Below are 115,343 nucleotides of genomic sequence, written 5' to 3' on the forward strand. Positions count from 1 at the left end.
GGAATAAAGAAAGCGTAGACGATAGCGTGGTTTTTGAACATCTATACGAACTGAGCAACGGGCAAATTGATTTGAGAAAGGCTAACGAAGACCTTACTAATAGTCGTGACCTTATCCGCACGAAGCAAAATCTAACTAAACGCACTCCTCAACCGCAACCTCAGCAAGCTAAAAGAATATTCTCAACTAATAAAAAAAATAACAATGGGCGTTTTTAAAATAGAAGGTGGACATACCCTCAAAGGAACTATCACACCACAAGGAGCTAAAAACGAAGCACTACAAGTACTTTGTGCAGTTTTACTCACCGACCAAAAAGTTACCATTCACAACATTCCCGATATTCAAGATGTGAATAAACTGATTTCTTTGCTCGAGAATTTAGGAGTCAAAATCCAAAAACTCGGGAAAGGTACTTATAGCTTTCAAGCCGACGATATCAATATAGACTATTTAAAGTCTGAGGCTTTTCATAACGAAGGGCAAGCCCTGCGAGGTTCTATTATGATAGTAGGTCCTCTGCTCACGCGTTTTGGAGTGGGCTATATTCCTAAACCGGGAGGTGATAAAATAGGTCGCCGTCGTCTCGACACCCACTTCGATGGGTTTATCAAATTAGGTGCCCATTTCGAATATGATGAGAATAACTTTACTTATAGCGTAGTAGCCGAGAAACTAAAAGGAAGCTATATGCTTTTAGAAGAAGCCTCAGTTACAGGTACTTCCAATATTATTATGGCTGCCGTATTAGCCGAAGGTACTACAACTATTTATAACGCAGCTTGTGAGCCCTATGTACAACAACTCTGCCGTATGCTCAACGCTATGGGAGCTGATATACAAGGTATCGGTTCCAACCTCATTACTATCAACGGGGTAGAACGCTTAGAGGGTTGTACACACACTATCCTCCCCGATATGATTGAAATAGGTAGTTGGATAGGCTTGGCTGCTATGACCCGCAGTGAAATTACCATTAAGAATGTAGGCTGGGAGCATTTGGGTATTATGCCTACTATTTTTCAGAAATTAGGTATTACCTTCGAAAAGAAAAACGACGATATTCATATCCCCGCTCATACTAACGGCTATGAAATCCAAAATTATATCGATGGCTCTATCCTAACCGTAGCCGATGCCCCTTGGCCTGGTTTTACCCCCGACCTACTCAGTATCGTGCTGGTAGTTGCTACCCAAGCACGTGGGGAAGTGCTTATTCACCAAAAGATGTTTGAGAGCAGGCTATTCTTTATCGATAAACTGATAGATATGGGTGCTAAAATTATACTATGCGACCCTCACCGCGCTACCGTTATCGGTAATGATTTCCGTTCTCCTTTGCGCGCAACCCTAATGACCTCACCTGATATTCGTGCCGGTATAGCCTTGCTTATTGCAGCTCTTTCAGCCAAAGGCACCTCTACCATTTACAATATAGAACAAATAGACCGTGGTTACGAAAACATCGACGGACGACTCAAAGCCCTCGGTGCCCAAATAGTAAGAGTTTCCTAATAGATATCCGATAACACGTAACATATTAATCATTAACCATTAAACATTAATCATTAAAAAGTGAATTATAATTTTGACGAAGTAGTTTGCAGAAAACACACCGATGCTCTCAAGTTAGAGGCATTAGCCCCCCGCTGGGGACGCACCGATTTGCTTCCTATGTGGGTAGCCGATATGGATTTTAAAACACCTCCTTTCATAGTGGAAGTGATGAAAAAACGTATGGAATGTGAAGTGTTTGGCTACACAGCGAAACCCGAAAGTTGGTATGAAGCCATTATCAGTTGGCAAAAGCGCCGTCATAAGTGGACGATTACTAAAGAAATGATTTCATTCGTCCCTGGGGTAGTACCAGCTTTGGCAATGGCAGTACAGGCATTTACTCAGCGTGGTGAAAAGGTAATGATTCAGCAACCTGTATATAATCCTTTCGCTCAGGTAATCCGCAATAACCATCGCGAATTAGTAAACTGTCCATTAGAGCTGAAAGATGGGCAATATTATATCAATTTTAAACTCTTTGAAAAAAAGATAAAAGGCTGTAAACTCTTCCTCTTCTGTCACCCTCATAACCCTGGCGGACGTGTATGGACGCGCGAAGAACTCAAAAAAGTAGCAACTATCTGTGCTCAGAACAACGTAATAATAGTAGCTGACGAAATCCACGCCGACCTTACCTTACTTCCCTACGAGCACATTCCGTTTGCCTCAGTAAGCGAAGAAGCTAAACAGAACTCCGTTGTATTTGCATCTCCCAGCAAGGCTTTTAATATGGCAGGCTTAGCTACCTCTTATACGGTAATTGCTAATCCTACCCTGCGTCGTCGCTTCGAAAGCTATGTAGAAGGGAACGAATTGGCTGCGGGCAATGTCTTTGCTTTTAATACCGTTGTAGCAGCCTATAACAAAGGCGAAGAATGGTTACAACAAATGCTCACTTACGTTCAAGGTAATATTGATGAAGTGGTAAGTTATATCAAGGAAAACATACCTCAACTAAAAGTCATCATACCTCAAGCCTCTTATTTAGTGTTTATTGATTTCAGTGCGTTACAACTCAATCAAAAAGATATAGTCGCTCTATGTACCAATAGGGCGCACTTAGCCTTAAATGACGGTAGTATTTATGGTGAAGAAGGCAATGGCTATATGCGCATCAATTTAGCTTGTCCGCGTAGTATGGTAAGGCAAGCCTTAGCTCAACTCAAAGACGCAATAACTTCAATATAAAAGTCAAGCGCCTAAATAATCAGATTATTTAGGCGCTTTTCACATTTCTATTCTCCAATATATCCAAGCTTTTAATTGAGCTCTTATCTCAATTTCAGCGTTACAATGCTAATCACCGCTAAGAAAATCCCTACAATAAGAAAGCGCATCACTATTTTACTCTCGTGATACCCCTTCTTTTGGTAATGGTGGTGTAAAGGCGACATCAAGAAGATACGTCTACCTTCACCATACTTTTTCTTCGTATATTTAAAGTAAAACACTTGCAATATCACCGATAAGTTTTCAATGAGGAAGATACCACAGAGCACAGGCAACAAGAGTTCTTTGCGTACTGCTATGGCTATTACAGCTATAATCCCACCTATGGTCAAACTTCCTGTATCGCCCATAAACACTTGGGCAGGATAGGTATTATACCACAAAAAGCCCACCAAAGCTCCTGCAAAAGCGGCTATGAATACCGTCATCTCCCCTACTCTTGGGATATACATAATGTTTAAGTATTCTGAGAAGATAATGTTACCCGAAATCCACGCAAATAACCCTAATGTTAGGACTATAATAGCCGAGCTTCCCGCTGCCAATCCGTCTATACCATCAGTAAGGTTCGCACCGTTAGAAACCGCTGTAACAATAAGAATCACAATGGGAATAAATACCAGCCACACATAATGATGATAATTATCTCCTGCCCACGCAATGAGGTCAGCATAGTCAAACTCGTTATTCTTCACAAACGGAATAGTAGTTTTCGTCGATTTTACTTCTGGAACAAAATTCTCTGTGGCTGTTTCTGCTACTACTTCAGTACGTGTTCGTCCAATACCTGTTTTCTCACTCTTAATAGTTACATTATCATTGAAATAGAGCGTTGCCCCTACGATAATTCCTAAGCCTATTTGTCCTAATATTTTAAAACGTCCTTTCAGTCCGTCTTTGTTCTTGCGGAAAGTCTTGATATAATCGTCGATAAAGCCAATAGCTCCCATCCACACAGTAGTGATGAGTAGCAATAGGGTATATACGTTATCTAACTTAGCCAACAGCAGTACAGGTATAAGCGTAGCAAGAATAATGATAATCCCCCCATAGTAGGAGTGCCTGCTTTTTCATTCTGCCCCGTAAGCCCTAAGTCTCGCACCGTTTCGCCTATCTGTTTGCGTTGTAGGAGGCGAATAATACGCTTCCCATAGATGGTAGAAATAAGCAAGGAAAGCATTAAAGCTAAACCTGCGCGAAACGATAAGTATTTATAAAGCCCCGACCCTGGAAAGTCGTAATATTTTTCAAGGTTTTCTAATAAATAATATAACATTTTAAGTAATAGTTAAGTGGTAAGAGATAAAACTATTTGATAACGATTACAATCTCTTTATCGCGTCTCTTTTTCTTTTTGCCATCAGTGGCTTTTAAATCAATTTTCACGGTGTGAGCATCTATTTTCTCAATATAAGGGTGTTTGCCTTTTATCTTCTTTATTTTGCCCTCGAATACAAGCGTATTATTGATATCAATATTAAACATCTTCTTCATCTGTGCTACGCGCTCTGCTTGCTCTTCATCATCTGTATTTTGTTCCAAAGCAGCGATATTGATGCGCAACTCCTTGCCGTCCCATTTAAAAGCCGAAATACTCAGAGGGTTGTTATTGCGTGTCCCTCTACCAATAGCGGCGGTGATAGAAGCGTATTCTTCAGGCGCAAAATGGTCGAACCTAACCTGAAAACCTACTTCCTTATTGTCTTTAAAAAGTCCTTTAATAGCTGCGCGTTTCAGCAATTCAGCTTTATCAGCAGGAATGCTATCCTTTTCTACTGTTTTTTGAAAGTCGTAAACCGATTGCCATTCTTTCGGAAATTCGGGCATATTCACGTTTTTCAAACTGTTTTCTCCTTGTTTTGCCTTTGCTTGCATAGCAAGCATTTCACTCATATCCACTGCCATATCCGTAGAAATAGTAGCATCTTTATGAAACGTAAAGGTATTTGTTACACTACAAGATTGCAATGCTAGTAGCGCAAAAGCTAATAAAATCAGTTTTTTCATTAGTTATCAATTACAAATTTTGGTGCAAAGATAATATTTTTTACAATACTTCTATCATTCCTCAAATCAAACGTACCTTTTTTACTTCAAAATATCTTCCTCTATCCTCCTTCTTAGGTTTGTTTTAATTCCGCCTTTTGTTCGTCTTTTGTTCGTCTTTTGTTCGTCTTTACTCTATCTGCCCGTCGTGCTACGACTGCCTGTGCGGCTCGCACCTGCCTGTCGTGCTACGACCTAGCACTGTCATTAATTTGGTATTATTGGCATTTCTGGCATTGTGGTATTACTCCGGTATTATTGGCATTGTGGTTTTCTGAAGAACTTCCTCCACCGTTGTCCTGTAATCAAACCAATGTATAGAACTATCTTTGTGAAACCACGTAAATTGTCGCTTAGCAAATCGACGTGTGTTCTTCTTAATTTCCTCTATGGCAAAACCAAACGAGGTCTTCCCTTCAAAAAAAGCAAATAACTCCTTGTAGCCTACCGTCTGCAAAGCATTGAGTTCCTTGTGCCGAAACATATCTTGTGCTTCTATAAGCAACCCATCTCCAAGCATTTGCTCTACTCGCTCATCAATGCGATTGTAAAGCACCTCTCGTTCTGCCGTAAGTCCTACTTGTATGCTCTCAAAGTCTCTCACCGTTTCTTTTTTGTTTAAAAAAGACGAATAAGGCTTCCCTGCTACCATACACACTTCTAAGGCACGTATCATTCGTTGCGGATTATTTGTATCTATTTTCTCGTATTGCACAGGGTCTAAAGTTTTTAGCTTTTGTTGCAAAAAAACAATGCCTTCTGCTTTATACTGCGCATTCAGCTCTTTTCTTATCTGTTCATCGGTTTCAGGAAAATCATCTAACCCACTGAGCACTGCATTAGCATAAAGCCCACTTCCTCCTACCATTACTACCACATCGTGAGTTCTAAAAAGTGTGTTGAGCAAGCTAATAGCATCGCGCTCAAAATCACCTACCGAATAAGGCTCAAAAATAGATTTATGCTGAATGAAATGGTGCTTTGCCTGAGCTAATTCATAGGGCGAAGGAACAGCTGTGCCTATTGAAAGCTCCTTAAAAAACTGTCGTGAGTCGCAAGAGATGATTTCAGTACCGAAGTGTTGTGCTAAGGCTATAGCCATTCGCGTTTTTCCAATAGCAGTAGGTCCTACCACACTCAAAAGTATTTTTTTATGCTTCATCGTGATTGCTCTTTTGGAGTATTAACTCACTACCACATTGGCTACAATATTTAGCCCCCTGCAAATGTTTGTCAAAAGAACATCGTTTGCAAACCAATTTTCCAGCAACCTCATTCTCTTCGTGTTGCTTTTTGCTCCCCTCAATAGAATGTTTCTTTTTCATATGGGTATATTCAGCAGTAACAATACCCGTAGGTACCGCAATAACGCCATAACCCAATATCATTACAAACGAAGCTATCAGCTGTCCCAATGTAGTTTGCGGAGCTATATCTCCAAAGCCTACGGTAGTCATTGTTACAATACACCAGTAAACACCGCGTGGGATACTGCTAAACCCGTTCTGGTGTCCTTCCACTACATACATTACTGACCCTAAGAGTATACAAATCACCGATATGAAATAAATGAAGATAAGAATTTTGTCTCGGCTAGTGCGCAAAGCCATTTTCAGCTCCTCCCCTTGCTTCATAAAACTGGCTAAATCCAAGATGCGGAAAATACGCAATAAGCGCAAAGCCCTCACTACTGATATTGCCTTTGCACCAGGAGCGAAGAACGATATGTACATCGGCAAAATAGCAATGAGGTCTATAATGCCATACATACTAAAAATATATTTATAAGGCTTTTTATTGGTAATAATACGCAAGATGTATTCAAGTGAGAAGAAAACGGTTATCACCCACTCCATAAACACTAACAAACCGTGCAAATGGTAGTCAACACCCTTTACGGTTTCAAGCATTACCATTATCACACTGATAGTAATGAGCGACAACAGCACAAGGTCAAATAGTTTACCTAAGCGTGTATTTGTCCCATAAATAATAATATAAGCCTTTTGCTTGAATATATTATATTCTGATTTAAGTGTTGCTTTGTCCATAAATCAATATTTACTAAGCCATTCACGGAATGAATAAAAGTTTTGTGGTGATACACCGTGCCCTATCGGAAACTCTTCATAAGTGCATTTAGCCCCTATCGATTTTAAAAACTCAGGGGTTTTCCTGTCCCATTCCACAGGTATTACTTGGTCACTGGTGCCGTGCGATACGTAAAAGTGCGTAGCCGAATGGTTCTCTTTCTTATATCCGTCTTTCAAGATATCCTCATTTAAGTAACCACTCAGTGCTATTACTCTGCGTATTTTCTTAGGATAAGATATCGCAATAGCCATACTCAATATACTCCCCTGACTGAATCCTAAGAGGTTTATATTTCTCGTATCCAAATCATATACCTTACAAGCCTCATCAATACATCTCATTATTAATTCACGCGATTCAATAGCCTGCTCATTATCGCTCCAATAGGCTTGGTCTTCATCAAAGTTAATCATATACCACGCATAACCAAATGAGGTTAAATTATAAGGCGCACGCAATGATATAATCGTGTATTCTTTGGGTAATTCATCGGCAAAGGAGAAAAGGTCTTCCTCATTGCTCCCATAACCGTGCAACATAAATATTACAGGTGAACGTTTAGTCCTTACCTGTGGTTCGCGAATTACGTATTCTAAAGGTAGTTTTTTATGTGTTTCCATTGTTTTTTTCCTTGTTTTAAAGTAACAGTTTGTAAATAATAAAATCAAGCTCCCTATAACAAAGGTAAGACATTTCTTAAACTCCATCGTTCAATATTGCTTGTCTGTGAGCAATAATCCCCAATACTTTTCCTTTCATCGTCGCTCCTATAAAAGCACTATTCTTCGAAGCCGATAATATCATCTCTTTGGTAAAAACAGTCTCTCCTTCGGGAGTAAAGATAGTAACATCAGCTTCTGTATTTTCAGCTATGGGTGCAGTAGGTATCCCGAAACGTTTGCGAGCCGAGGTAAGCAGTGCTACCGCTCTTTCAACAGTTGTATACTGACTCAGCACACCCCACACATTCTCCAGCCCAATAGTTCCAAACGAGGCAAGGTCAAACTCTTTAAATTTGAGTTCTATGTCCAACGGATTATGGTCAGAGGTAACAAAGTCTATCGCTCCTCTTTGTAAGGCATCTCTTAGTTCCTTTACATTTTCAGTATCGCGCAAAGGGGGCAACACCTTGTAATTAGTATCAAACCCTTGTAAAACCTCGTCAGTAAACTGAATATTATGGATAGCTACGCTACAAGTTATGTCCAATCCTTTGTTTTTTGCCTCCTCAATAAGCGCTACCGATTTTGTTGTGGATATAGTAGGAATATGTAACTTCCCCCCTGCGTATTCTAATATAGCCAAATCACGCGCTACACACAGTTCTTCAGCCAAAGCAGGAATGCCTTTTAGTCCTAATCGTGTGCTTTCTATATGCTCATTCACCACACCTTTACCCATAATTTTAGCATCGTTAGGAAAAGAAATAACAATACCACCGAAAGGCTGTGTATATTGCAAAGCTATTTTCAGCAGGTTGCTGTTGTGTATAGGCTTCTTATAATCGCCAAAAGCCACAGCACCTCCATTTTGCATATCGTAAAGCTCGGCAAGAAATTCCCCCTTGCTTTCTACCGTTAGTGCCCCAATAGGGTGAGCGGTAGTAGCAAAATGCTTCGTTTTTTCTTTGATATACATTACAGCTTGCTTGTTGTCGGCTACCGGGTGAGTAAGCGGATTGACGAGCACGTGTGTAAAACCACTTCTCTGTGCCGTAAGCATTCCATTCTCTAAGGTCTCCCGCTCTTCAAAGCCTGGTTCGCCAAAGCAAACACTGCTATCCGTCCAACCCTGTGATATATAAGTGTTTTCTAGCACCTTTTCTACCCCTTCGGCAGCAATATGATTGGATATCTGCTTAATAACCCCATCTGAAATTAAAATATCTTTTACAGCACCGTGATAGGCACTCTCTTCATCAATAATCTTTGCCGACTTGAGTAATATATCCATAGAATTACGCTTTTAATTTCTCTGCAAAGGTACAACTAAAAAAACAATTAAAAACTATTTTTACAAATTATTTTTTTCAGATAACAAAAATTAGTACATTTGTCGCCTAATAAAAAAAGACAACAAGTACAAAAAGTTATTTTTATAAGTGAATCCCTATAAGGTGTAGAAAATTTTTCTACAAAACACCTTTTACACAGTGATACCGCACATATAGCTATCGTCCAAGATTCGTCCAAGATTCGTATAAGGTTTGTCCAAGATAGGTTATCAGAATATTTTTCTAACCTTGAAAATCTGTTATCTCAACATTCACCTAATTTCAGAAAACACCCAAAAACTATGGAAAGCATATTTAAACATTGCCCAAATTGTACTTCTACAAACATCGAATTTCCTAATAACGTGCGCTTTTTGTGCCACGATTGCGGTTTTACCTATTTCCACAATATTGCCGCCGCGGTAGCAGTAGTGTTCAAGCATAAAGATAAAATACTATTTACAGTCCGCAATATGAACCCCGACAAAGGAAAACTCGACCTCCCAGGTGGTTTTATCGACCCCAACGAAACGGCTCAAGAAGCAGCTTGTCGCGAAGTAAAGGAAGAAATGGGACTCATCATCAAACCTGAGCAACTGCGCTTCATCACCACCTACCCCAATAATTATCTGTACAAAAATGTACCCTACCGCACTATGGATATCTTTTTTGAATGCGAGCTCAAAGCCGAAGAGGTACATATTGTAGCCCCCGATGAAATAAAAGAACTCCGGTGGATAGCTCTTAAAGATATTCGAGAAGAAGAAATTGGTTTTATATCAGTGCGTACAGTCATAAAGCAACTTCAAAGCTAATTATTGATATACAGTTTATTAGTTTAGAAAAAAGAGAGATTTCTTAAAAAATAAATTCTTTTTTGCTTGGTATTTTCAAAAAAACGCGTACATTTGCAAAATCTAAAAGAAAGAACATAAAACAATAATTTATGGCAACAATTATCAATTACGCGATTATTATTATCTATTGTACAGCATTAGTAGGCATTTTCTTATATAGCCTTTCAATGCTTAGTTTGCTACTGAACTATCTCAAACATCGCAAACAAAACGACGAGGCTCCTAAGTTTAACTTGCTTGACCCTAAGGAGATTCCGTACGTAACCATCCAGCTACCACTTTACAACGAGAAGTATGTAGTACGTCGTTTGCTCGAAAATATCGCAAAATTGGAGTACCCTCGTACCAAACTCGAAATTCAAGTGCTCGATGACTCTACCGACGAATCAGTAGCTGAAACGGCTGAAATCATTAAAGAACTACAAGCTACAGGCTTGGATATTAAGCACATTCGTCGCACCAATCGCGAAGGCTTTAAGGCAGGTGCTCTTAAAGAAGGGTTAGCTATTGCCAAAGGTGATTTTGTTGCCATCTTCGATGCCGACTTTATGCCTCAACCCGATTGGCTCAAACGTACGGTAGTATACTTCAAAGACCCTGAAATAGGCGTAGTACAAACTCGCTGGGGGCACATCAACCGCAATTATTCTATCCTTACTAAAATACAAGCTCTCGCTTTAGATGTTCACTTTACCCTCGAACAAGTGGGGCGTAATTCTAAAGGATATTTTATCAACTTCAACGGTACAGCAGGTATTTGGCGTAAAGCGTGCATTTACGATGCAGGTAACTGGGAAGGCGACACCCTTACCGAAGACCTCGACCTCAGTTATCGCGCTCAATTAAAGAATTGGAAATTCAAATATTTGGAAGATGTAGAAACTCCTGCCGAGCTTCCTGTAGTTATTTCAGCAGCACGCTCTCAACAGTTCCGTTGGAACAAAGGAGGAGCTGAGAACTTCCGTAAAACAGTAAGCCGTGTATTAGCAGCTAAAAACATAGGTTGGAAAACCAAATTTCACGGGGTAATGCACCTCCTCAATAGCTCTATGTTCTTATGGGTATTTGTGGTATCAGTTCTTAGTATCCCTATGTTGTACATCAAAAACCAATACGGACATTTAGCGTGGATATTCCACATTACTAGTTTCTTTATCATTAGTACTGTCATCTTGTTTATTTGCTATTGGTTTACTTATAAGAACCTGCAAGGAAAGACCTTCGACGACTTTTTAAACTACATCAAACTGTTTGTAACGTTCTTCTCAGTAGCCTTAGGTTTCTCTTTCCATAACACTGTTGCAGTACTCGAAGGACACACAGGTAAACGCAGTGAGTTTGTGCGTACCCCTAAATTCAATATCAATGCACTCTCCGATAGCTGGAAAAACAACAAATACATCAATACCAAACTATCGCCTAATATGATAGTAGAATTCTTACTAATGTTGTATTTCCTCTTTGGATTATACAGTGCCGTTCGTCTTAACGACTTTGGTATGTTCCCATTCCACTGTATGCTTACCCTAGGTTTTGGATTTGTATTCTTCAAATCACTTACCTCAAAAGCTTAATTGATTAGTATATTTGTAAATTAGCAAATGAATGTATAAAATAAAGGGTTGTCTTGAATAATAGGCAACCCTTTTATCTTATCTCCTATCTAAAACAATGAACTTAGAAACTTTCAGAGACTTTTGTTTGTCCTTACCACATACTACTGAAGATATGCCTTTTGGCGAGGACATATTGGCTTTTCGCATTTGTGGAAGGATATTCGTGCTTACGAATTTAGAAAGCGTCCCTTTGAGGGCAAGTCTCAAATGCAACCCTGAGCGTGCTTTGGAGCTTCGTGAGCAATACCCTGAAAAGATTGTAGCAGGCTATCACTTAAACAAAAAACTTTGGAATACAGTTTTGGTAGAGAGCCTCCCTCCCACTCTTATTGAAGAAATGGTACAACATTCTTACGAAGAAGTACTCGCCAAAGTACCTAAAAAAGAAAAAAAACTTATAACAAATCAATAGTATGAGACAAAAATTTACTTTGATTACTTTGGGCGTTCGCGATTTTCAAAAAGCCCTTAGTTTCTACGAAGGCTTAGGTTGGCAAAAATCAGATAAAAGTATGAACGACTATGCTCTTTTTCCTTTGGGAGGCATCGTATTGGGGCTTTACCCCTTAGAAGAACTTTCAGAAGATACTACTTTGCCTTATGAGCCAAGTTCGTTTGCAGGAATGACTATCAGCTACAATGCTACCTCGGAAGCGGAAGTAGACGCTGTATTAGCCAAAGTTAAAGAATTAGGAGCAACTATAATAAAACCTGCTCAAAAAGTATTTTGGGGTGGCTATAGCGGTTACTTTAAAGATTTAGACGGTTATGTGTTTGAAGTCGCTTATAATCCTTTTTGGGAGTTCGATGAGAATAACAATCTTAAATTGTAGACAATGAAAACACGTATTACAGAACTTTTTAATATTCAATATCCTATTATTCAGGGAGGAATGATATGGGCAAGTGGTTGGCGATTGGCTTCAGCTGTGAGCAATGCAGGCGGTTTGGGACTATTGGGCGCAGGCTCTATGCACCCCGAAACCCTTGCAGAACACATACGTAAGTGTAAAGTGGCTACTGATAAACCTTTTGGGGTGAATATTCCTATTATGTACCCCGAAATGGACAAAGCTATTGAAGTGATTTTGCGCGAAGGGGTAAAGATTGTATTTACTTCGGCAGGAAATCCTGCTACCTATACGTCTTTATTGCAAAAAGAAGGCATAAAAGTAGCTCACGTAGTGAGCAGTAGTAAGTTTGCCCTTAAAGCCCAAGTTGCCGGCGTAGATGCTGTGGTAGCTGAGGGCTTTGAAGCGGGCGGTCACAACGGACGTGAAGAAACTAGCACAATGGTGCTCATTCCTGCTGTACGCAAAGTATTAGATATTCCTCTCATTGCTGCAGGGGGAATTGCTACAGGTAGCGGAATGCTTGCTGCTCTTGCCTTAGGAGCCGAAGGGGTACAAATAGGCAGTAGGTTTGTAGCTACTACCGAGGCTTCTGTACACCCTAATTTTAAAGAAAGAATAGTAGCAGCTGGCGAAGGTGATACAGAACTTACGTTAAAGGAATTAGCTCCTGTACGTTTGCTTAAAAACGGCTTCTATAAGGAGGTAAAAGAGCTCTACAACACTCAGCAAGCTACTGTCGAAAACCTTAAAGCCTTAGTAGGTAATCGCCGTACCAAACAAGGAATGTTTGAAGGAGATGTAGAACAGGGCGAGTTAGAAATAGGACAAGTAGCGAGTCTGATTACCCAGGTACAAAGCGTAAAAGAGGTTATTGATGAGATAGTGATGGAATACAGGAGAAGTATTAAGAAATTACCTCATTGATAAAATAGTATTATTAGAATATTTGTCATTATTGTTATTTACCGTACTTTTGCACCCTAAAATTATACAATAAATATATATGAAAGCAGGAATTGTAGGACTGCCCAATGTGGGGAAGTCTACTTTATTTAATTGTTTATCAAATGCTAAAGCACAGAGTGCTAACTTCCCTTTTTGTACTATAGAGCCCAACTTGGGTGTTGTAAACGTACCTGACCCCCGTTTAGAGAAACTCGAAAGCCTTGTAAAACCTGAGCGTGTAATGCCTGCAACGGTAGAGATTGTAGACATAGCTGGACTGGTGAAAGGCGCCAGTAAAGGCGAAGGTTTGGGTAACCAATTTTTGGGAAATATACGTGAGTGTAATGCGATTATCCACGTATTGCGTTGTTTTGAAAATGACAACATCGTACACGTTGATGGAAGTGTAGACCCTATACGCGATAAAGAAACTATTGATATAGAATTGCAGTTAAAAGACCTTGAAACGGTTGAAAAACGCTTGGAGAAAGTAACGCGCGCAGCGAAAGCAGGCGATAAGAAAGCGGCGAAAGAAATGGACTTGCTCAACCGTGTAAAGGAGGCTTTGCTCACGGGTGTTTCGGCTCGTGCCGTGCAAATAAGCGATGAAGAAAAAGAATTGATGGACAGCTTCCAACTGCTCACTACTAAGCCTGTGCTATATGTGTGCAATGTAGATGAAAAATCGGCTAAAAACGGGAACGCTTATGTGGAACAAGTGAAAGATGCCGTAAAAGACGAAGATGCCGAAGTGATTGTATTGGCAGTAGCCACTGAAGCCGACATCACCGAATTGGAAAGTTACGAAGAACGCCAAATGTTCTTGGAGGATATAGGTTTAGAAGAACCAGGAGCCTCTAAACTCATTCGTGCAGCCTATCACCTACTGAACCTACAAACTTATTTCACCGCAGGGGTAAAAGAAGTGCGTGCGTGGACGATTCATCAAGGAGACACTGCCCCTCAAGCCGCAGGGGTAATTCACACCGATTTTGAGAAAGGATTTATTCGTGCTGAGGTAATCGCTTATAATGATTTTATTACTTATGGCAGTGAGGCTAAAGTAAAAGAAGCTGGTAAAATGCGCGTGGAAGGTAAAGAATATATCGTGAAAGACGGCGATATTATGCACTTCCGTTTTAACGTATAAAAAAGCCGGTAAGCAGATTCCCATCGCTTACCGACAAAAATAATTCTAAATTAAATAATCTTTATGGTTCAAACTTTGTGCTTGAAAAGCAATCGCTTTTAAAAGACGAGGCAAAGATATGGCAATATTCTATTAGAAACAATATAAATTAGCCAATTAGGTAATTCGTTAGTAGTGTTCATCAGTAATTTTGCTAATTAGTAAATTATTTATATCTTTGCCGAGAAGTTAGAAAATAAAAAGTTCATTATATGAGAAAAAAAATTGTAGCAGGGAACTGGAAAATGAACAACGACCTTAACAAGTCGTTAGCACTTATTTCCGACCTATTGAAAAAAGTACCTCAAACAAATGCTGAGGTAATGATTGCCCCTACCTTTGTAAACCTTATTCCAGCTGTAGAAGCAGTAAAAGGTAGCCACATCGAAGTAATTGCGCAAAATATGCACTTTGCTGAAAACGGAGCTTACACGGGAGAGATTTCGGCTGAAATGTTAGGCAGTATTGGGGTAAAAACTACTATTTTAGGACACTCTGAGCGCCGTGCTTACTTTAACGAAACTGATGAGAGTTTAGCTAAAAAAGTGAACACAGCCCTTAAACACAATATGCGTGTAGTGTTCTGTATTGGTGAAGAGTTAGCTGACCGCAAAGCTAATAAGCACTTTGATGTGGTAGGTAGCCAAATCAAAAATGGTTTGTTCCACTTGCCTGCTGAGGCTTGGCAACATATTGTATTGGCTTACGAACCTGTATGGGCTATTGGTACAGGCGAAACCGCTACTCCTGACCAAGCACAAGAAATTCACCACTTTATTCGTAAAACTATTGCTGACAAATATGGCAAAGGGGTTGCTGATAAAGTATCTATCTTGTATGGAGGTAGTGTAAAACCGGATAATGCAAAAGAAATCTTTGCAAAAGAAGATGTAGATGGCGGACTCATAGGTGGGGCTGCCCTTAAAGCTGATGATTTTGTTACTATTATCAAAAGCATTTAAAAGTTATTATTCCTTTTATAACGACTGTCTAATGAACTTTGTTCTTGGGCAGTCTTCTTTATGTAAATTAAAATATGATACAAAACGACTTATTCTTGAGAGTACTCAGCGGTGAGGTTACTGAACGACCGCCTGTGTGGATGATGCGTCAAGCAGGACGCTATTTGCCCGAATTTAGAGCTTTACGCGATAAATACGACTTCTTTACGCGCTGTCAGACACCGGAGCTGGCTGCGGAAATCACCGTACAACCGGTAGATATAGTAGGGGTAGATGCTGCGATATTGTTTTCGGACATATTGGTAGTGCCTCAGGCTATGAATATAGAAGTAGAAATGAAAAAAGGCGTGGGACCGTGGTTGCCTAAGCCTATCCGTACAGCTAAAGATGTGGAACAAGTAATTGTGCCTAATATTGAAGAGCATTTGGGCTACGTAATGGAGGCAGTAAAGCTCACTAAGCAAATGCTGAACAATCGTGTGCCCTTAATTGGCTTTGCGGGTTCGCCTTGGACAATTTTCTGTTATGCGGTGGAAGGCTCAGGTTCACGTGATTTTTCGACGGCTAAGGAGCTTTGTTTTACGCAGCCTTCGGTAGCACACAGCTTATTGCAAAAGATTACTGACACAACGATTCTTTACCTAAAAGAAAAAGTAAAAGCAGGGGTAGATGCCGTACAGCTTTTTGATAGCTGGGGAGGAGTGTTAGCTCCTGACGACTATCGCACATTCTCGTGGCAATACCTCAACCAAATAGTAGAAGCTCTTGCTCCTTTTACCAAAGTGATTGTTTTCGCGAAAGGCTGTTGGTATGCTTTACCTGAAATGGCAACTTCTAATGCAGCTGCTTTGGGCGTGGACTGGACGTGCGCCCCTGAGATAGCGCGCGAACTTACAAGAGGTAAAAAAGTATTACAAGGTAACTTCGACCCCTCACGACTCTTAGCACCTCCTGCCGAAATTAAACAGAAGGTGAAAGAGATGATAGATGCTTTTGGAAAAGACCATTATATCGCTAACTTAGGGCACGGTATCTTACCTAATGTACCCGTAGAAAACGCTATTGCTTTTGTAGAGGCAGTAAAATCTTATCGCTTATAAAAAGCTATAGTTTTTTAATAGCGTAAATGAGAGTATCCACATCTTCTGGTTTAGTAGCCCAAGAAGTGATAAGACGTATGGCAGTATGGGTTTCATCGACTTTCTTCCATATATAAAAATCGAATTGCTTTTGTAGAAGAGCTACTTGCCCATTAGTGAGAATAGGGAACACCTGATTAGTAGGAGTATGCGACAAGAAGTGTACTCCTTTTTCTATAAAAGCGTCTTGAATACGTTTAGCTTGAGCATTTGCGTGAAGAGCTAATTCATTAAATAGATTATTTTGGAAAAGCTCCAAGAACTGTATGCCGAGAAACCTTCCTTTGGCAAGTAAAGCCCCTTTTTGTTTGATATGGTACTCAAAGCCCAATTGAAGTTCAGGATTGTTTAAAACAATTGCTTCTCCCATTATTGCCCCATTTTTAGTAGCTCCTATATAGAAAGCATCGGTATAACGAGCTAAATCTTCCCAAGTAATATCATTGCCAGAAGCATTGAGAGCGTGAGCTAAACGCGCTCCATCGATATAGAGTAAAAGGTTCAGTTCTTGACACAGGTGGTACAAATCTTTTAATTCTTGAAGCGTATAGATAGAACCTACTTCGGTAGCATTGGAAATATATACTAATCGGGGCACTACTTGATGAGGAAAATTGGTGTAACAAGTAGCTACTTCACGAATATCATCAAGTTGTATTTTGCCATCTATTGCAGGAGTTATGTGTATTTTATGTCCAGTAGCTTCGATAGCACCCGTTTCGCTATCGCAAATATGAGAGGTTTCGCAAGTAATAACGCTCTCATAAGGACGTAACATTGCTCCTAATGCTAAGAGATTGGCTTGTGTACCTCCGCTTACGAAATATATTTTACTTTGAGGATTATTTAGTTTTTCGGCAATAAGAGCTTTTGCTTTATTAGTATAAGTATCGCAACCATATCCTTGTTGTTGTTCGAGGTTGCTTTCTAACATTCGGTTTAAAATAGAAGGGTGAGCCCCTTCGGAATAGTCGTTTTTAAATGATATTTTCATAGTTTGTTCAAAGGTAATAGATAGCTACTATTACGAATTCAGAATGCAAAAGTAAAACTTTTTTATGTAAGAACGTTGTGAATATGAAAAAATTTATTACTTTTGCGCCCGAATTAATAACGAGGTCGTGAACCTCACTAATTAAATTTTTTATGCCAGTAAAAATTAGATTACAACGTCACGGAAAAAAAGGCAAGCCTTTCTATTGGATTGTAGCTGCTAATTCACGTGCAAAAAGAGATGGTAAATTCCTTGAAAAGTTAGGAACTTACAATCCTGTCAGCAATCCTGCTCAGATTGAAATAGATGTAGATGCAGCTGTAAAATGGTTGAAAAACGGAGCACAACCTAGCGACACAGCACGTCGTATTCTTTCTTACAAAGGGGTATTGCTTAAATACCACTTGCTTGGTGGAGTTGCCAAAGGAGCTTTGACCGAAGAACAAGCAGAGGCTAAGTTCAATGCTTGGGTAGAAGAGAAAGCTAACAAAGTATCTACAAAAGAGCAAAAATTAGCTAAAGAGAAAGCAGAAGCAAAAGCAAAGGCTTTGGACGCTGAAAAAGAAGCTAATGAGAAACGCAAGAACGCCGCTGTAGCCAAAGCTACCGAAGCAACAGTTGAAGCAACTGAAGAGGTTTCAGAAGCTACGGAAGCTCCAGAAGCTGAAGCTCCTGCTGAAGAAAATAACGAAACTGAGGCATAACCCTATGACTTTAAAAGATTGTTTTTATATAGGAACAATTGTGTCGAAGTTTAGTTTTAAGGGCGAGGTGCTAATTAAGTTAGATTCCGACGACCCTGAAATGTATGAAGAAATGGAATCAGTATTTATTGCCTTAGGCAATAATCTGGTTCCTTTTTTTATTGAAAAGAGCACTTTACACAAATCGGATTTATTGCGCGTGAAGTTTGAAGAAATAGAAACTGAGGCTGATGCAGAAGCTCTACTGAGACACAAAGTTTATTTACCTCTTGCGGTATTGCCTAAACTATCAGGGAATAAGTTTTATTACCACGAAGTAATAGGGTTTCAGGTGGAAGATGTGCACTATGGAGTAGTAGGGAAAATAGTTGGAATAAACGACAGTACTTCTCAAGCGTTATTTGAAATTGAGAATGAGAACGGAAATGAGATACTTATTCCTATGGCTGATGAGTTTATTGAGAAGATAGATAGAGCCCACAAGAAAATTATTGTAAAAACCCCAGAAGGGCTTATTGATTTGTATTTAGAAAATTAAGTACAAATATAAAATATAAAACAAGGTTATCAAAATAGCTTTTGATAACCTTGTTTTATTTATCTTAATAAGAAAAATCTACGGATTATGCTTCTTCAACAAGGGAAGAAAGAAAAATGAAAGGCTACCCAATAAAAGCGTCATAGCAAATTGTGACGTCCATACAATCCAACCAAAGGCTGTACCCACAGGAGTAGCTACTCCAAACAAAAATAGTACTTCGGCAATAAAAAAGGGATAAGAACCAAAGCCTGCATTGGTGAAGGTCATTGCAAAACTACCCACCACAAAGGCTGTAAGCACATTGGGCAAACTGATCTGTGCGGTTTCGGGGAGAGCAAAAAACGGAATATAGAACATCAAAAAGTACATTGCCCAAATGAAAAGAGTATGAAAAAGAAATAGTGTTCTATGTTTTATTTTTACGACTGATAGGATTCCTTCCTTTATTCCGTTTAAAAAGACTTTTACCTTGATAAAAAAAGGTTTATCGGAAGTGTAAATGAAATACAAAAAAACTATAAACGAAAAACCTCCTATACCCATCAACCACATTAGTTTTTGAAAAGGGATTTTGGAGAGAAGAAAGTTGCTTATAACCTCGAATTGGAGAATGAAAGCAAGCATAGTGAATAGAAAAAGTAAAAGCAGGTCGATAATTCGTTCGGAGATGATAGTGCCTAATGATTTCTCGAAAGGGACTCCGTCGTAATTGCTTACTACTAAGGCACGAGAGACCTCACCTGAACGCGGTATGGTTACATTCACCAAATAACCAATGAACACAGCCATTGCTCTATGTAAGAAAGCTGTGCGGTAACCCAAAGGTTTTAGCAACAAATGCCAACGTATAGCTCGAGAGAGATCACTTAAAAATCCTAAAAAAACAGCCAAAATGATATAGAAGTAATCGGCGTTTAGAAATGTGTGTTTTATTTGGACAAACTGCTCTTCGTTAAATTGGCGATAAGCATACCAACACAAGAAAACGCCTACAAATATCGGAAGGGCTATCTTTAAGAACTTTTTCATTCGATTAGGTTGGTTGTTTCATCAGGGAAGATAATAGAAGGCTTAAAAGTTTTTGCTTCTTCAAAATCCATTAAAGCGTAGGATATGATGATGATGATATCACCTTTTTGTACTTTACGAGCAGCAGGGCCATTCAGTACAATAGCACCTGATTTTCTTTTTCCTTTAATAATATAAGTTTCGAAGCGTTCGCCATTATTAACATCTACAATCGACACCTTTTCTCCCTCAATCATTTGAGATGCTTCCAACAAATCTTCGTCAATGGTAATGCTTCCGATATAATCTAAATCGGCACCTGTAACCTTAACACGGTGAATTTTAGATTTTAATACTTCTATTTGCATATTTGTATTGTTTGAAAAACGGCGCAAATGTACGTTAAAAAATTGAAACAGTTGTAAGAAAGAAAAAATTTATACTTACCTCTACCCTACCCTTAGCTTATACGAATCTTGGACGATTGTTACACAAAAAGTATATATAAGTTTAATATTCAATATTTTAAAGAATAGTAATTTTATATAAATGAGGTTATCATACTCTTAGTTTTTAGTTAGAAAGATTTATTTTGCATAAATTACAATGGAAAAAAATAAGAAGAAAGTGCTTGTTTACTAAAAAATATTCTTATCTTTGCCACCTAATTATATTTTACAAATGATGATGAAAAAACTATTTATTTTGTCGTTAGCCGCAATAGGCTTTGTAGCTTGTAGTAAACGAGCTGATTATATAGTGCTTTCAGGAAAAGTAGAAGGCACTAACGGGATTCCTTTGGAGCTGAAGATAATAGGTGGTGAAGTAGACCAGCCATTGCATATCAAACCCGATGGTACTTTTCAAGATACGCTTCGCGTACCTTCTAATTACTATACTATTTTCAATCCTCAAGGAATAGAAATTCCGTTGTATTTGGAGCAAGGAGACGAACTTGGGGTTAATATCGACCTCACTAAGATGCCTTTAGAAATAAAGTTCTCGGGCAAAGATACGCTTGCAAATGCTTATTTGCACAAGAAAGCTGACCTTACAATGGAAATTCAGAAAAGTGGTGGTATGCAACAACTCTTAGTTAAAGCACCTGCAGAATTTAAAACAGCCGTAAATGAGTATAGCAAAAAGTATACTGACCTTTTGAAAAACACTAAGAACCTCTCTAAAGACTTCGTTAAAAAAGAGGAAAAGGCTATTAACTACGAAATGCTTTACCTAAAATCTATTTACAAAAATGCGCACCAAAAACTCACTCAAGAAGAGGTAGCACTTCCTAAAGAGTTTGCTGATGAGCTCGCTAAGATAGATTATGATATTGCTGAAGATTTTAATACTTACAGAGCTTACAAAGAATTGGTTACTAATAAACTATTCGATAAGTTTCAAGATAACGAAAACGACGAAAACCCTTGGGGTAAACTCATCGCACACGTAAAAGGTCTGAAATCTAAAAACATTAAAGCAGACCTTACTCGTTATTTTATCAGTGGAGTTTCAGTAGCTAACACTCCTGAAGAAAATGCTGAACTCATCAAAAGTATCAAAGAAAACGTGAAAGACACTGCTGCCTTAAAAGAGTTAGACAGACGTATAGCGGTACTTGAAAGGCTAAAACCTGGCACGGATTTTCCTCCTTTTACAGCTGAAGATTTGAATGGCAAACCAGTATCTTATGAAAGTCTTAAAGACAAATTGCTTTACATCGATGTTTGGGCAACTTGGTGTAAACCTTGTATAAAAGAAATACCAAGTATGAAGGCTTTGCAAGAAGCATACAAAGGCAAACCCGTTACTTTTGTAAGTATTTCAGTAGACCAAGACAAAGAGGCTTGGAAAGCTGCTGTACAACGTGAGAAGCTGAGTGGTATCCAACTATATACTAACCTAAGTATGAACCGCGATTTCATAGATAACTACGACCTAAGCGGTATTCCTCGTTTTATGTTAGTAAAGAATGGTAAAATCATTAGCATTAGTGCACCCAAACCATCAGATGCTAAGGTAAAAGAACTTATCAACGCGAATTTATAACAAATACTTTTTTCATATTGAATAACTTTGCTAAAGCCATACAGACTTTAGCAAAGTTTTTTTGCTAATTATCTCATTGACAAATCAACAAATTAACTGTGGCTCAATCTCTCATTTTTGAAGAATACGACCTCTCTAATGGACTACACGTGATTCTTCACCGAGATAACTCAGCTCCTATTGTTACCATAGGAGTAATGTATCACGTAGGCGCTAAAGACGAAGACCCTACCCGCACTGGCTTTGCCCACTTCTTTGAGCATCTCCTTTTTGAAGGCACTCAGCATATAGCACGTGGCAAATGGTTTGACATTGTATCGGCAAATGGCGGACATAACAATGCTTTCACTACGCAGGATAAAACTTATTATTATGAGGTCTTCCCTTCTAACAATTTGCAATTAGGTTTGTGGATGGAATCCGAACGTATGTTGCACCCTGTTATTAATGAGATTGGAGTAAGGACTCAAAATTCAGTGGTAAAAGAAGAGAAAAACCAACGTATAGATAATACACCTTACGGCAGAATAATGTACCGCTCAGCTATTAATCCGTACCTTTTTAAAAAACACCCTTATTCGGGAACAGTAATTGGAAAAGTGGAACATTTAGACGCTGCGAGCTTAGAAGAGTTTATCGCATTTAAGAAGAAGTTCTACAACCCTAACAATTCTGTACTGGTGGTGGCAGGCGATTTCGATACGGTATCGACCAAAGAATGGATAGAACAATACTTTGCGACCATTCCTAATACAGGTGATGCTATACAACGCAACAAAACAGAAGAAGCTCCTATCACTAAAACTATTGAGGTAACTGAATACGACCCTAATATACAAATCCCACTGAAACTATATGCCTATCGCACTCCTGCAATGACGGACAAAGATTCGTTTACTATCGACTTGCTTTCTAACATTCTCACTGACGGAAAGAGCGCTCGCCTCTACAAAAAGATGATAGACGAGCATCAAACAGCTTTGCAGGTATTGGCTTTTTCAGACGCTCAAGAAGATTATGGCGTTTATATAATGGGAGCTCTCCCTATGGACGGTGTGAGTTTGGAAACTTTGGCACAAGAAATGGACGAAGAAATTACAAGACTACAAACCGAACTCATCAGTGAGCGAGAATATGAAAAGTTACAAAACCAGATAGAGGCTAACTTTGTGGGTCAAAATAGCCATATGGAAGGAATTGCCCTCTCTTTGGCAGACAACTATACTTTCTACAAAGACACTAACCTTATTAACAAGGCTATAGACCACTACCGCACTATTACCCGAGAGGATATCAGAGAGGCTGCACGCAAGTATTTGGACAAAAACCAACGTTTAGACCTCAATTATTTACCTTCAAATCTATAAGTAAACAAAAATGACACATATAGACCGCTCTATACAACCCACCCCAGGAGCTGCTCCTATCATTAATTTAGGGACACCTGTTACTCATACCCTCCCAAACGGACTCACTCTCCTTATTGTGGAGAACCATAAACTTCCTCAAGTGGGAATTCACCTTTCGTTAGACGAATGTCCGGAATTAGAAAAAGAAAAGAAAGGGATTTCTGACCTTATTTCGCTAATGGCGGGCAATGGCTCTACCTCTATCAGTAAAGACGATTTTAATGAGGAAATAGACTATCTCGCAGCGATTCTCTCTATCGCTTCTAATGGCGTTTATGCCCAAGTACTCTCTAAATACTTCCCGCGTGTGTTGGCTCTCATTGCCGATGCTGCCCTGCACCCTAACTTCACCGGAGAGGATATGGAAAAAGAAAAAGCACGCATTATCCAAAGTATTCGTGCCAATGAGAGTAATGCCGAAGTGATTATGAAGCGCGTACAACAAACCTTACGGTACAGTACGGCTCACCCTTACGGCGAATACATTACCGAAGCTCACATCGCTGCTCTCACCTTAGACGATGTAACGAACTATTACCGCAAACGTTTTGTGCCTAACAACGCCTATTTGGTTGTTACAGGTGATGTAAAGCCCGAAGAGGTAATTACTTTGGTAAACGAACATTTCGCTGATTGGCAACCTTTTTCAGAAGAAGCTCCTGCCTTATATATCCCTGAGAATGTAAGTGAAACAGAAATCAACTTTATAGACTTACCCAGTGCGGTACAATCGGAAATAAGGGTTACGAACCTCATCGACCTAAAAATGTCGCACCCTGATTACTTCCCTCTATTGGTAGCCAACAGTATTTTAGGTGGAGATTTTGGCAGTTATATCAATATGAATTTGCGGGAAGAACACGGCTATACTTATGGTGCTTTTTCTACTTTCAAAACGGATAAATGGACAAAAGGCAATTTCAGCATCAAGACCAAAGTAGGGAATGCCGTAACAGCTCCTGCCATTGTTGAGATACTCAAAGAAGTGAAGCGCATACAAACTACCATAGTGAGTGAAGAAAAGTTGGCACAAGCCAAAGCACAGTACTTAGGTCAGTTTGTACTGGCTACCGAGCGTCCGCAGACGATTGCCAATTACGCTATCAATATAAAAGTGCGCAACCTACCCGAAGATTTTTACAAGAACTATATTGCGAACATCAATGCAGTAACCAAAGAAGATGTACAGCGAGTTGCTAATAGCTATTTTCTATTAGAAAACTTCAGAATCATCATTGTAGGCAAAGGCAGTGAGATAGCAAGAGAGCTTGAAAATATTAGCTTTGATGGGAAAAAAATCTCTGTGAAGTATTTTGATAAGTATGGGGAAGCAATTTAGTGAAAAATGAAGAGTTAAAGGTGTGAGTCGCACAGGCAATCCTAGCAGGATAGGCAGATAGTGCAAGCCGCACAGGCAGATAGAGAAAAGACAAAAGTAACCTCCCCCTAACCCCCTCCAAAGGGGGAACTGTAGCGACGCAAAGACGAACAAAAGACGGTGCGAGCCGCACGGGCAGATGAACGAATGACGAACAAAGAACGAACAAAAGACGAACAAAAGACGAACAAAGAACGAACAAAGAACGAACAAAAGACGAACAAAAGACGAACAAAAGACGAACAAAAGACGAACAAAAGACGGTGCGAGCCACACGGGCAGAGGAACGAATGACGAACAATGAACGAAGAAAGGGAACATTTAAACCAAATATAAGTGGAAGATAAGTGGTGAAAAACACGAAGTAATTTTGGTTTTTTGAACTAAAAAATATAAGATTTATTTTGAAGATATATGAGAAAATCGTATCTTTGCCGTCAATTATGACATAATGAGTAATTCTGAAAACTAAAATTAATTATATTAAAGAATGGCACATAACATTAAAAAAGGCGTAATTCTTGGAAAAGAAGTACAAGAAGTATTCAAATACGCTAAAGAAAAAGGCTTTGCTCTTCCTGCAGCCAACGTTATCAGTTCAAACTCTATCAACGCTGCGTTAGAAACTTCAGTAGCTGTAAATGCCCCAATGATTATCCAATTTTCTAACGGTGGTGCTCAGTTTATGGCTGGTAAAGGATTGAATAACGACAACCAACGCGCTTCAGTTCTCGGAGCGGTAGCAGGTGCTAAACACGTTCACCAATTGGCAGAAGCCTACGGAGCATCTATCATTTTGCACACTGACCACTGCGCTAAAAAATTACTTCCTTGGCTTGACGGTATGCTTGAAGCATCAGAAAAACACTTCAAAGAAACAGGTAAACCATTGTTCAGCTCACATATGATTGACCTATCGGAAGAGCCTATTAAAGAAAATATTGAAACTTGCAAACGTTATCTTGAACGTATGAGCAAAATGGATATGACTTTGGAAATAGAACTCGGTATGACCGGTGGTGAAGAAGACGGGGTAGACAACTCACACGTAGATAGTAGCAGGCTCTTCACACAACCAGAAGATGTGGCTTACGCTTACGAAGAACTTTCTAAAATAAGCTCACAATTCACCATTGCGGCTGCTTTTGGTAACGTTCACGGGGTGTACAAACCAGGAAATGTGAAATTGACACCAAAAATATTAAGAAATTCACAAGACTACGTTTCAAAGAAATACAATTTGCCTCACAACGCACTTGACCTCGTATTCCACGGAGGTTCAGGCTCTACTCTCGAAGAAATCCGCGAGGCTATTTCTTATGGTGTAATCAAAATGAATATTGATACCGACTTGCAATACGCTTTCACTGAAGGTGTTCGCGACTATATGAAAGCTAAATCGGCTTACTTGCAAGGACAAATAGGTAACCCAGAAGGTCCCGAAGCACCTAACAAGAAATACTACGACCCACGTGTATGGCTTCGTGAAGGCGAAAAGACATTTGTTGCTCGTTTGAAAAAAGCGTTTGAAGACCTTAACAACGTAAATACTTTATAGTAGTATTTACCCACCTGACAACTTTGCCAAGAAGCTATAGCAACCTCTGCCAATAGACTTTTTGGCAAAGTTTTTGATATATGAACACAAACATTTTTAATTAAACATATGGGATATAATTCAAATTACGACAGCTACAACACTAACTATCAATCACCTCAAATAGTAAGCTACGCTACTAATGAGGCACAAGCTACCTTTTACCGCAAAACTTACTCACACGTAGCAATGGCACTTTTGGCTTTTATAGCTGTAGAAGCTATTTTGCTAAATGTAGTACCAGAAAGCCTTATCATCTCTATGGTAAGTGGCAAATGGGTATGGCTATTGATTTTGGGAGGCTTTTGGTTAGGTTCAATCCTTGCCAGCAAATGGACGCAAGCACAAGATAAGAATACCCAATATATGGGCTTAGGGCTTTATGTGTTACTTGAAGCTGTTATCTTTATGCCAATAATCTTTTTGGCGATGTACTTTACTGATGGTACAGCTATCCTTTCGCAAGCCGGTATTATTACACTTGCTTTGTTTGGCGGGCTTACAGCGGTGGTATTCCTTACCCGTGTAGACTTTTCGTTCTTGCGTAGCATATTGGTAATAGGAGGTTTTGTAGCCTTAGGACTTATTGTAGCAGGAGCTATCTTTGGTTTCGATTTAGGACTTTGGTTCTCAGTAGCAATGGTTGCTTTGGCAGCAGGTGGTATACTATATGAAACTTACAACATCAAAAATGTATACAGCACTGACCAATATGTGGGGGCAGCTTTGCAGTTGTTCTCTTCTATTATGCTACTTTTCTGGTATATATTGAGAATACTTATGTCGAGAAGAGACTAATCTGTTCTCCTAAAATATTAAAATGATAAGTTCCATCATTGAGTACAATGAGATTAGTACTCTTGATGGAACTCTTGTATTATATGAGGTTATATGACGAATTATGTTAGCTTGTCTTCTTATAATTCCAAATAGCCCAACTATTAAGTAGCACAGCGAATCCTACAAGATACAAAAACTCTATGTGTAACTGCTCAAAACTACTGCCTTTGAGCACAATTAAGCGGACAGCATTCACAAAATGGGTTACCGGAATAGCATTACTCACCTGTTGACTCCAAGCGGGCATACTGTCTACACTGGTGAGGAAACCACTCATCAGTAGGAATATCATTATAAAGAAATAGGCGATGAACATAGCCTGCAATTGTGAATCGGCGTAGGTGGAGACGAGCAGTCCGAAGCCGAGAATCGCAATGAGATACATTGTGGCAAAGGCATACAAGGTGAGTAGATTTCCTGCTGGGAAGATGCCATATACTACATACATCACCGTAAGCCCCAAGGTGAAGAGGATTAACCCTACTACCAAAAAGGGAATGAGCTTTCCTAATATAAACTGCCACTTCTTAATAGGCGTTACATTTATCTGCTCGATAGTGCCTATTTCCTTTTCTTTGACTACATTTAAGGCTGAAAGAAAGCCCCCAATAATAGTGAGTAATAAGGCTAAAATACCTGGGACAATATAGCGCGTGTATTGCATATAGGGGTTGTACCAATGGGTACTCGCCACACTGAATTTGGCTATATTGCCTATCCGTTGGGGTGTTTTCACATTTATATCGAGCTGGGTGTTGAAATCGCGTATCACTGAAAGCAAATAGGCTCCCCCTAAGGACGACTTACTTCCGTTGATAGCATCGATAGAGAGACCAAGCGTCTGCTTTCCTTCGCGTACGAGATTGCGCTCAAAACCTTCGGGGACTTCCAAAACTACATCGGCTTTACCGTCTTCTATCAGGGCGATACCTTCCTTATAAGAGAAAGGAGCGTCTACGAGCTTAAAGTACCCTGAGGCAGTAATCTTCTGTATGAGCTCGTGAGAGTACGGACTCTGGTCGTGGTCTATATACACGAGGTTGATATTCTTCACATCAAAATTGGCAACTAAGGGCAATATAATCAGTTGGAAGATAGGTGCCACAAACATCATTGCCAAGATCGTCTTATCTCGGAATATCTGCTTAAATTCTTTTTGGAGTATAAAGCTTAATACTTTCATTTCTTCTTTATTGTAATCTAATCTTAAACTTCTTCATTGCAAGGCTTAAGAAAACTACTGCCATTGCGATGAGAATGAGCGTTTCTTTCCATATATAACTAAAATCCAACCCTTTGAGCATTACTTTCTTCACGATAGCATAGTAGTAACTTGAGGGGAAGACTTTGGATATTCCTTGAAAGATAAGGGGCATATTCTCTATGGGGAACATAAAGCCAGTAAAGAAAGCCGTAGGTAACATCATCCCCATCATAGCGATGAGCATTGCGGTTTGCTGTGAAGCAGTAACGGTGGATATGAGTAGCCCCAACGACAAACAGATGATGATAAACAAGGTGCTCTCGGCGTAAAGCAACAGCAGATTGCCACGTATAGGGACATCAAGCATATAGACCGATAGCAGGAGTATTACGGTGAAGTTGATGAGCGAGAGAATAAGGTAAGGCACGGCTTTGGCAATGAGTATCATTATAGGTTTGAAAGGCGATACCAAAAGGATTTCCATAGTACCCAACTCTTTTTCACGCACCACCGCTACCGAGGTAAGTGCAGTACTCACTATCATAAAGACGAGCGCAATCACCCCAGGAACGAAGTTCATAGAGCCATTTTGCTCCTCGTTGTACAGCATTCGGTTTTCAACGGTTATCTGGTAGGGCATTTGCACAGCAGGATTGAGCTCTTGCTGGTAGCTGGCTACCATAGCCGAGAAGTAGTTTTGTACTGTTTTAGCCGTATTGGGGTCGCTGCCATCGGTGATGAGTTGTAGGGGGGTGCCACTGAATGTGTAGAGGTCTTTTCCGAAATCGGGAGGGAAGATGAGCGCAGCTTTTATAGTGCCACGCTTGAATTGGTCTTCTACTTGGTCGTAACGGAACAGAGGCTCTTTCAGCTTAAAATACGGACTCGCCTGCAATCGGTGTGTGATTTCTTGGCTATAGGTATTGTTTGCCTCATCTAATACAGCGATACCAATGTTCTTGACCTCGCTGCTGAGGGCTTGACCGAAAAGGATAATCTGCGCTATGGGGATACCGAAGAGTATCAGTAGCGTGCGGCGGTCACGGAATACGTGATAGAATTCCTTGCGTATAAAGGCTATTAACTGTTTCATATCTAATGGTGGGCGAATTGCCATTCGCCCCTACGGGGGTTATTCATTACGTTTTGCTTTGCGGGCGAGCTGGTAGAACACCTCGTCCATTGAATGGGTGTTGAACTGTGATTTAAGGTGGGTGGGCGTATCCATTGCTTCCACTTTGCCATCGACCATTATGCTGATGCGGTGGCAATACTCGGCTTCGTCCATATAGTGGGTGGTGACGAATACGGTGATGCCCTGCGCGGAGGCCTGGTATATCATATCCCAGAACTGACGGCGCGTTATCGGGTCTACGCCACCGGTAGGCTCGTCGAGGAAGACAATTTCGGGACGGTGGAAGATAGCCACCGAAAAGGCGAGTTTCTGCTTCCAGCCCAGTGGTAGCGACCCTACGAGTTTGTTGGCTTCAGCCTCCAAGCCGAGCTTGGTGATAAGGTCGGTACTGCGGGTTTTGATTTCCTTGCGACTCAAGCCATAGACACCTCCGTAGAAGGTGATGTTTTCCTGCACGGTGAGGTTGTCATACAACGAAAACTTCTGACTCATATAACCGATGTGCTTTTTAATCTGCTCTTGCTCTCGATAGACATCAAAGCCTGCCACGGTAGCCTCGCCTGAGGTGGGGTAAGAGAGTCCGCAGAAGATGCGTATAGCGGTGGTTTTCCCTGCGCCATTGGCACCGAGGAAGCCGAAGATTTCGCCTTTTTCAACGGTAAGGGAAATGTTGTTCACGGCTTTGAAATCGCCGAATTGCTTTGTTAGGTTATGACAGTGGATTGCGTTCATTTGTTAATTTGCCGATTTGTCAATTTGTTAATGTTGCCCCCGTTCCCCCGAAGGGGGACAAGCCGGAAAGGCGATAAATATTGCTTTAATTTTCTTCCATTAGGCGGATAAAACTGTCCTCGATGGTGGGGGTAATGGCTTTCCATTCGAGGTGGGGGAAGGTAGTTTTCAGCTGTTGCTTGAATATGGGAATGTTGGTGTTTTCCTTGAGAGTAACGTGTAGGTACTCGCCAAAGGGGTAACAGCTATCAATGTTGGGGTGCTCGCGCAGGTGCTGGAGCAGTGCGTATAGGTCGGGAGCCTTGATAGCATAGAGTGCGGTGGGGTACTGAGCGATGATTTGCTCGGGGGTGCTGGTGGAAAGCACCTTGCCTGATTGTATTAAGGCTATGCGGTCGCACAGGCTGGCTTCGTCCATATAAGGGGTGGAAACCAGAATGCTGATGCCTTGCTCCTTTAGTTTTTTCAGCATCTCCCAGAACTCTTTGCGTGAAACCACATCTACCCCCGTGGTGGGCTCGTCTAACAAGAGGACTTTGGGCTTGTGAATGAGAGCGCAACATAGGGCTAACTTCTGCTTCATTCCCCCTGAGAGCTTGCCCGCGCGGCGGTTGCTGAAGGGCTTTATCTGCTCGTAAATGTCCTTAATAAGGTCGTAATTCTCGGCGATAGTCGTACCAAAAACGGTTGCGAAGAAGGTGAGATTCTCCTCGACAGTGAGATCTTGGTAGAGAGAGAAGCGCCCAGGCATATAGCCGACGTGCTTTCGGATTTCCTTATAATCTTTTACAATATCCCAGCCCTCTATGGTAGCCGTGCCCTCATCGGGGAGGAGGAGGGTGGTGAGCATACGGAAGACGGTGGTTTTGCCTGCCCCATCGGGACCGATGAGCCCAAAAAGCTCGCCTTTTTTGACTTCTAAGGAAAGGTGTTGCACGGCGTGGGTATCGCCGTAGGACTTGCTGAGGTTATGGATATTTATGCTTGTCATTTTATTAATTAGGTGTGAGCCACATAGGCTGTTTCTTGTTTTCTATTGTTAAAAAAGGTTGTACTTTTGCCACGAATTTAGATATTATACTTATGCATTACCTATACCTCACTTTAGCGATTGTTTTAGAGGTCTTAGCCACTGCTCTTTTAGGTAAATCGGAAGGGTTTACCAAGTGGTTGTTTGCCGTAGGCTCGCTGTTGTCTTATGGTGTTTGTTTTTATTTTTTATCCTTAGCCCTCAAGAATATTCCGCTGGGGGTAGCCTACGCTATCTGGTCGGGAGTAGGGATTGTATTGACAGCCATTGTAAGTATTCTCGTTTTCAAGAGCAAAATAGATCTCCCTTTTGTATTGGGTTCCCTGCTTATCATTGTTGGGGTGGTTGTGATTAACCTCTTTTCAAAAACAAATGGACACTGATTTTTCCTTATTTTTTATTGTTTCTTCTTGTTATCAAAATAAATACTACGCATATTACCAGTCCTACAAGAGCGGGTTTGGCTACTGACCAACCGCTTGCACCACTGCTCACCACGCTCCATAACAGTTTTAAAAGCGCTGCTAACACTATGGTGTAGAGCAATAAGCGCCATTTTCTCTTCCACGCTGAGACTATCAGCAGATAGAAAAAGAGCGGTATTGTTAGCGAGAAAAGTATCTTTTTTGCGTCCCACGCACCTTTGAGGTAGTCCATTTCGTAGGCTAAGAAGCCGAGCACCTTAGGGTCGGTTTGTTGTGGGATGGAGAACCAAAACATACTAGTAAATAGGCAAAAGATACTCAATGACACTCCTGCATACGATTTCCTCAAAGCAAAATACACCATAGGCACGATAAAGAGTGGACGGACATACCAGCTCAATATATTGTGATGTCGCGCAAAAGTCCACTCAAAAAAGGAGTCATTAGTGAGAAAGACTACTATAAAAACTATGGTAAGCAGGACGAAAACCGTTGCTATTACTTTGTCGTATTTCTTTAACATAGGGTTGTATTTGTTAGTAAGCTACAAAAAATGTGCTAAGAATGTGAGCTACAAGCTCTATTCTTGATAGACACGAGCCATAGGCTCGCGCCAGCGGGGGGGTGTAGAGCGAGGTTATTTGAATAGCACTTCTCCGTACATTCCTATCTTTAAAAAGCCGTCGTTTTTTACTTTGACTTTGATAGCATAGACGAGATTGGCACGTTCGGATTTGGTTTGAATTGTTTTGGGGGTGAACTCGCTCTTTTGGGATATCCAGATTATTTCGCCTTGATAGGTGCGGTATTCGCCTTTTCCGGCATCGGTGCGCACGGTAACTTGCTGTCCTAACTTGATTTGGGATAGTTGGTCACCGGTGATGTAGGCTTTTAGGGTTAGTACGTCGGTATTAGCGATTTTATAGAGAGGTTTTCCAAAGGTCTGCATTTCTCCTTTTAGGGCGTAGTTAGTAAGCACAGTGCCCGCAATGGGGTTGATAATATCACCCTGATTGATTTGTTCTTGAACGGCTTCGGCATTCTTTTGCAAAGGAGCTTCTTGGCTGAGTACGTTGCGGTTCTGGGTGTTGATATTGGTCAGGCTCACTTTGAGTTGGTTTTCGGTTACGGCTATCTGCTTGCGAAGCTGGTCGATGAGGGCGGAGAGGTCGTCCAATTGCTTTTGTGTGGCAGCCCCACCACGTACTAAGTTTTGTGTACGCGTAAGCTCACGTTCCTGTTGGGCGAGTTGTGCGCGCTGTACTTCGAGTTGGCTACGAATGAGCGCCACCTGGTCGGCAGGGTTTAGGGTCTTCTCTTTGAGGGAGGCAATAGTAGCCTCGACCTGCTCTTTTTGGAGCTTGAGGACTTCGACATTTATTTGCCCCACCTTTTGACCTTCGGTAAGAGTTTTGCCTTCTTCTACATCGTAGTCGATGAGTTGCCCTGTTTGCTGGGCAGAAACGATAACTTCGTCGGCTTCGAAGTTACCAGAAGCGTCGAATTTGTTCTTATTATTGCAAGCTATTAAAGCTATCAATGTGGTAATAAGTGCTATCTTTTTCATTTTCCTGTAATTAATTGATGATTCTCTTGAGCTTGTAGGAGTTGTATTTGGTGCAGGATAAGGGTTTGCTGGGCAAGATGCCAAGCATTGACTTTCTGCAAGTATTCGTGAGTGGTGATAACCCCGTTATCCAACTGGACTTCGGCTGCTTTGGCGACGGAATTGCGCAGGGTTACTGATGTTTCGTCTTGTTCTATCAGCTTTTGTAGTTTTTTGAGTTGCTCGGACTGCTGAGTGAGTTCGAGTTTTGTGTTGAGTAAGAAGGCTTGGCGGTCGGCTATGAGGCTTTCGTGGTTGAGGCGTAGGATATGTCTCTTACTTGAAAGGTTGTATAGTGGACTTAGATTCCACTGCAAACGAAGCCCCGTGATGTAGTAGAAATCCGCTTGGTTGCTGAGCATATTGAGTGTGGGACGCCCGTAACCGCCTTGAAAAAAGGCACTGAGCTTGGGTAGGAACTCGGTGTTGAGCTGTTTTTCTTGCGCTTTGAACAATGATTCCTGTAGCTGAAATCCTTTGAGTTCAGGACGAAAAATTTCGGTGGATAGGGTTTGAGACTGGGATTGAGGCGCAGGCTGTGTGAGCTGGGAAGCGTTGGTGAGCTCTTTGCCTATGAAAGTAGACAGCATTTGCAAGTAGGTAGCTTGTGCGGCTTCGTACTCGGTGGTTTGCATTGTCACACGGAGGATTTCGGCTTTCAGCTCGTTGACATTGCTAGGGAGGGTAGTTCCGTTTTTTAGGGCTACTTCTGCTTTGCGGAGTTGTGACTCCAACGTTTCGATATTGAGACGGTTTTGAGAGAGTTGTGCATTGATGAGTAACACCCCAAAATATAGGTTGCTCACGCGTTGTTTTAGGGTGTACAATTGGGTTTCGACTGCTTGCGCTTGGACGGCACTCTGGGCTTTGGCGATAGCCTTCTGACTGTGAATCGCACCACCCCCGTAGAGGAGTTGGCTCACCTCGCCTACTACCTTATATTGCTCTTTGTCGATGGTAGGTAAAGAGACGTTAGGAGGCAGTGGGAGTGCTCCTGCAATGGTTTTAGAGAGGTCGGTTACTTCCGACTGGTAAGTGGCTTGCCCTAAGATAGAAACCTGCGGGAGATAGGCACGGTTTGCATTGGCAAGGGTATAGTCCTCAGTTTTGGCTACCAAATTGAGTTTTTTGACGGTAGGGTAATTCTCACGAGTAAGACGGTAGCAGTCCTCCAAAGAAAGGATAGCCTGCGCTTGCGCAGTGAGAGTGAAGGCTATAGATGCGGTGAGTGTTAAGATAAGGTGTTTCATAATAGCAAGCCATAAAACAGAGTAAAAGACTGATGAATTAAGGCTTTTAGGGGTATTATAGTGTTAATAAATTAGTTTAACCATTTGGTTAGAGTATAGATAAAAAAATGTTATTGCTTATACAGTATACCCTTAATCCATTGGGGGATAAGGGTTTTACGCTGGAGCATTAGGGCTTTGTACTGTTCTTCGGATATGTTGATAATTGAGGTTAGGATAGGTTTTGCAATGAAAGGAAATATTACCAACCCGATGACGTTTAGGATAGCTTGCATTAGGTTAGGCTCTGTGATTTCGCCACGAGCTACGGCTTCGGCGTATTGACGAGTGAGTACAGAGTGAGTAAGTGCCTCTTTAATAGGGTTTTGCTCTACAAATGCTTGCGGGTTAGGACGCACCTCATTGAGTATAAAGGTAGGTAATTCAGGTTCTTTGAGGAGTAAATCGACGTAGTTAGAGACGATGAGGTCTATTTTCTCATCGAGAGAGGTACTTTCGTCGTTCAGCATAAGGTTTACTCCTTTAAAGAATTGCGCCATTGTTTCCATCATTACCATTTCAAAGAGTTTTTCTTTACTACGAAAATAATAGTTGAGCATTGCGTGGTTGATACCCGCTTCTTCGGCAATGTCGCGAGTGCGTGTGCCTGCAAAACCTTTCTGGTGAAAGACTTTGCGGGCAGCAGCTTTGATGCGTTCTTCGGTGCTTATATCTTTTGTCTTCTTCATCGTTACTTCTGATTTTTCGGGGGCAAAGGTACAACAAGTTTTTGAATTAACCAAATGGTTAGAACAAAAATTTAATTTACATAGTACATAGACAGTAGTAACAAACTAAAAGTCATATATTTACATATAAAAATAAAATCTATGAGTAGGTGAAAAATTAGCAAATTAGCAAATTAGGGAATTAGCAAATGGGAAGTGTAGTTAATGATTAATGGTTAATGATTAATGGTTAATGATTAATGATTAATGATTAATGATTAATGGTTAATAGTGAAATTGGGAGAGAATTATAGAAAGCTTATAGGATAATTAAACAATGAGTGGCTTTTCAGTGGCTTTTCAGTGGGTCTACAGTGGGTCTACAGTGGGTCTACAATGGCTCTACAGTGGCTCTACAATGGGTCTACAATGAAGACTGACCAAAGATTAATTGAATACTAACTGAATAGCAATTGAATTTAGAATATTACTAATATCAATCAAGGGTTGAATTAATTGATGTGAGAAGAGTGTAGCTTACGCTACAGAAATCTTACAAATCTTTACAAATAAAACAAATAGTCAGTAAGCTATCTGAAAGTCTCGCAAAGACTTCACGGATTACACAGATTTAGCACAGATAATTCTTTTGTAAAACATCATTATTCTGTGGATTGATCAGTTAAAGCTGAGGGGGAAATTAAGAGTGTAGCTTACGCTACAGAAATCTTACAAATCTTTACAAATCTAACAGATAGTCAGTAAGCTATCTGAAAGTCTTGCAAAGACTTCACAGATTACACAGATTTAGCACAGATAATTCTTTTGTAAAACATCATTGTCCTGTGGATTGCTCAGTTAAAGCTGAGGGGGAAATTAGCAGATTAGCAAATTTGTGAATTTGCTAATTAGTTCGTACCTTTGCGCCCTGAAAATGTTAATTATTAACTGTCAATTGTTAGTTGAAAATATATGACTTCGCAAGAAATAAGAGAACAATTCCTAAAATTCTTTGAAAGCAAAGGGCACACTATTGTCCCCTCGGCTCCTATGGTGGTTAAAAACGACCCTACCCTGATGTTTACCAACGCTGGTATGAACCAATTTAAAGAGTTTTTCCTTGGTAATGCTAAACCTAAATACAAACGCGTAGCCGATACTCAAAAGTGTTTGCGCGTATCGGGTAAGCACAACGATTTGGAAGAGGTAGGTCGGGACACGTATCACCACACGATGTTTGAGATGCTTGGCAACTGGTCGTTTGGTGATTACTTTAAAAAAGAAGCCATTAGCTGGGCGTGGGAATTGCTCACCGAAATATACAAAATTCCCAAAGAAAACCTCTATGTAACTGTTTTTGAAGGCAGTGAAGAAGACGGTGTGCCTTTTGACCAAGAAGCCTATGATATATGGAAAGAACGGATTGCCGAAAACCATATACTTCTCGGAAATAAAAAAGATAACTTTTGGGAAATGGGTGACCAAGGTCCTTGTGGTCCTTGTACCGAAATTCACGTGGATATCCGTTCGGAAGAGGAGAAAGCCAAAGTGCCAGGTCGCGACCTTGTGAATAACGACCACCCTCAGGTAATTGAGATTTGGAACAATGTGTTTATGGAGTTCAACCGTAAAGCCGACGGTAGTCTCGAAAAACTACCTTCTCGCAACGTGGATACAGGTATGGGTTTTGAACGCCTCTGTATGGTTTTGCAGAAGAAACAATCAAATTACGATACCGATGTGTTTACCCCACTCATTCACAAAGTGGAAGAGATTACCCAAAGTAGATATACCTCAGGCGACCGTGTAACTGCTGAACAAGAACAAGTAAACATTGCCATTCGTGTAATTTCCGACCATATTAGGGCTGTGGCTTTTGCTATTACCGACGGTCAGTTGCCCTCTAACAATGGTGCTGGTTATGTGATACGCCGTATTTTGCGCCGTGCTATTCGCTATGGCTTTACTTTCTTAAATCAAAAAGAACCGTTTATCTACAAATTAGTAGAGACACTCTCTAACCAAATGGGAGGTACTTTCCCCGAATTGGAGAAACAACAATTCCTGATTATGAGCGTCATAAAAGAAGAAGAAGCCTCTTTCTTGCGCACGCTTGAACAAGGTTTGCTAATGCTAGATGTGATGATACAAAACAGTCCTGGCAAGCAACTATCGGGCGGTAAAGCCTTTGAATTATACGACACTTATGGCTTCCCCAAAGATTTGACAGCACTCATTCTTTCGGAGAAAGGGCTCACTATGGACGAAGCTAGTTTTGAAGAACAATTACAAAAACAAAAAGAGCGTTCACGTGCAGCAGCTCAAATAAAAGCTGACGACTGGGTGATACTCCGCGACGACGATGAAGAGGAGTTTATAGGTTATGATACCTTAGAGGCTGTGGTGCGATTGGTGAAATACCGCAGAGTGGAAAGTCAGAAAGACGGTACACACTTTCAGTTAGTGTTTAATACTACTCCTTTCTATCCGGAAGGAGGTGGACAAATAGGCGATAAAGGTACACTCCAAAGTGCTAACGGTGAGCTTATCTATATTTTAGATACCAAAAAAGAAAATAACCTTATCATTCACATTTCAGAACACCTGCCTACTAATTTAAACGACCCTTTCAAAGCAGAAGTACATTCAATATCACGTGAAATGGCAGAAGCTAACCACAGTGCTACCCACTTGTTACATCAAGCTCTGCGAGAAGTGTTGGGTACACACGTTGAACAGAAGGGCTCTCGTGTAGCTCCTGAAACTTTGCGCTTCGACTTCTCTCACTTTGCTAAACTTACTGAGGAAGAGCTCAAAAAGGTAGAACAATTAGTAAACAAACGTATTTTTGAGAAAATTCCTTTGCAAGAGCATCGTAATATTCCTATGCAACAAGCAGTGGAATCAGGAGCTATGGCACTCTTTGGTGAAAAGTACGGCGATCGTGTGCGTATGATTCAGTTTGGTGATAGCAAAGAGCTTTGTGGGGGAACTCACGTAAAGAACACAGGCGATATTTGGTATTTCAAAATCATCTCAGAAGGTGCAGTAGCAGCAGGTATTCGCCGTATTGAAGCGATTACCCGTGGAGGAGCTATGAAGTATTTTACAGAACAAGAACAGCTGGTAGAACAAATAAAAGAAACGCTGAAAAACACCCAAGACCCTGTAAAAGCGATTACGCACTTGCAAGAAGAAAATGCAGCTTTACACAAAGAGCTTGAACAGTTGAGAAAAGAGCAAGCTAAGCAACTTAAAACAAATTTAAAAGCTGAATTTACAGAAGTAAATGGTGTTCAGTGTCTCGTAAAACAAGTAGATGCAGAAGTGGCAACTCTCAAAGACCTTGCTTTCGAGTTGGGTAATGAGGTAAAAAATGCTTTTGTATTCTTTGCATCAGCTCACGAAGAAGGCAAAGCACTCTTGTTATGCTATATCAATAAAGAATTGGCACAAGCCAAAGGATTAGATGCTGGTAAGATAGTACGCGAGCTGGGTAAATACATTCACGGAGGAGGTGGCGGACAGCCATTCTTTGCAACCGCAGGAGGTAAAAACCCCAGTGGTATTACCGAAGCACTTTCTAAGGTAAAAGATTATTTATAATGAATTTTTTAGCTCATATCTACCTTTCAGGCGAAGGCGATGAACTGCTTACTATTGGCAACTTTATCGCCGATACCGTACGAGGCAAAGAATACTTACAATACCCCGAAGCAATGCAACGGGGTATTTTATTACATCGCAGAATAGATACTTTCACTGATGCACACGCCATTTTCCGGAAAAGTAAACACCGATTGGTGCCTACTTACAACCATTACGCGGGGGTGTTGGTAGATATTTTTTACGACTATTGTCTTGCTAAACATTGGAAAGAATATTCCGATAAATCCTTAGAACAATATGTTCAACACTTCTACGATGCCTTAGAACGCCATCAGCACTTGCTCAACGATAAAGCTCAAACTTTGAGCAAATACATCATTGCCGAACGTTGGTTAGAAAGCTATCAAACTTTTGAAGGCATCTGCTCCATATTATACCGAATGGATAGGCGTACAGGCTTTGTTTCGAAAATGCAATATGCCATAGAAGATTTAAAAAGAGATGAAAAATTATATGAAAAAGAATTTACTCAGTTCTTTAAAGAAATACAAATGATGTAATTACAAAAACTTTTCAGTAGAATTGATTGTTTCTTAGTAACATTTCTACTTAATACAATATTCATATAATTATCTAATAAACAAATAGATACACATTTACAAATAAAAAAACGTCTTCAAAAATCATAAAATTATTTGGCTAATTCAAAGATTATTTGTAATTTTGCCATAATTTTTTAAGGGCATAGAGTATTAATTTATCATTATTGTTTCATTCTTTCCTATTAGAAATAGCCCTACTAAAATACTCTCGTTCCTAATTAGGAAATACAAATTTTATTATCAGCAAATGGCTGAAAACACTCAAAATCCAGAAGAGTTCTTACAGAACTTTGATTGGGACAAATACCAAGAAGGTATTGACAGCGTACAAGAAGACCAATTGAAAAACTTCGAAGAATTGGTTAAAAACAATTTCGTTGACACTCAAGACAATGAAGTAGTAGAAGGAGTAGTAACTCGTATCACTGACAGAGAAGCAATTATTGACATCAACGCTAAATCAGAAGGCGTTATCTCTCTCAACGAGTTCCGCTACAACCCGAACCTCAAAGTAGGTGACAAAGTAGAAGTGCTTATCGATATCCGTGAGGATAAAAACGGTCAGTTAGTACTTTCACACCGCAAAGCACGTACGCTTAAAGCTTGGGATAGAATTAACTTGGCACACGAAAACGGCGAAATCGTAAACGGTTTTGTAAAAAGCCGTACCAAAGGCGGTATGATAGTAGATGTATTTGGCATCGAAGCATTCTTACCTGGTTCACAAATCGATGTGAAACCTATCCGCGATTACGAACAATTCGTAAACAAAACAATGGAATTCAAGATTGTGAAAGTAAATCACGAGTTCAAAAACGTAGTGGTTTCTCACAAAGCACTCATCGAAGCAGATATCGAAGAACAGAAGAAAGAAATCATCAGTCAGCTCGAAAAAGGACAAGTACTCGAAGGAGTTGTAAAAAATATCACTTCTTACGGTGTATTTGTAGACCTTGGTGGCGTAGACGGATTGATTCACATCACCGACCTTTCTTGGGCTCGTATCAATCACCCAAGCGAAGTGGTATCGGTAGACCAAAAATTGAACGTAGTAATCCTCGATTTCGACGACAACAAATCACGTATTCAATTAGGTTTAAAACAGCTTAGCAAACACCCTTGGGACGCTCTTGCTGATGACCTTAAAGTAGGCGATAAAGTAAAAGGTAAAGTAGTGGTAATTGCCGACTATGGTGCTTTCGTAGAAATCGCTGATGGTGTAGAAGGTCTTATCCACGTTTCTGAAATGTCTTGGAGTACTCACTTACGTTCTGCTCAAGATTTCGTAAAACTCGGCGACGAAGTAGAAGCTGTTATCTTGACTCTCGACCGCAACGAGCGCAAAATGTCTTTGGGTATTAAACAACTTACCCCAGACCCTTGGATTAACATTACTGAGAAATATCCAGTAGGTTCTAAACATACAGGTACTGTTCGCAATTTCACTAATTTCGGTGTATTCGTAGAACTCGAAGAAGGTATTGATGGTCTTATCCACATCACCGACCTTTCTTGGACTAAGAAAATTAAACACCCATCAGAATTTGTAAACTCTGGTGATAAGATTGAAGTAGTAGTGCTTGAATTAGATCCCGAAGGACACAAATTGTCATTAGGACACAAGCAAACCACTCCTAACCCTTGGGACAAATACGAAACTGAATTTGCGGTAGGTACAGTTCACAAAGGTACTATTTCTAAAATGGTAGATAAAGGTGCTACTGTTCCTTTCAACGACGATATCTTAGCGTTTGTTCCTTCACGTCACTTAGAAAAAGAAGACGGAAAGAAATTGGGCAAAGGAGACACTGCTGATTTCAAAGTGATTGAATTTAACAAAGAATTTAAACGTGTAGTAGCTTCTCACACTGCTATCTTCAAAGAAGAAGAAGAGAAAATAGCTAAAGAAGCTGCTGTAAATACCAGCTCATCTACAGTCGAAAAATCAACACTTGGTGATCTTGAAGCATTACAAGAGTTGAAAGACAAGATGGAAAAAGAGAAGTAATTTAGTTTTTTTCATAATTTTTTGTTTTAATGAGGAAAAGTCGTTGCTGGGAAGTGACGACTTTTTTTATTATTTATCATCTATCTATTATTCATAAAAGAAAGCCTCAGTATATAAAAACACTGAGGCTTTCTTTTATTAAATATTGGAGATTACTTAAACTCCTTTTCGTGGCGTTTGCGTTCATTCTCATCTAAGTAGATTTTACGTAAGCGCATATTTTTAGGAGTTACTTCTACATACTCATCTTTTTGGATATATTCCAAGGCTTCTTCTAAAGAAAACTTAATAGGCGGTGCTAATTTTACTTTTTCATCAGAGCCCGCAGCACGTACGTTAGTAAGTTTTTTAGTCTTCGTTACATTTACTACTATATCTCCACTACGAGAGTTTTCACCGATTACTTGTCCTGTATAAATATCTTCACCAGGGAAGATGAAGAATTTGCCTCGGTCTTGCAATTTGTCGAGAGAATAAGGTATAGCAGTACCTTGTTCCATAGAAATAAGCGAACCATTAATACGCCCTGCTATTTCACCTTTGAAAGGTTGGAACTCCAAGAAACGGTGGTGAATAATAGCTTCACCAGCAGTAGCTGTAAGCAATTGGTTACGCAAACCAATGATACCGCGAGAAGGAATGATAAACTTAATAATCATACGTTCACCTTTAGGTTCCATACTTAGCATTTCGCCTTTGCGGAGGGTAACTAAATCGACTGCTTTACCACTTACATTCTCAGGCAAATCAATAGTAAGTTCTTCTATAGGTTCGCATTTCACTCCATCAATCTCTTTGATGATAACTTGTGGCTGACCAATTTGCAATTCATAACCTTCACGACGCATTGTTTCAATGAGTACTGAAAGGTGCAATACCCCACGACCATAAACGATAAACTTATCGGCACTATCAGTAGGTTCTACGCGTAAAGCAAGGTTTTTTTCTAATTCACGCTCTAAACGTTCTTTGATATGGCGAGAGGTTACAAACTTCCCGTCTTTACCAAAGAAAGGAGAATCATTAATAGTAAATAGCATACTCATAGTAGGTTCATCGATAGCGATAGTAGGGAGCGCTTCAGGGTTTTCGTAATCGGCGATAGTATCACCAATTTCAAAGCCTTCTAAGCCTGCAATCGCACAAATGTCGCCTGCTTGTACTTCTTCTACTTTCTTACGACCTAAACCATCAAAAATGTGTAATTCTTTAATTTTAGATTTTATGATAGTTCCATCGCGTTTCATCAGTGAAATATTCATACCCGATTTTAGTGTGCCACGGTGTAAGCGACCAATAGCAATACGTCCTGTAAAGGTAGAATAATCTAATGAAGTGATGAGCATTTGTAAGCTACCCTCTTCAATTTGAGGAGCCGGAATATGCTCTACCACCATATCAAGTAGAGGAGCAATACTATCAGTTTTCTTATGCCAATCTTCTGACATCCAGTTTTGTTTAGCTGAACCATATACGGTAGGAAAATCTAACTGCCAATCTTCAGCACCGAGTTCAAACATCAGATCGAATACAGCTTCGTGTACCTCATCAGGAGTACAGTTTTCTTTATCAACTTTGTTGATTACCACAATGGGTTTCAACTTCATCTCTATAGCCTTTTGGAGTACAAAACGCGTTTGTGGCATAGGACCTTCAAAAGCATCAACAAGCAAGAGCACGCCATCGGCCATATTGAGTACACGTTCCACCTCCCCACCAAAGTCGGCGTGTCCAGGTGTATCGATAATGTTTATTTTGATGTCTTTATAAACTACTGAAACATTTTTAGAGAGGATAGTAATTCCTCGTTCGCGTTCGAGGTCGTTATTATCTAATATCAGTTCGCCTGAATCTTGATTTTCGCGGAAGAGAGCGCAGTGGTGTAAAATCTTGTCTACTAAGGTAGTTTTGCCGTGGTCTACGTGGGCAATAATAGCTATATTTCTAATAGCGGTCATAGATATAATTTGTGTTTTAAAAATTTGAGGGTGCAAAAGTACGAAGTAATTAGCAATTTAGCAAATTCGTAAATTGACAGTTATTGCCTTTTCTGATATTATTAGAATAATTTGGTATTTATTTACTATCTTTGCCCCCTATTCAAACCGTTATGTTTCAATCTATAAAAAAAGAAGCCTTATTGCTACTGCGCGATATGGGGGCACTTATCATTCTCTTCGCGATGCCATTGCTATTGGTAGTAACCATTACGCTTTTGCAGGACGGGGCTTTTAAGAATATCAATGAGCAGAAAACAGCCGTTCTGTTAGTGGATAACGATGGCGGTGAAATTGCCGAAAATATCAGTAAGAGTTTAGAAAGAAGTGCTTTCGAAATGGTGAAAACGCTGGACGGAAAATCTATTGACGAAGCTATGGCGCGTGAACAAGTGCTGAAAGGCAACTACCTACTGGCTATTGTAATTCCCACTGAACTCTCCTCCAGCTTGCAAAATAAAGTGCAACAGAATGTTGAGACGATTATCAGCACTTTTGCAGGCGAGACCGTAACGCCTACTGAAACGGCTTATACTACGAAAGAAATACGCCTTTATTTTGACCCGACTTTACAGACTTCGTTTAAAGAAAGCGTGAAGAGTGGTATTGACAAATTGCTATACCAAATAGAAAATCAATTTATTTATAAAGCCTTTGAGAGTCAGTTAGAGGAAGGAGTAAGTTTACCTAAAACTGAGGCGTTAGTGAGTTTTAGAGAAATCAACCCTAATACGGCTACTGTTGCTATCCCCAACGCCACCCAGCACAACGTACCCGCGTGGGCTCTTTTTGCTATCTTCTTCATTACCATACCGCTATCGGCGAGTATTGTAAAGGAAAAAACACAAGGAACGGGACTCCGACTCTTCACGAGTCCCCTACCCTACTGGGCATTACTCACTGCTAAAATCATTGTTTTCTTGATGATTAGCTTACTACAATTTGCTTTGATGGTAGTAATGGGCGTGTTCGTATTTCCTTACTTAGGCTTACCAATGTTAGAAGTGAGCGGTAAACTCTTACCATTGTTATTAGTCGCGACAGTGTCAGGGCTTTCGGCGATAGGTTTGGGAGTACTCTTAGGTACTTTGACAAAAACACAAGAACAATCAGCGCCTTTGGGAGCTACCCTCACGGTGCTTTTTGCAGCCATTGGGGGCGTGTGGATACCTACCTTTGCAATGCCTCATATTATGCAATTACTTTCTAATATTTCCCCTATGAACTGGGGCTTACAAGCCTTCTACGAGGTATTACTAAGAGGAGGCTCTGCGAGTAGTTTGTTGCCTAAAATAGGCGCTTTACTGCTCTTTTTCATCACTTGTATTCTTATCTCTATTTATTATGACAAAGCCAAAAGAAACGTATAAACCTGCGAATTTATCTGAGAGTCTTATTATTACGGTACGCTTCAGCGAAACCGACCCGCTTGGTATTGTGTGGCACGGCAACTACATCAAATATTTTGAAGATGGACGGGAAGCGTTTGGCAGAAAATACGGTATTTCTTACCTTGATGTAGAGCGCGAAGGCTATGCAACTCCTATTGTAAAAAGCGTATGCGAACACAAGAAAATGGTGCGCTATGGTGAACGTTTGCGCATTGATACTCACTATATCCCTACCAATGTAGCGAAACTCATCTTTCAGTATTTTATCTACAATGAAGCCAATGAGTTGGTTTGCACGGGAGAAACTGTACAGGTATTTACTTCTCTAAAAGATAATAGCTTATCGCTGTATAAACCAGCGTTTTTTGAAGAATGGGAGAAACAAATAACAAGTAACAGGTAACAATACACTTTGTCAAAGTCTTAGAGACTTTGACAAAGTGTATTGAAGTTAAAAGTGTTGTAATTATTATTATTTTTTAAGGCGTTTGATGATGAGCTTTCCAAAAGATTTAGCGGTTTTCTCAAAGCCTTCTCCTATACGCAACTCATTACTGTAATTATGTCCTATTTGGTCGCCTGGGGCTTCGATAGAGCGTATTTGGTATAGTACATTTTCCTTGTTGTTAGTTTCTACAAAACTGAGTACAGTAGTTACTTTGGCTTTTTGTTTCATTACCCAAGCATCCCATCCTGGATATATCCATTGGGCATCTACAATAAGGGTATAGGCTGCTTGAGGAGCATCTTTTTGAAATACAATTCCTTTAGATTCAGTAACTGTACGCCTCATCAAGTCTAAGAACTTAGGCTCCCAAAAGGTTTCTCTCGCTCCTTCCCATTTCTTCAGCCAATTATCTCCCTCACCTTTATTCCTGTTGTTAAGAAATTCGCGACGTTCATCTACGTATTCTTTTTCGGTAACATTGTCTTTCATTAGTCGCAAATTATCGTATTTGAACTCTACATTCACAACTTTTTGATCTTTTAGAAAAGATAAATTACCTCTTTCTTCTTGAAAATCTTGTGCGGTTACAGCTAAAGTAACGCACAAAAATAAGACTGCTAATAATTTTTTTGTCTTCATATATAATTAATTTAACGGTTTGCGTTTATCTACAAATTTCATCGGTTTGCGACTACCCAACGGATAGAGCTGTTGCTCAATCAGGGCGATGTCGCAGAACTCAATCTTAGGTACTACCCTGAGTTTAGCGCGGAAATGATGACTTATTTGCTCGCGAAGGGCTTCGGTAGGGTTTTTTGTCCCTATTTTGATAAGAATTTCATCAGTGAGGATATCATTGGTATTGATTTCTATAATGTAATTCTCTATGGCTTCAAACCCCGTAAGCAAATCCATTAGAGCTGGCGGGTAGAGGGTCGTTCCTTTGTATTTAATCATCTGCTGTTTGCGACCCAGTACAGGACTCACACGTGCCGTATGTCGCCCGCACTTGCAAGGGGTGCTGTGCATCGCTACTATATCGCCTGTGCGAAAACGCAACAATGGCATACCTTCCACTCCCAAAGTAGTGATCGTGAGCTCTCCACTCTCACCATCAGGTACGGGGTGTCCTTCGTCGTCTAATACCTCGGTGATGATGAGCTCAGGGTGGTGATGCCCTCCGTGTTGGTACTCACACTCGGTGAAAGTAGTGCTCATCTCGGTAGAAGCATAAGTGGAGTAAAGTTGCAATCCCTGCCATTTTTCAGTAATCTTTTTTGCTAAGAGTGTAGGGCTAAAATCCTGATTACGCAATGCCTCGCCTATACACACCACTCCTTTTACGGAAGAAGCGCGATAGTCAATACCATTCTTTTCGGCATATTCTATCATTTTCAGCACAAAGGAAGGAACCGCAATAAGGTATTTAGGCTCGTACAATCGAATAGAATCCCATTGCAATTCGGGTATTCCTGCCCCTACCCTAATGATGCTTGCTCCCATTTTGCGTATGCCTAAGAAATAAGCCAAGCCTGCCATAAAACGGCGGTCGATAGTGGTCATCAGTTGGACTACATCGCCTTTTTGAATGCCTGCACAAGCTAATGAGATAGCTTCGTTGTACGCCAAACGGTCTAAATCCCTGTCAGTGAGACCGAAAGTAACAGGCGTTCCCATAGTGCCTGAGGTAGAAGCATAGTCTACAATAGCAGTTTTAGGTACGCAGAGAAAAGCGTCGTTCTCGCGTTGCAAATCATCTTTATGGGTTGTGGGTATTTTTTGTAAATCGGCAAGGGTGCGGATATCCTCTATACGGATATGGTGCTTGCGGAAGAGATTTTGATAAAAAACCGATTTTTCATTGAGATATTGCAATAGCTCTCGCAGTTTTTCTTCTTGAAAAGCGATAATCTCGGCTTCCGATTGGGTTTCTATGGTTGGAATAAGTGCACTCATTATTTTTGTTAATAAAACTTTACCAAAGGTTCTAATGTCCGTGCGACTCACACCTTTGGCAAAGTTGTATGTAAATTTCCTTATTTAAAAAGTCGTTTTAAGGAATTTAAGAATCCTTTTTCTACCACATCGATACCGATACCGAAGTTGCTATCAGCCATAGTGTGATAATCTTCGCGGATAGGTTCCAATTTATCTAATGGCAATTCGATATTCGTGAGCGGATTGTACTCCACAATCACCTTACCAGAGTTTTTAGTAATAAACTTTTGGGTTTTATGAGTAAAATACTCGTTTTCGATATCACACTCTTGTACGGTATATTTTTCCTTAGTATCGATATTTTCATCAGTTTTGAGCTCTATTTCGTAACGCTCGCTATCGAAGTTATGCCAAAAGCTCGCATCACTGTGCTGGTGTTCACGAATGCTGTTTTTCAACACACTACCATCGTAGTACATCAAGAAACGACGACCTTCATTGTCTATAAAATAAGGCTGTTCAATAGTTGCTTCGTACTTCACTACAAATTCATTTTCCACCTTATCGTCCTTCACTATTTGCAAAGTAGCATCTTTGAATATCTCGCGAAAATCTTTGCCTTTACGGTCGTTCACATAGTTGAGCGCATAAAACAAGGAGTTGTTCCAGCTGTCCAAACGTTCATTTTTGTTGCTCGACTTGAAGTAACCACGCATAGAGTTTGCACGATTGTAACGATAAGTAGTAAGCAGTTCTATTTTGCCCGTATTGCCTTTGGCTTCTAAGGTGATGTGCTCATCTATACAAAAATTGTCGAAATAGGTAGGTTTGCGCACTTGTAACTCTTGGTTAGGCAATATCTCCATAAAGTGACAAAAAGAAATCACTGCGCGTTTCTCCAATTTACCAAACTCATTACGAGCAGTTGCATCTACAAAGTATTCTTTACCCTTGTAATTGATTTTCACCACTACGTGATTGAACGAAAGTAACGAAGGGAGATAGAATTGCAAGTAATAATCAGAATTGTAGTTCACCAATATCACTGAAGCCTCTACACCGAGATAGTTGAGGATAGATTTCAACAATACGCATTTCGCTTTACAATCACCTTGCTTATTTTGGTAAGTAAGTGCAGGTGCTTGCGGTTTGTGTCCATTCATCTCATCGGCGTTGTACACGTAGTAGATGTTGTTTTGTACGAACTCTATAGCGTATTGCAATTTCTCGTCGAGGGTAGCCATACCGTTGAGTTTCTCCACCAAATCGGGGGCAAAATCAGCGGGTTGTGCTTTGAACACTTCTTCGTAAAGCGGATAGATATAGTTAGAAAGTTCTTTCCAAGTACTATCAGTAGCGAAGTCTATAAAAGGGAAGATTTCGCGGTTAGGGTCTACTGGGTTGATATAGTTTTCTTGTACTATTTCAAATGCTTCACCTTGTGCTAAGTATTTCACCTGACTTGGGATTACGTTGCCTTGCTCGTCGCGGAAAAACACATCTTTATAAGCCACGCGTTTGTCGCGATTGTTGATGAGCTTGAAGTGGTATTTGCCGTACGCCCAGTAAGTATCAGGGGTTACATATACGTACTTCATAAAGTCCCGACGCAAGAACTCTTTCTCAGTAAATACCTTTTCTTTGGTGTCTTCCAAAATGAGGATATCGTCTAAGTGAAGGTCTTTGATGGAGAAGTTCAGTTTTTTAGAACTGCTGATAATACCACGACCGCTTTGTCCTTCGTTGTCCAATACTTTTATAGTAGTATCAGCTGTTTTGTCAATTAACTGACCGTTGCGATACACACTGATGTGGTGTATACTGAAATACTCATTTTCTTCGAGTATCATATCGTACATTGAAGCGCGTTCCAAGTTTTCGGGTTGGGTAAGGGTATAAGCCATCAACGTATAGTCAGAAGTACTATTATCGTCTATTTTGCTGTATTTATGTAAGAAATAGCAGTAGTCACGCCCCTCGTCGGTTTGTTCACGAGAGAAGTCAGTCTCTACTAAAAGTTTTTCCATTTCACTATCCGAAAGGGAATTTGTCCAATCTTCCGCTTCTACAAAGCGGTACAATTCATTTTCTTCTGTTTGCACTTTTTTAGTTTAGAGTTTAAAATTAAGAGTTATGAGAATATTTAAGTGGGCACAAAGGTACTACTTTTTTACCGTTCAGCCAAAAAAGTTTATGCCTCTTTCATTCCCAAACCGTTATCAATGGCATATGCCATATTTTCAATGATATGCTTGTGTTTGGTTACAAACGGATTAGTAGTATCCCACACGTAACCCGCAAGCACCGAACATATCTTCTTCTTCACCTCTTCATTTCCTGGCTGATGAAAGAAAAGCGTTTGTAAATTGCCGGTATACCATTCTCTTACATAAGAAGTAAACACGTCTATACCACGTTGCATATACTCGGCGTATTCCTTTTGCCAATCTACTTTTTCACCCGCAAGTTCCCGTTTTACCAATTTAGCCGCCAACATCCCCGATTCGGTAGCAAAAGCCACTCCTGAGGAGAACACAGGATCTAAGAACTCGGTACTGTTGCCCGTGAGCACAAACCCTTCGCCAAAGAGTTTTTTCACCGAGCAAGAATAACTTTGTATCTTATTGGGCTTAAACAAAAAATCCGAATGTTCAAAGCGTGGTCGGTAGAAGTCAGAACGTTTGATTGCTTTGCGAAGTGCTTCTTCGGTATCTCCCGAAGCCGACAAAGCGTTGATATAGTGCGTAGGTCCTACAATGCCCACACTGGTATTGCCGTTAGAGAACGGAATTACCCATAGCCATACTTCACGCTCCAATACATCAAATGAAATAAGCGTACCTTCTTCACCTGCAGGACGTACCTTATCCTCTTTGATATGAGTAAAAATAGACGAGTGGTCGTCTAACTTCGAAGGCGAATTAAGGTCTAGCAAGCGAGGCAACACCCTCCCATAACCACTGGCATCAATTACAAATTTAGAAGTAATTTCGCTCTCCTCGCCATTAGCGTCTTTCACCGTAGTAACCTGATGGTCGGGGAAGAATTGCACTTCGGTAACTTCGGTTTCAAAAGTGAGATTTACCCCTTTTCGAATGACCTCTTGTGCCAAAACATTATCGAAATCGGCGCGAGGCACTTGCCACGTCCAATCCCAACCTTTGCCGTATTTTTTACCAAAATCAAACTGACACACTTGTTCGCCACGAATAAAACGGGCACCCCATTTTACTTCGTACTTTTGGGCTTCCAAGGCTGGCATAAAACCCGCTTCCTCAAAATGATCCATCACGCGCGGAATAAGGCTCTCGCCTACTACCAAACGCGGGAATTTAGTTTTCTCTACCACGCGCACCTTCACACCGTTGTTGTGCAAATAGGCTGCTGATACACAACCCGAAGGACCTGCGCCAATTACCAATACATCTGTTACTTCTTTTTTCATAGATACTCTTTTTTAAAAGTATGGGGACAAATATACTACTTTTTTTGTAAAACTACGCTTCTTCGTCGTGAATAAAGCGTTTTTTAGCCAAAAGTTCTTCTTCTGTTTCTTTGTAGGCATCATCGGGCACACAGCAATCCACAGGACATACAGCAGCGCATTGGGGTTCATCGTGAAAACCAATGCATTCAGTACACTTGTCTGCCACGATAAAGTAAATATCATCACTGATAGCTTTCTGGGGCTCGTCCGCGTCTACTTCCAATCCGCTCGGTAATACCACACGTCCCTTTAAGGTCGTACCATCGCTATAACGCCAATCGTCAGCACCTTCATAAATAGCATTGTTAGGACATTCGGGTTCGCAAGCCCCGCAATTGATACAGTCGTCAGTTATTATTATAGCCACTTGAGTTTTATGTTTTTAGTTATGAATTATCAGTTAAAAAGGGTGCAAAGATAATACTTTTATTTCTATTATTCAACAACTACCCATAATCACCTTCTACAAACTCCACTTTTCCTACTATTTTGCAAGTCTTATCCTTCATCATTTCTCCACCTTTCCTTCGTTCATTGTTTGTCTTTTGTTCGTTCTTCCTTCGTCTTTTGTTCGTCTTTTGTTCGTCTTTTGTTCGTCTTTTGTTCGTTCTTTGTTCGTTCTTTGTTCGTTCTTTGTTCGTTCTTTGTTCGTCTTTTGTTCGTCTTTTGTTCGTCTTTTGTTCGTCTTTTGTTCGTCTTTTGTTCGTCTTTTGTTCGTCTTTTGTTCGTCTTTTGTTCGTCTTTTGTTCGTCTTTTGTTCGTCTTTTGTTCGTCTTTTGTTCGTCTTTTGTTCGTCTTTTGTTCGTCTTTTGTTCGTCTTTTGTTCGTCTTTTGTTCGTCTTTTGTTCGTCTTTTGTTCGTCTTTTGTTCGTCTTTTATTCGTTCATTGTTCGTCTTTTGTTCGTCTTTTGTTCGTTCATTGTTCGTTCATTGTTCGTTCATTGTTCGTTCATTGTTCGTTCATTGTTCGTTCTTTGTTCGTTCTTTGTTCGTTCTTTGTTCGTCTTTTGTTCGTTCTTTGTTCGTCTTTTGTTTATCTGCCTGTGCGGCTCGCACCGTCTTTTGTTTATCTGCCTGTGCGGCTCGCACCGTCTTTTGTTTGTCTTTTCTTCATCATTCGTTCATCACTCTTTCATTTTTGTGTCGCTACATTCCCCCTCTTTGAGGAAGCCAGCGAAAGCTGGGTATGTGTAAGGGGGAGGTTTTCTTCGTCTTTTGTTCATCTGCCTGTGCGGCTCGCACCGTCTTTTATTTGGTTACTCTTTGTTTAGTTGCCTATCGTGCTACGACCTCATATCGTCATCGATTTAGTATTATTGGAATTATTGGCATTTTTGGCATTATGGTATTAAAAAAGGCTGCCAGATATTCTCTAACAGTCCTTTTTACCTTTTACCTTTTATCTATTTACCTGAATCCGACCATTCCACCTTCCGCGACACGTACATCACAATAGCCAAAATGGTAAATAAACCTATGCTTCCCACTAATAAAGCATAACTTTCCAGCTGAATAATCACGTAAATAAAACCGTAGAGTGCTGCTAATGAAAGTCCTATAAAAGTAGGAAACTTCTTGTTTTTCAGTATAGAAACCGAATACAAACTGATAAGTCCTACCGTCATTACCGACGATATAAAGTAAGCAAACGAGAAGCTACTGTGTTCTGTAATCGATATAAGCAAAGTATAGAACAACACCAATGCCAAGCCTATCATTGAGTATTGGAAAATGTGAATCTTTATCTTACTAATGCTTTGTATCAAGAAGAATATCAAGAAAGTGAGAAATATCACCAAATAACCGTATTTAGTAGCGCGTTCATTCTGCTGATATTGGTCTACGGGAATGATAAAATCTACATCGTAAGTGTATTGCGAAATGTTCGGCAAACTCCCAAACGATTGTTGTGCAAACGGACGATTGATGTGCAACACCTTCCACGAAGCGTTAAACCCATTGCCGTTTATCTGTTTTTCATAAGGCAAAAAGTTTCCTGTAAAGCTGGGGTTAGCCCAGTTAGAGGTAAGGGTACTCTCGGTAGTCTTCCCTATGGGCACAATGGCTATTTTCTTACTACCGTCGTACTGCACCGTAAAACTAAACGAAGGATTAGCCAAAAACTCCTGATAGTTGATAAAACCTGTTTCAAGCGATGCCACCTCATTAGCCTTACTATCATTTTCATAGTAATAATCCTCGTCGTCTTTTTGCTCATAGATAGGTTCAAAAGCGTAATCCTTGCCACCTAATTGAATGCTTACCCCATTCTTAATACTTGCGAGGTTAGTAGTGCGAATGAGAATCGTAGCCTTATCCCAACTGATATCTTCGTTAGGAATTCCTTTGGCTATAAAATTAGGCGCCACATAACTACCCGTAAAGTCCATAGACGCATTAAACACCACCGATTCGTAGTTGTTGCGCTTCTTCACCTCAGTCTTTACATTCGAAGTATTTTTGAGTTCCTCGGGGAAGAAATAAGCGTACTGTGTCTCAAAAGCGTTTTTGTTCTTGTCGCTGTACACTTTGTAAGGAATTTTGAGGATAGGTCCATAGAAAAAGACCTCGCGCCCCCACTTGCTATCAATTTCATTGATAACCTCCTCCTGACGTTCTTTGCGCTCTCTCACTAAGTTTTGCACTAATAAGAGCGGAATGAGCAATACCAAAGTAAGTGCCCCAATAAGCACCAAACGAAAAGTGTTTGATTGCCATACATTAGATGTTGTTGATGGTTTTTCTGGATACATAATATTTGAATTTACAATTAATAATTCACACTAAAGCACTTTGCGTTTCAAAGTGTATCTATAAAAAAGAAAGGAGTTAATGTTTCTCCTTTACGGATTGTCCCCTTCGGGGGTTCGGGGGCAAATCGACAAATCTGCTAATTTCCTAATTTCCCAATAATCTTCTCGAGTGCATTCAAATGTTCTTGAAAAGCCTCTTTTCCCTTTTCAGTTACCTTATAACTTGTATTCGTCTTCCTTCCCACAAACGATTTTTCAATAGTGATATACTCTTCAGCTTCCAAGGCACGGGTATGGCTTGCCAGATTGCCGTCGGTTACCCCTAAGAGTTCTTTCAGGGTATTAAAGTCGGCACTGTCATTAACCATCAACACCGACATTATGGCTAAGCGAATGCGGTGGTCAAAAGTCTTATTGATATGTGCTAAAAAAGTCTTCAATTCAGATATCAGATATCAAGTGTTAGGGATTAAAACTATTATTTTTTAGGTTTGATATAGAAATTTTTGTCGCTCAAAATATTAGTAATCATATATTTCCCTTTGTTATTTTTCTTCAATTGATAATCTACACAAGTTTTTTTATTTTCCCAATCGGAGAGCAAAAAACATACTCTATATCTATCATTACCTAAAGAGGTAATTTTCAAACTGCGATTAAGAGTTTTTGCTTCATAGTCTTGTGCTTGTATAAAAGGGTCATATCCTGGTGAATCGTCTTCACCTAGTGGAGAGGGAGGAAATACTTTATCGAACAATTCCTTAGATACATATTTTAAAAATTGCTCTTCTTTCCTTCCTAAATTATCATCGTATATTACTTTGTAAAAATCCTTCAAAGTAGCAATAGCCTTTTGTGTATCAGTACTTTCATTTTGGGCTTTTAAAACTGTTACTCCAATAAGGAAAAATAGTGTTGTGATAAAAATTTTTGCTTTCATAATATTTTATTCTATCCGTCCCACCCTATATCAGTGATTTCTTTGTCGTCAAAATCTATTTCTAACGAATGGTCAGGGGTAAAAATATCCCCAGCAGATATATGAGCAGCGACTCCTGTACTCCAAACATTCATACGACTCCTGTACTCCAAACATTCATACGACCTCTATATACCTCTAAAGTATCATACCAATTATCATCAGCTTGAGGTGTATATTCAGTACAATGCTCATTATAATAGCTAAAGAGTGTCTCCTTAGCATCTGAAAGCCACTCTAAGTATTCTTTTATACTATGCAAACAACTTTCTAAAGGAGTATCTTTGTTTACAAAGAATGAAAAATACTCTCCTTCTACCTCTTTGTTAAAAATAACTACTTTTTTCTTTGAGAGTATATACTCGCATTCCGACTTAAAATCTTCTACTTTTTTGAAATCACTAATTTGAAAAGGTTGCTGTTTTTGCTTTGCTCTCAGTTTACGAATATCCTTGATACAAAAAGTGTTGTTATGTGTTTTAGCTTTGTCTGCTAAAACGGAGAACTTGCTTTTCTCCTTATAATTAGTAAGGTCGGCAATACGTGCGAAAGTCTCATAAGCCGAAAGGTGGTATTCTAATAGGGTGTACGTATTAGCGAGGATACGCTCTTCCTCTTTAGTGTGCTGGGTTTTAGCTTGCAAGTCGTACAACAAGTCGTATAATGCGATAGCTCCTTCGTGAGAGCCTCCTGCTTTGCGAAAAGCATTAGAAGCATCTATATAACGTTTTAAGATTTCGGTCATAGTATCATACTCTATTCTACTCCTTTTGTAGATTGTCCTCCTTCGGGGGTTCGGGGGCTCGTTCGTATTTAAAGTGCATAATGCCTCCATAGAGAACGTGGCAGACACCAAAGCCCAATGTCCAGAACAAAAGTCCGTAACCAGGGAAATATACCGCTAACAAGCCTAACACAATCTCAGTAATTCCCAAATAATGTACATCTCCAAAGGTGTATTTACTCACATTCACACACGCCAAACCGTAAAAAATAAGCGTCATTGGCGCAAGCAGTCCGTAGTACCCATTTTTGATGAGCAATACACTGAGTAGCCCACCCGTAAGTAGCGGAATAGCAAAGTTGTAAAGAGCCCTTTTGGCGGTAGCATTCACAAGGCTTTCTCCATTGCGCTTCGCCTTACGTGCCGAAAACAAGTAAGCCGTCAGCAATGAGGCTACAAGCACCGCTAATGCAATTGCCATAATAGCTTTAAAGGTACGACTTTCTATAAGCACATAAGGATAATAGATGTAATGATGTTCCAACAACATATATACCCCTGCCGCACCTATCAGGGCATACACACCTGCCAATACCCCCGAAAGTCCGCTAAGCGAAAGAAAAAGGGTAGACTTACGCATCATCTGGCGTATCTCGTGTAGGTCATTTAAGTATTTGTTCTCTTCCATAATGAAGTACTTTGTGGCGCAAAGTAACGAATAATAATAATAACTACCAAATATTTTTATCACAAATCTTTAAAATATTTTAGATGAGTATTGTAAATGAGTGTATTATATATAAGTAATCAGTGTTAAAGTCGCACAACTTTAACACTGATTATGAGAAATAAAAAATAATTTCTTATTCTAATATCCGAAGAGTTCTTCTAATGAAAGCTTCTTAAAGTCTCCTATTTTTTGGAGGTCATCTTTTGATAGTTTCTTTTCAGAAGCTAAAATTACATAAGTATAAGGTTTTTTAGAAAGGTATTTGTCGTGGAAAGCTTTGATATCTTTCATTGTAATACCATCTACATTTTGATATACTTGCTTGCGTATATCGTCTTTAAGACCCAATTCTTGTGCGGCTAAATAGCTATAAATAATACCGTCTTGTGTAATGCGCTCGGTTTCTATTTCTTGCTTGATTTGTAGTTTAGCTAATTGGAGATTAGCAGGCAATTCAGGCATTGTATTGAGCAGTTCATTCATTGCTTCAACGGCTTCTTTAAACTTATCAGCTTGTGAACCTACATAGGCAAGCATATAGTATTTATCAGCTTTCTTTCTTGGGGAAGCGTAGAAACCATAAGTGCTATATGCCAAAGCTTTACTTTCGCGAATGGTTTGGAATACCAAAGAGCCCATACCCCCACCGAAGTAGTTGTTGAACGCACTAATTACAGTGCTTTCAGCTGGATTGAAAGGAACGGTATTGCGTATCCAACGGGTTTCAGCTTGTACCATTTCATAATCGGCAAAGAGAACTTGGTTCTTAGCTTGCTCTACTTGTTTAAACTCTTTTTTAGGAGCTACCTTGGCAAACTTAGCAGGCACTTTATGCAAAGTTTTTAGTTTATTAGTAAGTTCTGAAAGGGTAACAGGTCCATAATAAATAACTGTTTGCTCTACATTGTTTAGGTTTTTGAGTTTATCTACCAACTCTTTCCCTGTAATAGCCTCAATTTCGGCATCAGAGAAGGTGTAGTTATATTTGTTTTTAGCCCCATACATTGCATAATTTGTTAAAGCTTGCATAATAGCATTTCTATTAGCTTTGGCATCTATACGCGATTTAACTACACGAGCTTTCAAGGCTTTAAGGGCTTCTTCATCTACTTTAATATTGGCAATAAAGTCTTCGTAAAGTTTCACTGCTGCTTCAAAGTTTTCTTGTAAACCTTCTATATTTACAGTAGTATACTCGTCACCGTTTGAAATTCTAAAGCTTGAAGCTATTTTATAGAATTCTTTGGTAAGCTGTTCAGCTGATTTTTTATCAGTACCCAAAAACTGACTATAATTAGCAGCCATTGCTAATTTCAAATCATTAAGAGTACCTACTTTATAACGGAAAGTAAGACGATACAATTCATTGTCTTTGTTTTGCACGTAAAGTATTTCTGCTTTGCCTAATTTTCCTTTTTGTAGGTCTTTATTATAATCTAAGAAAACAGGCTTTACAGGAGTACTTGGCATCTCGTTCACCATTTTCACAAAAGCTGATTGTTTATCGGCATTGGTTTCAACGGGAGTAATAGCCGGTTTTTCAATCTTCTCTACATTAGGGCGAGTTCCTTTCTCTTTATACACAACTACGTAGTTATTACCGAGGTATTTATTGGCAAAAGCTACGATATCAGCTTTGGTGAGTTTAGAAAGGTTGTTCACATACGCTACTTGGTCTTTCCAGTCTAAGTTATCAGTAAAAGCTGACATTAGCATATTAGCGCGGTTGCCATAAGACTCAGTCCCTTGAATGGTTTGCTTTTTCAAGTTGTTGATGATAGAAGGAATAAGGTCATCATCAAAGTTACCTTTTTAAGGTTTTCTATTTCCCCCAACATAAGGTCTTTCACTTGTTCTAACGACTGCCCTTGTAGAGGTTTCCCTGAGAGGTATAGTACACCATAGTCTATAAGTGTATAAGCAAAGGCACTTGCCCCAAGGAGTTTTTGTTTTTTTACAAGGTTCAAGTCAATAAGACCTGCTTTACCATTAGTAAGAATTTCTCCTACTAAATCGGCTAAAAGGGCATCTTTATCTTGGTTACCAGGCAAGCGGAATGCCATCGAAACGCTTTCGGCATCGGGTCCTACTACCTTCTTAATAATAGGTGCTGTAATAGGAGCTTCTTTCTCAAAAGTATATTGAGGCACTGCTTTGGGTTGCATATAGCTAAATGCCTTATCAATTTGAGCGATAACAGTATCAGGGTTGAAATCTCCTGCCAATATTACTGCCATATTGTTGGGCACGTAATAAGTATGGAAGTATTTGCGAATTTCTTTCAGTGAAGGATTTTTTAAATGCTCTACTGTACCGATAGTGGTTTGCAAGCCATAATTGTGCTTTTTGAATAGCTCAGAGAAAAGAGTTTCAAACACCTCGCTATTATCGCTATCCAAAGAGCGGTTTTTCTCTTCGTATACAGCTTCCAATTCAGTATGGAAGATACGCAGTACAGGGTTGCGGAAGCGTTCAGCTTGTACAGTAATGTACTTGTTGATAGCATTAGCAGGCACATCGTCAGTATATACTGTTTTTTCAAATGAAGTAAAAGCATTGGTACCTTGTGCCCCCATAGCAGTCATCATCTTATCGTACTCATTGGCGATAGCATACTTACTGGCTACTCCTGAAACCGAATCTATCAGTTTATAGATAGCTTTCCGTTTAGCAGGGTCTTTGGTGTGATTGTACTCTTCGTAGAGGGCGTCGATTTTGTCGAGTTCTACTTTTTCCTTAGCCCAATCAAGTGAACCGTATTTATCAGTTCCCTTAAAGAGCAAATGCTCTAAATAATGTGCAAGCCCTGTATTAGTAGCAGGGTCGGTTTTACTACCTGCTTTCACAGCTACATAGCACTGAATGCGAGGTTCTTTATTCGTAGGACTCAAAATAACTGTAAGTCCGTTTTTCAAGGTATAAAACCTTGCATTGGTGGGGTCGTGCGTTACATATTTATAAGTGTAACCGCCTCCTTGAGCTTCTTTCCACTCATAGTTTTGAGCGGAAGCACCGAATGTTATAGCTACTGTAAAGAGCCATAAGAATAGATTCCTTTTTAACATATTTGGCGAATTAATATTTAAACAGCGCAAAAGTAGTAATTTAATGCTCAACTACAAAATACTTCTCGATATTTTTTATCTTTCTTATGCAAATGGTGCTAATACCACTTCCAAACCATCTATTTCAGGTGTAATCGGAATTTGGCAACCTAATCTACTATTAGGCTTCACGTAAAAAGCCTCCGAAAGCATCGCTTCTTCTTCTGCTGACATCTCAGGAAGCAACACCTCTTCTGCATTCTGAATATAACACTGGCAAGAGGCGCACATTGCCATACCTCCACAGATGCCTATCTCGCCATCTTGGGCAATTTCATAAGCACGCATTACCTCCATAAGGTTCATATTCATATCAGTAGGGGCTTCTATTTCGTATAGAAGCCCCTCGCGATCGGTTATTTTAAGATGTATCTCGTTCATTTATTTTGCGGGGAAGTACTCTATTCTGCGAACGCGAGCACATATGGGCTTGTCGTTCTCAAACATTATAATCTGTGTCCAGTTACCCATTTTATCAAAAGTGTAACGGTATTTATAATTGAAATCAGGAGTAGTATAAGCAGTAAGCAAGTTGTGCTCATCATACACTTTGGTCGAGGCTACCCCTTTCCGTGTTTTAATAATCTGCGTCTCCCCAAATTTGTTAAACATATAATTCGTCTCTACGTAAAAGTTAGGGTCATCATTAGCCGTACAAATGGTCTGTATGAGTTGCCCTGCTTTGTTGTATTTGTGCTGGCATACGGTCTCTTGTCCTTCTTGGTTAATATACGTCGCTTTGGTTAAATTCTTATCCTTGTCGTATTCGTTCTCTGTTTTTAAAAACACATTCTTGTTGAGCACTTTTTCTTCTGTCTCGCTCACTTTGTTCATATTGTTGTATTTATACGACTTCTCTTTGGTGTACTCCGGACGTATTTTCTGTTCCAATACAAGGTTCTTCTGCTCATATCGTTGAATATCTTTCTCCAATGCCGATACGCTAGCTACCTTATTCTTCTCAATACAGTTACCTAAATCGTCGTATTTATACGTGATAGTGATAAGCCACTCATTGGTCACCCCATCATTCTCATCAATCTTTACCAACTGATTCTTCTCATTGTAAAAATACTGTCGGTTCACCGTCAGTTCTCCGTCTCCCAAGGTAAACACCGACTGACTTTTATTGATTTTTCCCTTCTTGTCATAAAAGAAGCGCATTCCTCCAAAAGGTCGATTTTCGGCATTATAGGTTTTAATTTCAAGATTGCGTCCTCCGTTGTCGAACAGATAAGATATATTCGTTTTAGAATGCTTCTTTTCGTCTTTTTCCACCTTCCATTCTTCGGAATAAGGAAAAACATTATAAGTGTTCCCATCAAAGGTTTTAGTACCTTTCGGACTCGCTTCCAGAAGAAATGAATAATCCTCTACTTTCTTTACTTTCCCTTTCAGTTGTAGGGATTTACTACCCAAAGTATCTATTTGGGCGTGTAGCGAAACACCACCTGCCAATAAGACACTTGCTAATAGTACATTTATACTCTTCATTTTATATTTAGTTATTAGTATTTTAGAAGTAATTATTCCGAATAGTATTCTTGAACGATTTCCTTTACGATATCCATATCCACCGTATCATATTCACTTTTGTCATAAATAACAGCAAAAAGAATATTTCTTGTTTCATCTTCCTCGTTTACATTCACGAGAACTTCGTGGGTGATAACACGCCCTCCTCCTCTTTTCCCCTTATTTTTAGAAGCTATTTCAAGACGTATCTTCTTATATCCTTCTCCTAAATCTGTTCCTAAAAAAGGATTTATCTCTATCTCTGCTTTAAGATTTTCTATATCTTTCTTCAGACTCTTATACTTTTTGCTCAACCTTTTAAGTTCTCTATCAAAAGTAGCAACTGATAAAAATTTACAATTCATTGAGGACTTCATCTAAATCACGCGCTTTCATTTTTCCCTCTCTTACCGCTTTCACTTCTTTTATTCCTTGCAAAAGCATCTTCTTGAATTTTTGTTCTTTAGGTGTGAGCGAACGTTTAGTTTTAGGCAACGCATCATCATCCTTTGTTTCTGTATACTGTACAAAACTAAGTTTTTTAGCATATTCCACAAAAGCCAATGCTGAAGCACTCGTCTCATTAATAGTTAGTGTTATGGGCATATCCTTTTATTTAATCATTAGTTTTTTTATTTCTTTTACCTTTTACCTCTTATCTCTTACCTCACCTAAATCGCTTTCACCACTGCCTTTTCAGCCTCTTTGCGAGACCCATCAAAACCGTCTATACCCACTACCGTAGTGTATTTTAACACGTATTTTTTATTAGGGTAAATGCGGTTGTACACACTTTGGCACATTAAGGTCGCTTCGTGAAAGCCACAAAGTATTAGTTTCAGTTTCCCTGGGTAAGTATTTACGTCGCCTATGGCGTATACTCCCTCTATACAAGTTTGATAGTCTAAGGCATTGTTCACCTTCACAGCATTTCTTTCAATCTCCACGCCCCACGTAGCAATAGGGCCTAATTTAGGAGTAAGTCCAAACAAAGGTATAAAAGCATCAGCTACAAGAGTTTCTCTTTCGCCCCCTTCCTGCTCCAATACTACCGACTCCAAATGCTTTTCTCCACCTAGTCCCACTACCTCATAAGGCGTTTTTAAGTTGATTTTCCCCGCCTCTTTGAGAGCTCTCACTTTTTCAACCGAATCCAATGCTCCGCGAAACTCATTACGTCGGTGTACTAAGGTAACCGAAGCCGTTGCTACTTTCTCGGCTAAGTAAATACTCCAATCGAGTGCTGAGTCGCCTCCTCCGGCTATCACCACGTGTTTGCCTGCGTAACTCTCGGGGTGTTTCACAAAGTAAGCCACTCCTCTATCTTCGTATTGTTCAAGGTTCGGCAGTTCAGGCTTGCGAGGTTCAAAAGTACCTAATCCTCCTGCAATACCTACAGCTTTCCCTTTTATTTGGGTGCCTTTATCAGTAGTAACCACAAAAGTATCATCATCATTTTTAGTAAGAGTCATCGCTGTTTCGCCAAGCGTAAATTCAGGCTGAAACTGCTTGATTTGCTCCATTAAATTATCCACTAATTCCGAAGCCCCTACACTCGGGTATCCTGGTATATCAAAAATAGGCTTCTTGGGGTACAACTCAGTAAGCTGACCGCCCACCTGAGGGAGCGTATCTATCAAATGACATTTTAACCTAAGCAATCCTGCCTCAAACACAGCAAACAATCCCGTAGGTCCCGCCCCTATAATGATGATATCCGTTTCTTTCATTCATTGTTATTTTGGGTGCAAAATTACTAAAAAAAACTGAAAAGCAAAAAGCAAAACAGCAAAATAAGTATATTTCCCGTATTTCTATTCACCAAAATACCTATTGATTACCAGCATCTTCTTAATACACCTTTTGCATACTATCCCATAAGGTTCATCTTTTGTCTCTCTGTTCGTACAGCCCGCACCGTCTTTGCCTCGCTACACTCCCTTTTCACAGTACACACTTTGCCAAAGTTTCAGACTTTGGTAAAGTTGAAAGTCCCCAATAATCTCTTTCTTACCTCCATTATATCCTTAATTTAAATCTGTCATTTGTTCGTTCATTGTTCGTTCATTGTTCGTCTTTTGTTCGTCTTTTGTTCGTCTTTTGTTCGTTGTAGAGCCACTGTAGACCCACTGTAGACCCACTGTAGACCCACTCATCGTTCGTTTATCCTATAAGCTTCTTATAAGCTTTATATAATCCTCTCCCAATTTCTCCATTAACCATTAACCACTAACCACTAACCATTAACCATTAACCACTAACCATTAACTTCGCTTCCAAAGTGAATAACAAAGATTTTTAAACTTCTATCTTTTTGGTCAATGAATATTATTTTATTACTTTTGCACCCGTTAAGTTCAATATTGAAACAGAAACCGTTCTTTATGAAACGTACATTTTTAGATTACTTTTTTATCACCCTCAAAGGGCTCGCTATGGGTGCTGCCGATGTGGTACCAGGAGTCTCAGGGGGAACTATTGCCTTCATTTCGGGTATTTATGAAGAGTTAGTCGATTCTATCAGCAAAGTAAACTTACAAGCCTTCAAACTCCTTTTTACAAAAGGGTTAGTTGCTTTCTGGAAACACATCAATGGGAATTTCTTTGTAGCTCTCTTTGCAGGGATAGGTATCAGTATCCTTTCGCTTGCCAAAGGTATGAAATGGCTGTTAGAAAATCACCCCATAATGGTATGGTCTTTCTTCTTCGGACTAATGATTGCAAGTGTCTTTTTCCTAACAAAAGAAATAAAACGTTGGAATCTCGCTGCTGTCTTAACTATGATAGTTGGAGGGATTGTTGCTTATATTATTACTGTTATTCCTCCTTTGGTAAATGGCAGTAACCAAAGTATTATCTTTATCTTTTTCTGTGGTGCCTTAGCCATTTGCGCTATGATACTCCCAGGTATATCAGGAGCTTTTGTATTGGTGCTTCTGGGGGCTTATCACACTGTTTTAGATGCGCTTAGTTCTTGGAATTTTAAAGTGATTGGCGTTTTTGCTATTGGGGCTATCACAGGTATTCTTAGCTTTTCAAAAGCCTTAAAATGGTTATTTGCTAAATTCCGAAACCTTACCTTTGCAGGACTCACAGGCTTTATTATTGGGTCACTAAACAAAGTATGGCCTTGGAAAGAAACTCTCGAAACAGACCCTACTAATGGCAGTGTGATATGGGAAAAAAGCATATCGCCTTGGGCTTTCAAAACAATCACCAATACCAATCCGCAAATCCTAACCGCTATCTTTTTGGCTATTATAGGTTTCTGTGTGATTTACTCTATTGAAAAGTTAGGCGCAAAACGCACTCAGAATTAATATGAAACCATTAGAACGAGGACATAAAAAACTACTCAATGCGTGGGCTTTTTACGATTGGGCTAACTCTGTCTATTCTCTCACCATTGTCTCTACTATCTTCCCTATTTTCTACGGATTGTTATTTCGCATTGCAAAGCTCACCCATATTGAGCTCTTTGGAATGGTGATTAAAAGCACTTCTGTGATTGCTTTTGTAACCGCTTTAGCTTTTGCAGTAGTGGTAGTTCTCTCCCCTATCCTCAGTGGTATCGCCGATTACTTAGGGAATAAAAAGAGCTTTATGCGCTTTTTCTGCTATTTAGGAGCTATCTCTTGTGTAGGGTTATATTGGTTTTCCTTAGAACATATTTACTTCGGACTCTTGTGTTATTTTTGTGGCGTAGTAGGCTTTTGGGGGAGTATCGTATTCTATAATTCTTATTTACCCGATATTGCTCTCCCTGAACAGTACGACGCCGTAAGTGCCAAAGGCTACAGCTTAGGGTATACAGGTAGTGTATTATTGCTTATTTTTAACCTCATAATGGTAATGAAACCACAATGGGTAGGCTTTGCTACTACTGATGCTGAAACTACTCTCACCACTATGCGCATCTCGTTTATTACAGTAGGAATATGGTGGATAGGCTTTAGTAGTATCCCTTTTTATTATCTTCCTTCTTATAAAAAAGGCAGAGGGGAGTTCAGCAAAAGTATTCTTTTCAACGGTTTTAAAGAACTGCGCAAAGTATGGCAATCTCTCTCAGCTTCTCCTCGTTTGAAGTGGTATCTTATTGCTTTCTTTGTGTACAGTATGGGTGTACAAACCGTTATGCTGATAGCCACTTATTTTGGAGAGCAAGAAATACAATGGGCAAACTCCGAAGAAAGCACTATGGGGCTCATTATAAGTGTACTCATTATTCAATTAGTAGCTATTTTAGGAGCACACCTTACGGTTTTAACAGTGCGCAAATGGGGTAATATTGCAGTGCTCATTGGACTTAATGTTATATGGGTAGGCATCTGTTTGCTTTCATATTGCGTATATAAACCTACTGAGTTTTATGTAATAGCTATTTTAGTAGGGCTTGTAATGGGGGGTATACAAACACTATCACGTTCCACCTATTCTGCTTACTTACCCGAAACTAAAGATACTACTTCCTTTTTCAGTTTTTACGATGTAACTGAGAAATTGGGTATTGTAATAGGAATGGGGGTTTATGGTATGATAGACCAATTTACCAATAATATGCGCAATGCTACTATTTCACTAATAGTTTTCTTTGTTTTAGGAATGTTACTGCTTTTTAAAGTGCGAAAAGTAAGTCGTGTAGCTAATGAATAATTATGAAGATATTTTCTGAATTTAGGTTTTTCCTTGAGAAATACGGCTTTGCAGTATCATCCCGTTTAGCCGAGAAGTTGGGAATGCGTGCCAAAGACGTTCGTATTGTTTTTATTTACGGCACCTTTGCCACCTTAGGAGCTTGGTTTGGTGTATATTTGCTTTTAGCATCACTTTTAAGAATTAAAGATTTGTTCTTTGCTAAACGCACCTCTGTATTTGATTTGTAATTATTTTTTTTTTAAAATTTGCACCTTTCAAAAATACTTTGTATATTTGTGCGTTTATTAGAGTATACTACTAATAACTCTAATCGTAAGTAAAACTAAAATTTATTATATTATGGCAAAAGCAGGAAACATATTATTAGGATTGGCAACAGGTGTTGCTATTGGAGTGGGCTTAGGTATTCTCTTTGCTCCTGATAAGGGTGAAGTCACCCGCGAAAAGATTAAAGATAGCCTGAGTGACAAGGCTGAAAAGCTAAAAGAACAACTTGACCGTTTAACTGAGAATGTAAAAGAAAAATCAGCTGAGCTAAAAGGTTCTTTGGAGGAAAAAGTAGACACTTTACTTTCCAAATCAAGCTATAAAGCCGAAGACGTGATTACTTTCTTAGAAAAGAAATTAGCCGCCTTAAAAGCAGCTAACGCTAAATTGCAGAAATAAGCACATATGTCTATCCACTCTATCAAAGAAACTTTTGAGGAAGTTCCTACAAAAGCAAGTTCTGCTCTCAATTCGCAAATAGCTTACTATAAACTATTCCTTTTTAGGTTTATAGGTAAATCGTCTTACGGACTTATAACCTTTTTTATAGTATCCTTTGCGAGTTTGTTGGTATTGTTCTTTTTGTCTTTCGCCGGAGCGTATGCTATTGGTGAAGCACTTGGTAGCAATGCCTTAGGTTTTGCTATTGTAGGAGCTTTCTATGTGTTGATTGCGGTAATAATATTGGCTTTCCGCAAAAAACTTATTGAAAAGCCTCTATTAGAAAAACTCTCTGAAATCTATTTTAAAGCTGAACCCGATGACGAAGAATAAAATCTATAGCTCTTTTGAAGAAATTGATAACGACCTTAAAATACTGCGCTTAGAAAAGGAAATAGACCGACTATCACTTACCAATCAAGTATCGGCAGTGGCAGAGAGTTTAACTCCTAAAAACTTACTTGCTCATACGTGGCTTTCTTTTTTGTTTAACGAAAGAAGATGGCTAAACTTAGCTATTGAATACGCTATGTTTTTCCTTTTCAGAAGAAAACGCAAATAACCCACTTATAACTTACAATGAGACATAGCCTTGTAAAGAACCTCGATTGGACTTCAGTAATACTATACTTACTATTGGTAATGTGTGGCTGGATAGCTATCTTTTCCACTACTTACAGCGACTTAAACGTTACTTCTATCTTCGACCTCAATCAGTTTTACGGAAAGCAGTTGCTTTTTATTGGGCTTAGTTTCTTGCTTATTATCTTTATCTTAGCCATAGATAGCAGGTTTTATATCAACTTTTCAGTAATATTCTACATCATTTCGATTATACTATTAGCCGGACTGTTTATTTTTGGTAAAGAGACAAATGGAGCTAAAGCTTGGTATGCTTTTGGCTCTGTTACGGTACAACCCAGTGAGTTTGCTAAAGTAGCTACGGCTCTTGCCTTTTCGCGTTATGTGAGCGATATCCACACCGATATTCGCCGTACTCCTGACCTCTTACGGGCTATTGCAATTATTTGTATTCCTGCCATACTCATCTTATTACAACCCGACGTAGGGAGCTTATTGGTGTTCTTTTCATTAGCTTTTGTACTTTTCCGCGAAGGTATGCCCTCTGCCCTACTCTTCTATCTATTTCTTTCAGGAGTAGTATTTGTTTCCTCACTAAAGTTTGGAACGACTTTCACTCTGTTTGCTTGTGCAGCTTGTATTGGATTTTACGGCTTTTGGCATAAGAGAAAAACAAAACGCATTCCGTTTCAAAATATATTTATTCTTTCTTTCTTATGTTTAGTAACTGCTTCAATTACCCACCCAGTATACGATAACGTACTCAAACAACACCACCGCAATCGTTTGAACTTATGGCTACGTCTTGAAACTGACCCTCAGAAGATAGCTGCAATGAAACGCGACTTTGCCTATAATACCAATATGGCTGAATCGGCGATAACCTCAGGGGGTACTTTTGGGAAAGGTTTCTTGGAAGGTACTCGTACCAAAGGTAGCTTTATCCCTGAACAACATACCGACTATATCTTCACAACCGTAGGTGAAGAATGGGGCTTTATGGGTACTGCCTTAGTGGTCATACTCTTCACATTTTTACTATTGCGACTTATAGTACTTGCCGAGCGACAGAAATCTAAGTTTAACAGGGTGTATGGGTATTGTGTGGTATCAATACTGTTTGTGCATTTCTGTATCAATGTGGGTATGGTGATTAGTTTAATTCCTACCATTGGGATTCCGTTGCCTTTCTTCAGCTACGGAGGTTCTGGGCTTTGGGCGTTTACTATTCTGCTCTTTATCTTTTTACGATTAGATGCTAACAGACTGAACGATTGGATTCGATAATAATGACGAATGACAAATTACGAATGACAACAAATTCATATAAAGAAAAACTTTCAGAGGCAACACAGCAATACCTAAAACTTACTAAACAATACAACCAAATTAGCTTCTTCCGATTAGCTGAAATGCTACTTATCATTTGGTCAGTATACAAACTTATAAAAGCTCCATCAGTAGTAATGGGGCTATTTTGTATGCTTACTATTGTGGTTTTTCTTCTTTTGATAGTAAAACACAAGAAAATAAGTGCGTTGCGCAGTATCGCCCAAACTAAAATACGCCTCAATGAGCAAGAAATTGCATTTTTAGAACAACATACTTTCTTCACCGATAACGGCAAAGATTTTCAAGAAGAAAACCACCCTTATGCTTACGATTTGGATATTTTAGGTGAACATTCACTTTATCATTATCTTAACCGTACGCATACTTTCTTAGGCAAAAAACTTTTAGCCAAGCGACTTCTCTCTCCTTCTTCTGAGGACATTATCAACACACAAGAACAGATAAAAGCACTCACTCCCGACCTAAGCTGGCGACAAACCTTTACTGCTTATGCTCAACAAATAGATGACAGCAAAGATTTTTACATTAAACTACGCACTTGGGCAAGCAGTACTGCGAAACTATTGAGCAAAACAATGCAATATACTCTCATTGTTCTACCTATATTCCTCATCATAAGTCTTTTGATAGGATATGGGAACGACAATGAACTACTAAAAAGCGTCGGAAAGCTCTTAATCACTGTAAACTTACTACTGTTTTTCTCTTTTATTGGTAAAATGACGAAAGAAAAACTCGGTTTTGAGCGTACTTATACGATGTTATATGCTTTTAAGGAGTGTATTGCGCAAGTAGAAGCGCGTTTCCCTGAGAAAAACAAACAAGCAAGCGCTAAAATAGCTCAACTTTCCCGATTGTTAGACGATTTGGATAACGTGAGTAATATATTAGTCTCTATACCCCTAAACCTTTTCTCTTTTTATCACGTACATCGTTATCAGCAACTTTTGCAATGGAAGGCGCAATATGCAAGCTGTATTGAAGAATGGTTAGAGTCGGTGGGGGAGACGGAAGTGCTGTGTAGTTTTGCTAATTTTAGTTATAACAACCCTGAATTTGTTTATCCTACCCTCAATAATGATTATGAAATAGCTTTTGAAGCTGTAGGACACCCGCTTATCTCTACTGAACATCGGATTACCAATGATATTACGCTGGGCGAGCACGCTTTTGTATTGCTTACAGGCTCTAATATGTCGGGTAAGAGTACTTTCTTGCGCACTTTGGGAGTTAATATGTTGCTTACCCTTGTTGGGTTACCTGTTTGTGCGCGCAGAGCCAATGTACGCCCTTTGCGTTTGCTCGTCTCTATGCGTCTTGCTGATTCGCTTAACGACGGCAAATCGTATTTCTTTGCTGAAATCAATCGTATACAGCAGATAATGGAGACCTTAGAGGACGAACGTTGCTTTGTACTCTTGGACGAAGTACTACGGGGTACTAATTCAGAAGACAAACAGTACGGCACTATTAAGATTATCGAACGATTGCTTTCCTTACAAGCTTTGGGTGTGCTGGCTACTCACGATATAGAAGTGTGTAAACTTACTGAACAATATCCTCATCAACTTCAAAATAAATGCTTTGAGTCTGACATCACCAATGGAGAACTCACTTTCGACTATAAGTTAAGAGAAGGTGTTTGCCAAAACAAAAATGCTACTTTCTTGATGAAGAAATTGGGAATCATTAGGTAATACCGAATTAATGCCAATAATACCAAAAATGCCAGAATACCAAATAAAGATTAGCAAATTAGCAGATTTGAGAATTAGCAAATAGGAAGTGTTGTTAATGGTGAATGGTGAAATTGGGAGAGGATTATAGGAAGCTTATAGGATAAACGAACAAAGAGTGGGTCTACAGTGGCTCTACAGTGGCTCTACAGTGGGTCTACAACGAACAAAAGACGAACAAAGAACGAACAAAAGACGAAGGAAGAACGAACAAAAGACAAACAATGAACGAAGGAAGAGTGTAGCTAAGTTAGTACTAAGTAGAAGAATACTTGAACGTGTAAGGCAAGTTTCTTCTTTTTTTTATGCCTTTAAACTAACATTTTAGGCTTTAAATATTGTTAGTTGGTAATTATTCACTACCTTTGCACCAAATTAAATAGAAATGGCAAATACCAAATATATATTTGTAACTGGGGGCGTAACTTCTTCTTTGGGGAAGGGCATCATTGCGGCTTCGCTTGCCAAGCTCTTGCAGGCTCGTGGCTATAGGGTGACGATACAAAAATTTGACCCTTACATCAATGTAGACCCTGGTACGCTCAACCCTTATGAACACGGCGAATGTTTCGTGACCGAAGACGGTGCTGAGACTGACCTCGACTTGGGACATTATGAACGTTTCCTAAACGTACACACTTCGCAAGCTAATAATGTAACCACAGGACGCGTTTACCAAAGCGTTATCGAGAAAGAACGCCGTGGTGAGTTCTTGGGCAAAACGGTGCAAGTAATACCACACATCACCAACGAAATTAAGGAACGCATTCAGATACTTGGCAAAACAGGCGAATACGACATTGTGATTACCGAAATAGGTGGTACGGTGGGCGATATTGAGTCGTTGCCTTATATAGAATCAGTAAGACAGCTTTTGTGGGACTTGGGAGAGCACAATGGCATCGTGATACATCTTACCTTAGTACCTTACCTTGCTGCGGCGGGTGAACTGAAAACCAAACCTACGCAACACAGCGTGAAAACCCTGATGGAAAGCGGTATTCAAGCCGATATACTGGTTTGCCGTACCGAACACGAACTTTCGGACGAGCTTCGATACAAGCTGGCGCTTTTCTGCAATGTGAAGCGAGAGGCAGTAATCCAGTCTATTGATGTGCCTACTATTTACGATGTACCCAATATGATGCTTTTAGAAGGGTTGGACAAAGTGACACTCAAGAAGTTGAACCTCCCTTGTAAAAACGAACCCGACCTCACCCAATGGAACACTTTTTTGCAACGCTACAAGAACCCCAAACACCGCATAAAAGTAGGGTTAGTAGGCAAATACGTAGAGTTACAAGATGCGTATAAGTCGATTTTAGAAGCCTTTATACACGCTGGAGCGGCGAACGAAGTGCGCGTGGATGTGGAGAGTATTCACTCAGAACACCTCAATGAAGAAAATATAGAAGCCAAATTAGGTCATCTGGACGCTGTGCTCGTAGCCCCAGGTTTTGGCGGTCGCGGTATTGAAGGCAAGATAAAAGCTATTGAATACGTGCGTGAGCACCGCATTCCGTTTTTGGGAATTTGTCTTGGAATGCAAATGGCAGTCATTGAATTTGCCCGACACATAGCTGGACTTAAAGGGGCTAATTCTACTGAGATGAACGAGCAAACGCCTTATCCGGTAATCAGCTTGATGGAAAGTCAGAAGGAAATTACTCACAAAGGAGGCACTATGCGCCTCGGGGCTTGGGCTTGCGAACTTAGCAAAGGCAGTAAGATATACGAAGCCTATGGCAAAAAAGAGATTTCGGAACGACATCGCCACCGCTATGAGTTTAACAACGACTACAAAGAACAGCTCGAAAAGGCAGGCTTGCAGTGTACCGGTATCAACCCCGATACGGGTTTGGTGGAAGTGATAGAATTGCCCAATCACCCTTGGTTTGTGGGCGTACAGTATCACCCCGAATACAAGAGCACCGTTGCCAATCCGCATCCGCTATTTGTAGCTTTTGTGAGGGCAGCCTTAAACAATAAACTAAAAAAGAACTAAAACACGGATAAAAACACTTATATGGAAGAAAAAAAATTCGATTTAAAGAGTATTATAGGTTTTACCTTGATTTTTATACTTTTGATGTGGTTTATGAATAACAATAAACCAAGTGAAGAAGAATTAGCTAAACGCAAAGCACAACAAGAACAACAAGCAAACCAAGCTACTAACACCCAAAAAGACACCCATACCGCTACCTTCCAAGGTATCCCTACTGATTCGGTAGCCTTAGAAAAGTACAAAGCCAGCTTAGGTGCTTTTGCCTATTCGGCTACTCTACCGTCGGCAAAAGACGGGGTAACTGTATTGGAAAACAAAGACATCAAGTTTACTATCAGCAACCGGGGCGGACAACCCAAGGAGGTTTTGCTCAAAGAATTTAAAACTTATGATTCTTTGCCTGTTTACTTAATTAAAGATTGGAATGCTACTTTTAACCTCAGTTTTACTACTGCTCAGAACCAAACCCTAAGTTCTAAAGACTTGTACTTTGAGCCTACGCTAAGCGAAAACAACGGCAACAAAGTGCTTTCGATGAAGCTCAAAACTTCAGAAAACGCTTATTTAGAATATGTGTACACCCTACCAAAAGAAGGTTATATGTTGGACGTGGCAGTGCGCTCACAAGGTTTATCGGGTGTTGTGAATACTTCTAAGCCTATGAACATCGACTGGAAGTTACAGGCACGCCGTATGGAGAAGAGCGTCACCTATGAAAATCGTTATACGCAGGCAACCGTGCAGTACGACGGCGACCGCATTAGCCGCTTGAGTCAAGGGGGTAATGACGAGCAAAAAGAAGAGAAAGTGAACTGGGTGGCTTACAAACAGCACTTGTTTACATCAGTGCTCATTTCTGACAACCCGTTTGCCAAAGGCGATTTTGTTTCTCACAATATCGCTATGAGTGAAGGGAAAGATGTAAAATACACCAAGAACTTCCTCACTTCTTTGCCTATACAAGCGAAAAGCGGAGAGCTAAGCGAGTCGTTGCACTTCTATTTTGGACCTAGCGATTACAACGTGCTCAAACAGTACAATGACAAGTATGAACTTACTGAGCTCATTCCGTTAGGCTGGGGTATTTTTGGTTGGCTCAACAAATGGTTGTTCATTCCGCTTTACAACTTCCTCACTGATTATTTCTCGGTAGGATTGGTGATTATCTTGATGACTATTATCGTGCGTTTATTATTGTCGCCTATCGTTTACAAATCGTACGTATCGCAGGCTAAGATGAAGGTATTGCGCCCTGAGATTGAGGAAATCAACAAGAAATATGAAGAGCCTATGAAACGCCAACAAGAAACTATGGCACTCTACAGCAAAGCAGGCGTGAACCCACTCAGCGGTTGTATTCCTGCTCTGTTACAGTTGCCTGTGTTCTTAGCACTCTTTAACTTCTTCCCTACCGAATTTGGATTGAGACAAAAGAGTTTTTTATGGGCTCACGACCTATCGTCATACGATGCTATTTTTGAACTTCCTTTCTCTATACCGTTCTACGGAAGTCACGTGAGTCTGTTTCCATTGTTGGCTTCTGTGGCTATTTTCATCTACTCAATGATGACAATGGCACAGACTGCACAACCTCAGCAACCTGGAATGCCTAATATGAAGTTCCTCATCTACTTATCACCAGTGATGATGTTGTTCTTCTTTAACAACTACGCCAGTGGACTGAGTTTGTACTATTTTATATCTAACCTATTGACCATAGGCATTATGTTGGCTATCAAGTATTGGATTATAGACGAGCAGAAGATTCACGCACAGATACAAGAAAACAAGAAAAAACCTAAGAAGGAAAGTAAATTCCAAGCCAAGATGCGTGAGATGATGGAGCAAGCCGAAGCCCAACGCAAGACACAACAAAAGAGATAACCGAAGGATTAAAAAATAATTATAAGGTACTCCGAGCCCTTAACATAAGGGAGATGGAGTACCTTTTTAGTTATAGATTAGGAAATGAGAAAATGAGAAAATGAGGAAATGAGAAAATGTGGAAATGGGGGTGTGGGTTTGCTTGGGGTTTTAGGAGAGGCTTAGGGAGATGCTGAGAATCTTTGGGGGTGAGATAGATAAAAAGATTAATATATTAGGGGGAACGTTACTATTAGAATGTGAAGTGTAAAAAAACTTGCTTTATTCAAAAAAAGTTCTGACCTTTGCGGTCATATAACCAAAACCTGTTGGACAATGCTAAAGTATCTTATCTTCTTTTTAGGTACCCTTAGTATCTATGCTCAAAAAGAGTACTGTTTTCAGTACGACAGCGCGGGTAACCAGCGCAGTGCACTTTTGTGCCTCAACGGTAAAGACGACGCTACCGATGAAGAGCTCTTTGACGAACTGCCTGAGGCTTTGAAATCTTCAGAGACTGATAATTCTTCTAAAATTACTCTGCAAGGAGCACCTAACCCTGTAACTGATAACTTGGCGGTGTATTGGCATCACAGTGAAAATGGAGTGCTGACGCAACTTGTTGTGTTTTCGGTAGACGGCAAGATGATGTATAGGACAGATCAAATTCCTGCGAATGAGCCTTTTCACATCAATGTATCGACTTGGTCAGTGGGGTATTACTTTTTGGTAGCTACGTTTTCTGACGGCAGTAGGAAGGTGTTTAAGGTGGTGAAACAATGATTAATGTTAAGTTATAAACGATTAAGCATATGAAGAGGTTATTATTATTACTATCTGTTTGTTATAGTCTTGGCAGTGTAGCTCAAGAGAGTTATCCTTTGCAGGCTATTGAACGCACTTCATTTTACGCAGAGCCTGTTGACCCTCCTACTGAAACGGCACTTCCTTCGGGGAATATAGTAGCACGAGATGGCGGAGGTAATACTGTGGGCTTGACTACGGGTGAACTGAGTGTATCAGGCACAGGAGCTGCAGTGTATACCGTGCCTATTGCGGTGCCTCAAGGGATTAAGGGCGTTGCTCCTACCTTGGCACTGACTTACAACAGCCAGAGTGGTAACGGCATTGCGGGTTATGGTTGGCACTTAGCGGGGCTTTCGGTGATAAGCCGAGTAGGGAGCACGATGTATCACAATGGTAAGATTACCGAAGTAAACCTTACGGAAACAGACCAGTTTGCGTTGGACGGACAGCGGTTGATGCTGAAAGAAGGTAAACACGGAGAGAGTGGAGCGGTGTACGAGACTGAAACTTTCTCACAAGTACGTATTAAGGCAGTGGGCAAGAGCAAGAACGCAGCTTTTGGTCCTGATTACTTTGAGGTACTTTACCCTGATGGCTCTAAGGCGTATTATGGAAGAAATCACAAGGGAAATAGATCGCAAAGTGTATTGGAATATGCACTTTCTCATTGGGAGAATGCACAAGGAGTAAGCATTGAGTATTATTACACCATAGAAAATAACCATATGGTTATAAGTCGCATTGAATATGGAGGAAAGGACAATGCGCTTCATACGGTTAGTTTTAAATATATAGCTCGCAATCGTACAGAAAGTGCGTATGTAGGAGGTGTAGCGTGTATAAACGATAAGATATTATCAGCTATTACTGTAACTGACAATAATGCCTCTTATAGAGATTATGAACTGAAATACAACGTTAATAGTTTAGGCTATAACCGATTGAATTCTGTGCAAGAGAAAATAGGAGGAGAAAGTCACACACCAATAGAATTTAAATATTGGGATTCTGCAAAAGGATTTAAAAATAGAAATTTTAAATCTAAAGTAACATTAGAAGAGGTTGATAATCAAAATTCAGCAATAGTTCCATTAGATCTTGATGGGGATAATCATACTGATTTTGTTATGTATCCTACAAAAGGAAATAATGCTTATAAGCAAATATACGTTTTTGATGTTTTTAGAAAAAGTCCTTATCAACTTGTAGGAGGTATCCCTTTGGGATATACTTTTAGAGATGTTTTCGCTTCTAAATTTGTTTCAAGTACAGGAAAGTTATTTAATGGACAGGGATTCGTAACTACTCACCAAGAAGGAGATAAAGTTATTTTCAATACTTATGCAAAAACTTATGTTTCTACTTTGTATCGCTATGACATAAAAGAATGGAAACTTCCTACTTATATGGATTGGGGAAGAGAATATTGTAGACGTTTAACACGAGGATGGATAAAAAATCGAGGAAATATTGACGATGTTGACCCTAAAGAAAAAAGTGTTTCATATAATGATTTAAAATTTTTATCAGGGGACTTTAATGGAGATGGACTTAGCGATATTATTGCTATAGAATACCCTATAATGATAGAAGTTTGTGAATTAGACCCTTTTCCTTTTGACAGAGAGGGATTTTCTATACCTACTTGTGAAAAATGTAATTATTCCACCGATTATCGAAGAGGTGTATATTGGATTGATTTAGATGGACGAAAAAGGACAGACTATTCAAAACAAATAGGTTATATGCAACAAAATATTTCTTCAGATGATTTGTTTTGGACAATGGATACAAATGGAGATGGTAAAACCGATATTATTCATATTACCAATGGTTCTCTTTTTGTATATGAGATGGATAACAATCAGAATTTAAATTTATTATACAAGTACAATAGCAACTATATCAAATTAGGTATTTTTCACCCTATAGCAGGAGACTTCAATGGAGACGGAAGAATAGATTTTTTATTACCAACAGCTGATAAAAGTAATACCTTTGCTGTACTAACTAATACAGGAAAAGGATTTGATTACAAATTAAGAAGTTTTAATTTTACATTTTATGCCAGCACAGTTAAAGAGGAAGAGCAGGTAGAAGATGGAGTAGATCATTATACAGGAGATCTTATTTTTCAATATATTTATTACTACAGGAATTATTCTTTAATCCCTATAGATATTAATAATGATGGCAAAACAGATATCATACAGTACGAATCTACAAAAACTAATTTTCCACAAGCTAAATCTGACCATATCCGTAATATTTTAGTATTCAACAATCAAACAGAAGGTGGAGAATATTTCTTTACAGCAGGATCCTATAAAGAGCTTATAAATGGACTTCCTCCTCACATTATTTTCTCAGCTCCAGATGAGCGCAATAGAGTAATGGATATTTCTTTCTTTTCAGGAGACTTGATAGAAACTGCTCATTTACAAGAAAACAATAGAGAGGATGTTTTGCTTAGAGAAGTTCATAGAGAAGATTTACAAGAGAAAATTTCTTACAAACCTATGGTTTCTGATATTGATATCGAAAATGATCCTATCTATAGAACAGAAATTTATAGTGAAACATATCCATACGTAGCTATTGTGAATATGCAATCAGTGCGATTAGTTTCTAAGTTAGAACGTGAAGGAATCACAATTCCTAAAACTATGCGCTATTTTGGTTATTATAAAGCTATTACAAATACGGATGGCTTAGGATTTTTAGGATTTACAAAAATAGGAAGTACAAACTGGAATGAACCTTATAAATATAATAATCAGACCTATACACAAAAAGTAATGAATCCTCACCTGAGAGGAGCCTTAATGGAGGATTTTTCATTAAATTATATTGTTTCTACATCATCGTATACACCTACAGATTATTTCCAAAAAACCTCCTACCAATATACTGATGCCCTCAGTCCTAACAAGGTCTTCAAGCTACAACTTACCCAGCAGACTACCGAAGATAGACTTTCGGGACTGACGACTACCAATAATTTTAGTTATGATGCGGACGGTAACCTCACGGAACAACGCACCCAAACGGACGGCTATAGCCAAAGTACGCGCGTGAGCTATTTGCCAAAGAGTGAGAGTCCGTATTTTTCAGGCTTACCTCAACAGAAAGAGACGACCACCACCTTATCAGGCGATAGTTTTAGCACCGCTGAAACTTTTGCTTATGACAAAGGGTTGCTCACCAATCATAAGACCCAAGGTAATGGTACGGGTTGGCGCACTACTTCTTATAGTTATGACGAGTACGGCAACGTAACTGAACAAACTGCCACCGCTGAAGACGGACAACAACGTACCGAACGCTATACCTATGACCCAAGCCACCGTTTTGTAACGGCTCATACCGACCACGAAGGACAGGTAACCAAGTTTAGCTATAACAATAGAGGTCTGCTGGAACGCGAAACGACTCCATTGGGACAAAGTACTCTTTATGCCTATGACCTTTGGGGCAGACCTACCCAAACCACGAATTTCTTAGGCAAGAAAACCACGATGCGCTATAGCTTTGACGGAGGTATTTTTAAGAACATTACCGAAAACGAAGAAGGCGCTTACAGTGCAGAGAGCTATAATACTTTAGGCTGGTTGTTAGAAAAAGAAAGTAACGATGCTTTTAACAACCACTATGCGGTTAGCTACGAGTACGACGGTATAGGGCAACAAGTAGCTGTAAGCACACCTCACCTTGCAGGAGGTGCTTTTCAAAAGGTGAAGAGGACAGAATACGATGTGTATGGGCGACCTACCACTATTACGAGTCCCGAAGGTAAAATAACCCGCTTTACCTACGATAAACTCAAAACAACCGTTGATGACGGACAGCAACAAGTGATAAGCACTCGCGATGCCCAAGGTAATATTATAGAACACCAAGATACGGGGGGTACTGTGCGCTATACCTACTTTGCCAACGGTAGCCTAAAAACAGCCGACTATGGAGGTGCCATACAAAAGATAACCCAAGACGGCTGGGGACGCAAAACAAGTCTCACTGACCCCTCAGCAGGGCGCTACACCTATCAATATGACACGTGGGGCAACCTCACTGAAGAGACGACCCCTAAGGGTAAGACCACCTTTAGCTATGCACAAGGTACCGACCGGCTGAGTGAAAAACATATTACGGGTGAGTATACCGATATGCGCATACGCTACACCTATAACGCTGACAAACTGCTTACCCAAATAGACAACCAAAATAAAGACGGCAATAACGACAGTTACCGCTATGAGTATAACGGACTCAAACAATTGGTTCAAACTACCGAGACCAACCCCCAAGCGGTATTTACTAAAAACTACACGTACGACAGCTTTGGACGTGTACAACAAGAGACTACTACCGCCCAAACGGCAGGCAAACGTGTGAGCAGTGCCGTGCAATACCGTTATGAAAATGGGGAACTCATAGAAATGAAAACACCGAGCGGAGCAACCCTCTGGAAACTGAGCGCAAGCAACGAATACGGACAGCCACTGAGCCTTCACAAAGGGAAGACCCAAGAGCATTTGCAGTACAACAGTCATTTCCCTAAAACACAAACCGTACAAAGGGAAGATACCCCACTAAACGTATTGCAATACGATTTCAATCCACAACGAGGACTACTCAATCATCGCATTTATAGTTTTTATAATCAAAAAGAAGAATTTGCGTATGACCCTACTGACCGCCTCACCCGCTGGGGCAATGCCACCCACCAATACGATGAACGCGGTCGCATTACCGAAAACAGTGCCATTGGTACCTATGAATACACACGTAATGGCTACCAACAGCAAAAGCTCACCACCAACGAAGCAGGCGAAACCTATTTAGAAAAATACCCGCTACCCACTGTAAGGTATAACGCTTTCAAAGCCCCAGAGCAGATATACGTAAAGGATAAAGAGCGAATAAGCTATGAATATAACGCTTTTGGCGAACGTTCACACTGCTATTATGGCAATGCCGAAGTAGAAAAAGCCAAACGCCCAATGCTAAAACACTACAGCCACGACGGTAGTGTAGAGATAGTATGTAACAAGACCGATAACAGCACCAAGTTTGTATTTTACTTAGGCGGTGATGCCTATAGTGCTCCTGCGATACTTATTTCGGACGGTGAAGCGCAAAAACTCTATTATCTACACCGCGACTATCTGGGAAGCATTATAATGCTCACCGATGAAGACGGCAATATAGCTGAAAGAAGACACTTTGATGCTTGGGGACAACCCATAAAAGTAGAAGATGGAGCGGGAAAAGTGTTACAAGGTTTAACTTTATTAGATAGAGGCTTTACGGGACACGAGCACCTGCAAACCGTAGGCTTGATACATATGAACGGACGGTTATACGACCCTGCGTTACATAGGTTCTTACAACCTGACAACTTTGTACAAGACCCTTTTAACACCCAAAACTTTAATAGGTATGGCTATTGTTTGAACAACCCGCTGGTGTATGTAGATGAGAATGGGGAGTTTTGGCATTTAATAATAGGAGCTATTGTAGGAGGAGTGATAAATTGGATCTCAAATGGTGCACGTCTTGATGCTAAAGGACTTGGCTATTTTGCAGTAGGAGCTGTGGCAGGGGCTGTGGGGGCTGGTATAGGTTCTGGAGTGAGTGCTTCATTGGCTGGAGGTACGTTTGCAGGAGGGTTTATGAGTACCTCAGTGGCGGTTTCTTCGAGTTTTATAAATGGTGCTGCTATAGGGGCAGCCTCTGGCTTAGGTGCTGGATTTGTAGGAGGCTTTGGTAATGGATTGGTAGGAGGACAAAATATCGGACAAGCCTTAGGTAGTGGTATAACTAATGGATTGATAGGAATGGCAATGGGAGGTGTTATAGGAGGTCTCTCAGGAGGTATAGATGCCGCTATTGACGGAAGACGTTTTTGGGATGGAGCTACACTTTTAGATGAAAAATACTTAGCAAACCAACAGTTACCTTTAGTAAAACAACAAGGAAAGTACAACTGTGCACCTGCTACCGGAGAATCTACAACAGGTATATCACAAACAAGATATCGTAATATTCTACACGGAGATCCTGATATAAATCCTGTAAATCTTAATAGTTTTAATGATGCAATTAAAAATGTAACAGGTAGAAATGTTATCCGTTTTAATAATTTTTTACCTAAAGATAAACTTGGTGCAGAATACGTAGCTGGAATGATGAATAGAGGTAGTCATTTTTATTTAATATCTAAAAGTGCAGAGGAAGGTATTACTCACGCAACAGCATTAAATAGCGTGTTACTTAGAACTTACCAAAGAATATCCGGAAGTCTTTATTATAAAGTGATTTATCAAGTTATGGATCCTGCTATTGGAGCTTATAGGACTGTTGGAACTAATTCTATGCAATATATATTTAGAATACAACCCAGACCTTAATCTTGTTATTATGAAAAAAACATTTTTAATAGTACTTTTCTGTGTTTTTTATACTATAGAAGGGCAAGCGCAAAGAATCCTTTCAGATCTTAAAAGATATGATTTAAAAGAAGTAGAACTAAGAGCTATAAGAAGAGCAAAACAGAAATTGCGATTACCTAAAGAGCTTTCAGTAGGTACAATTCATTATTTTGTAGTTACTTTTTCTGAACATATGAGAAAAGGGAATCCTTGTTCAAGTAATGAATTGCTTAAATACCTAAAATTAGAAACTAATCCTATCGGTTTTGTCTATAACAGAAATAATTATGTGATATTAGCAAAAACAACCTATAGAGGAAATGTTTTTAAAGAATACAGTCCTGATTATTTTAAAGAGTATTTATATATAAAGTTTTTTACTGAATTTAAACCTCAATACATATTTTTAAACTTAGACAGTCGTACAAAAAACACAATGTATCTTTGTTATAAAGACAATGAAATATTTATAGTGTATTTATCAGATAATAATGAAAAGATAATTTGTACGCCACTATCTGATATAGAAGATTGTGATTGGTTAAACGCATCAGAAGGGTTATTTGATAAATTATGAAAAAGATTTTTTTTATAATATTATTGTTTTGTTATACTGTTGAAGGAATATCACAAAATATTCTTTCAAAAGTTGCAAAGTATGATCTAAAGAAAATAGAGCAAAAAGCTATAGAATCATCTAAAAAGAAGTTAGGAATATCTAAAGGAACAACAATCGGGGCATTAGCTTACTTTATAGTGTTTTTTCAATATCAGACAGAAAAAAATAAAGAATGTTCAAGTACTGATTTATTAGAATACCTTTCACTGAGTAGAAATAAACCTTTCAAGTGTTACATCTATGATGAGGAAAATTGTATTTTAGCAACTACAGAAAAAGATAGAGTGCTGAAAAACTTCAATTCTGTATATTATAAAGAATATTTGTATATTGACTTTTTCACTTATTTAAAACCTGAATACATTTTCTATAATATAGATAGCCCTACTATCAATCCAATGTATTTTTGTTATAAGGATAGTGAAATAATTGTAATATATTTGTCTGATGATAATGAAAAATTAATATCTACTCCTTTATCAGAAATAAAAGATTGTAGTTGGTTAAATAGTTCAGAAAAGTTTAAATGATAATATGCATTACAGAGGTATAATTTTTATAATAATTATTTATTCTCAAGGTTTTTTGTACTCTCAAGATACTATCAATATGATTGATAGGTTACATATCAAAAATGAGTTTAAAGAGTTAGAGGATAGAATAGAGTATCTTGTGAGAAAAGCTAAGATAGTAAATGAAACAGAAGAAATTAAACAGTTCCACATATTTCTTTCTAATAATACTTTATTTGGCATACCTAATTACAAAGCAGATAAAGAGGAATATTTGAATGGTTCTTTTTTGCAATTTTTGAAACCAAATTATTATGATATTAAACTTCAAGGACTTTTTAAGAAAAATAAAAAATATTTACAAACCTATGCTTATATTACTGATAGTAAAGGTGAATTGATTGCAACAGGAGATGCAAGATTTGTTTCAAACTCAAGAGCATATAAATCACATCCTCGAGAAATTGAATTTGCAAAGCTTCTTTTTGATAAGAAGTTTGATTTTATGTTTTCTATGGGAATATTAAGTCATTATATTTGTATTAAGGACAATAATTTATATGTGATTAGTAATTTTTGGAATGGGATAGAAATGTATGGATGGGAAAAATTTGTAAATTGCTGTTTTGATAAGATAGTACCTTCTTGGTTTATAGAAAAGAAGTAAAATTAAGTACAACGTCTTTGGCGAACGTTCGCACTGCTATTACGGTAATGCTGAAGTAGAAAAAGCCAAACGCCCACTGCTTAAACACTACAGCCACGACGGTAGTGTAGAGATAGTATGTAACAAGACCGATAACAGCACCAAGTTTGTGTTTTACTTAGGCGGTGATGCCTATAGTGCTCCTGCGATACTCATTTCGGACGGTGAAGCGCAAAAACTCTATTACTTACATAGAGATTACTTAGGCTCTATAGTAATGCTCACTGATGAGGACGGCAATATAGCTGAAAGACGCCATTTTGACCCTTGGGGACAACCCATAAAAATAGCAGACGGCGCAGGTAACACCTTAGACAAACTTACCCTATTAGACCGTGGTTTTACAGGACACGAACACCTGCAAACCGTAGGCTTGATACATATGAACGGGCGGTTGTACGACCCAGCGCTACACCGCTTCTTACAACCCGATAACTTTGTACAAGACCCTTTTAACACCCAGAATTTTAATAGATATGGCTATTGTTTGAATAACCCGTTGGTGTATGTGGATGAGAATGGGGAGTTTATTATAACAGCTCTCATAGTAGGGGCTATAATAGGAGCTTATATAGGAGGTTCACAAGCCAATGGTACCTATAACCCTTTTAAATGGGACTTTAACAATGTTGATACTTGGATAGGAATGGTAGGAGGAGCTGTAGTAGGAGGCGTCTCGGGAGGCGTAGCGGCTTATGCAGGAGGGTTAGTTGCAGCAGGATTAGCCACCTATGGAATTACGGGAGGAGTTATAGGAGGAGCAATAGTAGGAGCCACAAGCGGATTAGTAGGAGGCTTTATGAGTGGAGGCTTTATGTCTCAACTACCTGGAGGAAATGGTAAGTTTTGGGAAAGTGCTGGTTGGGGAGCTTTATCCGGTTTTATAGGTGGAGCTGTAATAGGAGGAGCTACAGGAGCTCTTACCACCCCTAAAGGGCATAATATTTGGGCAGGAAGAGAAATACAACAACCTGTTCAAACTTTAGAAGGAGCTCCCATAAATATTCATTTAGATGCTGAGAATAATATAACAGGAAATTTAGAATTAAATGCTCCAACAACAAATTCGGTTTTAGATCTTCAACAGCCTAAACTAATTCCTATTGAAACACCTGATGGAGGAATAAAATTAATTTCACAATTTTCAGAGAGTTCTATAGATAAGGGAGTGAGACTGACAATGTCACAAAAAGAGCTTCATATTTTTGCAAATAAACTTCACCCCAAACCTTGGTTGAATGATTTATCTACTAAAATGGGAGGTAATCAAAATGTTATAGAATCTATCCTTAGGAATGTTAGCGGAAAAATACAACCTAATACTTCGGAAGTTTTTCAAGTTTCTACAACTATAGATGGAATTCAAATTTATGTTCGTGGATACATTAATCAAGGAGTTCCTATTATTAATACAGTATATATACCTAAATAATAAATAATTATGCTTGAATTAAACAAAATAGAAGAATCCTTAGATATACCTAAGGCTATTGAATATATTGCTGATAATCAAAATAAAAATATTATTAACTATTTACGAGTTCTATTTGTTATTACCTATTTTTTGAAAGAAGAACCTTATAATGAAAAAGAATATCTTTTATATACTGATTATTTAAAGAAGATATTTTTAGAATCTTCGAAAAAATATTCAGATAATGCAGAATTCTTATTTTATACAGGGTTCATTATCTCTATGGGAGAATGGTATTTCAATTTGACTTTTGAACAGTCCGTAGAAATGATGACAAAAGCATCAGAAATAGAACCTAAAAATGAGTTATACCAATGGGTTTACTTTTTCTATCTTGATAAAAAAAACAAGAAAAAGGAATATGCTAAACATCTCTTAGGAAAAAAAACAATACAAAAGGAGTTATATTCAAAAGGATTACTAGGAAGATATATATATGGTATTATTGAATATGCTTCATAGAAAAGATTATAGTTTTATCCTGAACAGATTATTTTATTTTGTAAGGAAAAAGATTTGTTACTCATTGATAAAGAGCTAAAAGTAGTATCTTTAGATTTTGAAATCATAAACAAGTGTTTTGAAGACAGGAAAAGTATATGGCAACGATAGAACAAATAAAAGACTATAAAATATGTAATATAGTAGAAGTAACATTAGAAGGAATACTTTTAGAATTACATTTAAACATCAAACACTTGGACAATGAAAAATCTATTAGTATCTTGGCTTCTGATGTGGGAGAAACATTACTTTTTCAATAGGGAATTATTGGAAAGATAAGAACAATATTAAATATGAAGCATATACTATACAAAGAATAGGTAGTAATTCCTCCTTATCAAAATTAATAGGAGATAAAATTACAAATATTGAGTTTGGCATAGGAAAAACTCTTTATACAGAAGAGCAAGTAATCTATTACATTATGTTGCAAACAAACGATAGTAAGTGTCTATTTTTTAATAATGGTGATGAATGCGCCTATTCATTAGATAAAATAAATAAAATTTTAGCCGATGATATCTATGGTTACAAATGGGAAGAGATTCCTCCTTATTTAATTTAAAAGAGAATTTGCTATGGTTCTATTTGAACTGAAAAGAATGTGGTAGCTGAGAGATATACGATTTCACCACAAGGAGATATTATTCACGTAAAATCAAAATTATGATGACAGACAGGAAGCAGTTACTTTTAGACTTAATTCTTTTAAGAGGTAAAACCCAAGATATAAAAAAAGAACTTTCTAAATATTCTTGGGATAGTGTGTCTCCTATTGTTAAAATAGATACACAATCTATGATTTTTGTTTTAACAAAATACATCAAAGGGAATATATCAACTGATGAATTAGAAGAGTGGGCTAATCTGGTAGAATGTAGAGATGATATAGAAATTCCTTCGGTGATACAAGAATTTATTTTTGAGTTAGCTAATCCTGAAATAAATGGAGATATAACTAAGAAAAAAGTAAATGATTATGTAAAAGTTTTAGAATGTAAGAATATTTAAAAAATTATGAACATAACAACTATTTTTGAAAGATACGAAAAGTACGATTATATCTTTTACGTATATAATACATATCAGGTGAGGATACCAAACAATGAAAGAAAAACTTAAATATCATTAAAAACAGTACTAAATTAAATTGAGGATATGAATATATTTTTAGAAAATGAATTTACTGAAATAGAAAAAGAGTTTGGATTTCATAAAGAGATTGATTGGCTATCTAAAATCGTATATATAGACAAAAAACTAGAACAGTATAAGAAAAATGTAAAGGTAAACATTAGAGCCATTTATATATTGCACAATATTTTGGTAGAAGAAGAATATCCGTTTGAAGAACAAAATAAGATGTCTTATTTTTTGCAAAAATGGTTTTTAGAATCCAATAATAGGTTTCAGAATGATGCTGTATATTTATTTTTTATAGGAAAAATATTATATATTTCAGAATGGTTTTTTGGATTAAAAGATAATACATCAGCTTTTGAATTTCAAGAAAGAGCTTTTGAGATAGAACCTAAAAATATCTTATATGAATGGGGATATGCTCTTGCAAAAAATGAAAAAGAGAGAGTTTATATACTTTCCAAAGCAATATTATTTAAAAATAAGAATATTTTAGATTGGCTAAAACAATATGGATTTGCAGGAAATTATACGATAGAATCTTTGATGTATTGTTACGAGAATTATAATTCTTATTAAAATATTGATATATCAGATGAAAATATTTGACAAAGGTTTTATATTAAACGACTGGAGAGCTGTATATGTAGGGTTAAAAAAACATTGGTTTACTCCTGAAGAAGTACTATCTTATTGTGAATATGGCTATATACTATGTAGTGAGGAAATGTTTAGTGGAATGTATATGTCGTCTGAACTCTCAGATGAAAATCTTTTAAACTTAACAAGAAAGATATATCCTGACCCGATTTGGGAAAAAATTGATGATGATCTTTATGAAAGACAAATAGAAGTAAGTAAGAATTACTATTTATTTTGGGCTGTGGAAAAATTATTAGAAATAGTAGCTCTAGGTAAAGATAAAACATCTAAATTATATGAAGTAGATATGATACATTCAGAGTTTGACTGGCCTATCGAATGGCATAATTTCATATATTATATGCCACCTAAAAAAGGAGAAAAAACAGGAATAGATGCTTTGTATGATGATTTAATAGAATATATAGATAGTTCTACAAAACGATTAATAGAGAGTAAGACTATAGAGCTGAAAAAGATATAATAGCTGAAAGACGAAACTTTGATGCTATGGGGCACGAGTTGGTTCATCTATCTCAGTATACCGCATTAGCAGGGCAATCTGTAGGAATTGTAACTAAAAATTTTATAGATTTATTAGAATATCATGCTTATAGTTTTGAATTTAGTTTAGGGAGTGGTAATGCAGGAGGATTTAACCAACAAGCCATACGTGAATTATATAGGGAATTTCCAAGTTTCTTTAATTCTCTAGGATATATGAGATTTCCTTGGACATTCAATACTAAATTTAGATATCCTTTTTAATTTTTTAAGATATGAAAAAAAAATACTTATATATATATTTCTATATTCTACAATAATTTATTCTCAAAAAGATGAGAATCAAATATTAAAAGTTATATTTGAAGAGATAAAATACAATCCTAACAAAGAGTTTCTCCAATGTGAAAAAGAGAAAATATTTTTCTTACGGGAAGATTATGAAAATGAAGTTAATATTCCATTGAATATTTTAGATGAATTCAAAAAAGTAGCAAAAGAAATAGATGGAAAATACTTAGGAAAATGGTGTTACCCCTGTAAATCCCAATTAAAATGGAGAAAAAAACAAAAAAAGACTTTGATAAGTATATCTCAACCTATTTTTGATACAGAAAATAATTATTGTATTGTTTCTGTAATTATCACAAGAAAAATAGGTAGTGCATCAGGTATGACATATATATTAAAAAGGGTAAAAAATAAATGGAATATCATAGAATATTTAGACCTTTGGATCACATAAAGTATTTTTCGAATAGATAGTTCAAGTACTTACAAACTGTAGAGTTCACTCATATGAACGGACGGTTGTACGACCCTGTTTTACATCGTTTCTTACAACCCGATAACTATGTACAAGACCTAATTCAGCCCTATATTCTTAGGCTAATATTCTCCCTGTTTTTTTACGTATGCTGTTTTAAATTATTAAATGTTATTAAAGCTCTTTTAGAACGGCTTTCAATAATAGGAGATTTTGTTCTATCATTTATTATTTCCTCATAATTTGAAATAAAAGCATCTAATATTTGTGTTGTTATTTCTCCTATCTTAAAAGTTTGATTGTGAATAACTATATCCCCTAAGTTTTGAGTAAAATTCAAATCAAAATTATTTTTGTATGTTGTGTAATCAAAACTTTTTGGTTTTAGAAGAATCTGAGGACTTCTTTTTTTAATCGGCTTATTTTTAAATTTTGCAATAACTATCTCCAAGAGATTATGATTCTTAGGAGTAACATCATTGATATTAATATTAGAAAAGCGAAAATTACCTAATTTTTCAATTTCTTTTAGTTTTTTAAAATAAGCTAAATAGAACTCATTCTTTGGGGATAGAAAGCTTGCCTCTTTCCCAAATCTTCCCTCAAAAGCTCTTTTTCCATCTACATAAATTGAAAAAAGCTGTCTCATTGAGAGATGCTTAATCAATTCAAAGAAAAGTATTTGCTTGGAAATATTACTAATTTCTTTTGATATTGTATAAGAAAATATAGTTTCTATCTCTCTATTTGTTGATGGATAAAAAACGATTTCTAATTTATTTCCATAGAACTGAGCTATTACTTTTGCTTTTCTTTCAATTACATCTAAAGGAATAAGTTTTAAATTTATATCATTAATTTCCTCTCCATTTTCAAAGACGATATCTATTTTTTTGTCGAAACAAGGTAATAAGGTAAATTTTATACTTTTGATATCATCGATATTCCTATAACTAATGCCATTTATATCAAGATTGAAACCTCTTAACATTTCTTTATCAATAGTCATTTCTTCAGAAATATCTCCTATACTTATTAAATCATTTACTTTATTATTGATTTCATCAAAAGATTTACTGACAGAAAACGTCATTTCTATTTTTGTATCTTTTCCTTCTATTCCTGTAAGATTTTTCACAATATTTTTCCCTTTTGATGAATCTACTTCTATTTCCGATTTCAAATCAAAATTACCTATGAACTCTGAATAGACATCAGAAGAGATATATTTATTCTCAAAGTTCTTTGTGATATTCTTTCTTAGATATTCTATGAGCTCTTCAAAGAACTTTTCTCCTGTAAGAGAAATTGGATGTATGTTTGCTTTCTCTAAATTAACTGACTTGATAGGAGAAATATAAGGAGCTACAAAATAGCATTCTTTACCATTCTTTCCTGTTTTATTCTTTATTTTATTAAAAATAACTTCAACATTGGAATCTTCTAAATTGTATCCAATAAATAAGATACTCTTGGTTGGAACTATTCCTTTGATAATATTCCAAATAGTATTTTGTTCTGTGTCATTTTCAAAAAATCTATTATAATCAGATTTTGTTATAATTATAGAATCAGGATCTGATAAATCACCGTGTATTTTGAAAAGATTTACCTTTTTATCATCTATATACGGAGTATGGCTGTCAGAGAAAATTAGATTTAGTTTATTACCATATACGTTTTCAAATAATCTATCATAGTTAGTTGTTATTATATTCCTGAAATGAGGTATTTTAGAAATAATTTTGTGAGTTTCTGTTGATGAAAAATCTTTTGTAAAAGTACTTGTTAGTACCTTAATAATATAATTTCTATTTCCTTTAAGTTTACAAATCTCATCTGTTAAATGAGATAGGTCTGAATTTTTTCTAACTTCTTCTTTCTCTAAAGGAGTTAAGCCTTCGTATAGAATCTCTCTAAGTCGTGCTCCTGATGGTAAACCAGCATACAAAGACAAGCCTGCCCCTGCCCAAAGGACTACCTCACCCTTACTTATAGATTGAAATAGACTTTCTTTATATATGTTTTTCATAGATTCCATAACGATAATTTCTTGTTTTTAACTATCGGAAGTGATTCAAAAAGTATGATAAAAAATGGACAATTACAACAAAATTTGTAATTTTGGTAATAGAATTACATTGTCTTAATTGTCAAGGTGCAAAGATAGTAAAAAGGGGTAAAAAAAATTAATAGGGAATAAAATTATCTTTGAAAAAAATGAAGAATACTGTTGCCAATTTATTGGAAACCTATAAAGACTACCGTTTCTAAAGGTAATAAAACGAAAACACAAATAATAGAAAAGACTCTTTTTTGTTTGATGTATCTTATGTTTAGCTTGTAGGAAGCTTATAAGATAAACGAACAAGGAGTGGGTCTACAGTGGGTCTACAGTGGCTCTACAGTGGCTCTACAACGAAGAAAAGACGAACTATGGACGAAGAAATAACAAATTTAAATTAAGGATATAATGGAGGTAAGAAAGAGACTATTGGGAGCTTTCAGCTTTGGTAAAGTCTGAAACTTTGGTAAAGTGTGTACTGTGAAAAGGGAGTGTAGCGAGGCAAAAACAAAGGTAAGACAGTATGAGCCACATAGGTAGGTGCGAGCCACACGGGCAGTCGTACACGATAGGCAATACGAATTGGCAAATAGGTAGATTAGTGAGAAGAAGTGGAGAAAAATGAAAGGGTTCTGGAAGGAGAAGTGTTTGTATTTTAGACTTTGGTAGAGGTCGTAGGACGACAGAAAGTATTAGACTTTGAAAAGCCATAAGATTTATTCTATCAATAAGGTAATTTAACAATTTGCACTTGATGAAAGAATTGGTGATCTAATAGAAAACCTGTTTTTTCTTGTTTTTTAGCAATATAGTTTGTACTTTTGTCGCGTTTATATAACATTAGGAAAGAATTTTTAATGATTAAAAAACGATGAGAAAAGTTATTCTTATAGCAGTAGCAGTGCTGGTAGCACTGACTGTTAGTAATTGTGGGAAAGGGGGCGATGATGCTCCTAAGGAGCTAAAAACTAAGATTTACGAGAATTTTGAAATTACTGAAGATGGCTCGACATTAGTGAAATGGCTTACTGATGAAGAAACTACCATTGATATGGCAGCAGACGAGATGCTGAGCAAAGTAACTGCTATCTCAGATTATGCTTTTGCAGAACACCGAGAAATAACCTCAGTGACTTTGCCCAAAGGCTTAAAGAAAATGGGGAAATGTGCTTTTAAGAGCTGTTCAAAATTAACTTCGATTGTTATTTCTGAGGGGATAACAAGCATAGAAGAGGGTTCTTTTGCGTTTTGTGAAGGCTTAACTTCGGTTACTATCCCGAGCAGTGTTACAAACGTAGGATATGCGGCTTTCTCCGAGTGTAAGAATTTAGCCAAAATTACTATTCCTGACAAAGGTTTAGTAATCATAGGAGAGCACGCTTTTTCGTGCCCTGCCTTAAAATCGTTTACTATCCCTACTACTGTAACAAGTATAGGGAAAGACGCTTTTTTTAATTGTCAAAAACTTACTTCGTTAGTTATTCCTACTACTGTAAGAAGCATAGGAGAGGGGGCTTTTAGAAACTGTAAGGCTATAACCTCTATAGTAATTCCTAAGGGAATAACAAAAATTGAAGATTCTACTTTTATGAATTGTGAAGCTTTGACCTCGGTTACTATCCCTAATACCGTAACAAGCATAGGTAATGGCGCCTTCAGTTCTTGTATGTCCTTACCTTCTATTGCCATTCCTAATACTGTAACAAATATAGGAAAAAGTGCTTTTAGTTCGTGTTCTGCATTGAAGACGTTCACCTTTCCTGATAATAATAGTATTACTAGCATTGAGAATGATACTTTTTTAGGAGCAGGTTTAACTTCTATTACTATTCCTAATACTGTAAAAAGTATAGGAGATGGTGCTTTAGCTGGATGCTCAGCATTAAAGTCGGTTACTTTAAAAGGAGGTACACCTCCCACCATAAACATTAAAGATTGGTATGGTACTTTTATAAATACTGAGCTTAATGCTATTTACGTGCCTGCTAACAGTGTAGAGACTTATAAAAAGGCTGATGGTTGGAACAAATTTGCCGATAAAATACAAGCTATTAAATAAGTTATCTGATAGATAACCTATTTTTTCTTGCTTTTTAGCAATACAATTTGTATCTTTGGCACATTATATAAAAAAGTATACAATGACACAGATATTAAACCACACTGATATTGAACACAAGATAAGACGGATTGCTTATCAGATTTACGAAACACACCTCAATGAAGAGGAGATTGTGCTGGCAGGCATTAATGGCAATGGCTATGTGTTTGCTGAGAAACTTGCAGTAGCACTTGCAAGTATAGCCCCTCTGAAAGTAGTTTTATGCCAAATTATAATGGATAAGAAGAACCCATTGGCAGGCACTGCTACTTCTATTCCTGCGGAACAATACACCAATAAAGCAGTGATAGTGGTAGACGATGTGCTCAATTCAGGACGTACGCTCATCTATGGGGTAAAACACTTCTTGGAAGTCCCCTTAAAGCGACTTACTACCGCTGTATTAGTTAATCGCAATCACAAGGACTATCCTGTAAAAGCCGATTTTAAAGGCATATCACTATCTACTTCACTGCAAGAACACGTTTCGGTAACATTCGACACAAGTAAGTATAGTGTTGATTTATCAAATTAATAAGCTAATCTGTTCATTTGCTAATTAACTAATTTGTTATGTATACCACTCTTATCATTCTTTTTATATCGGCTTTGTTTTTTATGAGCGGGAAGGTGCGTTCCGATTTGGTAGCTATGTGTGCCTTAGTGCTCTTGGTGCTCTTTGGCATATTAACCCCTGAACAAGCTTTATCGGGCTTTTCGAACAAGGTAGTAGTGATGATGATAGGGCTATTTGTAGTAGGAGGTGCTATCTTCCAAACGGGATTAGCAAAGATGATGAGCAGTAAAATCTTACGCTTGGCAGGCGATAGTGAGGTAAAACTCCTTATCTTGGTAATGCTCGTTACGGCTTTTATTGGGGCTTTTGTAAGCAATACAGGTACGGTAGCCTTGATGATGCCCATAGTGGTGAGTATGGCAATGAGTGGTAACATCAACAGTAGTCGCCTGCTGATGCCTATGGCTTTTGCCAGTAGTATGGGCGGTATGATGACGCTCATCGGTACGCCTCCTAACTTGGTAATCGATGGAGAGTTAGTGAAAAACGGCTACGATAAACTCACTTTCTTTTCCTTTACTCCAGTGGGATTGGTGTGTTTGGCAATAGGACTGTTAGTTTTAATTCCCACCAGTAAGTTTTTTCTCTCTAAAAAAGGTGATTCTAAGCAAGAAGGGAACCGAAATGGTAAATCACTTACTGATTTGGTACGTGAATATCAACTCTCTAACAACTTATACCGCGTATTAGTAGAAGGAAACACTTTATTTATAGGTAAAACGCTCAAAGAAATCAACCTTTCGCAACGTTATCACATTTCGGTATTAGAAATCAGGCGCAAACCTACTTCTAACAATCCTTTTTTCAAAACAGGCAACCAAGAGGTAGTAAATGCTGATACCGTAATTTATGAAGGAGATATTCTTTATTTGCGCGGTAGCTTTGAGTCGATTGAACAAATGAACGCCAAAAATCACTTAAATTTTCTCGACACACACCACCCCGAACAACGCTTGCCTAACGAGTTGCACTTCCACGATATAGGCATAGCCGAAGTACTGATAATGCCTGCTTCGAAATTGGTAAACACCCGCATCAGTGATAGCAAACTGCGCGAACACTTTGGGCTCAATATCTTAGGTATTCAGCGCAAGGATAACTATATTTTGCAAAACTTAAAAGACGAAAAGATGCACGCTGGCGACATACTATTGGTGCAAGGAACTTGGGAGCACATTGCTAAAATGGACGCTGAACGCAGTCAGTTGGTAGTATTAGGGCAACCTCTTGCCGAGGCATCTAAGGTAACCCTCACCCACAAAGCTCCTATTGCTGCGCTAATAATGGTAGGAATGGTAGTCGCAATGATGTTCGATTTTATCCCCATAGCACCCGTTACTGCTGTGCTTATTGCCTCTTTATTGATGGTTATTTCAGGAGCTTTGCGCAATATCGAAGCTGCTTATAAGACGATTAACTGGGAGAGTATTGTACTCATTGCAGGTATGTTACCTATGGCATTAGCCTTGGAAAAAACAGGAGTATCAGCCTTAGTATCGAATGCATTAGTAGGGAGTTTAGGCGATAAGAGTCCATATATACTCTTGGCAGGCGTGTATTTTACCACTTCGCTTATGACGATGTTCATCAGCAATACCGCTACAGCCGTACTCTTGGCACCCATTGCTATTAAAACCGCCTTATCGTTAGGTTTACAGCCTCACGCTTTTATGTTTGCAGTAGCCGTAGGTGCAAGTATGTGTTTTGCTTCTCCTTTCTCCACCCCGCCCAATGCATTAGTAATGTCGGCTGGGCGTTACACTTTTATGGATTACGTGAAAGTAGGCTTACCCCTACAAATCATTATGGGTATTATAATGGTATTCGTGTTGCCATTATTATTCCCATTTCAATAAAAAGTTGTATCTTTGCCGAAATTTTTAAAAGTAAAGAATGAAAAAAAGAATTTCAGATTTTTTGTTAGACGTTTCTAAATACGTATTTGCGGGCTTATTAATCGCTCCACTATTTAACTCAACTTTCGCGTGCAACGATGCTTATTGGTGCGCTTTTACTGTAGCTTTTTTAGCTCTTATAGTAGGACTTTTCCTCTCTAAACAGAAAAAAGGAGCGGTGAATAAAAACAACAATAACAACCGCAACAAAAACTATCGCAAGAACAACAATAGCAGAAATAATACAACTTCTAACAGAGCATAACTATTTCTTCCTCTCAAAACTATGAAAGTCTATTTCGATAATGCGGCTACTACCCCCGTCTATCCGGAGGTAATACAGAAGATGACGGAAGTTCTGATGGATACTTATGGCAACCCCTCTTCTACACACGCCTTTGGGCGTAAAGCCAAGTCGCTTATTGAATATAGTCGCAAGCAAATAGCTAAACAACTGAATGCTTCACCCTCTGAAATTATTTTTACTTCAGGGGGCACTGAAGCTAATAACCTTATCTTGCGCAGTTGTGTGCACGATTTAGGTGTACAAGTTGTCATTTCTTCTCAAATAGAGCATCACGCTGTATTGCATACCTTAGAGGTATTAGCCAAAGAATATCCTATAAAAATAGTTTACGTAAACCTTACTAACAAAGGGGTCGTAGACCTCTCTCATTTAGAGTACTTGCTCCAGCAATATACTGAAAAAAAGGTATTGGTGAGCCTAATGCACATAAACAACGAAATAGGGAACATTTTACCTTTAAAAGAAGTAACTGCACTCTGTAAACAATACAATGCTTTTTTGCATTCAGATACCGTACAGTCTGTGGGGCATTACCCTATTGATTTGGAGGAAATCCCTGCCGACTTTATCACGGCTTCAGCTCATAAGTTTCACGGACCTAAAGGAGTAGGATTTGCTTTTATTAGAAAAGGTATTGCGCTACACAGCAGTATCACAGGGGGTGAACAAGAAAAAGGCTTGCGTGCAGGTACCGAAGCTGTTCACAATATAGTAGGAATGGAAGTCGCTTTTAGTCTATCATACACTAATTTAGATAGAAACACTGAAAAGCTCAAAGACCTGAAGCGTTATTTTATCAAACAACTCAAACATCATTTCCCAGAGGCGGTATTTAACGGAATGTCTGATACTTTAGACGAAAGCAGTTACACCATTGTTAACATAGGTTTTCCCTCATTGAAAAACCAAAATAGCACTCTGCTTTTTCAGTTAGACTTAAAAGGCATTGCTTGTTCCAAAGGGAGTGCTTGCCAGAGTGGAAGCGTGCAAACCTCTCACGTACTATCAGCTTTTTTACCTGAGAAAGCACTACAATATCCCTCGCTCAGATGCTCTTTTTCCATCTTTAACACAGCAAAAGACGTCGATTTTCTTATCGAAAGCCTTAAAGAAATCTCCCATAATAATCACTGATAATAAACTACTTACATTTCTATCACACATTAAGCAGAAAAATATTTACAGAAAAATAATAGGTAATTCAAAATATTGTTGTAATTTAGTAGCGTTTTTAAACAATAGTTGCATTTAAATCTTAGATATGTCAGAGGAAAAAAACACATTAGCCATAGAGGATAACCGCGAGGACAACCGTTTAGAAGATGCGTCATTAGTAAACTATGAGGCAATGTCTCTTAGTGAATTAACCAAAGAACTAAAAGAACTACTCCAAACTGAGAAAACCCAAGCTATCAAAAAGCAAGTGGACGCTATTCGTTATGAGTTCGACAAAAAATACGACGCTCTTGTAGAAGAGAAAAAAGAAGAGTTCATAGCCGACGGAGGAGAATTGTATAATTTTTCTTACGAAATTCCTGTTTATAGAGAATTCTACACCGCTTTCAACGATTATCGCGAAAAGCGCAATCAATACTATAAAGAGATTGAGAAAACCTATAAAGAAAACCTTGCTAAACGCCGAGAAATCATCGAAGAACTCAAAAGTCTTCTCAATGCGGAAGAACATTTGGGTACTACCTTCAAGCAGTTCCAACAATTGCAAGAGCGTTGGCGCAAAGCAGGAGCCGTCTCTAATGCCGATTATGAGGATTTGTGGAATACTTATCACCACCACGTAGAGAACTTCTATGACTTTATCCACCTCAGCAAAGACTTGCGTGACATCGACTTTAAGCGTAATTTAGAAGAAAAACTAAAAATTATTGAGCGTGCCGAAGCACTTGCCCAAGACGACGTAGATGCTCTCATTGCCTCTCGTGAGCTACAAGTGTTACACCGTGTTTGGAAAGAGGAAATAGGTCCCGTAGATAAAGAACACCGGGAGAGCATATGGCAACGTTTTAGTGAACTTACTAAGAAAATACACGACAAACGCCAATATTACCTCAAAAACTTAGATAAGATATACGAAGAAAATGCAGTGAAAAAGCAAGGCATCATTGAGCGGATTAAGAAACTCGGTGAGAAAGAGCCTACTACTCACAGTGCTTGGAAACAGCTTTCTAAGCAAGTAGAAGATTTACGTCAGTCGTTTCTAAATGTAGGAAAAGTACCTTTACAACAAGCTGATGAGGTATGGAAATCTTTCAATATAGCTTTACGTGCTTTTAACAAGAAGAAGAACCAATTTTACAAAACACTCAAAAAAGAGCAACAAGAGAACCTCACTAAGAAATTAGCCTTATTAGAAATAGCAAAAGCTAACCAAAATAGCACTGATTGGGAAACTACCACTGAACTGATGAAGAACATTCAGAGAGAGTGGAAAGAAATAGGAAGCGTTCCTCTTAGAAATACCGAAAAGATTTGGAAGGAATTCAAGAGAGCTTGTGATACGTATTTCAGTAGATTTGCTGAGACTATTCAGCATTCTAAAAATAAAGAGTCTGATGCGCTTGAACAAAAGAAAGCCTTTTTGGATAAGCTGAAAGAATATCAATTAGGCACCGATAGAGATAAAGAGATAGCAACCTTACAAAACTTTGTGAATGAATGGAATGCTATAGGAAATACTCATCATTCTAAGAGAACCATCGACATCAAATTTCATAAGATTATTGATGCACTGTACAAGAAACTCAATTTTGATAAGCAAGAAATTGAGCTTATCAAGTATAACAACAAGTTAGAACGACTTATCAACGATGATAACGAGAACTCCCTTAACAATGAGGTGATTTTTGTAAGACGTCGTATTGATGAACTCAAATCGGAGATACTACAGTTAGAAAACAACTTAGCTTTCTTTGGTAATATCGACGAGAAGAACCCATTAGTACGCGATGTGATTAAGAACATCAACAACCAAAAAGAAGCTCTTAAAACGTGGGAAAATAAACTTCGTGAGCTAAAGCATTTGCAAAAAACACAATTAGCTGAAGCCTCTGAAGAAAAAATAGAAGAAAAGGAATAATTTTATTGTTTTCATATTTAGAGAAGAGGTTATGCTTGCTAAGTAACCTCTTTTCGAGTTTTATATCTGTATGAAATTAGTATTTGCTACCCATAATCAGCATAAATTAAAGGAAATACAAGCCCTTTTACCTAAAAATATCGAACTGCTAAGTTTGAGCGACATAGGGTGTGATGACGATATAGCGGAAACTGCTACTACTATTGAGGGCAACGCTTTGCTGAAAGCTCAATACATCAAAGAGCATTATCATTGCAACGTTTTCGCCGATGATACAGGCTTAGAAGTACAGGCTTTAAACAATGCTCCTGGGGTATATTCGGCACGGTATGCAGGTGAGCACAAAAGCGATGCAGACAATATGTATTTGCTACTAAAGAATATGGAAGGAATCTCACACAGAGAGGCTCAGTTTAAAACGGTTATTGCTTTATGTTTAGATGGCTCTATATATACTTTTGAAGGTATCGCAAAGGGACGTATAGGCACTACCCCTATGGGCACTAACGGTTTTGGGTATGACCCTATATTTATTCCTGAGGGTTCTGACCAAACTTTTGCCGAGATGACCCAAGAAGAAAAGAACCGTATCAGCCACCGTGGGAAAGCCTTTGAAAAGCTATTACATTTCTTAAACCAAAATATTCAGTAAGAAAAATGAGTTTATTAGAGATTAAAAATATCAAACGAGATTTCAGATTAGGGTCTGAAATACTGCACGTACTGAAAGGCATCAACCTATCTATAGAGAAGGGAGAATACCTTGCCCTTATGGGACCATCGGGCTCTGGTAAATCTACTTTGATGAACATCTTAGGGTGCTTAGATACGCCTACCTCAGGCGAGTATATTCTGAACGGTAAAGACGTAAGCAAGATGAGCGACTCGGAATTAGCCGACATTCGCAATAAAGAGATAGGCTTCGTATTTCAAACCTTCAACCTAATGCCACGTACTACCGCTTTAGACAATGTAGCTTTGCCTATGGTATACGCAGGCGTTAAGAAAGAAAAACGACACGAGCGCGCTAAAGAAGTACTGAAATTAGTGGGATTAGAAGACCGTATGCTTCACAAACCCAATGAACTATCAGGAGGGCAACGCCAAAGAGTAGCTATAGCGAGAGCTTTGGTAAACCACCCTTCAATTATCTTAGCCGATGAGCCTACTGGGAACCTTGACTCTAAAACTTCTTATGAAATAATGAACCTTTTTGACGAAATCTACCAAAAAGGGAATACTGTTATCTTGGTAACCCACGAAGAAGACATTGCTCGGTATGCCAAACGTATTGTCCGCTTAAAAGACGGACTTATAGAAACTGATAGCGCTAAGTAAATGAATATCGGAATTATTATCCCTGCTTATAACGAAGCTGAAAGCATTGGTGTTACTTTGCAATCTCTGCTGAATCAGACTTATCTTCCCTATCAAATTATAGTAGTAGACGACGGTTCTACCGATACCACTGCTGAGGTAGTGAACCAAATTGCTACCCAATATCCCGTAGTACAATTGGTGCAACGCAGTGAGAAAGGTGAACACCTACCAGGGGCTAAAATAGTGCAGACTTTTAACTATGGGCTCCCTTACCTAAAAGAAGCCGTAGAGGTGATTTGCAAGTTTGATGCCGACCTCATCTTCCCTAACAACTATCTCGAAACAATGTGCCAGCAATACAATGAAAATCCACAGTTGGGAATGTTTGGGGGCTTTTGTTATATTGAGAGAAATGGCTTTTGGGTACTTGAGAATCTCACTAATAAAGACCACCTAAGAGGTGCTGTAAAATCTTATCGGAAGGCGTGTTTTAAAGCTATAGGTGGACTTAAAATAGCAATGGGTTGGGACACTGCCGATGAGCTTTTGGCGCGCTACCACGGTTGGACAGTACAAACTGACGATACTCTTCACGTAAAACACCTACGCCCGACAGGTGCTGGCTATAAAAGCAATGCCCGTTATCTGCAAGGAAGCGTTTTCTACCGTCTGCGATACGGTTTCTTCCTCACTTTACTCGCTGCCATAAAATTAGCCATAAGAAAACGCAATGGTAAACTCTTCTTAGATTATTGCAAAGGATTTTATAAAGCTAAACAAGAAAAACAACCTTACTTACTCACTCCTGAAGAAGGTAAATGGGTAAGACAATACCGATGGAAAGGGATTTTCAGTAAAGTAGTGAAAAAAAAGTAATAATATCAAAAATGCCAATAATGCCAATAATACTAAATCGATAATGATGCGAAGTCGTAGCACGACAGGCAACTAAACAAAGAGTAACCAAATAAAAGACGGTGCGAACCGCAAGGGCAGATAAACAAAAGACGAGCAAAAGACGAACAAAAGACGAGCAAAAGACGAACAAACAACGAACAAAAGACGAACAAACAACGAACAAAAGACGAACAAACAACGAACAAAAGACGAACAAACAACGAACAAAAGACGAACAAACAACGAACAAAAGACGAACAAACAACGAACAAAAGACGAACAATGAACGAACAATGAACGAACAATGAACGAACCTAAGTAGAAGGTAAGTTAAAGCTAAGATAGACATAAAAAGAGAGTTATTAATAGATTTCAACTTTGCCGAAGTTTTGAAATTTTAGCAAAACCCATACTGCAAAAGTAATAGTATACAAAGAATACTTCTACCCCACTCCTAATTAAAGGCTCTCCTGTTATTTTTATGCATCAAATGGCATATTTGGCAAATAATTATTATCTTTGCCCCGACTAAGAAACTAAAAAAACAAGGTTCAAGAATGATAAAACACAAGTATGGCAGAACACAAACCAGTTTGCCCACTGAAATTATTGAACTACTGAGCGACCAAGAGAGTAAAGAATTGGTATGTTCTATTCTTGACCCCTTCGAGTTCTACGACGAAAAAGATTCGCCTATGGCTCTTAAACTTATCAATGAACACATTCTTTTAGACGAGAAATAATGATTTTAGTAACTGGCGGAACAGGGCAGATTGGCAGTCGTTTACTTTTTCACCTTACCCAAAACAAGGCGCATAAAGTAAGGGCTATCTATCGCAGTACCCATTCGTTAGAAAAAATAGAACAACTTTTTACAAAAGAATCTCCTAATGGAGCGGAACAATTTCGCTCTATTGAGTGGGTAGAAGCCGATATAAATAACATTCCTGCGCTCGAACAAGCGTTTGCGAATGTTTCTTTTGTTTTTCATTGTGCAGGCTTCATTTCTTTTCAGCCTAAGGATTTTGCTCAGCTCATCAAAGTGAATGTGGAAGGAACGGCTAATATCGTAAACTTGTGTATTGATTTTAAGGTAAAAAAACTCTGTTATGTGAGCTCTGTAGCTACCCTTTCGGCTTTGCCTCACACACCTATTGATGAGGAAAACGACTGGAATAGTGAGGACAATAACACTGATTACGCTATCAGTAAGAACGGTGGTGAGATGGAAGTATGGCGTAGCTCGCAAGAAGGATTACCAGTGGTTATTGTAAATCCTTCAGTGGTGTTGGGTGCTGATTTCTCCGAACAAGGCTCTGGCTTGTGGTTTAAAAAAGTAGCTGATGGACAGAAATATTACCCCACAGGGGGTACAGGTTTTGTCGCGGTAGACGATGTGGTGCGCGCAATGATTGCCTTACAATTCTCCGAAGTTACGGGAGAACGCTTTGTGCTGAATACGGCTAACCTTACTTATCAATCACTTTTTGAGAAGATAGCCAAAGGATTAGGAGTGAAAGCTCCTACTAAAAAGATTTCTCATAAAGTATTGCGTCGTTTCGCACGTTTAGACGGTTTTTTGAGTTTCTTTGGTATTAAAAAACGAGCACTTACCCTCCAAACAGCTGATGCTCTTGGCTTAATAAGGACTTATAATGGTGATAAAATTAAAAAGTTTGTTGATTTTCAATACAGCGACATTGATGAAGTAATCCAAGAGATTTGTGCAAAATATCCGCTATGAGAAAATGGTTTAAATATCTTTTTAAAATACTTCTTTTCCCCTTGGCGTGTTTGTATGGTGCAATAGTTCGCCTGCGCCATTGGTGCTACAACGTGGGTATCTTTAAAGAACATACTTTTGCCGTACCTACTATTTGCGTGGGCAATGTAGCAGTAGGAGGGACAGGTAAGAGTCCAATGGTAGAATACCTCATCAGGCGATGGCATAAACAACGCAGAGTGGGCGTACTCAGTCGTGGTTATAAACGCAAGACAAAGGGTTTTATATTAGCTACTGAGACTTCTACGGTATTGGATTTAGGTGATGAACCTTTCCAATTTTGGTGGAAATTTAGGGATTTTATCTTAGCCGTTTGTGCCAACCGAGTAAAAGGTGTAGAACGAATGCTCGCCTTGCCTGCACCTCCTGAGCTCATTATATTAGACGACGCTTTCCAACATCGCCCCGTGAAAGCAAAAATCAACATAGTGCTCACCGCTTACGGACATCTGTTTACTGACGATTGGTTGCTGCCTATGGGACGACTCCGCGATGTAGTAAGCCGAGTGCAACAAGCCGATATAGTGGTTGTAACCAAATGTCCTCCCTCATTGTCAGGAAAAGAACGTACTCAGCTCATAGCGCATTTACAGAAGCATTGCCTTTGTCCTATCGCCTTTGCAACCATTGCCTACGATAAACAAGTATTTTCAGAGAAGGAAAACATATCTTTGACGACTTTCATTCAAGAACCTTTTACTTTGGTAACAGGCATTGCCAATCCGAATCCGCTACTCACATTCTTGAAAGAACAAGGAGCAGATTTTCAGCATTTAGCTTTTGCTGACCATCATCATTTTACTAAGAGAGAAATACAGCAATTGCAAGGCAAGAGAATTCTCACCACTGAGAAAGACTACGTGCGCCTGCAACCTCATCTGCAAGACTTGTACTACCTGCCTATCGCAATGCAATTCCTCACCCCCACTGATGAACATACATTTGGCACGGTTTTTGAAAATCTATAAACACGAAATAATTACAAACTTTTATTCAGTATGACAAGAAAACTCATCGCTATTGTAGCTTTTGTTTTGGTAGCTACTGCTACTCTTGAAGCTCAGGAAATTAAATGGATGACTTTTGACCAAGCTATTGCTGCTCAAAAGAAAAAACCTAAAAAAATATTTATTGACGTATACACTAATTGGTGTGGACCTTGCAAAATGTTAGCTAACAACACCTTTAAAAACAAAGACTTAGTGAAGTATGTAAACGATAATTACTACGCTGTGAAGTTCAATGGTGAAGGTAACGAAGTAGCGAACTACAAAGGACAAAAGTTTGAGAACAAAGGCTATGACCCCGCATTGGCTGAACGCCGTAACGCCACACACCCACTTACCGGTTATATGCAAGTACAGGCTTACCCAACAATGGTGTTCTTAGACGAAAATAACGATTTGATAACAGGTGTCACTGGCTATATGTCGCCTACTCAATTAGAACTCTACTTGAAGATGTTTAACAACAATGATTACAAAAAAATCACTACTCAACAAGAGTTTCAAGTATATCAATCGAAGTTCAAACCTACATTTAAAAACTAATAAATACACTTTTTCATAAACACACGTCAAAAACTCTTGGCAGAATGTCAAGAGTTTTTTATTTTTTTACTACCTTTGCGGGGTAATTAGCAGATTATCCAAATTGGCAAATGGAAAGATTGAATTTATGGCAAAAATACTCATCATAGAAGACGAATCGGCAATTCGCCGTGTGCTTACCAAAATATTGGTAGAAGAAAGCAAAGAGTACGAAGTAGAAGAAGCAGCTGATGGTGTAGAAGGCGTTGAGAAACTCAAAAAAGAGGACTACGACTTAGTGCTATGCGACATCAAAATGCCTAAGATGGACGGTATGGAAGTACTCGCTGAGGTCAAGAAACTCAAACCCGAAATCCCCTTTGTGATGATATCAGGTCACGGCGACCTCGAGACAGCAGTAAACGCAATGCGCTTAGGGGCTTACGACTATATCTCAAAACCACCCGATTTGAACCGCTTGCTCAACACCGTGCGCAATGCTCTCGACAAGAAGAAATTAGTAGTAGAGAATAAACACCTCAAAAAGAAGGTGAGCAAGAGCTATGAGATGATAGGAGAAAGTGCACCTTTGCAACAAATCCGTCAGATGATAGAAAAAGTAGCGCCTACCGAAGCGCGTGTGCTTATCACGGGCTCTAATGGTACAGGTAAAGAGTTGGTAGCTCACGCCATTCATTACCAAAGCGAGCGCAGTGAAGCTCCGATGATAGAGGTGAACTGTGCGGCTATTCCTTCCGAACTGATAGAAAGTGAACTCTTTGGGCATATCAAAGGGGCGTTTACTTCGGCGGTAAAAGACCGTGCAGGTAAGTTTGAGGCTGCTAACAATGGTACTATTTTCTTGGATGAGATAGGCGATATGAGTCTCTCTGCCCAAGCCAAAGTGTTGCGTGCCTTGCAGGAGAACAAGATTACCCGCGTGGGAAGTGATAAGGACATCAATGTAGATGTACGTGTAATAGCGGCGACCAATAAAGATTTAAAAAAAGAAATAGCCGAAGGTCGTTTCCGTGAGGATTTGTACCACCGTTTAGCAGTAATTCTCATCAGAGTACCGTCACTTAACGAACGCAGAGACGATATTCCACTACTTATTGATTATTTTTCAGCAAAAATAGCCGAGGAACAAGGTATTAGTCCGAAGAAATTTAGCAAAAAAGCAATAGAGCTTCTTCAAAAACAAGATTGGACGGGTAATATTCGCGAACTGCGTAATGTAGTAGAGCGACTCATTATCTTAGGAGGCAAAGAAATCTCAGAAGACGATGTAAAAGCGTTTGCGGGAAAATAGTGCGAACTGCACTGCCACTTTAAATTAGGAAATAAGTAAGCGTTACAAAATCTTACCGATTAACTATGAACAAAATATAATTCCTCTCTATAACTATTCAGAAATAAAAAATGACGGCAAGGAGTTCTCTCTACCGTCATTTTCTTTATATATAACCCTTCTTATAGAATAAGCATCGCATCACCGTAAGAATAGAATTTATATTTCTGCTCTACGGCTTCTTTATAAGCACGCATAATGAGGTCGTGCCCCGCAAAAGCCGAGACCATCATTAACAAGGTAGATTTAGGAGTGTGAAAGTTGGTAATCATTGCATTGGCTATACTAAAATCATACGGAGGAAAGATAAACTTATTTGTCCAACCGTCAAATGGATTTAGGAAACCATCAGATGAAACTGAGCTTTCCAACACGCGCATTACGGTAGTTCCTACCGCACATACACGCTTCTTATTCACCTTAGCTGCATTAATGATTTTTGTTTGACTTTCAGGAATGTGTATCTCTTCACTATCCATTTTGTGTTTAGAAAGGTCTTCTACCTCTACAGGATTGAAAGTTCCTAACCCCACGTGCAAAGTTACTTCGGAAAAGGTAATACCTTTTATTTCCAAACGTTTCATCAAGTGTTTAGAAAAATGCAACCCCGCAGTAGGTGCAGCAACGGCGCCTTCGTATTTAGCATAGATAGTTTGGTAGCGTTCTTCATCTTCAGGTTCTACCGGACGAGAGATGTATTTAGGCAGAGGTGTTTGCCCTAATTCTGTAAGATGTTGGCGAAATTCTTCATAAGTACCATCGTATAGGAAACGAAGGGTGCGACCGCGAGAGGTAGTATTGTCTATTACCTCGGCTACCAATTCAGCATTTTTGCCAAAATAGAGTTTATTGCCTATCCGTATCTTACGAGCGGGGTCTACAAGTACGTCCCACAAACGTTGTTCAGCACTGAGTTCACGCAACAAAAATACTTCTATCTTTGCCTTTGTTTTTTCTTTATTCCCATACAAGCGAGCAGGAAATACTTTAGTATTGTTCAGTACAAACACATCTCCATCGTCAAAATAGTCAATTACATCTTTAAATAGTCGGTGTTCGATCTCTCCTGTTTTACGATGTATTACCATTAAGCGTGCTTCGTCGCGGTTCTCACTGGGATACTCAGCTAATAGCTCTTTAGGAAGTTCAAAATTAAAGTTTGAAAGTTTCATATATTTTCTATATAATAATCATCAGTTTATAAATGGTATCCTAACTTTTATGCTGAATTTAGAACAATCCATATTGCTCTCCACCATAAATATCCGTAGATATACATTCAAGAAATAGACGCTAAAGAAGGGTAAAATAGAGATATAATAACAAAGGAAGATATACCTTATTCATTTCAAATAGCTATTGTATAAAAAGAAAAAGTCGGGATGACTGGACTCGAACCAGCGACCACACGCACCCCATACGTGTACGCTACCAACTGCGCCACATCCCGATTTTTAATTTCAGAGCGCAAAATTACTACCTTTTACAGAAACTACCAAATAAATAGAATAAAATATTTTGCAACAATGGCTATTTATTTGATATACTGAAAAGTCCTATTTTTCTATCTTCCCTAATGAAACTGTAAAGATTCCAAAATCATCTATCAGCATATCCTGCTTTTGCACTCCATTAAGAGAAAATATCCCGTCTAACTCTCGCTGACTACGGCGACGCATCACCCAATCTTTCTCTTGATGACTTTTTAGTACAAAGGCTATCGTTTTGAGTTGTGGGTGCCACGGCTGTCCTGTATAAATCAAAAAACCGTTTTCTGAAATCGACACAACTCCCTTTACCGCCTCATTAGCTAATTTATTATCACCAAAAAGTTCAAAAATACCAGATATGATAGTGATATTAGGATTATAGTCTAAACTTGTGTAGTTATCGGCTTTAAAACAATTGTAATTAGTGAATCGTATATCTTGAAAGCCTCTTTCTCTGACGGTTTGCTCCCCTTTTTCTATATTAGCTGGTAAAAACTCATTGATGACAATCTCTACCTCTGGGTGCTTTTCTTTGATGTCAAACAAATAATTACCTACTCCTCCAGCAATATCAAGTATCTTTACTTTTTTCCCTTCGGCTTGCAAAGCTTGTATCGCTTTATCTACTTGCTCCAATAAGTGTGCTTTGCGTATACGTATGCCTCGCCACCCAATGGCATTGAGATAACTTTTGTCTATCAGTTTACCTATACCCCATTTCCCTTGAGGAATATTCTTGTAAACGTAATCCATTGAAGCTCCTGAATCAAATCCATATTCCAGTCCTATCGCCATTCCGCCACTGAGGTGTCCTAACTTACTCAGTGCCCATTTCTGAAATCGGTAATAGTACTTTTCTCTATTGGGGATAAGCTCATATTGCATTATTTCATACTCTTTTTGAGTAAAAGTATCGGGTTTCAAAAAAGGTGATACAAGAGGTGTTTCAAAAGCTCTACTGATAAACTGTTCAAGTAGTTTATATACCTCTTCTCTGCCTTGCTCAAACAAAATGCCGTGGTGGAATCTGTCTAAGGTAACAAATTCTTTTATTTCAGAAGATAAGTTTACATAGAATTGCTTCTGCTGCTTGTTAATCACCACAAAGTCTTTTTCAGCTGAAAGCAATAGTGTGGGAATAGTAATAGCAGCAGCATCTTCGACCAATCGCTTGCCTGCATTAGCTAAATCTATAAGCAGTTTGCCGTTAATAGACCGCGTGATAAACCTATCGGTATCATAAGCGCGTTGCTGTTCAGGGTCACGAGTGAGCATTTTAGACTTAACATAACTCTTCACAACAAGATTAGATTTCACTTTTAGTGCTAATTCTATAGCTTGCTTGGCTAAGGGAACTATTAAATTGATTTCAAAAGCAGGTGCTAAAAGTGCCATTCCAGCAATACGTGGAGCAAAATCGTGTACCCAAGCCGATACAATCACCCCTCCTATGCTGTTGGCTACTACAAAAATATCCTCTTCTTGCACGTCGTATTCTTGTTGCAAAAACTTAGCAAAAGCATCTAAATCTCGTACTGAATCCATAAAAGCAGGCGATACTGAAGCTTTAGTATGCCCGTGTCCTCTCATATCAAAAGCAAAAATATTATAGGACGCAAACAGCGGGTGCGTAGCAAATTCCTGTAAGCGCTCACCATACTCGTGACCGCGATGTATTACAATAAGTGTTTTTTGTTGAGGCTTGTAATTCCATTCGTAGAAGTATAACTCTGCCCCTTGATAACTGTTGAAAAAACCTGTATTCATTATCTTGTTATTTTGTTGTGCAGGCAAAGGTACGCTTTTTAATAATAAAAACAATAAAAATGAAGGATAATTACTTCATTAAATTAATATTTAAGAAGTATATAATAACAAAAACATCTCTACCTCTCTTCATAAGTAGTGATTGAAGATTGTATTCATAAGGCTACCTAAACAAAAATTAGATAGCTTTTTATTCTTTTATTCAGGGTATTTGCTAACATCTTGGTATGTATTAAACACCCCTTTAATGATAATTTCTCTTTCTATATCATCTACTACATAGAATACAATGTAAGGGTATTTCTTCATAAGAACACCTCTTAAATTATCTTTGTATATTCGCTGAAAAGGGAAGTGCTTTATAAAATACAAGATTTTTACAAACTCATTGATAAAGTTCTCAGCTACTCTATCATTAGCAACTTCTTGGTAATAGTTGATTGCACTCTCAAGCTCAGACTCAGCTCGTACTGTATTACTAATTTTGTAAGGTAAGCCCATATTTAGATGCAAGTCTATTAACCATTACATACGAATCTTCACATTGGTCAAAAGGAGTGTTATCAGCTTCCAACTCTTCCAAGTATTTCATTAATCTTGGCGTCATTTCAATAGGCTGAGGTATGTCCTCTTCTTGAATGATAGAGACATTTAAAGACTTTATAAAATCTTTTATTGAATTTAATTTATCTACATCAGAGGTAGCAAAGGTTACAGCTGTTTCCATAGTCAAAATATTTTTAAAGGTTACATAAAAGCAAAAAATCACTACTTCTCTTCGTAAGTAGTGATTGAAGATTGTACTCGGAGCGGGACTTGAACCCGCACAGGCATTACTGCCCACTGGATTTTAAGTCCAGCGTGTCTACCGATTCCACCATCCGAGCCTTCTATGATAAACATAAAAAAAGAGCGAAAAACGGGGTTCGAACCCGCGACCTCAACCTTGGCAAGGTTGCGCTCTACCAACTGAGCTATTTTCGCTTATTTCTTTTCCAATAAATTCGCAACTGGCTTTTCCTTTATTTGCGGTTGCAAAGGTACAACAATTATTCATTCCTGCAAATTTTTTGAATACTTTTTTTATAACTTTTTTATACTACTATTATAACCTACATTCTCTCAGGAACTTGTATGCCCAGCATTTTAAACGACTCTGCTATAATTTCTCCTATTTTCTTGCTCAACATTACCCTAAAATCACGCTTGCTCTCCTCTTCCTCTCCCAAAATCGATACATTTTGGTAAAACGAATTAAAGTCTTTTACCAAATCATACACATAATTGGCAATAATAGCAGGACTATAACTATCAGCCGCATCTTGTACAACCGATGGAAATAGGGTGATGCTCTTTAACAAAGCCTTCTCCTTTTCGTGTAAACCATTAACTTTCTCTATCGCTGCTTCATTCCTACCTCCCATTTCAGTATACTTGCGCATAATCGACTGGATACGAGCGTAAGTGTATTGTATAAACGGACCTGTATTTCCTTGAAAATCGATAGACTCTTTAGGGTCAAACAAAATGCGCTTCTTGGGGTCTACTTTTAATATATAGTATTTTAAGGCTCCCAAACCTATGGTATGATACAAGGCTTCTTTCTGCGCTTCGGTATAACCGTCGAGTTTACCGAGTTCTTGTGAAATCTCTTTGGCAGTTTGCTCCATTTCAGCAATAAGGTCATCGGCATCTACTACGGTGCCCTCGCGACTTTTCATCTTGCCACTGGGCAAATCTACCATACCATAGCTCAGGTGATACAAGTGTGATGCCCAATCGTAACCCAACTTTTTCAGGATAAGAAAAAGCACTTTGAAGTGATAATCTTGCTCGTTACCTACCGTGTACACCATTCCTTTTACGTCAGGATAGTCCTTCACACGCTGAGTAGCAGTCCCCATATCTTGGGTCATATAAACCGACGTACCATCAGCACGAAGCACCAACTTCTCATCTAAGCCATCGGCGGTAAGGTCACACCAAACTGAACCATCTTCTTTCTTGAAGAACACACCTTGCTCCAAACCGCGTTCCACAATGTCTTTCCCTAATAAATAGGTATTACTCTCATAGTAATACGAATCGAAATCAACACCTAAATTCTTATAAGTAACGGCAAAACCATCGTATACCCAGCCATTCATCTGTTTCCAAAGTTTTATTACTTCGGGGTTACCTGCTTCCCATTGGCGAAGCATCTCTTGGGCTGCCACAAATATAGGAGCTTGTTTTTCCGCTTCTTCTTTGGTCTTCCCTTGTTCTACTAATTGCTGTATTTCAGCTTTGTACGCCTTATCAAACGCCACATAGTAATTCCCTACTAATTTATCACCCTTTAACCCTGTATTTTCAGGAGTCTCACCATTGCCAAAACGTTGCCACGCCACCATCGATTTGCAAATGTGTATCCCCCTATCGTTGATGATTTGGGTTTTATACACCTTATGTCCAGCTGCTTTTAAGATTTCAGCTACCGAATACCCTAAGAGGTTGTTGCGGATATGCCCTAAGTGCAACGGTTTATTAGTATTAGGCGATGAGTATTCCACCAAAATAGCCTCTTTGCTATTAGGCGTTGCCAAACCAAACTGAGGATTATTCTTCACTTCTTTTAAAAAGTCGATGTAGTAACTATCAGCAATTACAAGATTTAAAAAACCTTTAATCACATTGAAGTCAGTTACCAAATCACCTGCTTTTTCTTTTAAGTAACCTCCTATTTGCTCACCTATCTGCACAGGATTACCTTTGATATGGCGCAACAGCGGAAACACCACAAGGGTAACATCGCCCACAAACTCTTTTTTAGTCTGTTGCAATTCAACGCTTTCTAAGCTCACACCATACAGTTTTTGTACAGCTTGTAATATATGTTGTTTAAGAGTATCGTTTAAGTTCAACATTTGCAAATTCTTTCTTTTGAGAGGGCAAAGGTACAAATAATTTAATATATAAAAACATTTTGCTTTCAGTTTTATTCCCAGCACCCACCTTCTTATCCTCAGCTTTTCCTCACTTTATCCCCCTCCTCCTTTTAGTCATCTATCACTATTAACCCACTGTAGACCCACTGTAGACCCACTGTAGACCCACTGTAGACCCACTGTAGACCCACTGTAGACCCACTGTAGACCCACTGTAGACCCACTGTAGACCCACTGTAGACCCACTGTAGACCCACTGTAGACCCACTGTAGACCCACTGTAGACCCACTCATTGTTCGATTATCCTATAAGCTTTGTATAATCCTCTCCCAAATTAACCATTAACCATTAATCATTCGCCATTAATCATTAACCACTCGTTTAGCACGCACCTAATCTACTAATTTACCGACCATTATCCCACAACTCAAATAAAATGTTAAAATTTTTCTAATAAAAATTTGGTAGTTACAAAAAAAGAGAGTACCTTTGGCTCGCTTTTTAAGACATTTATAGGGCAATGAACTTTCCATCCGATTTAAAATACACTAAAGAACACATATGGGTGCGCATCGAAGGTGATATAGCCACAGCAGGCATTACCGATTTTGCACAACACCAATTAGGCGACATTGTGTATGTGGAAGTAGAAACCATAGGCGACACCCTTAATGAAGATGAAGTATTTGGCAGTATCGAAGCCGTAAAAACAGTATCCGATTTATTTATGCCCCTCACGGGCGAAGTAATCGCTTTTAATGAACCGTTAAACCAAAAACCTGAGAAAGTAAATACCGACCCATATGGTAAAGGGTGGATAATACAACTGAAAATAAGCGATATTACCCAGTTAGATAATCTACTCTCAGCCGAAGCGTATAAAACCCTAATAAATGCTTAAAAAACACAAATACACTTTGTTATGGGGTATATGGACGATAGCTATTATCACTCTAAGTCTTATCTCATCCAGCGAAATGCCCAAAGCACCTCGCATTCCCTATTTAGACAAAGTCGCTCATTTCAGCTTTTATTTCGGTTACACGGCACTGTTTATATTAGCATTTAGAAGTAAATTATGGGCAGTAATCACCGCCTTATTTTTAGGCGCAACAATGGAAATACTACAAGGCTTACTCACCACTACTCGCTCTGCCGACAGTATTGATATGCTATTCAATACATTTGGCACAGTTGTTGCTCTACTGTTTATGAGAAAGTATGAAAAGCTTTTCAGATAAAAAGTATATATTTAATAACCTTTTAAAAGAAAATCATTATGCAACCTAAAAAAAATCCGAAAGCCGATTTGGCAAAAAGTAGCGGATTGTTCTTTGCCATAGGATTCGCTCTTGTATCAGCCCTTACCTTATGGGGGTTCGAAGCAAAAGTGTATGACAAAAGCGTTCAAGACAACCGTACGTCAGATGTGGATAAGGCTCTTGACGAAAATCAAGAGAACTTCACAATGGAGACCCCTCCTGAAACTCCACCACCTCCACCACCTCCAGCTCCTACAGTGGTAGAAGAAGTAAAAGTAGTGGAAAACGATACTAAAATCGAAGAACAAGTAATCGGTACTACTGAAACTACTAAAAATGAGCAAATAGCCAAAGTAGAAGAAATTAAACAAACTGTAGTAGAAGAAGCTCCTGATGTAGATGTACCTTTTACTATTATCGAAGATAAACCTATGTTCGAAGCTTGTAAAAACGTTCCTAAAGATCAACAAATGAAATGTTTTCAAGAAAACTTGAACAAACACGTAGTAAAGAACTTTAGCTATCCACAAGCAGCTGCCGAAATGGGTATTCAAGGAAAAGTATTTGTAAACTTCCGCATCAATACCGATGGTACTATTACCGTTTTAGGAGTGCGTGGTCCCGATAAAGTTTTGGAAGAAGATGCTAAGAAACTTATTATGAAACTTCCTAGACTTATCCCTGGTAAACAACGCGGTAAACCTACACCGGTTACCTTTGCTTACCCTATCAACTACAAATTACAAAATAACTAAAAAACAAAAGCCAATAGTAGTTTACTATTGGCTTTTTTATTTAACGTCAGTTCGATATATACAATACTGATTTACAGCTGTGTTTACATTGTAATCTGTGAAATCTAATAGCGAAGCTAGTCATCTGTGGATTTTTGTTCCATAATATTAAAATCTATTTGTGTCTAAATCCGTGCAATCTGTGTAATCTGTGCGAGACTTTCAGGCAACTTGTTGCCTATTTGTTTGATTTGTATAGATTTGTAAGATTTCTGTAGCGTAAGCTACACTTTTCTTACGTCGAACTCACATTATTTAATAATTCTACATTATTGTTAAGCAAAAATGATTTACATTTGTTTGTAGAGTCAAAGTCTTCAATAACTGATATGTAAGGCAATTCACGCTTCTTAAGGTGGTAATCAGTCTTAATCTTAACTTTTCACTAATCGCTCTACAACGCTTCTATCATTCGCCAATCGTTGTATTTTGTTCTGTCCGCCGAGCTTTCCTTGCGACTTCATATAAGAGGCAAAACCGCCTTCGGGAACTTCGGTAACTTTGAGCGGTTGGAGTACTTTACCTTGTATGAGGTCGTAGTAGTACATATTCTGTTTTTGTAGAGCCTCATCTATCACTTGGGCAAAGCGTTTCATATCAGTAGGTTTCTGCTCAAATTCTACAAACCATTCGTGATAAGGCAATTCACCCCCTACCGGATTTACCTGAGGAGCGACCGTAAATTCTGTGATACGCGCTCCCGTAGCCTCTAAGCCCTCACGCATTGCCTCTTCCACTTCTTTACCAATCACGTGTTCGCCAAAAGCCGAAATAAAATGCTTAATGCGCCCCGTAACTACTATACGGTAAGGCGCAAGCGAAGTAAACTGCACCGTGTCGCCTATATTGTAGCCCCAAAGTCCGGCATTGGTAGATATAATGAGCGCATAATTTACCCCCAATTGTACGTCCTGCAAAGCCACTCGTTTGGGAGCATCACTGAAGAAAGTATCAGCTTCTACGAACTCGTAGAAAATACCCGAATTAAGCAGTAAGAGCATTCCTTTCTCCGTCTGACTATCTTGATAGGCAAAGAATCCCTCGCTGGCGGGATAGAGTTCTATGCTATCCACTTTGCGACCAATGAGATGCTCAAATTGTTGGCGATAAGGCTCGTAGTTCACCCCTCCATAAATAAACAGATTAAAGTTAGGAAACAGTTTTCCTATCTTGATACCTGAGCGCGTGTACAATCGCTCGAAGTACATCAGCACCCAAGAAGGTATCCCGCTGATAAGGGTCATATTTTCAGAAAAAGTTTCAGTAACAATGGCTTCTACTTTGCTTTCCCAATCTTCTATACAGTTAGTTTTGTACGAAGGCATACGATTGCGCTGCAAATAAGCAGGCACATAGTGTGCTACTATGCCCGAAAGTCGCCCTGTTTTGATGCCGTGTTTTTCGCCTAAAATAGGACTCCCTTGCAAGAAAATCATCTTTCCTTCTACAAAATCGGCTTTTTTAGTCTCGTGTATATAACATAAAATCGCATCACGTGCTGCCTGAATATGGAAGGGCATCGAGTCTTTGGTAATAGGGATATACTTCGCCCCGCTGGTAGTCCCTGAAGTCTTGGCAAAATAGAGTGGTTTACCTTTCCATAACACATCTTTTTCACCCTCCACTACCCTATCAATGTAAGGGCGCAAGGCTTCATAATCTCGTATAGGTACGCGAGCCACAAAATCTTCATACGTTTGGATTTCCTCAAAATGATGGTCACGCCCAAAAGCCGTATTTTTGGCTTGTTCTATAAGCGACTGGAATACTTTTTGTTGTGTGTCTATTGGAGCTTTAGCCCAGCGGTCTATCTTTTTTTAACGATAGAGGCAAATATTTTGGATATATATGATTTAATCATAATGAAGTCTGTTTGACTCCGCAAAGATACTACTTTTTTTAATTTGCAATACAATGAGTATTAATTTTATAACAAAGCCATTCCTCTCTTCGCATCATTTTATGCTATTGAGAAGAATGGCAAAAAAGTTTCTTGGATATTCACACTCTCCAAGAGTATTTTTAGTAAGGTATATCGTCTTCGGTTGAAGCTGTTGAAGGTGCGCCAAAAGCCTGCTCCGGATTCGCAGTAGGCACAGTTTCAAAAGCTACATTTTCATTCATCTTCGAAACAAATTCTTGTGTCCCCATAGGCAAATAGCCTCCACTGTTGTATTCCTCTAAGTTAGCAAACCTTCCCAAATGTCCTTCAAACTTCAATCGGATACTATCCAAACCTCCATTGCGGTGTTTAGCCACAATAAATTCAGCTTGTCCAGCGGTAGGTGTTCCTGATTCGTCGTCCCATTCTGTAATTTTATAGTATTCAGGACGGTAGATAAACGATACAATATCGGCATCTTGCTCAATCGCTCCTGATTCACGTAAGTCCGATAACTGCGGACGCTTTTGCTGTCCAGGACGTGATTCCACATTACGCGAAAGCTGTGAAAGCGCTATTACGGGTATGTTCAACTCCTTAGCGAGAGCTTTTAAGTTACGAGAAATTGTAGAAATCTCTTGCTCGCGGTTGCCCACTCCTTTGCTACCTCCTGCCGTCATCAACTGTAAGTAATCAATAATAATTAGCTGAATGCCGTGCTGTGTAGAGAGTCGGCGCGCTTTAGCTCGGAGGTCAAAAATTGATATAGAAGGCGTATCATCTATAAAAAGAGGAGCCTTTTCTAGGTCTTTCACCTTAGTATTTAGCACGTACCACTCGTGCTCTTCCAACTTCCCTGTACGCAATTTCTCTGACGACAGACCTGTTTCTGAGGAAATCAAACGCGTAAT

General features: G+C 38.7%; 105 protein-coding genes, 3 tRNA genes and 4 pseudogenes (2 of these 112 cut by a window edge). 65 read left to right on the forward strand and 47 right to left on the reverse strand.

The genetic code is table 11. The features are described 5' to 3' along the window. The 3 genes in view from HW279_RS00300 to HW279_RS00310 are tightly spaced (at most 60 nt apart) and all read left to right on the forward strand, a layout consistent with a single transcriptional unit that may run on beyond the window. Window positions 1–218, forward strand: the 3' end of a protein-coding gene (locus HW279_RS00300) for a DUF4290 domain-containing protein (RefSeq protein ID WP_002672843.1). The gene continues 445 nt to the left of window position 1, outside the view; 218 of the gene's 663 nt are visible here — the last part of the coding sequence; the start codon falls outside the window, past its left edge; its stop codon occupies window positions 216–218. Further along, on the forward strand, window positions 205–1,515 hold the full coding sequence (gene murA, locus HW279_RS00305) for a UDP-N-acetylglucosamine 1-carboxyvinyltransferase (protein ID WP_178957527.1): 1,311 nt from the start codon (window positions 205–207) through the stop codon (window positions 1,513–1,515). Before HW279_RS00300 ends, murA begins: the two co-directional genes overlap by 14 nt. Window positions 1,516–1,575: 60 nt before the next feature. After that, window positions 1,576–2,745, forward strand: a complete 1,170-nt coding sequence (locus HW279_RS00310; RefSeq protein WP_178957528.1) for a MalY/PatB family protein — start codon at window positions 1,576–1,578, stop codon at window positions 2,743–2,745. An 83-nt stretch (window positions 2,746–2,828) separates the two neighbouring features. Here the strand turns inward: HW279_RS00310 and mraY are convergent. The 6 genes and pseudogenes from mraY to HW279_RS00340 all read right to left on the reverse strand — a co-directional run bounded on the left by mraY (window position 2,829) and on the right by HW279_RS00340 (window position 8,880). After that, window positions 2,829–4,063 (reverse strand): annotated as a pseudogene (mraY, locus tag HW279_RS00315) (phospho-N-acetylmuramoyl-pentapeptide-transferase). 32 nt (window positions 4,064–4,095) lie between these two features. Then, complete coding sequence (locus HW279_RS00320) at window positions 4,096–4,794, reverse strand: hypothetical protein (RefSeq protein WP_009420916.1); 699 nt, start codon at window positions 4,792–4,794, stop codon at window positions 4,096–4,098. Between the two features lie 283 nt (window positions 4,795–5,077). Then, the gene (gene miaA / locus HW279_RS00325; protein ID WP_178957529.1) at window positions 5,078–5,995 is read right to left on the reverse strand and encodes a tRNA (adenosine(37)-N6)-dimethylallyltransferase MiaA; all 918 of its coding nucleotides are present in this window, start codon (window positions 5,993–5,995) and stop codon (window positions 5,078–5,080) included. Beyond that, window positions 5,985–6,884 (reverse strand): ion transporter, encoded by a 900-nt coding sequence (locus HW279_RS00330; protein WP_178957530.1) that lies wholly within the window; start codon window positions 6,882–6,884, stop codon window positions 5,985–5,987. The genes miaA and HW279_RS00330 overlap by 11 nt, the downstream gene beginning before the upstream one ends. Before the next feature lie 3 nt (window positions 6,885–6,887). After that, window positions 6,888–7,634 (reverse strand): alpha/beta hydrolase, encoded by a 747-nt coding sequence (locus HW279_RS00335; protein WP_178957531.1) that lies wholly within the window; start codon window positions 7,632–7,634, stop codon window positions 6,888–6,890. Next, window positions 7,624–8,880, reverse strand: a complete 1,257-nt coding sequence (locus HW279_RS00340; RefSeq protein WP_178957532.1) for a dihydroorotase — start codon at window positions 8,878–8,880, stop codon at window positions 7,624–7,626. Before HW279_RS00340 ends, HW279_RS00335 begins: the two co-directional genes overlap by 11 nt. Before the next feature lie 342 nt (window positions 8,881–9,222). Here HW279_RS00340 and HW279_RS00345 point away from each other — a divergent pair, with 342 nt between their 5' ends. The 8 genes from HW279_RS00345 (at window position 9,223) to hemE (ending at window position 16,443) form a co-directional block, all read left to right on the forward strand. Then, window positions 9,223–9,735 carry an NUDIX hydrolase gene (locus HW279_RS00345; RefSeq protein ID WP_009410731.1) on the forward strand — a complete coding sequence of 171 codons (513 nt, stop codon included), beginning with the start codon at window positions 9,223–9,225 and terminating at the stop codon, window positions 9,733–9,735. A gap of 131 nt (window positions 9,736–9,866) precedes the next feature. After that, window positions 9,867–11,351: a cellulose synthase family protein gene (locus HW279_RS00350; protein ID WP_009410730.1), complete on the forward strand. Its 1,485-nt coding sequence runs from the start codon at window positions 9,867–9,869 to the stop codon at window positions 11,349–11,351. A 97-nt stretch (window positions 11,352–11,448) separates the two neighbouring features. Beyond that, window positions 11,449–11,805, forward strand: a complete 357-nt coding sequence (locus HW279_RS00355) for an MmcQ/YjbR family DNA-binding protein (RefSeq protein WP_178957533.1) — start codon at window positions 11,449–11,451, stop codon at window positions 11,803–11,805. Window position 11,806: 1 nt separating this feature from the next. After that, the gene (locus HW279_RS00360; RefSeq protein WP_002672858.1) at window positions 11,807–12,226 is read left to right on the forward strand and encodes a VOC family protein; all 420 of its coding nucleotides are present in this window, start codon (window positions 11,807–11,809) and stop codon (window positions 12,224–12,226) included. Window positions 12,227–12,229: 3 nt separating this feature from the next. After that, a complete protein-coding gene (locus HW279_RS00365) occupies window positions 12,230–13,171 on the forward strand; it encodes an NAD(P)H-dependent flavin oxidoreductase (RefSeq protein ID WP_178957534.1) in 942 nt (313 codons plus the stop codon). A gap of 79 nt (window positions 13,172–13,250) precedes the next feature. After that, entirely contained in the window at window positions 13,251–14,342 is a 1,092-nt protein-coding gene (gene ychF / locus HW279_RS00370) for a redox-regulated ATPase YchF (protein ID WP_178957535.1), read from the forward strand. Between the two features lie 251 nt (window positions 14,343–14,593). Continuing rightward, a complete protein-coding gene (tpiA, locus tag HW279_RS00375; protein WP_009420925.1) occupies window positions 14,594–15,343 on the forward strand; it encodes a triose-phosphate isomerase in 750 nt (249 codons plus the stop codon). Window positions 15,344–15,417: 74 nt separating this feature from the next. After that, window positions 15,418–16,443: a uroporphyrinogen decarboxylase gene (hemE, locus tag HW279_RS00380; protein WP_178957536.1), complete on the forward strand. Its 1,026-nt coding sequence runs from the start codon at window positions 15,418–15,420 to the stop codon at window positions 16,441–16,443. Window positions 16,444–16,447: 4 nt separating this feature from the next. Here hemE and HW279_RS00385 read toward each other — a convergent pair whose 3' ends face one another. Then, window positions 16,448–17,476 carry a threonine aldolase family protein gene (locus HW279_RS00385; RefSeq protein ID WP_178957537.1) on the reverse strand — a complete coding sequence of 343 codons (1,029 nt, stop codon included), beginning with the start codon at window positions 17,474–17,476 and terminating at the stop codon, window positions 16,448–16,450. Between the two features lie 152 nt (window positions 17,477–17,628). Between HW279_RS00385 and HW279_RS00390 the strand changes: the two genes are divergently transcribed. Both HW279_RS00390 and rimM read left to right on the forward strand, forming a co-directional pair. Then, window positions 17,629–18,180 (forward strand): 30S ribosomal protein S16, encoded by a 552-nt coding sequence (locus tag HW279_RS00390; RefSeq protein WP_178957538.1) that lies wholly within the window; start codon window positions 17,629–17,631, stop codon window positions 18,178–18,180. A 4-nt stretch (window positions 18,181–18,184) separates the two neighbouring features. Further along, on the forward strand, window positions 18,185–18,718 hold the full coding sequence (rimM, locus tag HW279_RS00395) for a ribosome maturation factor RimM (protein WP_178957539.1): 534 nt from the start codon (window positions 18,185–18,187) through the stop codon (window positions 18,716–18,718). A 78-nt stretch (window positions 18,719–18,796) separates the two neighbouring features. On the opposite strand, the gene HW279_RS00400 is transcribed toward rimM, so the two are convergent. Together HW279_RS00400 and panD are read right to left on the reverse strand one after the other, a co-directional pair. Further along, window positions 18,797–19,750, reverse strand: coding sequence for a YbhN family protein (locus HW279_RS00400; RefSeq protein WP_178957540.1), 954 nt, complete (start codon window positions 19,748–19,750; stop codon window positions 18,797–18,799). Further along, window positions 19,747–20,097 (reverse strand): aspartate 1-decarboxylase, encoded by a 351-nt coding sequence (gene panD, locus HW279_RS00405; protein ID WP_178957541.1) that lies wholly within the window; start codon window positions 20,095–20,097, stop codon window positions 19,747–19,749. Before panD ends, HW279_RS00400 begins: the two co-directional genes overlap by 4 nt. Before the next feature lie 313 nt (window positions 20,098–20,410). Here panD and HW279_RS00410 point away from each other — a divergent pair, with 313 nt between their 5' ends. The 6 genes from HW279_RS00410 to HW279_RS00435 all read left to right on the forward strand — a co-directional run bounded on the left by HW279_RS00410 (window position 20,411) and on the right by HW279_RS00435 (window position 26,960). Next, on the forward strand, window positions 20,411–21,778 hold the full coding sequence (locus HW279_RS00410; RefSeq protein ID WP_178957542.1) for a TlpA family protein disulfide reductase: 1,368 nt from the start codon (window positions 20,411–20,413) through the stop codon (window positions 21,776–21,778). A gap of 98 nt (window positions 21,779–21,876) precedes the next feature. Further along, window positions 21,877–23,145, forward strand: coding sequence for a M16 family metallopeptidase (locus tag HW279_RS00415; protein ID WP_178957543.1), 1,269 nt, complete (start codon window positions 21,877–21,879; stop codon window positions 23,143–23,145). A 10-nt stretch (window positions 23,146–23,155) separates the two neighbouring features. Then, entirely contained in the window at window positions 23,156–24,526 is a 1,371-nt protein-coding gene (locus tag HW279_RS00420) for a M16 family metallopeptidase (RefSeq protein WP_178957544.1), read from the forward strand. A 159-nt stretch (window positions 24,527–24,685) separates the two neighbouring features. Continuing rightward, the gene (locus tag HW279_RS00425) at window positions 24,686–24,859 is read left to right on the forward strand and encodes a hypothetical protein (protein WP_218975864.1); all 174 of its coding nucleotides are present in this window, start codon (window positions 24,686–24,688) and stop codon (window positions 24,857–24,859) included. Window positions 24,860–25,055: 196 nt separating this feature from the next. Continuing rightward, window positions 25,056–26,123: a class II fructose-bisphosphate aldolase gene (gene fbaA, locus HW279_RS00430; RefSeq protein ID WP_178957546.1), complete on the forward strand. Its 1,068-nt coding sequence runs from the start codon at window positions 25,056–25,058 to the stop codon at window positions 26,121–26,123. Window positions 26,124–26,231: 108 nt separating this feature from the next. Then, complete coding sequence (locus HW279_RS00435) at window positions 26,232–26,960, forward strand: Bax inhibitor-1 family protein (RefSeq protein WP_009410716.1); 729 nt, start codon at window positions 26,232–26,234, stop codon at window positions 26,958–26,960. Window positions 26,961–27,066: 106 nt separating this feature from the next. On the opposite strand, the gene HW279_RS00440 is transcribed toward HW279_RS00435, so the two are convergent. From HW279_RS00440 to HW279_RS00455, 4 genes are all read right to left on the reverse strand, one after another. Next, window positions 27,067–28,185, reverse strand: coding sequence for an ABC transporter permease (locus HW279_RS00440; RefSeq protein WP_178957547.1), 1,119 nt, complete (start codon window positions 28,183–28,185; stop codon window positions 27,067–27,069). A 7-nt stretch (window positions 28,186–28,192) separates the two neighbouring features. After that, window positions 28,193–29,323 carry an ABC transporter permease gene (locus HW279_RS00445; protein WP_178957548.1) on the reverse strand — a complete coding sequence of 377 codons (1,131 nt, stop codon included), beginning with the start codon at window positions 29,321–29,323 and terminating at the stop codon, window positions 28,193–28,195. A gap of 15 nt (window positions 29,324–29,338) precedes the next feature. After that, window positions 29,339–30,073, reverse strand: a complete 735-nt coding sequence (locus HW279_RS00450) for an ABC transporter ATP-binding protein (RefSeq protein ID WP_178957549.1) — start codon at window positions 30,071–30,073, stop codon at window positions 29,339–29,341. 85 nt (window positions 30,074–30,158) lie between these two features. Further along, a complete protein-coding gene (locus tag HW279_RS00455) occupies window positions 30,159–31,064 on the reverse strand; it encodes an ABC transporter ATP-binding protein (RefSeq protein ID WP_178957550.1) in 906 nt (301 codons plus the stop codon). Between the two features lie 92 nt (window positions 31,065–31,156). Between HW279_RS00455 and HW279_RS00460 the strand changes: the two genes are divergently transcribed. Beyond that, window positions 31,157–31,486 carry a DMT family transporter gene (locus HW279_RS00460; protein WP_178957551.1) on the forward strand — a complete coding sequence of 110 codons (330 nt, stop codon included), beginning with the start codon at window positions 31,157–31,159 and terminating at the stop codon, window positions 31,484–31,486. A 7-nt stretch (window positions 31,487–31,493) separates the two neighbouring features. On the opposite strand, the gene HW279_RS00465 is transcribed toward HW279_RS00460, so the two are convergent. The 4 genes from HW279_RS00465 to HW279_RS00480 all read right to left on the reverse strand — a co-directional run bounded on the left by HW279_RS00465 (window position 31,494) and on the right by HW279_RS00480 (window position 35,112). Then, entirely contained in the window at window positions 31,494–32,051 is a 558-nt protein-coding gene (locus HW279_RS00465) for a hypothetical protein (protein WP_178957552.1), read from the reverse strand. A gap of 114 nt (window positions 32,052–32,165) precedes the next feature. Further along, on the reverse strand, window positions 32,166–33,095 hold the full coding sequence (locus tag HW279_RS00470; protein ID WP_009412152.1) for an HlyD family secretion protein: 930 nt from the start codon (window positions 33,093–33,095) through the stop codon (window positions 32,166–32,168). Beyond that, a complete protein-coding gene (locus HW279_RS00475; protein ID WP_178957553.1) occupies window positions 33,092–34,384 on the reverse strand; it encodes a TolC family protein in 1,293 nt (430 codons plus the stop codon). The genes HW279_RS00470 and HW279_RS00475 overlap by 4 nt, the downstream gene beginning before the upstream one ends. Before the next feature lie 110 nt (window positions 34,385–34,494). Beyond that, on the reverse strand, window positions 34,495–35,112 hold the full coding sequence (locus HW279_RS00480) for a TetR/AcrR family transcriptional regulator (RefSeq protein ID WP_178957554.1): 618 nt from the start codon (window positions 35,110–35,112) through the stop codon (window positions 34,495–34,497). A gap of 951 nt (window positions 35,113–36,063) precedes the next feature. Between HW279_RS00480 and alaS the strand changes: the two genes are divergently transcribed. The 3 genes from alaS (at window position 36,064) to rpsA (ending at window position 41,310) form a co-directional block, all read left to right on the forward strand. After that, on the forward strand, window positions 36,064–38,697 hold the full coding sequence (gene alaS / locus HW279_RS00485; protein WP_178957555.1) for an alanine--tRNA ligase: 2,634 nt from the start codon (window positions 36,064–36,066) through the stop codon (window positions 38,695–38,697). After that, window positions 38,697–39,260 (forward strand): ACP phosphodiesterase, encoded by a 564-nt coding sequence (locus tag HW279_RS00490; protein WP_178957556.1) that lies wholly within the window; start codon window positions 38,697–38,699, stop codon window positions 39,258–39,260. The genes alaS and HW279_RS00490 overlap by 1 nt, the downstream gene beginning before the upstream one ends. Window positions 39,261–39,549: 289 nt before the next feature. Then, on the forward strand, window positions 39,550–41,310 hold the full coding sequence (rpsA, locus tag HW279_RS00495; RefSeq protein WP_178957557.1) for a 30S ribosomal protein S1: 1,761 nt from the start codon (window positions 39,550–39,552) through the stop codon (window positions 41,308–41,310). Between the two features lie 152 nt (window positions 41,311–41,462). Here rpsA and typA read toward each other — a convergent pair whose 3' ends face one another. Continuing rightward, a complete protein-coding gene (gene typA / locus HW279_RS00500) occupies window positions 41,463–43,268 on the reverse strand; it encodes a translational GTPase TypA (RefSeq protein ID WP_009418049.1) in 1,806 nt (601 codons plus the stop codon). Between the two features lie 152 nt (window positions 43,269–43,420). On the opposite strand from typA, the gene HW279_RS00505 reads away from it, so the two are divergent. Then, on the forward strand, window positions 43,421–44,677 hold the full coding sequence (locus HW279_RS00505) for an ABC transporter permease (RefSeq protein WP_178957558.1): 1,257 nt from the start codon (window positions 43,421–43,423) through the stop codon (window positions 44,675–44,677). Next, window positions 44,652–45,101, forward strand: coding sequence for an acyl-CoA thioesterase (locus HW279_RS00510; RefSeq protein WP_178957559.1), 450 nt, complete (start codon window positions 44,652–44,654; stop codon window positions 45,099–45,101). Before HW279_RS00505 ends, HW279_RS00510 begins: the two co-directional genes overlap by 26 nt. A gap of 69 nt (window positions 45,102–45,170) precedes the next feature. Here HW279_RS00510 and HW279_RS00515 read toward each other — a convergent pair whose 3' ends face one another. From HW279_RS00515 to HW279_RS10920, 18 genes and pseudogenes are all read right to left on the reverse strand, one after another. Continuing rightward, window positions 45,171–45,785 carry a hypothetical protein gene (locus HW279_RS00515; protein ID WP_178957560.1) on the reverse strand — a complete coding sequence of 205 codons (615 nt, stop codon included), beginning with the start codon at window positions 45,783–45,785 and terminating at the stop codon, window positions 45,171–45,173. A 6-nt stretch (window positions 45,786–45,791) separates the two neighbouring features. Continuing rightward, window positions 45,792–47,102, reverse strand: a complete 1,311-nt coding sequence (locus tag HW279_RS00520; protein ID WP_178957561.1) for a phenylacetate--CoA ligase family protein — start codon at window positions 47,100–47,102, stop codon at window positions 45,792–45,794. Between the two features lie 80 nt (window positions 47,103–47,182). Next, on the reverse strand, window positions 47,183–49,186 hold the full coding sequence (locus tag HW279_RS00525; RefSeq protein WP_178957562.1) for a hypothetical protein: 2,004 nt from the start codon (window positions 49,184–49,186) through the stop codon (window positions 47,183–47,185). An 89-nt stretch (window positions 49,187–49,275) separates the two neighbouring features. Continuing rightward, the gene (locus HW279_RS00530) at window positions 49,276–50,529 is read right to left on the reverse strand and encodes an NAD(P)/FAD-dependent oxidoreductase (protein ID WP_178957563.1); all 1,254 of its coding nucleotides are present in this window, start codon (window positions 50,527–50,529) and stop codon (window positions 49,276–49,278) included. A 52-nt stretch (window positions 50,530–50,581) separates the two neighbouring features. Beyond that, window positions 50,582–50,938 carry a 4Fe-4S binding protein gene (locus HW279_RS00535; RefSeq protein ID WP_111972636.1) on the reverse strand — a complete coding sequence of 119 codons (357 nt, stop codon included), beginning with the start codon at window positions 50,936–50,938 and terminating at the stop codon, window positions 50,582–50,584. A gap of 593 nt (window positions 50,939–51,531) precedes the next feature. Continuing rightward, on the reverse strand, window positions 51,532–51,660 hold the full coding sequence (locus HW279_RS10910; protein ID WP_255495741.1) for a hypothetical protein: 129 nt from the start codon (window positions 51,658–51,660) through the stop codon (window positions 51,532–51,534). Window positions 51,661–51,974: 314 nt separating this feature from the next. Continuing rightward, complete coding sequence (gene creD, locus HW279_RS00540) at window positions 51,975–53,324, reverse strand: cell envelope integrity protein CreD (protein WP_178957564.1); 1,350 nt, start codon at window positions 53,322–53,324, stop codon at window positions 51,975–51,977. 137 nt (window positions 53,325–53,461) lie between these two features. After that, on the reverse strand, window positions 53,462–53,764 hold the full coding sequence (locus HW279_RS00545; RefSeq protein ID WP_178957565.1) for a winged helix-turn-helix domain-containing protein: 303 nt from the start codon (window positions 53,762–53,764) through the stop codon (window positions 53,462–53,464). A gap of 38 nt (window positions 53,765–53,802) precedes the next feature. Next, the gene (locus tag HW279_RS00550; protein WP_178957566.1) at window positions 53,803–54,264 is read right to left on the reverse strand and encodes a hypothetical protein; all 462 of its coding nucleotides are present in this window, start codon (window positions 54,262–54,264) and stop codon (window positions 53,803–53,805) included. Window positions 54,265–54,275: 11 nt separating this feature from the next. Then, a pseudogene (locus HW279_RS00555) lies at window positions 54,276–55,048 on the reverse strand (hypothetical protein). Between the two features lie 16 nt (window positions 55,049–55,064). Then, a complete protein-coding gene (locus tag HW279_RS00560) occupies window positions 55,065–55,715 on the reverse strand; it encodes a hypothetical protein (RefSeq protein WP_178957567.1) in 651 nt (216 codons plus the stop codon). A gap of 180 nt (window positions 55,716–55,895) precedes the next feature. After that, window positions 55,896–58,822: pseudogene (locus HW279_RS00565) on the reverse strand (M16 family metallopeptidase). Between the two features lie 84 nt (window positions 58,823–58,906). Beyond that, window positions 58,907–59,242, reverse strand: coding sequence for a 2Fe-2S iron-sulfur cluster-binding protein (locus HW279_RS00570; protein ID WP_002672959.1), 336 nt, complete (start codon window positions 59,240–59,242; stop codon window positions 58,907–58,909). Next, a complete protein-coding gene (locus HW279_RS00575) occupies window positions 59,243–60,355 on the reverse strand; it encodes an RHS repeat protein (protein ID WP_178957568.1) in 1,113 nt (370 codons plus the stop codon). Between the two features lie 32 nt (window positions 60,356–60,387). Continuing rightward, window positions 60,388–60,741, reverse strand: a complete 354-nt coding sequence (locus HW279_RS00580) for a hypothetical protein (protein ID WP_002672961.1) — start codon at window positions 60,739–60,741, stop codon at window positions 60,388–60,390. After that, window positions 60,731–60,982 carry a hypothetical protein gene (locus HW279_RS00585; protein ID WP_178957569.1) on the reverse strand — a complete coding sequence of 84 codons (252 nt, stop codon included), beginning with the start codon at window positions 60,980–60,982 and terminating at the stop codon, window positions 60,731–60,733. The genes HW279_RS00580 and HW279_RS00585 overlap by 11 nt, the downstream gene beginning before the upstream one ends. A gap of 65 nt (window positions 60,983–61,047) precedes the next feature. Beyond that, window positions 61,048–62,106: an NAD(P)/FAD-dependent oxidoreductase gene (locus tag HW279_RS00590; protein ID WP_178957570.1), complete on the reverse strand. Its 1,059-nt coding sequence runs from the start codon at window positions 62,104–62,106 to the stop codon at window positions 61,048–61,050. Window positions 62,107–62,403: 297 nt separating this feature from the next. Continuing rightward, complete coding sequence (locus HW279_RS10920; RefSeq protein ID WP_255495744.1) at window positions 62,404–62,532, reverse strand: hypothetical protein; 129 nt, start codon at window positions 62,530–62,532, stop codon at window positions 62,404–62,406. Window positions 62,533–62,760: 228 nt separating this feature from the next. On the opposite strand from HW279_RS10920, the gene HW279_RS00595 reads away from it, so the two are divergent. The 22 genes from HW279_RS00595 (at window position 62,761) to HW279_RS00700 (ending at window position 87,369) form a co-directional block, all read left to right on the forward strand. Continuing rightward, window positions 62,761–63,696, forward strand: coding sequence for a DUF368 domain-containing protein (locus tag HW279_RS00595; RefSeq protein ID WP_317165701.1), 936 nt, complete (start codon window positions 62,761–62,763; stop codon window positions 63,694–63,696). 1 nt (window position 63,697) lies between these two features. Next, entirely contained in the window at window positions 63,698–65,029 is a 1,332-nt protein-coding gene (locus HW279_RS00600) for an MFS transporter (RefSeq protein WP_178957572.1), read from the forward strand. Between the two features lie 2 nt (window positions 65,030–65,031). Beyond that, window positions 65,032–65,259 carry a hypothetical protein gene (locus HW279_RS00605; RefSeq protein WP_012796932.1) on the forward strand — a complete coding sequence of 76 codons (228 nt, stop codon included), beginning with the start codon at window positions 65,032–65,034 and terminating at the stop codon, window positions 65,257–65,259. A gap of 112 nt (window positions 65,260–65,371) precedes the next feature. Then, the gene (locus HW279_RS00610; protein ID WP_178957573.1) at window positions 65,372–65,698 is read left to right on the forward strand and encodes a YtxH domain-containing protein; all 327 of its coding nucleotides are present in this window, start codon (window positions 65,372–65,374) and stop codon (window positions 65,696–65,698) included. A gap of 6 nt (window positions 65,699–65,704) precedes the next feature. Then, complete coding sequence (locus tag HW279_RS00615) at window positions 65,705–66,073, forward strand: phage holin family protein (protein ID WP_178957574.1); 369 nt, start codon at window positions 65,705–65,707, stop codon at window positions 66,071–66,073. Beyond that, a complete protein-coding gene (locus tag HW279_RS00620; RefSeq protein WP_002672980.1) occupies window positions 66,060–66,302 on the forward strand; it encodes a DUF6327 family protein in 243 nt (80 codons plus the stop codon). Before HW279_RS00615 ends, HW279_RS00620 begins: the two co-directional genes overlap by 14 nt. Before the next feature lie 17 nt (window positions 66,303–66,319). Continuing rightward, window positions 66,320–67,609 carry a rod shape-determining protein RodA gene (gene rodA / locus HW279_RS00625; RefSeq protein ID WP_178957575.1) on the forward strand — a complete coding sequence of 430 codons (1,290 nt, stop codon included), beginning with the start codon at window positions 66,320–66,322 and terminating at the stop codon, window positions 67,607–67,609. Window positions 67,610–67,611: 2 nt separating this feature from the next. Then, a complete protein-coding gene (locus HW279_RS00630; RefSeq protein WP_178957576.1) occupies window positions 67,612–69,372 on the forward strand; it encodes a MutS-related protein in 1,761 nt (586 codons plus the stop codon). Between the two features lie 424 nt (window positions 69,373–69,796). Continuing rightward, the gene (locus tag HW279_RS00635) at window positions 69,797–71,416 is read left to right on the forward strand and encodes a CTP synthase (protein WP_012796935.1); all 1,620 of its coding nucleotides are present in this window, start codon (window positions 69,797–69,799) and stop codon (window positions 71,414–71,416) included. A 21-nt stretch (window positions 71,417–71,437) separates the two neighbouring features. After that, a complete protein-coding gene (gene yidC, locus HW279_RS00640; RefSeq protein WP_178957577.1) occupies window positions 71,438–73,303 on the forward strand; it encodes a membrane protein insertase YidC in 1,866 nt (621 codons plus the stop codon). Between the two features lie 315 nt (window positions 73,304–73,618). Continuing rightward, on the forward strand, window positions 73,619–74,065 hold the full coding sequence (locus HW279_RS00645) for a T9SS type A sorting domain-containing protein (RefSeq protein ID WP_041546880.1): 447 nt from the start codon (window positions 73,619–73,621) through the stop codon (window positions 74,063–74,065). Window positions 74,066–74,094: 29 nt separating this feature from the next. Further along, window positions 74,095–80,502, forward strand: a complete 6,408-nt coding sequence (locus HW279_RS00650) for an RHS repeat-associated core domain-containing protein (RefSeq protein ID WP_255495745.1) — start codon at window positions 74,095–74,097, stop codon at window positions 80,500–80,502. A 10-nt stretch (window positions 80,503–80,512) separates the two neighbouring features. Further along, window positions 80,513–81,100 (forward strand): hypothetical protein, encoded by a 588-nt coding sequence (locus HW279_RS00655; RefSeq protein WP_178957578.1) that lies wholly within the window; start codon window positions 80,513–80,515, stop codon window positions 81,098–81,100. Next, the gene (locus HW279_RS00660) at window positions 81,097–81,672 is read left to right on the forward strand and encodes a hypothetical protein (RefSeq protein ID WP_178957579.1); all 576 of its coding nucleotides are present in this window, start codon (window positions 81,097–81,099) and stop codon (window positions 81,670–81,672) included. The genes HW279_RS00655 and HW279_RS00660 overlap by 4 nt, the downstream gene beginning before the upstream one ends. A 79-nt stretch (window positions 81,673–81,751) precedes the next feature. Continuing rightward, window positions 81,752–82,321 (forward strand): hypothetical protein, encoded by a 570-nt coding sequence (locus HW279_RS00665; protein ID WP_178957580.1) that lies wholly within the window; start codon window positions 81,752–81,754, stop codon window positions 82,319–82,321. A gap of 148 nt (window positions 82,322–82,469) precedes the next feature. Beyond that, complete coding sequence (locus HW279_RS00670; protein WP_317165702.1) at window positions 82,470–83,792, forward strand: RHS repeat-associated core domain-containing protein; 1,323 nt, start codon at window positions 82,470–82,472, stop codon at window positions 83,790–83,792. 9 nt (window positions 83,793–83,801) lie between these two features. Beyond that, on the forward strand, window positions 83,802–84,296 hold the full coding sequence (locus HW279_RS00675) for a hypothetical protein (RefSeq protein ID WP_002672771.1): 495 nt from the start codon (window positions 83,802–83,804) through the stop codon (window positions 84,294–84,296). A 137-nt stretch (window positions 84,297–84,433) separates the two neighbouring features. After that, complete coding sequence (locus HW279_RS10925; protein ID WP_255495746.1) at window positions 84,434–84,598, forward strand: hypothetical protein; 165 nt, start codon at window positions 84,434–84,436, stop codon at window positions 84,596–84,598. 406 nt (window positions 84,599–85,004) lie between these two features. Continuing rightward, window positions 85,005–85,349 carry a hypothetical protein gene (locus HW279_RS00685; RefSeq protein WP_178957581.1) on the forward strand — a complete coding sequence of 115 codons (345 nt, stop codon included), beginning with the start codon at window positions 85,005–85,007 and terminating at the stop codon, window positions 85,347–85,349. 147 nt (window positions 85,350–85,496) lie between these two features. Beyond that, window positions 85,497–86,057 carry a hypothetical protein gene (locus HW279_RS00690; protein ID WP_178957582.1) on the forward strand — a complete coding sequence of 187 codons (561 nt, stop codon included), beginning with the start codon at window positions 85,497–85,499 and terminating at the stop codon, window positions 86,055–86,057. Window positions 86,058–86,073: 16 nt separating this feature from the next. Continuing rightward, on the forward strand, window positions 86,074–86,604 hold the full coding sequence (locus HW279_RS00695) for a DUF2247 family protein (protein WP_178957583.1): 531 nt from the start codon (window positions 86,074–86,076) through the stop codon (window positions 86,602–86,604). 483 nt (window positions 86,605–87,087) lie between these two features. Further along, on the forward strand, window positions 87,088–87,369 hold the full coding sequence (locus tag HW279_RS00700) for a hypothetical protein (protein ID WP_178957584.1): 282 nt from the start codon (window positions 87,088–87,090) through the stop codon (window positions 87,367–87,369). Between the two features lie 163 nt (window positions 87,370–87,532). Here the strand turns inward: HW279_RS00700 and HW279_RS00705 are convergent, their stop codons facing one another. After that, a complete protein-coding gene (locus HW279_RS00705; RefSeq protein ID WP_255495747.1) occupies window positions 87,533–89,422 on the reverse strand; it encodes an SIR2 family protein in 1,890 nt (629 codons plus the stop codon). A 904-nt stretch (window positions 89,423–90,326) separates the two neighbouring features. On the opposite strand from HW279_RS00705, the gene HW279_RS00710 reads away from it, so the two are divergent. From HW279_RS00710 to HW279_RS00780, 15 genes are all read left to right on the forward strand, one after another. Then, window positions 90,327–91,514, forward strand: a complete 1,188-nt coding sequence (locus tag HW279_RS00710; RefSeq protein WP_178957586.1) for a leucine-rich repeat domain-containing protein — start codon at window positions 90,327–90,329, stop codon at window positions 91,512–91,514. Window positions 91,515–91,596: 82 nt separating this feature from the next. Next, window positions 91,597–92,091 carry a phosphoribosyltransferase family protein gene (locus HW279_RS00715; RefSeq protein ID WP_002676355.1) on the forward strand — a complete coding sequence of 165 codons (495 nt, stop codon included), beginning with the start codon at window positions 91,597–91,599 and terminating at the stop codon, window positions 92,089–92,091. Between the two features lie 38 nt (window positions 92,092–92,129). Beyond that, on the forward strand, window positions 92,130–93,989 hold the full coding sequence (locus tag HW279_RS00720) for an SLC13 family permease (RefSeq protein WP_178957587.1): 1,860 nt from the start codon (window positions 92,130–92,132) through the stop codon (window positions 93,987–93,989). Window positions 93,990–94,026: 37 nt separating this feature from the next. Further along, window positions 94,027–94,293, forward strand: coding sequence for a DUF6722 family protein (locus tag HW279_RS00725; RefSeq protein ID WP_048746187.1), 267 nt, complete (start codon window positions 94,027–94,029; stop codon window positions 94,291–94,293). A 21-nt stretch (window positions 94,294–94,314) separates the two neighbouring features. Next, entirely contained in the window at window positions 94,315–95,469 is a 1,155-nt protein-coding gene (locus tag HW279_RS00730) for a cysteine desulfurase family protein (RefSeq protein WP_178957588.1), read from the forward strand. 127 nt (window positions 95,470–95,596) lie between these two features. Next, window positions 95,597–97,429 carry a DUF349 domain-containing protein gene (locus tag HW279_RS00735; RefSeq protein WP_178957589.1) on the forward strand — a complete coding sequence of 611 codons (1,833 nt, stop codon included), beginning with the start codon at window positions 95,597–95,599 and terminating at the stop codon, window positions 97,427–97,429. 70 nt (window positions 97,430–97,499) lie between these two features. Beyond that, on the forward strand, window positions 97,500–98,081 hold the full coding sequence (locus HW279_RS00740) for a non-canonical purine NTP diphosphatase (protein ID WP_178957590.1): 582 nt from the start codon (window positions 97,500–97,502) through the stop codon (window positions 98,079–98,081). 5 nt (window positions 98,082–98,086) lie between these two features. After that, window positions 98,087–98,767: an ABC transporter ATP-binding protein gene (locus tag HW279_RS00745; RefSeq protein WP_009410673.1), complete on the forward strand. Its 681-nt coding sequence runs from the start codon at window positions 98,087–98,089 to the stop codon at window positions 98,765–98,767. Then, window positions 98,768–99,625, forward strand: a complete 858-nt coding sequence (locus HW279_RS00750; RefSeq protein WP_178957591.1) for a glycosyltransferase — start codon at window positions 98,768–98,770, stop codon at window positions 99,623–99,625. A gap of 101 nt (window positions 99,626–99,726) precedes the next feature. After that, complete coding sequence (locus tag HW279_RS00755) at window positions 99,727–99,954, forward strand: hypothetical protein (protein ID WP_178957592.1); 228 nt, start codon at window positions 99,727–99,729, stop codon at window positions 99,952–99,954. Window positions 99,955–100,203: 249 nt separating this feature from the next. After that, window positions 100,204–100,389 carry a hypothetical protein gene (locus HW279_RS00760; protein ID WP_178957593.1) on the forward strand — a complete coding sequence of 62 codons (186 nt, stop codon included), beginning with the start codon at window positions 100,204–100,206 and terminating at the stop codon, window positions 100,387–100,389. Further along, window positions 100,389–101,390, forward strand: a complete 1,002-nt coding sequence (locus tag HW279_RS00765; RefSeq protein WP_178957594.1) for an NAD-dependent epimerase/dehydratase family protein — start codon at window positions 100,389–100,391, stop codon at window positions 101,388–101,390. The genes HW279_RS00760 and HW279_RS00765 overlap by 1 nt, the downstream gene beginning before the upstream one ends. Continuing rightward, window positions 101,387–102,397: a tetraacyldisaccharide 4'-kinase gene (lpxK, locus tag HW279_RS00770; RefSeq protein ID WP_178957595.1), complete on the forward strand. Its 1,011-nt coding sequence runs from the start codon at window positions 101,387–101,389 to the stop codon at window positions 102,395–102,397. The genes HW279_RS00765 and lpxK overlap by 4 nt, the downstream gene beginning before the upstream one ends. A 30-nt stretch (window positions 102,398–102,427) precedes the next feature. After that, window positions 102,428–102,979 carry a thioredoxin family protein gene (locus HW279_RS00775; protein ID WP_178957596.1) on the forward strand — a complete coding sequence of 184 codons (552 nt, stop codon included), beginning with the start codon at window positions 102,428–102,430 and terminating at the stop codon, window positions 102,977–102,979. A 127-nt stretch (window positions 102,980–103,106) separates the two neighbouring features. Next, window positions 103,107–104,270: a sigma-54-dependent transcriptional regulator gene (locus HW279_RS00780; RefSeq protein WP_178957597.1), complete on the forward strand. Its 1,164-nt coding sequence runs from the start codon at window positions 103,107–103,109 to the stop codon at window positions 104,268–104,270. 161 nt (window positions 104,271–104,431) lie between these two features. Here the strand turns inward: HW279_RS00780 and queA are convergent, their stop codons facing one another. The 8 genes from queA to argS form a co-directional block, all read right to left on the reverse strand. After that, window positions 104,432–105,481, reverse strand: coding sequence for a tRNA preQ1(34) S-adenosylmethionine ribosyltransferase-isomerase QueA (gene queA / locus HW279_RS00785; protein ID WP_009421022.1), 1,050 nt, complete (start codon window positions 105,479–105,481; stop codon window positions 104,432–104,434). A gap of 205 nt (window positions 105,482–105,686) precedes the next feature. Next, a tRNA-Pro gene (locus HW279_RS00790) sits at window positions 105,687–105,759 on the reverse strand. 106 nt (window positions 105,760–105,865) lie between these two features. After that, window positions 105,866–107,566, reverse strand: coding sequence for a bifunctional alpha/beta hydrolase/class I SAM-dependent methyltransferase (locus tag HW279_RS00795; protein WP_178957598.1), 1,701 nt, complete (start codon window positions 107,564–107,566; stop codon window positions 105,866–105,868). A 198-nt stretch (window positions 107,567–107,764) separates the two neighbouring features. Next, window positions 107,765–108,067, reverse strand: coding sequence for a type II toxin-antitoxin system RelE/ParE family toxin (locus HW279_RS00800; protein WP_178957599.1), 303 nt, complete (start codon window positions 108,065–108,067; stop codon window positions 107,765–107,767). Continuing rightward, on the reverse strand, window positions 108,045–108,293 hold the full coding sequence (locus tag HW279_RS00805) for a hypothetical protein (RefSeq protein ID WP_009410662.1): 249 nt from the start codon (window positions 108,291–108,293) through the stop codon (window positions 108,045–108,047). The genes HW279_RS00800 and HW279_RS00805 overlap by 23 nt, the downstream gene beginning before the upstream one ends. A 74-nt stretch (window positions 108,294–108,367) precedes the next feature. Beyond that, window positions 108,368–108,453, reverse strand: a tRNA-Leu gene (locus tag HW279_RS00810). 24 nt (window positions 108,454–108,477) lie between these two features. After that, window positions 108,478–108,550, reverse strand: a tRNA-Gly gene (locus tag HW279_RS00815). Window positions 108,551–108,678: 128 nt separating this feature from the next. Further along, window positions 108,679–110,472, reverse strand: coding sequence for an arginine--tRNA ligase (argS, locus tag HW279_RS00820; protein ID WP_178957600.1), 1,794 nt, complete (start codon window positions 110,470–110,472; stop codon window positions 108,679–108,681). A 542-nt stretch (window positions 110,473–111,014) separates the two neighbouring features. On the opposite strand from argS, the gene gcvH reads away from it, so the two are divergent. The 3 genes from gcvH to HW279_RS00835 are packed head-to-tail and all read left to right on the forward strand — an operon-like array spanning window position 111,015 to window position 112,511. Further along, the gene (gene gcvH / locus HW279_RS00825; protein WP_009418006.1) at window positions 111,015–111,395 is read left to right on the forward strand and encodes a glycine cleavage system protein GcvH; all 381 of its coding nucleotides are present in this window, start codon (window positions 111,015–111,017) and stop codon (window positions 111,393–111,395) included. Continuing rightward, window positions 111,388–111,735, forward strand: a complete 348-nt coding sequence (locus HW279_RS00830) for a VanZ family protein (RefSeq protein ID WP_178957601.1) — start codon at window positions 111,388–111,390, stop codon at window positions 111,733–111,735. Before gcvH ends, HW279_RS00830 begins: the two co-directional genes overlap by 8 nt. Window positions 111,736–111,773: 38 nt before the next feature. Further along, entirely contained in the window at window positions 111,774–112,511 is a 738-nt protein-coding gene (locus HW279_RS00835; protein WP_178957602.1) for an energy transducer TonB, read from the forward strand. A 413-nt stretch (window positions 112,512–112,924) separates the two neighbouring features. Here the strand turns inward: HW279_RS00835 and HW279_RS00840 are convergent. After that, a pseudogene (locus HW279_RS00840) lies at window positions 112,925–114,411 on the reverse strand (GH3 auxin-responsive promoter family protein). A gap of 161 nt (window positions 114,412–114,572) precedes the next feature. Then, window positions 114,573–115,343, reverse strand: the end of a protein-coding gene (dnaB, locus tag HW279_RS00845; protein ID WP_178957603.1) for a replicative DNA helicase. It continues 807 nt past the right edge of the window; 771 of the gene's 1,578 nt are visible here — the last part of the coding sequence; its start codon lies beyond the right edge, outside the window; it ends in the stop codon at window positions 114,573–114,575.

The sequence above is a fragment of the Capnocytophaga sp. oral taxon 903 genome (assembly GCF_013394785.1).
Classification (GTDB): Bacteria; Bacteroidota; Bacteroidia; order Flavobacteriales; family Flavobacteriaceae; genus Capnocytophaga; species Capnocytophaga ochracea.

Bases quoted from the DNA above. Each gene is read 5' to 3' on its own strand.
- murA (WP_178957527.1), top strand. From the start codon at position 205: ATGGGCGTTTTTAAAATAGAAGGTGGACATACCCTCAAAGGAACTATC.
- HW279_RS00320 (WP_009420916.1), bottom strand. From the start codon at position 4,794: ATGAAAAAACTGATTTTATTAGCTTTTGCGCTACTAGCATTGCAATCT.
- miaA (WP_178957529.1), bottom strand. From the start codon at position 5,995: ATGAAGCATAAAAAAATACTTTTGAGTGTGGTAGGACCTACTGCTATT.
- HW279_RS00330 (WP_178957530.1), bottom strand. From the start codon at position 6,884: ATGGACAAAGCAACACTTAAATCAGAATATAATATATTCAAGCAAAAG.
- HW279_RS00335 (WP_178957531.1), bottom strand. From the start codon at position 7,634: ATGGAGTTTAAGAAATGTCTTACCTTTGTTATAGGGAGCTTGATTTTA.
- HW279_RS00340 (WP_178957532.1), bottom strand. From the start codon at position 8,880: ATGGATATATTACTCAAGTCGGCAAAGATTATTGATGAAGAGAGTGCC.
- HW279_RS00345 (WP_009410731.1), top strand. From the start codon at position 9,223: ATGGAAAGCATATTTAAACATTGCCCAAATTGTACTTCTACAAACATC.
- HW279_RS00350 (WP_009410730.1), top strand. From the start codon at position 9,867: ATGGCAACAATTATCAATTACGCGATTATTATTATCTATTGTACAGCA.
- HW279_RS00355 (WP_178957533.1), top strand. From the start codon at position 11,449: ATGAACTTAGAAACTTTCAGAGACTTTTGTTTGTCCTTACCACATACT.
- HW279_RS00360 (WP_002672858.1), top strand. From the start codon at position 11,807: ATGAGACAAAAATTTACTTTGATTACTTTGGGCGTTCGCGATTTTCAA.
- HW279_RS00365 (WP_178957534.1), top strand. From the start codon at position 12,230: ATGAAAACACGTATTACAGAACTTTTTAATATTCAATATCCTATTATT.
- ychF (WP_178957535.1), top strand. From the start codon at position 13,251: ATGAAAGCAGGAATTGTAGGACTGCCCAATGTGGGGAAGTCTACTTTA.
- tpiA (WP_009420925.1), top strand. From the start codon at position 14,594: ATGAGAAAAAAAATTGTAGCAGGGAACTGGAAAATGAACAACGACCTT.
- hemE (WP_178957536.1), top strand. From the start codon at position 15,418: ATGATACAAAACGACTTATTCTTGAGAGTACTCAGCGGTGAGGTTACT.
- HW279_RS00385 (WP_178957537.1), bottom strand. From the start codon at position 17,476: ATGAAAATATCATTTAAAAACGACTATTCCGAAGGGGCTCACCCTTCT.
- HW279_RS00390 (WP_178957538.1), top strand. From the start codon at position 17,629: ATGCCAGTAAAAATTAGATTACAACGTCACGGAAAAAAAGGCAAGCCT.
- rimM (WP_178957539.1), top strand. From the start codon at position 18,185: ATGACTTTAAAAGATTGTTTTTATATAGGAACAATTGTGTCGAAGTTT.
- HW279_RS00400 (WP_178957540.1), bottom strand. From the start codon at position 19,750: ATGAAAAAGTTCTTAAAGATAGCCCTTCCGATATTTGTAGGCGTTTTC.
- panD (WP_178957541.1), bottom strand. From the start codon at position 20,097: ATGCAAATAGAAGTATTAAAATCTAAAATTCACCGTGTTAAGGTTACA.
- HW279_RS00410 (WP_178957542.1), top strand. From the start codon at position 20,411: ATGATGATGAAAAAACTATTTATTTTGTCGTTAGCCGCAATAGGCTTT.
- HW279_RS00420 (WP_178957544.1), top strand. From the start codon at position 23,156: ATGACACATATAGACCGCTCTATACAACCCACCCCAGGAGCTGCTCCT.
- fbaA (WP_178957546.1), top strand. From the start codon at position 25,056: ATGGCACATAACATTAAAAAAGGCGTAATTCTTGGAAAAGAAGTACAA.
- HW279_RS00435 (WP_009410716.1), top strand. From the start codon at position 26,232: ATGGGATATAATTCAAATTACGACAGCTACAACACTAACTATCAATCA.
- HW279_RS00440 (WP_178957547.1), bottom strand. From the start codon at position 28,185: ATGAAAGTATTAAGCTTTATACTCCAAAAAGAATTTAAGCAGATATTC.
- HW279_RS00445 (WP_178957548.1), bottom strand. From the start codon at position 29,323: ATGGCAATTCGCCCACCATTAGATATGAAACAGTTAATAGCCTTTATA.
- HW279_RS00450 (WP_178957549.1), bottom strand. From the start codon at position 30,073: ATGAACGCAATCCACTGTCATAACCTAACAAAGCAATTCGGCGATTTC.
- HW279_RS00455 (WP_178957550.1), bottom strand. From the start codon at position 31,064: ATGACAAGCATAAATATCCATAACCTCAGCAAGTCCTACGGCGATACC.
- HW279_RS00460 (WP_178957551.1), top strand. From the start codon at position 31,157: ATGCATTACCTATACCTCACTTTAGCGATTGTTTTAGAGGTCTTAGCC.
- HW279_RS00465 (WP_178957552.1), bottom strand. From the start codon at position 32,051: ATGTTAAAGAAATACGACAAAGTAATAGCAACGGTTTTCGTCCTGCTT.
- HW279_RS00470 (WP_009412152.1), bottom strand. From the start codon at position 33,095: ATGAAAAAGATAGCACTTATTACCACATTGATAGCTTTAATAGCTTGC.
- HW279_RS00475 (WP_178957553.1), bottom strand. From the start codon at position 34,384: ATGAAACACCTTATCTTAACACTCACCGCATCTATAGCCTTCACTCTC.
- HW279_RS00480 (WP_178957554.1), bottom strand. From the start codon at position 35,112: ATGAAGAAGACAAAAGATATAAGCACCGAAGAACGCATCAAAGCTGCT.
- alaS (WP_178957555.1), top strand. From the start codon at position 36,064: ATGACTTCGCAAGAAATAAGAGAACAATTCCTAAAATTCTTTGAAAGC.
- HW279_RS00490 (WP_178957556.1), top strand. From the start codon at position 38,697: ATGAATTTTTTAGCTCATATCTACCTTTCAGGCGAAGGCGATGAACTG.
- rpsA (WP_178957557.1), top strand. From the start codon at position 39,550: ATGGCTGAAAACACTCAAAATCCAGAAGAGTTCTTACAGAACTTTGAT.
- typA (WP_009418049.1), bottom strand. From the start codon at position 43,268: ATGACCGCTATTAGAAATATAGCTATTATTGCCCACGTAGACCACGGC.
- HW279_RS00505 (WP_178957558.1), top strand. From the start codon at position 43,421: ATGTTTCAATCTATAAAAAAAGAAGCCTTATTGCTACTGCGCGATATG.
- HW279_RS00510 (WP_178957559.1), top strand. From the start codon at position 44,652: ATGACAAAGCCAAAAGAAACGTATAAACCTGCGAATTTATCTGAGAGT.
- HW279_RS00515 (WP_178957560.1), bottom strand. From the start codon at position 45,785: ATGAAGACAAAAAAATTATTAGCAGTCTTATTTTTGTGCGTTACTTTA.
- HW279_RS00520 (WP_178957561.1), bottom strand. From the start codon at position 47,102: ATGAGTGCACTTATTCCAACCATAGAAACCCAATCGGAAGCCGAGATT.
- HW279_RS00530 (WP_178957563.1), bottom strand. From the start codon at position 50,529: ATGAAAAAAGAAGTAACAGATGTATTGGTAATTGGCGCAGGTCCTTCG.
- creD (WP_178957564.1), bottom strand. From the start codon at position 53,324: ATGTATCCAGAAAAACCATCAACAACATCTAATGTATGGCAATCAAAC.
- HW279_RS00550 (WP_178957566.1), bottom strand. From the start codon at position 54,264: ATGAAAGCAAAAATTTTTATCACAACACTATTTTTCCTTATTGGAGTA.
- HW279_RS00560 (WP_178957567.1), bottom strand. From the start codon at position 55,715: ATGGAAGAGAACAAATACTTAAATGACCTACACGAGATACGCCAGATG.
- HW279_RS00570 (WP_002672959.1), bottom strand. From the start codon at position 59,242: ATGAACGAGATACATCTTAAAATAACCGATCGCGAGGGGCTTCTATAC.
- HW279_RS00575 (WP_178957568.1), bottom strand. From the start codon at position 60,355: ATGAAGAGTATAAATGTACTATTAGCAAGTGTCTTATTGGCAGGTGGT.
- HW279_RS00580 (WP_002672961.1), bottom strand. From the start codon at position 60,741: ATGAATTGTAAATTTTTATCAGTTGCTACTTTTGATAGAGAACTTAAA.
- HW279_RS00585 (WP_178957569.1), bottom strand. From the start codon at position 60,982: ATGCCCATAACACTAACTATTAATGAGACGAGTGCTTCAGCATTGGCT.
- HW279_RS00590 (WP_178957570.1), bottom strand. From the start codon at position 62,106: ATGAAAGAAACGGATATCATCATTATAGGGGCGGGACCTACGGGATTG.
- HW279_RS10920 (WP_255495744.1), bottom strand. From the start codon at position 62,532: ATGAGTGGGTCTACAGTGGGTCTACAGTGGGTCTACAGTGGCTCTACA.
- HW279_RS00595 (WP_317165701.1), top strand. From the start codon at position 62,761: ATGAAACGTACATTTTTAGATTACTTTTTTATCACCCTCAAAGGGCTC.
- HW279_RS00600 (WP_178957572.1), top strand. From the start codon at position 63,698: ATGAAACCATTAGAACGAGGACATAAAAAACTACTCAATGCGTGGGCT.
- HW279_RS00605 (WP_012796932.1), top strand. From the start codon at position 65,032: ATGAAGATATTTTCTGAATTTAGGTTTTTCCTTGAGAAATACGGCTTT.
- HW279_RS00610 (WP_178957573.1), top strand. From the start codon at position 65,372: ATGGCAAAAGCAGGAAACATATTATTAGGATTGGCAACAGGTGTTGCT.
- HW279_RS00615 (WP_178957574.1), top strand. From the start codon at position 65,705: ATGTCTATCCACTCTATCAAAGAAACTTTTGAGGAAGTTCCTACAAAA.
- HW279_RS00620 (WP_002672980.1), top strand. From the start codon at position 66,060: ATGACGAAGAATAAAATCTATAGCTCTTTTGAAGAAATTGATAACGAC.
- rodA (WP_178957575.1), top strand. From the start codon at position 66,320: ATGAGACATAGCCTTGTAAAGAACCTCGATTGGACTTCAGTAATACTA.
- HW279_RS00630 (WP_178957576.1), top strand. From the start codon at position 67,612: ATGACGAATGACAAATTACGAATGACAACAAATTCATATAAAGAAAAA.
- HW279_RS00635 (WP_012796935.1), top strand. From the start codon at position 69,797: ATGGCAAATACCAAATATATATTTGTAACTGGGGGCGTAACTTCTTCT.
- yidC (WP_178957577.1), top strand. From the start codon at position 71,438: ATGGAAGAAAAAAAATTCGATTTAAAGAGTATTATAGGTTTTACCTTG.
- HW279_RS00645 (WP_041546880.1), top strand. From the start codon at position 73,619: ATGCTAAAGTATCTTATCTTCTTTTTAGGTACCCTTAGTATCTATGCT.
- HW279_RS00650 (WP_255495745.1), top strand. From the start codon at position 74,095: ATGAAGAGGTTATTATTATTACTATCTGTTTGTTATAGTCTTGGCAGT.
- HW279_RS00655 (WP_178957578.1), top strand. From the start codon at position 80,513: ATGAAAAAAACATTTTTAATAGTACTTTTCTGTGTTTTTTATACTATA.
- HW279_RS00660 (WP_178957579.1), top strand. From the start codon at position 81,097: ATGAAAAAGATTTTTTTTATAATATTATTGTTTTGTTATACTGTTGAA.
- HW279_RS00665 (WP_178957580.1), top strand. From the start codon at position 81,752: ATGATTGATAGGTTACATATCAAAAATGAGTTTAAAGAGTTAGAGGAT.
- HW279_RS00675 (WP_002672771.1), top strand. From the start codon at position 83,802: ATGCTTGAATTAAACAAAATAGAAGAATCCTTAGATATACCTAAGGCT.
- HW279_RS10925 (WP_255495746.1), top strand. From the start codon at position 84,434: ATGGCAACGATAGAACAAATAAAAGACTATAAAATATGTAATATAGTA.
- HW279_RS00685 (WP_178957581.1), top strand. From the start codon at position 85,005: ATGATGACAGACAGGAAGCAGTTACTTTTAGACTTAATTCTTTTAAGA.
- HW279_RS00690 (WP_178957582.1), top strand. From the start codon at position 85,497: ATGAATATATTTTTAGAAAATGAATTTACTGAAATAGAAAAAGAGTTT.
- HW279_RS00695 (WP_178957583.1), top strand. From the start codon at position 86,074: ATGAAAATATTTGACAAAGGTTTTATATTAAACGACTGGAGAGCTGTA.
- HW279_RS00705 (WP_255495747.1), bottom strand. From the start codon at position 89,422: ATGAAAAACATATATAAAGAAAGTCTATTTCAATCTATAAGTAAGGGT.
- HW279_RS00710 (WP_178957586.1), top strand. From the start codon at position 90,327: ATGAGAAAAGTTATTCTTATAGCAGTAGCAGTGCTGGTAGCACTGACT.
- HW279_RS00715 (WP_002676355.1), top strand. From the start codon at position 91,597: ATGACACAGATATTAAACCACACTGATATTGAACACAAGATAAGACGG.
- HW279_RS00720 (WP_178957587.1), top strand. From the start codon at position 92,130: ATGTATACCACTCTTATCATTCTTTTTATATCGGCTTTGTTTTTTATG.
- HW279_RS00725 (WP_048746187.1), top strand. From the start codon at position 94,027: ATGAAAAAAAGAATTTCAGATTTTTTGTTAGACGTTTCTAAATACGTA.
- HW279_RS00730 (WP_178957588.1), top strand. From the start codon at position 94,315: ATGAAAGTCTATTTCGATAATGCGGCTACTACCCCCGTCTATCCGGAG.
- HW279_RS00735 (WP_178957589.1), top strand. From the start codon at position 95,597: ATGTCAGAGGAAAAAAACACATTAGCCATAGAGGATAACCGCGAGGAC.
- HW279_RS00740 (WP_178957590.1), top strand. From the start codon at position 97,500: ATGAAATTAGTATTTGCTACCCATAATCAGCATAAATTAAAGGAAATA.
- HW279_RS00745 (WP_009410673.1), top strand. From the start codon at position 98,087: ATGAGTTTATTAGAGATTAAAAATATCAAACGAGATTTCAGATTAGGG.
- HW279_RS00750 (WP_178957591.1), top strand. From the start codon at position 98,768: ATGAATATCGGAATTATTATCCCTGCTTATAACGAAGCTGAAAGCATT.
- HW279_RS00760 (WP_178957593.1), top strand. From the start codon at position 100,204: ATGATAAAACACAAGTATGGCAGAACACAAACCAGTTTGCCCACTGAA.
- HW279_RS00765 (WP_178957594.1), top strand. From the start codon at position 100,389: ATGATTTTAGTAACTGGCGGAACAGGGCAGATTGGCAGTCGTTTACTT.
- lpxK (WP_178957595.1), top strand. From the start codon at position 101,387: ATGAGAAAATGGTTTAAATATCTTTTTAAAATACTTCTTTTCCCCTTG.
- HW279_RS00775 (WP_178957596.1), top strand. From the start codon at position 102,428: ATGACAAGAAAACTCATCGCTATTGTAGCTTTTGTTTTGGTAGCTACT.
- HW279_RS00780 (WP_178957597.1), top strand. From the start codon at position 103,107: ATGGCAAAAATACTCATCATAGAAGACGAATCGGCAATTCGCCGTGTG.
- queA (WP_009421022.1), bottom strand. From the start codon at position 105,481: ATGAAACTTTCAAACTTTAATTTTGAACTTCCTAAAGAGCTATTAGCT.
- HW279_RS00795 (WP_178957598.1), bottom strand. From the start codon at position 107,566: ATGAATACAGGTTTTTTCAACAGTTATCAAGGGGCAGAGTTATACTTC.
- HW279_RS00800 (WP_178957599.1), bottom strand. From the start codon at position 108,067: ATGGGCTTACCTTACAAAATTAGTAATACAGTACGAGCTGAGTCTGAG.
- HW279_RS00805 (WP_009410662.1), bottom strand. From the start codon at position 108,293: ATGGAAACAGCTGTAACCTTTGCTACCTCTGATGTAGATAAATTAAAT.
- argS (WP_178957600.1), bottom strand. From the start codon at position 110,472: ATGTTGAACTTAAACGATACTCTTAAACAACATATATTACAAGCTGTA.
- gcvH (WP_009418006.1), top strand. From the start codon at position 111,015: ATGAACTTTCCATCCGATTTAAAATACACTAAAGAACACATATGGGTG.
- HW279_RS00830 (WP_178957601.1), top strand. From the start codon at position 111,388: ATGCTTAAAAAACACAAATACACTTTGTTATGGGGTATATGGACGATA.
- HW279_RS00835 (WP_178957602.1), top strand. From the start codon at position 111,774: ATGCAACCTAAAAAAAATCCGAAAGCCGATTTGGCAAAAAGTAGCGGA.